The following is a 115,343-nucleotide window of genomic DNA, read 5'->3' as shown; positions in this document are numbered from 1 at the left end:
GCTTTTCCACCCGCGCACAGGGCTTTGCCGCACCCGGTAATCTTGCCAATATCTTCAACGACACATCGATCCTGATCATCTTGGCGCTCGGCCAGATGACTGTCATTCTGACCAAGTCGATCGATCTGTCGGTTGCCGCCAACCTCGCCTTCACCGGCATGGCGGTTGCCATGACGAACGCCGCCTATCCAGACCTGCCGCTGGCAGCCTTGATCGTCATGGCGATCGGTATCGGCGCCTTTCTCGGTGCCATCAACGGCTTCCTCGTCTGGGCCTTGCAGATACCGCCGATCGTCGTCACGCTTGGTACGCTTACCATCTATCGCGGCATGGCCTTTGTCCTTTCGGGCGGCGGCTGGGTGAACGCCCACCAGATGACGGCACAGTTTCTCAATATCCCCCGCACGCAGCTTCTTGGTCTGCCGGTGCTTTCCTGGATCGCCATCGCTATCGTGCTTGGCGCCTGGTTCGTGCTGACCCGCCTGCCCTTCGGCCGCGCGGCTTACGCTTCCGGCGGCAATCCGACCGCCGCCGTCTATGCGGGCATCGATATCGGCTGGACGCGCTTCATCGCCTTCGTGCTTTCCGGCGCGCTTGCCGGCCTTTGCGGCTATCTCTGGGTATCGCGTTATGCTGTGGCCTATGTCGATATCGCTGTCGGTTTCGAACTTGATACCGTCGCGGCATGTGTCATCGGCGGCATCTCGATTGCCGGCGGGATCGGCTCGGTCGCCGGTGCCGTGCTCGGCGCTCTCTTCCTCGGCGTCATCAAGAATGCGCTGCCCGTGATCGGCATTTCGCCTTTCGCCCAGCTGGCGATTTCCGGCATCGTCATTGTGCTCGCCGTCGTCTTCAACGCCCGGGCCGAACGCAAGGCTGGCCGCATCATCCTGCGGGATCGGGCTGCTCCGGAGGCCTCCGCATGAGTGAAACCGCCAACTCAAAACGGGTGATCCCCGATCGGCTTGGAACCCGGACGTCACGGCTGCTGTCGAGCTGGGAGGTCCTGCTTCTCGGGGTCGCGGTCGCGATCTTCGTCTTCAATTCGTTCGCGTCGCCATACTTCCTGAACGCCTGGAACCTTTCGGACGCCACGTTCAATTTCACCGAAAAGGCAATGATCGCCTTTGCCATGGCCCTGCTCGTCATTGCCGGAGAGATCGACCTGTCGGTCGCTGCAATCATCGCGCTGGCCTCGACCGCCATGGGAGCGGCCGCACAGGCCGGCATCGGCACGCCGGGACTGGTGGCTATCGGCCTCGGGGTCGGGCTCGCCTGCGGTGCGTTCAACGGTTTCCTGGTTTCGGTTCTGAGGCTACCCTCGATCGTCGTGACGATCGGTACGATGAGCCTCTTCCGGGGCATTTCCTATATCGTGCTCGGCGACAAGGCCTATGGGAACTATCCTGACAGCTTCGCCTATTTCGGCCAGGGCTACGTCTTCTGGGTCTTTTCCTTCGAATTCGTTCTCTTCATCCTACTGGCGATCGTCTTCGCCATCCTGCTGCATGCGACGAATTTCGGCCGCCAGATCTATGTCATCGGCAATAACGAGTTCGCCGCGCGTTTCTCCGGCATTTCGGTCGAGAGGGTGAAATTCATCCTTTTCCTGCTGACGGGACTGATGGCGGGTATCGCCTCCGTTTGCCTCACCTCCCGGCTGGGCTCGACACGGCCTTCGATCGCCCAGGGCTGGGAGCTCGAGATCGTTACCATGGTCGTGCTCGGCGGGGTCTCGATCCTTGGTGGGTCAGGCACTATCGCCGGCGTCGTCATCGCGGCTTTCGTCATGGGGCTCGTCACCTTCGGGCTCGGCCTTCTGAACGTGCCGGGCATCGTCATGTCCATCTTCGTCGGCCTGCTTCTCATCACCACCATAGCGATCCCGATCGTCGCCCGCCGCATCAAGGAAATGAGCCGATGACGCTCGAAAGACATGCCTTCAAGATGAAGCTCAATCCCGGCATGGAGGCCGAATACAGGAAACGGCATGATGAGATCTGGCCGGAGCTGGTCGCCCTGCTTCATGAGGCCGGCTTCAGCGACTACTCGATCCATCTGGATCGAGAGACCAATATCCTGTTCGGTGTGCTGACGCGCCCGCAAAATCACACCATGGCGAAGCTTCCCGACCATCCCGTCATGAAGAAATGGTGGGCGCATATGGCCGACATCATGGAAACAAATCCGGATAATTCGCCGGTCGCGACCGATCTCGTGACGGTCTTTCATCTGCCATGAGCGAGCCTGCAAAGATCGCCGTCCTCGATATCGGCAAGACCAATGCCAAAGTCGTCGTGCTCGATTGTGCGACAGGCGAGGAGATCGGCGAGAAACGAACGCCGAACCGGGTCCTGCCCGGCCCACCCTACCCGCATTACGATATAGAAGCCTTGTGGGCCTTCACCCTGGAAGCGCTGAATGCCTTCGCCAAGGAGCCTGGCTTCGACGCCATATCGATCACCACGCACGGTGCATCCATGGCTCTGCTCGATGCCGGCGGAAAGCTGGCTCTGCCCGTGCTCGATTATGAGCACCAGTACCCGCGGGAAATTCAGGAGGCCTACCGGGCGATCCGCCCGCCTTTTTCCGAAACCTTCTCCCCCGCCCTCTCCGGCGGGTTAAACGCGGGCGCGCAGCTCCATTATCAGAAGACTGCATTTCCAGATGCGTTCGCCCGAGTTCGAACCATCATGACCTATCCGCAATATTGGGCATGGCGGTTGACGGGCGTAGCGGCGAACGAAGGCACGTCACTCGGCTGCCACACGGACCTCTGGGACCCTCGGCATGGCCGCTATTCCTCTTTGGTCGACGGGCTAGGCATCGGGGATCTCATGGCGCCGGTGCGTTCGGCCTTCGATGCGCTCGGGCCGGTTCGGCAGGAAATCACCGAAAGCTTGGGGCTTCCAAAGCCGATCCCGGTTTTCTGCGGCATTCACGATTCCAACGCCTCGCTGCTGCCGCACCTCATGGTCCGGGAGGCGCCTTTCGCCGTTGTCTCGACCGGCACCTGGGTCATCAGCTTCGCCGTCGGCGGCGATCTCGACCACCTCGATCCCAAGCGCGACACGCTGGCCAATGTCGATGCCTATGGCCGTGCTGTCCCCTCGTCCCGTTTTATGGGCGGCCGCGAGTTCGAGCTGCTGACCGCCGAGCTTGGAAAGCTTTCTCCCCAGGCTGCGCTTTGCGCCATGCCGCACGTCGTTCAAAAAGGCCTCATACTGCTGCCGAACATCGCGCCGGGCGCAGGGCCCTTCCCTGGACGCCGCTTCGAATGGGTGAATGAAGAGAACGCAACCGCCGATGAGCGCTGGGCGGCGGCCTGTCTTTATCTCGCTCTGATGACGGAAACCTGCCTGGACCTTATCGGCGCAAGAGGGCCTATCCTGGTGGAAGGCCCCTTATCGGCAAATCCTGCCTATCTGCAGGCGCTCGGAGCCCTTCTCAAGCGTGAGGTTATCGCGATCTCCGGTTCCACAGGCACGAGCCAGGGCGCGGCGATGCTGGCGGGCGCTCCGCAATCTGTTCGACCTCAAACAAAAGCCGAGACCTTGCCGCTGGACCTGTCCGGCTATCGTGCGACCTGGCGGAAGCGGGCGGAGCGCCCACGCGAATAATCTTCTTTGCAGATCGCTTGCCAAGCTTGCTGCAGTGCGGCATCACTAGTCAATGCTGGCGCCTGACCTGACCATTCTCGTGATAGACGAAAACGCGATCCGCGCCTCGATCATCGAGGAGGGGCTGCGCGAGGCTGGCCATGGCAAGGTCACCGTCATCCATGAGGTGAACGGGGTTGCAAAGATCATCGAGACGCTGAAGCCGGACGTGATCGTCATCGATATCGAGAACCCGAACCGCGACATGATGGAACATCTGTTTCAGCTCACGCGCACCGTCAGCCGGCCGATCGCCATGTTCGTCGATCGCTCCGATACCGCCTCGATCGAGGCCGCCGTCGAGGCCGGGGTCTCCGCCTATGTCGTCGACGGGCTGAAGAAGGAGCGCGTCAAGCCGATCCTCGACATGGCTGTCAGTCGCTTCAACGCCTTCAGCCGGCTTCAGCGGGAACTCGCAGAAGCGAAATCGGCGCTCGAGGAGCGCAAGGTCATCGAACGGGCCAAGGGCATCCTCATGAAGATGAAAGGTCTTTCGGAGGAAGAGGCCTTCGCGCTGCTTCGCCAATCGGCCATGAACGAGAAGAAGAAGATCGCGGAAATCGCCCAGAGCGTCGTGACTGCGGCAGGGCTTTTGATGTGAAAAAGTCCCGGACTTAATGTCCCCGAGGAAGTCGGATGAGCATGATGACCAAGATTGACAGCAGCCGAGACGCTCTTTCCACTCCGCGCCGAATTGCCGGCGAAGGACCGAAGACCCTTCGGGCAGGCTTCATTCCGCTGGTCGATGCATCGGTGCTGATCGCGGCGGCGGAATTCAGCTTTGCGAAGAAAGAGGGGCTGACGCTCGATCTCGTGCGCGATGTTTCCTGGGCCAATGTGCGCGATCGCCTCGCCTTCCGGCAGTTCGATATCGCCCATATGCTTTCGCCGATGCCGGTTGCCTCGATGCTGGGCCTCGGCTCCAACCCCTCCCCGACGGTCACCCCCTTCGCTCTCGGGCGAGGCGGCAACGCCATTACCCTTTCCGTGCGGCTCTTCGAACGGATGCGCGATGCGGCCGGTCTTTCCGAGACGGCGAGCGCGCTCGACAATGCCAAGGCTCTCGCAGTTGTCGTGCGGCAGATGAAGGAGCGTGCCGAGCCTCTGCCGACGCTCGGCATGACCTATCCCTTCTCCTCCCACAACTACGAGTTCCGGTATTGGCTGGCAGCCGGCGGCATTGATCCGGATAAGGATGTCAAACTGGTCGTGGTCCCTCCGCCGCTGACATCCGACGCGCTTGCGGCGGGCGGGATCGACGGCTTCTGTGTCGGGGCGCCGTGGAACATGGTCGCCTCCGAGCGTGGCGTCGGCCGCATCGTTGCGGCCAAGCAGGATATCTGGCCATCCGCGCCCGAGAAGGTGATCGGCATGCGTCCGGAATGGGCCGAAAGCCATCCCGAAACCGTCTCCCGCCTGATCGTGGCGCTCGACGCCGCCGCCCGTTGGTGCGACCAGCCCGAAAACCACGATGCGCTGGCCGAAGCTTTGGCCGATCCCCGCTACATCGCAGCCCCGGTTGATATCATCCGCCAGGTGCTCGGCGGGCAATTCAGCCTCGATGACCGAGGCAACCGACGCGTCATAGATCGCTACTTCACCTTCCACGAAGGCTTTGCAAATTATCCCCGTCCCAGCCAGGCATTGTGGATCTACAGCCAGATGATCCGTTGGGGCCAGGCCCGTCTGACTGACGAAGGGCTCAAAGCTGCTGCGAGCGCCTATCGTCCCGATCTCTATCGCGCCGCGCTCGGCAAGGCAGATATGCCGGAGGGCGGAGACATTCGCGTGGAAGGGAATGGCGAGGGCGACCGCTTCATGGATGGCCACATTTTCGATCCTGCGGATATCGGCGGTTACGTGGACCGGTTCGCTGTCAGGAGCCGCTTCAGCGTGGGCTCGAACGGCGACGAAGTCTGAGACTTCCAGCCCTGGCTGCCTATCAGTCAGGCTCTCCAGAAAAGCATCAGCATAAATGATTTGCAGGCGAGTTCGCCTGCCCAAAAATTAATCTCCGAATTATTCCTAAGAATTCCATTCTTTTACAAAGGCTTACCTGCCTGATCCAAAACTGGCATGCAGTTTGCATGGTAACTTGCGCACCGGTCAACGGCGATCGGTGCGGATGAGCGCGCCATAAGCGCCCACAAAGACATCGACGTCGCAAGGTCTTCGTGTCCCGGGATCCTCCCATCCCTGGAGACACGGTTTCCGAGCGGCGTTTTTTTATGTCCGAAAATCCGTCGGCCACCAGACAAGGGAACATGTGCATGACCAAGATTTCGACAACAGGCATCAGCAGCGGCCACGAACCGGAAAAGGCATTGTGGATGTCCACGCTCGCCTTCACCATCTGTTTCGCCGTCTGGACGATCTTCGCCATCATCGGCGTCCGCATCAAACAGGATCTGGGCCTCACCGAAGCCCAGTTCGGACTTCTCGTCGGTACCCCGATCCTGACCGGGTCGCTTGTGCGCATCGTGCTCGGCATCTGGACAAGCCGCTATGGCGGCCGCCTGGTCTATACGCTGACCATGTTCGCCTCGGCGGTGGCGACCTTCTTGCTCTCCTATGCGACCACCTATCCGCAGATGCTGCTCGCCGGTCTCGGTGTCGGACTTGCCGGCGGCTCGTTCGCCGTCGGCGTCGCCTATATCTCGCCATTCTTCCCGCCGCAGAAGCAGGGCACCGCACTCGGCATCTTCGGTGCCGGCAATGTCGGCGCGGCGGTAACGAAATTCGCAGCCCCGTTCGTCCTTCTCGCCTGGGGATGGCAAGCCGTCGCGCAGATCTGGGCTGCGGCTCTCGTTGTCATGGCGGTCGTCTTCTGGTTTACCACCACTGACGACCCGGCCTACCGCGACCGCCGTGAGAAGGGTGCCGCACCCCGCAGCCTTGCCCAGGAATTCGCACCGCTCAAGAACGCGCAGGTCTGGCGCTTCTGCCTCTACTACTTCTTCGCATTCGGCGGCTTCGTGGCGCTGTCGCTCTGGCTGCCGCGCTATCTGGTCGGCGTCTACGGCTTCGATCTTGCCGTAGCCGGCATGATCGCCGCCGCTTACTCGATCCCCGGCAGCATCTTCCGCGCCTTCGGCGGCATGCTCTCCGACAAGAAGGGCGCTCGCAGCGTCATGTACTGGATGTTCGGCGTCTCCGCGGTTTCGACGCTCATCCTGTCGCTGCCGGTGGGCGTCACGCCCATGGTCTTCATCGTGGTCGTCTTCGTGCTCGGCTTCGTGATGAGCCTCGGCAAGGCGGCGGTCTACAAGCATATCCCCGTCTATTATCCCGAGAGCGTCGGTGCGGTGGGCGGCGTCGTCGGCATGGTCGGCGGGCTCGGCGGTTTCATCCTGCCGATCGCCTTCGGGCTGCTCAAGGACGCAACCGGCCTCTGGTCCAGCTGCTTCCTGCTTCTCTTCGCCGTCGTCGCCGTCTCGCTGATCTGGATGCATGTGTCGATCAAGCAGATGGACCGCCGCGGGCTCTCCGTCTCCGCCGTGGCGGCCACCTGAACCAAGGAAATGAAAACCATGACCGAGAAACTCGTCATCATCGGCAACGGCATGGCGCCGGGACGCATGCTGGAGCACCTCTTCGAGCAGGCGCCCGGCCGATACGAAGTCACGATCTTCAACGCCGAGCCGCGCGTCAACTATGACCGCATCATGCTCTCGCCGGTACTTTCCGGCGAGAAGGACTACGAGCAGATCATCATTCACGGCGACGGCTGGTACATCAAGCACGGCATCACGCTCTACAAGGGCCATAAGATCGTTGCGATCGACCGCGCCCAAAAGACCGTGACCTCCGACCACGGCGTCACTGAAAGCTACGACAAGCTGGTGATCGCCACCGGTTCGATGCCCTTCATCATCCCCGTGCCTGGCAAGGACTTGCCGGGCGTCATCACCTATCGCGATCTGGACGACGTGCAGGCCATGCTTCTCGCCGCACAATCGCGTCAGAAGGCCATCGTCATCGGTGGCGGGCTTCTCGGTCTCGAGGCTGCCGCAGGCCTCGCACAGCGCGGCATGGACGTGACGGTGTTGCACGTCATGCCGACGCTGATGGAACGCCAACTCGATCCGGCCGCCGGCTATCTCCTCCAGAAGGCGGTTGAAGAACGCGGCATCAAGGTCATCTGTAAGGCCAATACCAAGGCGATCATCGGCAACGGCAAGGTGGAAGGGGTCGAGCTCGACGACGGCCGCATCATCCCTGCGACCCTCGTCGTCATGGCCGTCGGCATCCGTCCGAATGCTGGTCTTGCCAAGGATGCCGGTCTGGCGGTCAATCGCGGCATCGTCGTCGATGCCGGCATGCAGACCTCGGACGGCGATATCTATTCGGTCGGCGAATGCGCCGAGGTGGACGGCATGGTCTATGGCCTCGTTGCTCCGCTCTACGAAATGGCGCGCATTGCCGCCTCGCATCTCGCCGGCGACAGCAAGCCCGCCTTCGTGCACTCCGATACGCCGACCAAGCTCAAGGTCACGGGTATCGAGCTCTATTCGCTCGGCGATTTCGCCGACGGCGATGACCGTCAGGAGATCGTGCTGCGTGATGCCACCGCGGGCATCTACAAGCGCCTCGTGATCAAGGACAACCGCATCATCGGCACGGTTCTTTATGGCGAGACCTCCGATGGCGCCTGGTTCAACGACCTGAAGAAGAAGGCGACCGATATCTCGGAGATGCGCGACACGCTGATCTTCGGCCAGGCCTATCAGGGAGGAGCGCCCCTGGACCCTATGGCGGCCGTTGCAGCCTTGCCGGATGATGCGGAAATCTGCGGCTGCAACGGCGTCTGCAAGGGCAAAATCACCTCGACCATTTCGGATAAGGGCCTGACCTCGCTCGACGACGTGCGTGCTCACACCAAGGCCTCGGCGTCCTGCGGGTCCTGCACCGGCCTTGTCGAGCAGTTGATGGCGCTGACGCTTGGCGATAGCTACAATCCTTCTGCCGTCACGCCGATGTGCACCTGCACCGAGCTCGGCCATGATGATGTGCGCCGCCTCATCAAGGCGAAGAAGCTGAAGACCATTCCTGCCGTTATGCAGGAGCTGGAATGGAAAACCTCCTGCGGCTGCGCCAAGTGCCGCCCGGCGCTCAACTACTATCTCGTCTGCGACTGGCCGGACGAATATGCCGACGATTACCAGTCGCGCTTCATCAACGAGCGTGTCCACGCCAACATCCAGAAGGACGGCACCTATTCGGTCGTGCCGCGCATGTGGGGCGGCGTCACCAATTCGCAGGAGCTGCGCGCCATCGCCGACGTGGTCGACAAGTTCGAAATCCCGATGGTCAAAGTAACCGGCGGCCAGCGCATCGATCTTCTCGGCATCGAGAAGGAGGACCTGCCGGCCGTCTGGGCCGATCTCGGCAAGGCGGGCTTCGTTTCCGGGCAGGCTTATGCCAAGGGCCTGCGCACCGTGAAAACATGTGTCGGTTCCGACTGGTGCCGCTTCGGCACGCAGGACTCGACCGGCCTCGGCATCCGCATCGAGAAGTTCATGTGGGGCTCGTGGACGCCGGCCAAGCTGAAGATGGCTGTCTCCGGCTGTCCGCGAAACTGCGCGGAAGCGACCTGCAAGGATATCGGCGTCATCTGCGTCGATTCCGGTTTCGAGATCCATTTCGCCGGTGCCGCCGGCCTCGACATCAAGGGCACGGAGGTTCTCGGCCTCGTCAAGTCTGAGGATGATGCGCTCGAGCACATCGTGGCACTGACCCAGATGTATCGCGAGCAGGCCCGCTATCTGGAGCGTATCTACAAATGGGCGAAGCGCATCGGTTTGGAGGAAATCCGCCGCCAGATCATGGGCGATGCCGAAAAGCGCAAGGCCTATTACGACCGCTTCGTGTTCAGCCAGAAATTCGCCCAGGTCGACCCCTGGTCAGAGCGCGTCTCCGGCAAGGACAAGCACGAATTCAAGCCCATGGCGACCATTGGCTTCAACCAGGCGGCCGAGTGAGGAGATGACGATGAACTGGATTGAAATCGGGCACATCGACGACATTCCACTGCGCGGCGCGCGCTGCGTGAAGACGCCTCAGGGCAAGATCGCCGTATTCCGCACGGCGGAGAACGAGGTTTTCGCGATCGAGGACCATTGCCCCCACAAGGGCGGGCCGCTCAGCCAGGGCATCGTCCATGGCCGGGCGGTGACCTGCCCCCTCCACAACTGGGTGATCTCGCTGGAGTCCGGAAAGGCATTGGGGGCCGACGAAGGAGAGGTGCGGACCATCCCCGTCCGTTGCGAGAACGGCGCGCTTTCGATCGCGCTGGAGAATCTGATGGTGGCGGCCGAATAGATGGAGACGGAGGTCAAGACAACCTGTCCCTATTGCGGCGTTGGCTGCGGTGTGATCGCCAAAATCGCCAATGACGGTATCGTGTCCGTCAAAGGCGATCCAGATCATCCAGCCAATTTCGGCCGGCTCTGCTCCAAGGGCTCGGCGCTTGCAGAGACGATCGATTTGGACGGCCGCATTCTCCATCCGGAGATAGCCGGAGAGCGGGTCGAATGGGCAGAGGCGCTTGACCTCGTTGCGCAACGTTTTTCAAACACTATCGCCGAGCACGGACCGGATTCGGTTGCCTTCTATGTCTCCGGCCAGTTGCTGACCGAGGATTATTATGTCGCGAACAAGCTGATGAAGGGCTTCATCGGCTCGGCCAATATCGACACCAATTCCAGGCTCTGCATGTCGTCCTCGGTCGCAGGCCATCGCCGCGCCTTCGGATCGGACACGGTGCCCGGCACATACGAGGATCTGGAGCTTGCCGATCTCGTCATCCTGACGGGCTCCAATCTCGCCTGGTGCCACCCGGTCATCTACCAGCGGCTGGCCGCGGCCAAGGCAGCGCGGCCGGGCATGAAAGTGGTGGTCATCGATCCTCGCCGCACCATGACCTGCGATATCGCCGACCTGCATCTGGCCATCCGTCCCGATGGGGACGCCGCGCTGTTCGCCGGCCTGCTCGCTCATCTCGCGAAGAGCCCGGCCATCGACGAGAACTATGTCGCCGCCCATACGGAGGGTTTTGGAGAAGCCTTTGCCGCCGCTTCCGCGCTTTCTCTGGCGGATTTGATCGAGAGCACCGGCCTGCCGGTCATGCATATCCGGGAATTCTTCCGCCTGTTCGAAACGACGGAGAAAGTCGTCACCTGCTACAGCCAGGGTGTCAATCAATCCTCCTCCGGAACCGACAAGGTCAACGCCATCCTCAATTGCCATCTGGCAACCGGCAGGATCGGCCGGCCCGGCATGGGGCCTTTCTCGCTCACCGGCCAGCCGAATGCCATGGGTGGTCGTGAAGTGGGCGGGTTGGCGAACATGCTCGCGGCTCATATGGCGATCGAAAGTGCCACAGATCGCGATCGGGTACAGCGTTTCTGGGCCTCGCCGGCGATTGCCGCGAAGCCGGGGCTGAAAGCGGTCGACATGTTCCGGGCGGTCGCCGACGGACGCATCAAGGCGCTCTGGATCATGGCGACCAATCCGGCCGTCTCCATGCCGGATGCCGATACCGTGGAGGCCGCTATTCGGGACTGTCCCTTCGTGGTGGTATCGGATGTGCTTCGTGAGACCGATACGGTCCGGCACGCCCATGTGCTGCTCCCATCGCTCGGATGGGGCGAAAAGGATGGGACGGTCACCAATTCCGAGCGTCGCATTTCACGCCAGCGTCCGTTCCTGGCAGCACCGGGCGAGGCAAAGGCCGATTGGTGGCAGTTGACCGAAGTGGCTCGCCGCATGGGTTTTGCAGATGCTTTCGCTTACCGTGAGCCGGCCGACATCTTTGCCGAGCATGCGGCCCTTTCCGCCTTCGAAAACGACGGAAGCCGCGATTTCGATATCGGCGCCTATGCCGCAATGGACCGCTTCTCCTATGACGCGCTGGCACCGTTCCAGTGGCCGCAGCCTATGGCTAGCGAGCGGGTCGTCACCCGTTTCTTCGCCGAGGGCGGGTTCTTTCATTCGGACGGCAAAGCCCGTTTCATCGCAGTCTACCCGCCCCAGGCGACCGATCGCACCAACGAGCAATATCCGCTAACGCTGAATACCGGCCGTGTCCGCGATCATTGGCATACGATGACGCGAACCGGGAAAAGCGCCCGCCTCTCCGCCCATCTCGCCGAGCCCTTCGCCGAAATCCATCCGGCCGATGCCATCGAGCTTGGGATTGACGGCGCAGCTCTGATGGAACTCGAGAGCCCATACGGAAAAGCGATCGTCCGCGCACTCGTCACCGAACGGCAGGCGCGCGGCAACATCTTCGTGCCGATGCATTGGAACGATCAGTTCGCCGCCAAGGCGCGTATCGATGCCTTGGTCGCGCCGCTGACCGATCCCTTTTCAGGTCAGCCGGCCTCCAAGAATGTGGCAATCGCCGCTCGCCCCTTCCCGGCCTCCCGTTACGGTTTTGCGGTTTCCGCCGGCAGGCCGATCACGCCGCATGCGGATTACTGGGCGCTTGCCAAGGCGGACGGCGGATGGCGGACGGAACTTGCGTTCATCGATGCGCCTGAGAACTGGACGTCGTGGTGCCGCGACACCTTCGGCATTTCCGGCGAGATCGAGCCGCTCGGCTATGCCGACAGGCAAACCGGTGATCTACGTCTCGCCTTTTTCGATGGTGACCGGTTGCTGGCCGCTCTTTTTCTCAGCCATCAGCCGGTGGCGGTCGCCCGCAATTGGGCTGTCAGCCAGCTCACAGTCAGCCATGCGGATTTGCGCAAGCGTTTCGCACTCATCGCGGGCCGACCCGGCGCCGATGTGCCGGATCCGGGCGCGACGGTCTGCTCCTGCCTCGGCGTCGGCGTCAACCGGATCATCGAGGCCGTGCGCGGCGGCTGCCACAGTGTGGAAGCCGTCGGCAAGCACACCAATGCCGGCACCAATTGCGGCTCCTGCCGCGCCGAAATCAGGGGGATCATCGATGGATGTCTTGCAGCCGCGGCGGAATGAAGTGCCTGCCCGTATGGCACCACTTGCCAAACTTCCTGTCTTCTGGGCGCTGGAAGGCAAGCGTGTAATCGTTGCGGGCGGTTCCGACGCGGCCGCCTGGAAAGCCGAACTGCTGGCCGCCTGCGGTGCGGAAGTGCATGTCTTTGCCGAAGAGCTTTCGGAGACGTTCGAGCGACTAATCGAACGCGGTGCTGAACATTCCGAAGGCGGTTTCGTTACGCATAGACAAGACTGGAACCCCGCAATCTTTTCAAATGCAGCCCTCGCGATCGCCGATTGCGAGGAAGAGGACGAGGCACGGTCTTTCTTCGATGCGGCACGGGCGGCCGGCGTACCTGTCAACATCATCGACAAGCCTGCCTTCTGCCAGTTCCAGTTCGGCTCAATCGTCAACCGTTCGCCGGTGGTCGTTTCGATCTCGACCGATGGCGCGGCTCCCATTCTCGCGCAGGCGATCCGCCGCCGCATCGAAACTCTGCTGCCGCAATCGCTGAAGGGTTGGGCCGAGCTCGCCCAGTCGCTGCGGGAAAAAATCAACGCGCGCCTGGTGCCCGGCCCGCAACGGCGTGCCTTCTGGGAGCGGTTCGTCGATCATGCTTTTGCCGGTAAGCCCGCAGCCGAAAACGAGACAGAGGTGCTGAATGATACGGTTCGACTGGCCTCCACCCCGGCATCCCAAGGGCGGGTCACCCTCGTCGGCGCCGGCCCCGGCGATGCGGAGCTTCTGACCCTGAAAGCCGTTCGCGCCCTTCAAGCGGCCGACGTAATTCTTTTCGACGATCTCGTCTCGGACGAGGTCCTGGAACTTGCCCGCCGCGAGGCGAAGCGCATGCTGGTAGGCAAGCGCGGCGGCCGCGAAAGCTGCAGGCAGGAAGATATAAATGACATGATGGTGAAGTTCGCGAGCGCCGGCAAACATGTCGTTCGTCTGAAATCCGGCGATCCGATGATCTTCGGCCGCGCCGGCGAGGAGATCGCCTGGCTCGAGGAAAAGGGCATTCCAGTACAGGTCGTGCCGGGTATCACGTCCGCAAGCGCGATGGCCTCGCGGCTCGGAGTTTCGCTTACCCACCGTGACCATGCGCAGGGCGTACGCTTCGTCACCGGCCACTCCCGCCAGGGGCAATTGCCCGACAATCTCGACTGGCAGAGCCTCGCCGACCCCGCCACGACGACCATCTACTATATGGCTGGCCGCACCGCCGGCGAGATCGCCGCAAGGCTGGTCGAAGCAGGCATGGACACGCATATGCCGGTGGCGATCGTGAGCGCCATCGCGCGTTCCAACGAGAGACGGTGGACGGGGCAGCTCAGCAGCATGCCCGCCGCGATCGCCGAGATCGGCGTCAACGAACCGGTGCTGATCGGCATCGGCCGGGTCTTCGGCAAATTGGAGGTGGCTGGCAAGACCTTGCCGCAGTCCGAGCTGCGGGAGGATCAAACGCCAGCGCCCTTGCGCGCCAGCTTATAGAAAGCTGGCTTCGAACAGTTCGCGCGAATAGTCCGCATGCGTCGTGCCGGCCCGCAGGTCCGCCTTGGTCAACTCGTCGACGAATATCCCGTTCTGCATGACCAGAACCCGGTCGCACATATGGGCGATCACCGAGAGGTCATGGCTCACCAGCACATAGGTGAGGTTCCGTTCCTCGCGCTGATCCGCAAGCAGGTTCAGGACCTCTGCCTGGATCGAGACGTCGAGTGCCGAGGTCGGCTCGTCCAGAAGAAGGATCGGCGGCGACAGGATGAGCGCCCTGGCAATCGCCACGCGCTGGCGCTGGCCGCCGGAAAGCTCATGCGGGAAACGGCTGGCGAAATGCGCCGGCAGCCCGACCTGCTGCAGTGCCTTCGACACTTGCGACCAGCCGTCGCCCGTACCCATGGCGCGGATGGGTTCGGCAAGCGCCGTGCCGATGCGGTGGCGCGGATGCAGCGAACCGTAAGGGTCCTGAAACACCATCTGCGCGAGCTTGAGCTCTTCGCGATTGCGGGCCTTGCCCACGGGCTTGCCGTTGAAATGGACGGAACCTGTCCAGCCCCCTTCGAGACCTGCGAGCGATCGCAGCAAGGTCGACTTGCCGCAGCCGGATTCGCCGACGATCCCCAGCGTTTCGCCATGTCCGACCTCGAAGCTGACGCTCCGGACCACGTGGTTGCGGGTTTCGTTGACGCCATAGACGACGTCGAGATTTTCCACCTTGATCATCGGGCAATCTCCGCTTCGATCGATGCGCGGTCCAGAACTTTGAGGCGGGAGACCGGATGGCGGGGATCGGGCATCGCGGCGATCAGCCCTCTTGTATAGGGGTGCCGGGCATCGTCCAGGCTCGTGAGCGTTTCCACGATGCGGCCGGAATACATGACCAGAATACGCTCGCAGAAGGCGGCGACCATGCGGATGTCGTGGCTGATGAGGATGAGGCCAGAATTGTTCTCGCGAACCAGTTCGTCGAGCAGCATCAGCACGTCCTTGCGGACACTGACATCGAGTGCCGAGGTCGGCTCGTCGGCGATCACCAGCTTCGGCTTTGCGATCAGCATCATGGCGATCATCACACGTTGTCCCATGCCGCCCGAAATCTGATGCGGGTAAAGCTTCAACACCCGCTCCGGGTCCTTGATCCTGACCCGTTCCAGCATGTGGCGCGCATGGGTGAGCGCATCCCTTCCCTTAAGGCCGAGATGGAGTTTTGCGGATTCGGCGATCTGCTTGCCGATGGTGAGCACCGGATTCAGCGAATAGCGCGGGTCCTGCATGATGAGCGCCAGGTCCTTGCCGCGCAGCCGCCCCATCTCCTTTTCCGATTTCGCAAGGAGCGGCTCACCATTGAAATCGAGCCGTTCGGCCGTGATGCTGGCCTTTGCCGGCAACAGACGCATGATCGCCCGGCCGGTGGTCGATTTTCCCGAACCGGATTCTCCGACGATGCCGATGCGCTCCCGGCCAACGTCGAAGCTCGCCTCGGAGACTGCGGCGATCGCATTGCGGCCGAAGCGGACGTTCAGGTTGCGGACGGAAAGTACGGGCTGCATATCACGATCGGGCATGGCGGGGATCCAGGAGGTCACGCAGCGTGTCGCCGGCGATGTTGAAGGCAAGGCTGGTCAGCAGGATCGCGATACCGGGCATGACGGCGACCCACCAGTAATCGAGCATGAATTTTCGGCCGCTGGAAATCATCGCACCCCATTCGGGCAGCGGAGGCTGGGCGCCAAGGCCGAGAAAACCCAGGGACGCCGCCGTCAGTATAATCCCCGCCATGTTGAGCGTCAGCCGCACGATGACCGAGGGGATGCACATTGGAGCGATGTAGAAGAACAGGATGCGCAGCGGCGATGCGCCGTAAAGGCGGGCGGCGGCCACATAATCGGCGTTGCGTACAACCAGGGCCTCGGCGCGGGCCAGACGGGCGATCGGTGGCCAGGCGGTGAGCGAGATCGCGATGATGGCCGTGCCGAGCCCGGCGCCGAGCGCGGCGGCAAAGGCAAGCGCCAGGATCAACGAGGGAAAGGACAGGACGATATCGGTGGCGCGCATGAGGAACGCATCCGTTCTGCCCCCGAAGAACCCGGCGACCACTCCGATGATGAGCCCGATCGGTCCGACGATGACCGAGACCGAAAGCACGGTCTGGATGGTGATGCGAGTTCCGTAGACGAGCCGGCTGAAGATATCCCGGCCGAATTCATCGGTTCCAGCCAGATGCGCGAGGCTCGGAGGTTGCAACGCATCGCTCAGTACTTGCCGTACGGGATCATAGGGCGCGATCACCGGCGCGAAGATCGCGACCAGGATGAGCAGGGCGAGGATGATGAAGCCCGCCATCCCGAGCGGCTCGTCGCCGAGTTTGCGGATCACACGTCCCGAACCGCTCAGCACCCGTTGGGCAAGGCCGGGCTGCTGAACGGCGCTGGTATCGTGAAGGGTGTCGGTCATCGTGCGACCTCCCGTGTGCGCGGGTCGAGCAGCGCATAGGCGATGTCGGCCGCGAAGTTCAGAAACATGAAGATGAAACCAATGATGATCGTACTTGCCAGGATGGCGTTCATATCGCCGATCATCAGCGCGTTGGTCATGTACTGGCCGATCCCCGGCCAGGAGAAGACGATCTCGGTGATGACCGCGCCCTCCAGCAGGTTGCCATAAGAGATGGCGAGCACGGTAATGAGCTGCACGGCGATGTTCGGCAGCACGTGGCTGATGACCGTTCGCGCCGGGCCGACACCTTTCGCGCGTGCGGCGATCACATAATCCTGGTTCAATTGTTCCAGCGTGAAGCTGCGCGTCATCCGGGTGATATAGGCCATGGCCATATAGGCAAGGATCGCCGCCGGCAGGATGATATGCGAAAGCGCATTCCAGAATATCTCCGGCTCTCCCTCGAGAAGACTGTCGACGAGCATCAGACCGGTCGTCGGCTCGATGATGCCTTCATAGAAGACGTCCACCCTGCCCGGACCGCCCACCAGCGAAAGCCAGGCATAGAAGACGACAAGGCCGACGATCCCGAACCAGAAGACCGGGATGGAATGGCCGATCAGCGCGAAGACGCGGGCGAACTTGTCGATGAAACTGTCCCGGAAGAGCGCCGCGACCAGACCGAGCGGGACACCCACGACGGTCGAGATGATGATCGCCAGCGTCGCCAGTTCCAAGGTTGCCGGAAAGGCCTGTGTCAGATCGCGGGCCACCGGATTTCCCGTGAGGATCGCGGTACCGAGATCGCCGTGCAACAGGCCTTTCAGATAAATGAAGAACTGCTGGTAAAGCGGCAGATCGAGACCCAGTCTCGCGCGCATCGCCTCGTAGGCGGCCGGTTCGGCGAGCTCCCCGACGATCGCGCCGACCGGGTCCGTTGGCATGACCCGGCCGATCACGAAGGTGACGCATAACAGTATGAACAGACTGACGGCGAAATGCACGAGACGTCGCGTCAACCCGCCTAGGGATAATTCCTTCATGATCGGCCGCCTGTCGCTGTTCAATCAGTCTTGGTTACGCCTTCGAGGCGGGTCGTCTGGCTCGGATGCCCGACATAATCCTGCACCCGCTTGCTGACGACGATCGGCTCGAAGCGCTCGAAAAGCGGCAGGACAGCCGGCTTCTGCGCCACGAACATTTCCTGCATCTGCACGTAAATTTCGCCACGCTTCTTGGAATCCGGCTCCAGGGAGGCCTTGGCAGTGAGCGCAGTCAGCTCCGGAATGTCCCAGGCCGAGCGCCAGACGAAATTGCCGGCATTGTTGGCTTCCCGCGAATTGTCGGGGTTGCTGGAGAACTGCTCCATCGAGCCGAGCACGTTCGGCATGTAGGCACCGGTCTGCGGGATGAGGAGATCGAAGTCGCGAGCCCGATGCGCCGCGATGATATCCGAGCCGTTACCCTGCTGGATGTTCACGGTGATGCCGATCTCGCCGAGCGAAGCCTGAATGGCGGTTGCGAGATCGATGCGCGGTGTCTGGGCGATCGTCTTCAAGGTCAGCGTGAAGCCATCCTTGTAACCGGCTTCAGCCAACAGCGCTTTTGCCTTTTCAACATCCAGCTGCCAATCGGGGCTGGGAATGGCGTATTCAAAGTTCTCGGGCACAGGAACCGTGCGCGCTCGGCCATACGGACCCATGATGGCCTTTTCCATGCCCTTGTAGTCGATGCCGTAGGCGATCGCCTCGCGAACCTTCGGGTTCGAAAGCGGCTCCTTGCCGGCATTCATCGACAGCACGTAGAAGCCGCCGGTCGGCACCCGCTGGATTTCGAAGCCTTCCTTCCCGTTGAAGGTGGCGAGATCGGAAGCGCTCAGCGCACTGGCTATATCGACATCGCCACGCTCGAGCATCAGCCGCTCCACCTGGCTTTCCGGCACGTGACGGACCACGACGCGCCGCATTTTCGGTTCGCCGCCGACGTAATTTTCATTCGCTTCGAGGATGACGATCTCGTTCGGCGTCCAGCGGTTCAGCGTGAACGGGCCGGAGCCTGCGGAATTGGTACGCAGCCAGCCATTTCCCCAATCGCCGTTCGATTCATGTGATTTGACTTCCTCGCTGTCGACGACGCTCGCAATTACCATTGCTAGCCGGTAAAGCAGGAGTTCGGAGGTGGTTTCCCCGGAAAGATCGATCCGAACCGTTTTTTCGTCCGGCGCCGTCACGAGTTTTTCCACGTTTCCGGCGTTGTAGCCGACCCGCTTGAGGTTGGCGGCGGAGGCTTGATCCATCTTCAGCAGACGAGTGATCGAATAGACGACATCGGCGGAGGTGACCGGGTTGCCGGAGGCGAATTCAGCCTCGCGAAGATGGAAAGTAATGCCCTTGTCGTCAGCCTCCCAGCTCTCGGCAAGCTGAGGCGAAACCTTGCCCGAGCTGTCGACCGAGATCAGCCGATCGTAGAGATTGGCCATGATTTCATTGGCCTTCGCTTCCGTTGCCTGGTGCGGGTCAAGCGATAGAACCTGCGCAAGCGAGGTGGCGATGACGAGCTGGTTGGCAGGCGTTTTGGCAAAAGCGGCGGGTGAAGTGAGCGTCAAGGCGCCGACCACAGCGCCAACGAGAAGCCGGGTACAAATATGCCTCATGATGTCCTCCCTGATCATCGGTCAGATAATATCTTTATCCTCATGTCATAATACGATTATCGAAGTTGATGCTAAATGACAAGGGCCGCCGATCAATGGGAAAAAGCCAATAAATTACGGCAATTAGTTGATCAACAATGCAATCGCAACAATAGGTTGGGAACTCGCATCGCGACCAACCGACAACGCCGTATTGCACCAGAATTCCGCAGGCTCTCTCGACATACCCGGAGAGTCATATTATGACATGTGATATCAAAACGATATTCGGGAGGCTTTCTTGTATCTGGGAACGCAGGTGACGGTTCGCGACGTCGATGACTACAAGGTCTTCGCGCAGCTTGGAGTGAAAAACATCTCGGCCGATCCGCCGGGGGATCCGGCGAGCTGGACGCTTGAGGATCTGGAGCGCCATCGTGACAAGGTGGAGAGCTTCGGCATCGTTCTCGACATGATCCAGCTCCCCCTTCCTTCGCAACCGATCGAGAAAGCCTCCTATCCCGATATCCTGTTGGCCGGTCCTGATCGTGACCGACAGATCGACGCGGTCTGCCGCCTGATCGAAAATTGCGCCAAGGCGGGCATCCCGGCGGCGAAATACAATCTCAACCTGATCGGCATCCCCCGCACAGAACTGGAGCTGGGCCGCGGCGGCTCCCTGAATGAAGCCTTCCGGTGGGAAAAGGCGGATCAGCAGGCGGCACCCGGCCTGGCCGGCACGCTCTCTGAAGACGAGAACTGGGAGCGCATCGACTATTTCCTCGAGCGGGTCGTTCCTGTTGCCGAGAGCAACCGCGTGCGCCTCGCCTGCCATCCGCACGATCCCTATACGCCGCCGGGCTACAAGGGCGTTACCCGCGTGCTTGGAACTGTGGAAGGCCTCAAGAAGTTCGTGATGATGCGCGAAAGCCCCTATCACGGGCTGAATTTCTGCCAGGGTTCGATCGGCGAGATGCTCGACAACCCGCATGAGGAAATCGACGACATCATCCGCTGGTTCGGCACGCGCGGCAAAATCTTCAACCTTCACTTCCGCAATATCAGCGGCGGCAAGCTATCCTTCATGGAAACATTCCCCGACGAGGGCGATATGGACATGATCCGCTCGCTGAAGATCTATCAGGAGGTCGGCTACAAATACATGGTGATGCCGGACCACGTGCCGCGCATCAGCGGAAGAGACCCCACGGGCGTCGCCTTCGCCTATTGCTACGGCTACATCGCGGCGATTCTTGAAGCGCTTGAGGCCAGGCATCTCTGACCACACCGCCGCGGTTACAGATGTCGATTTCGGACAGCCAGGGATTTTCAGATGGAACCAAACACTCTCAAAAAGGCAGTCGGCGCCGGCCTCCTTTCATTTCCGGTAACGCATTTCGACAGCGATCTTGCATTCGATGAGGCAGCTTATCGCGAGCATGTGGGATGGTTGGCGGAATATGACGCCAGCGTTCTCTTTGCGGCAGGTGGCACCGGCGAGTTCTTCTCGCTCAATCCTTCCGAAATTCCGGCTGTCATACGCGCCGCCAAGGCATCGGCCGGCAAGACGCCGATCGTTTCGGGAACCGGTTACGGCACCTCGCTTGCGATCGAGATCGCAAGATCGGCGGAGAAGGCCGGCGCCGACGGCCTGCTTCTCCTGCCGCCCTATCTCATGTTCGCCGAACAGGAGGGATTGGTCGCGCATGTGAAGGCGGTCTGCCAATCTGTCGGCATCGGCGTCATCGTCTATAATCGCGATAACGCGGTTCTTTCGGCCGATAGCCTCGCGAGGCTTTGCGATGCGTGCCCCAATCTCATCGGCTTCAAGGATGGTGTCGGAGACGTCGATCGCGTCATAGAGATCACCACGAAGCTGGAAGACCGCCTCGTCTATGTCGGCGGCATGCCGACCCACGAAGTCTTCGCCCAGGCTTATTTTGCCGCCGGGGTGACGACCTACTCATCCGCAGTCTTCAACTTCGTGCCCGCCCTCGCCCAGCGCTTCTATCAGGCTCTACGCTCAGGCGATCAGCCTGCGGTCGACCAGATACTGAAGGATTTCTTCTTCCCCTTCGTGGCCCTGCGCAATCGCAAGCGGGGCTACGCAGTCTCCATCATCAAGGCAGGCCTGAAGGTGCTGGGACGGGATCCGGGGCCGGTGCGGCCACCACTCACCGACCTTACAACGGAAGAACTGAAACTTCTGGAACAGATTCTGAACGCCAACGACGCTACCCGGACCGCCGCGGAATAGTCGCTGGAGGTTCGAACTATCGGGCTTCAGTAACAATGCCCGTAAAAGCGCAGGGCGCGTCGATATCGAGCCCTGCGCTTTTGTATTTTCACCAGTTCGTCACGGAACCATCCCTGCGCTTCAGGTGCGGCGCCTCCCAAAACTCGAAGCTCTGCCTGGCGATGAGTTCCTCGTTGACTTCTACCCCGAGACCGGGGGCGTCGGAAACGGGATAATATGCTCCCTCAAGCCGCGGCTGGACCGGGAAGAAGTCCGAATTGTCGAAGCCTAGATGGGTTTCGGCAGGGCTTGCACGCGTCTCGAGCCAGGAAAAATTCGGAACTGCGGCGGAAAAGTGGATCGTCGCGGCGGTGCAGACCGGTCCAAGGGGATTATGCGGCATCATGTCGACATAGTGGGTCTCGCTCCAGGCGGCGACTTTCATCGATTCCGTCAGCCCGCCGACATTGCAGACGTCCAGCCGATTGAACTGGTGGATGTCGCGTTCGATGAAGGGCTGAAACTGCCATTTCGAGGCGAATTCCTCGCCGATCGCAAAAGGTATGTCCGTCAGCCGGCGGAGGGCCTCGTAAGCGCCCGGAGACTCGTCGCGGATCGGTTCTTCAAGGAAGTCCAGCGTGCCGGAGGGCATCTTTTGGCAGAAGCTCGCGGCTTCTGCCACCGTCAGGCGGTGGTGATAGTCGATGCCGAGCGCGACCTCCTCGCCTAATGTCTCGCGGGCCTTCACGCACCATTTGGCGGTCGTGGCGATATGCTCGCGCGGTTCGTAGATCTCCTTGTTCTCATGGCCGGAGGGCGATAGGCGCATGGCGGTCCAGCCGTGCTCGACCAGCATCTTCGCCTGCTCTATCATGGCGGGGCCGGGTTCGGCGAAGGTCGTCGCGAAAGTCGGGATGCGGTCGCGGTGCTTGCCGCCGAGGAGTTCGTAGACCGGCACGCCAAGCGCTTTGCCCTTGATGTCGTGAAGTGCGATGTCGATTGCGGAGATCGCCGCCTGTAGCACCCGCCCGCCTTCGAAATACTGGCTGCGATACATTTCCTGCCACAGCGCACCGGTCTTGAAGGGATCGCATCCGCGCAGGAATTCGGCATAGTGCTCCAAGGCGCCGATTACCGCCTTTTCGCGGCCGGAAAGGCCGCTTTCGCCCCAGCCGAAAATGCCTTCATCCGTTTCGATCTTCACCAGAAGCTGGTTTCGAATGCCGACTTTGACCGCATAAGTCTTGATCGTCGTGATTTTCATAACGTCCTCGTTTCACCAGTGCCACAGCGTGCCGTCTTCAAGACGGTTCACCGGCAGGTAGGCGCGCTGGTATGGAAATTTTTCCGCAAGCTTCTCGTCGATATCGACGCCGTGACCGATCGCCTCGCCCGGATGCAGGTAGCCATCCGCAAGGCTCCAGGCACTCGGGAAGACTTCCAGGATCTGCGGCAGGTAACCGGAATATTCCTGGATACCGAAATTCGGCGCCCAGAGATCGAGATGCAGATTGGCGCCGAGGCAGATGGGCGACATGTCCATCGCGCCGTGGCAGGCGGTACGGACATTGTAGACGCCCGCGAAATCCATGATCCGGCGAAGCGCGGTCACGCCGCCTGCATGTACGGTGGTCATGCGGATATAATCGATCAGTTGCTCTTCGATCAGCAGCCGTGCGTCCCAGATCGTGTTGAATACCTCGCCGACCGCAAGCGGCGTCGTAGTATGCTGGCGGATCAGGCGAAAACCTTCCTGATGTTCGGCGGCGACCATGTCTTCCAGCCAGAAGAGGCGGGCGAATTCGAGATCCTTGCCGAGCCGCGCCGCTTCGATCGGGGTCAGGCGGTGATGGGTATCGTGCAACAGCTCGATATCCCAGCCATGTGCCTCGCGCACCGTCTTAAAAAGCTCCGGTATGTGACGGAGATATTTAGAGGTCGACCAGGTTTCTTCATGCGGAAAGGCGTCGTCATCAGCATTGTTTGTGACCGACTTCGCACCCGTGCCGTAGACGTCCGCAAGGCCTGGAATGCCCACCTGCACCCGGATGGCCTTGTAGCCCTCCTCCTTGCGCCGGCCGACCGCCTCCACGGCTTGCGCGATATCGCGCCCATGCGCATGGGTGTAGCACAGCACTTTCTCGCGGCTGGCGCCGCCGAGAAGCTGATAGAGCGGCATGCTGGCGGCCTTGGCCTTGATGTCCCAGAGTGCGGTGTCGATGCCGGCGATCGCCGCCATGGTCACCGGCCCTCTACGCCAATAGGCGCCCTTGTAGAAATACTGCCAGATGTCTTCGATGCGAGAGGGGTCCCGGCCGATCAATAGCGGCGCCAGGTGCTCCTGCAGATAGGCGACGACGGCCTTTTCGCGACCGTTCAACGTCGCGTCGCCGACCCCTGTCAGCCCTTCGTCGGTGAATATCTTGACGGTGACGAAATTGCGCCCCGGCGAGCAGACGATGATTTTGACATCGGTAATTTTCATGACTTATCCATTGGCTGAAACTGTGCCCGCTTGACTGCGGGTTCGTAGCGGAACCGGTTGTGGATGCGCCGGCTTCGCGGATCGGGGTGGGGAATGGCGGAAAGAAGCGCGCGCGTGTAATCGTGGGACGGATCGTTGACGACCCGATCGGTCTCGCCGGCCTCCACGATCCGGCCGCGATACATGACCGCGACGCGATCGCACATGTAGCGGATCACCGACATGTCATGCGAGATGAAGACATAGGAAAGGCCCATCTCGTCCTGGAGCTGCATCATCAGATCGAGCATCTGCGAGCGAAGCGATACGTCGAGCGCCGATGTCGCCTCGTCGGCGACGATGAGCCTCGGATTGACCGCAATGGCGCGTGCTATGCCGATGCGCTGGCGCTGGCCGCCGGAAAAGGCATGCGGATAGCGCTCGCGCCAAGCCGGCTCGAGCCCCACCTGACGCATGAGATGGGCAACGCGATCGTCGCGTTCGCTTCCCTTCATGCCGGCAAGCTTCAGGGGTTCGGCTATGATCTGCCCGACGGTCTTGCGCGGACTAAGCGAGCCGACAGGATCCTGAAAGATCATCCGGACCTCGCGGCGGATATCCTTCAAGGTCGCATTGTCTGCCGTGCGGATATCCAGCGTTCGGCCATCCGTGCGGCGGTAGTCGATCGTGCCGGACTGGGGATCATAGATGCGCAGAAGGCATCGCCCCATCGTCGTCTTGCCGGAACCGGATTCGCCGACGATGCCGAGCGTTTCCCCCGGCCGCACGGCGAGCGATACATCATCGACCGCCTTGAGCCCCGACGCGAAGGTCAGCGACAGGTTCTTCACTTCCAGAAGAGGCGGTGTCTCGGTCGGCATCTCAGCTCGCCGGACACGAACTTCAGCCTTTTTCTCCAGCTTGACGACGGAGCCGATCAGCCGACGCGTGTAGTCGTCCTGAGGGGCGTGGAATATCTGGTCGACCGGGCCCTTCTCCATCACCTTGCCGCGATACATGACCAGTACTTCGTCGGCGATCTCGGCGACGACGCCCATATCGTGGGTGATGAAGAGCACAGCCATGCCGTGGCTCTGCTGCAGTTTCTTGATGAGGTCGAGGATTTCGGCCTGGGTTGTCACGTCGAGCGCGGTTGTCGGCTCATCCGCGATCAGCACGGACGGATTGCATGCCAGCGCCATGGCGATCATCACGCGCTGGCGCATGCCGCCGGAGAATTCGAACGTATAGCGGTCGATCGCCGTTTCCGGCCGCGGGATTTCCACCTGCTTCAGCAGTTCTAAAACACGGGCGCGCTGTTCGTTTCCGCGGATGCCGAAATGGATGCGCAGCGTCTCGCCGATCTGGGTGCCTATGCGGTGGACCGGCGACAGCGAACTCATCGGCTCCTGGAAGATCATGGCGATCTCCTTGCCGCGAATGCCGCGGATGTCCCGCCCCCGCGGATCGAGCCTGGCGAGATCGGTCTTGGAGCCGTCGGCGCGCGTGAGCAGGATCGAGCCACCTTCGATCTGTCCGGGTTTGTCGACGATCTGCAGGATCGAACGGGCCGTGACCGACTTGCCGGAACCGGATTCGCCGACGACGCAGAGCGTCTTACCTCGTTGAAGCTCGAAGGAGACACCGTCGACGGCCTTGAACACACCGGTGCGGGTCGGGAAATAGGTCCTGAGGTCCTCAACCTTCAGGATCGTGTCGCCGGAGGGGTTCAAAGTCTTGGTCATGAAACGTCCTCATAGGGGTCTGCGGCATCGCGCAGGCCGTCACCCAGGAAATTCAGCGCAAGGACCGAAATCACGATCGCGGCGGCCGGCGTGAAGAGCAGCCACGGTGCCTGCGCGACGGCCCGGATATTCTGGGCCTCCTGCAGCAGCACGCCCCAGGAAATGATCGGCGGCTGCAGGCCGATGCCGAGGAAGGAAAGCGCCGTCTCGGCAAGGATCATCGAGGGGATCGCGAGCGTCAGCGTCGCGATAATGTGGCTCATGAAGGACGGCACGAGATGATTGAAGATGATGCCGATCTCACTCATGCCGTCGAGACGCGCGGCGATGACGAAATCTTCGCTACGCAGCGACAGGAACTTGCCGCGCACCTCGCGGGCGAGGCTCGTCCAGCCGATCAGGGAGACGATCAACGTGATAACGAAATACGTCCTGAGCGGCGGCCAGCCAACGGGGATCGCGGCCGCAAGGCCCATCCATAGCGGAATGGTGGGGATAGAGCGCAGGAGTTCGATGACACGCTGGATCGCGAGATCAACCCAGCCGCCGAAGAAGCCGGATACCCCGCCGATCGTCACGCCAAGGATCAGGCTCATGAAGACGCCGACAAGCCCGATGGACAGCGAGATTTTGGCGCCGTGCACGACGCGCGAGAAAATATCCCGGCCGAGCCGGTCGGCGCCGAAAATATACATGCTGTCGCCGGGTTTCGGGTCGATCATCCCGAAGAGCTTTGTCTCCATGGGAATGAAGCCCAGCAGATGATAGGGCTGCGGAGCCTTGACGAAGAAGCCGACAGGAACCGGTCTGGCCGGATCGGGCGTGAACTCGCGGCGCATGGACTCGGTGTTCAGCGTCATCCGGAGCTGGTCGACATGGGGTCGGAATGCCCCCTCATGCATGAGGGAAAGCCCCTGCGGCGGCGCATAGGTGAAGCGTGCATTGGTGGCGTTCGGGTCGAATGGCGCGATAAAATCCGCAAAGGCCGCGACCAGATACATGAAGATGATCACGACCAGGCTGACGAGCGCGATCTTGTGCTTCTTGAACTTGAGCCAGAAAAGGCGCCATTGGCCGGCGGCAGCGATATCCTTACCCGCAAGATCGAAAGAGGGGCCGGTATCGGGCGGAAGATGCGTGATGTCTGTCATTGAAAGCGTATCCGCGGGTCGGTGATGGCGAGCAGGATGTCCGAAACCAGCGTGCCTATGATCGTGAGCACCGATATCAGGAGAATGAGCGAGCCGGCGAGATACATGTCCTGGGCAAGCAGGGCGCGCAGGAGCAGCGGTCCGGTCGTCGGCAGGCTCATACCACCGAGACGATGATCTCCCCGGAGATCACGGCCGGGAGTATCCAGCCGAGTGTCGAAATCAGCGGATTAAGGGCAAGCCGCACGGGATAGCGGATCAGGAGTTCGAATTCCGACATGCCCTTCGCCCGTGCCGTCGTGACATAGGGCCTCGACAACTCGTCGAGCAGGTTGGCGCGCATGATGCGAACGAGCGCGGCCAGCGAGCCGAGGCCGATGACGATGACCGGCAACCAGACATGCCGGGCAAAATCCGTGAGCTTGCCGAAGCTCCACGGCGCATCGACATAGGCCGGCGAGAAAAGCCCGCCCACGCTTTGGCCGAACCAGGCGGACATGATGTACATGGCCGAAAGCGCCATCAGAAAATCGGGAATGGCCAGGAAGAAGAAGGCGAGGAAGGTCGCGGTATAGTCGGAGATCGAATACTGCCGCACCGCCGACAGGATGCCGATCGGGATCGCGATCGCCCAGACGAAGCAAAGCGTGAGCACGGAAAGCAGGAGGGAAAACCCGAGCCGGTTCCAGATGAGCTCCGTCACCGGCCTGCCGAGCTCGAAGGATATGCCGAAGTCACCACGCGTCAGGATGCCGGCGATCCATTTATAGTACTGGAAGTAGATGGGCTGATCGAGGCCGTAGCGTTCCCGCATGGCCGCGACCGTGCCGGCCTCCACCGCCCCGCCCTGGCTCGCCCAATCCGCCATCAGCGTCGTGAGATAGTCGCCCGGCGGGAGTTGGATGATGATGAAGGCGATGATGGAGACGGCAAACAGTGTCGGGATCGCGAACACCAGCCGCTTGATGATGAAACGAAGCATGGTTTGGGACCGTTCGAACGGATCGAAGGGGTAGCCGGCGATGGCAGGGGCGCCACCGGCGGCCTCGGGAGGAGGCGGTCAATTCGCCTTGTCGAAGTACCACTGGGTCAGGGTCGGTGCGGGATGCCAGAGATTGCCGGTGATGGGGATGCCGTCGACGACGTTTTTCAGGTTCTTCGATACCATCATGTATTTCGGCATGGGCCGCGAAATACCGATATTGAGGAAGTTGTCGGCCGAAAGGTTCAGGAATTCCTTCATCTTCTCGCGGCGATCGTCATCGGTGACGGCGGCGTTCACCTTGTCATAGGCCGCCATCAGTGCCTTGACTTCCGCCGGCGGCTCCTCCCCCGTCGAATGATCGGAGTACCACTCGCTCCATTTCACGGCAAAGAAGATGTCGGCCTTCTGGAAGGGCATATAGCAGCGCGGATCGGTGTAAACCTCCGACAATCCGCCGACACAGTTCCAGATATAGGCGTCCTGCTCGTTTGCCGCCCACATGGTGTTAAGCCGAGCGCGATCGGTGGTGCGGAGTTGGATATCGATGCCGACATCCTTGGCATATTGCTGCACCATCTGCATCACGTCCGGATAGGAGAGACCGAAGACATCCGCCACCATGAAGTTGATGGTGAGGCGCTTGCCGGTCTCATCCAGGCGGAAGCCCGCAGCATCCTTGTTCGGCATTATCTTATCGAGCATCTCGTTCGAGAGTTCGGGATTGTATTCGGTATATTGCGTCGCCTCGCGCTCATTGAAGAGTTCATGCTCGGGCTGGACCGCAACCTGGGCAGGAGCGCCCTGCCCCACATAGACGAGATCGATGATTTCCTGCCGATTGATCGCGTGGCTCAGCGCGATGCGGAAATCCTTGTTCTGGAAAAGCTTGCGTTTCAGCGGATCGGTGGAGTTCAGATTGAGCAGGACCACGGCGTCGTTTGCCGGCAGATCCTTCACATCCACGAACCGGTAGTTTCCGGTTTCCTGTCCGTCGAAAAGGACGGATTTGAAGGTCGAGTTGTTGATGTGGCGGAAGGCGAAATCGAATTCACCGGAGGTCATCTTCAGCGCCATGAGCTGCGGATCGTCGAGCTTTGCCCAGGTGATGCCATCGATATAGGGAAGCTGGTTACCCTCCGGATCGACCTTCCAGTAATAGGGGTTGCGGGTCGCCACCACGCGCTCGCTGTCGGCATAGGGAACCGTCAGGACCCACGGGTTCAGCGTCGGCAGTTCGAGATTCTGCCAGAAGGGCGGTTGGAAGGTCAGTGAAACCTTGGAATTGAAGAGCGCCACCCAGTCGCCAGCGGCCGGATTGGCTTTGAGCAGGTCCGCAATGCCGTCCTTGTTGTACTTCTCGTGGAATTGGCTGAGATAATGCTTGGGATAGATGACCGGCAAATGGCCCTGGCCATAGGCGAGCTGCTGCAGGAAGAGACCGTAGGGCGAGTCGAACTTGAACTCGACGGTGACATCATCGATCTTGCGGACCTTCACCGGCTTGCCGGCGACCGTGAACGTCGGGTTCTTGGCAGGAGATAGCGCATCGTTCATGAACACGTCTTCGTACCAGAACATGATGTCGTTGGCGGTGAAGGGCTGACCGTCGCTCCACTTCAAGCCCTTGCGGAGCTTGAACGTGTAGGTGGTCGCGTCCTCGGATGCGGTGAACTCCTCGGCCAGTGACGGGGCGACCTTCTTCCACTCGGGGTCCCAGCGCACCAGTAGTTCATTGGCGATCGTACGGGTCAGGTTATAGTGGTCGCCATTGGCGAGGATCGTCGTGCGCAGCGTGCCGCCATATTTGCCGACGCCACCGACCATCGTCTCCACATAGGGCTGCTCGGGAAGGCGCTCGGAAACAGCGGGCAGCTTGCCGGCCTTGACCTCTTCTTCCAGCATCGGCGACTGCTTGAACTCCATCGCCCAGGCCGGGGCCATCGAACTTAGAATGAGCGTCCCCACCAGGCCTGACGACATGACAAGGCCACGCAGCTTCCGCTGATAAAGCATCTTCTCTCCTCCTCTTGGGCCAACCCTCACCGCCGGCCTGCTCCCCATAGGCCGTTGCGGCCCAAGATGGACAAAAGCTTCCAGATCGTACATTATTTGTCAATCAGAATGTATAAAGTGAACTATTTCACTCTTTGCAACCGAGAAGAAAGTGCATTAAAAGCAAGCACATGAGCACGATCACCAACATTCGCGACGCGAGCTCCGAGGGCGATGATTCCATGGAGGACGGCGGTTCCTCCATCTACGAGCGGCTGCGCGACGACATCATCCACGGGCGGGTCAAGGCCAATGAACGGCTGAAAGTGGCTGATTTGGCAAGCCGCATGGGCACGTCCACCAACCCGGTCAGAGAGGCGCTGCAGCAGCTTCGCGGCGAAGGCTTCGTCATCATGACGCCGAACCGTGGCGCGCGGGTTCGGCCGATCGATGAGGAGTTCGTGCGCGATATCTGCGAGATCGAAGTTTTGATCGAGCCGGCGCTGACCCGCTGGTTCGTCGGGATCGTCACCAAGGAGGACATCGAGGAGCTGGAAAGCATTCAGGCGGAGATCGAAGGGCTCAATTTCGCGGATGAAATGAAGCACTCCAATCTGGATCTGCGGTTCCACAAACTGATGTACGACCGCCATTACAACCGGCATGCAGTGGATCTATGGATGCGGCATCGTCACATCCTGTGGGCGATCAGCCGCCGTTTTCCAACGTCGTTGAGCCGGCAGTCGAACGTGCTGGACGAACACCGCGAATTACTCGCCTGCATCAAGGCACAGGACGCGGATGGCGCTGCCCGCATGATCGGGCGTCATGTCGAGGGGTCAGGCCGCCACATCATAGAGCGAATGCGCCTGGCGCGGCTGACCGCTCCATAAGTCAAGTTTAAGAAATCCAACATCGAAGCTTGGCTCCCCGATGACGCAAGACCTTCTACTTGCCGGTTTGACGAGAGATCTCCCTGGAGGCGAGGTGCAGAACGAGCGCCGCCGGCAACGCGAAGCAAAAACGGAGGCGGCATAGGGCTGAAAATCGGGGTGTCACACTGGTGCGGCTCGCGGAGTATACCTATCTCCTGCAAAATCTCAGGAGACCGCTTTGTCAGAGTTCATCAGCTACCTTTTCGCCATCTTCGTTGTAACGCCGCTTCAGGCTGAGATTTCTGAACGTCTTCAGGGCGTCCCATCTGCGGAGATTGTTGCGGCTGGTAGGGCCTGCATAACGTCTGAAGGACCGAACTTGCTCCAGCGTGCGCAGGAGAACTGGGGATGGGCGGCGGCAAATGGCCTGGGTGTTGCGGCCGGTCTGGTCGATCCAGTTACACTGCTGCCGCAGAGCAACGAGAACTGCCGTCAGGTGGTGCAGGTTCTTACTGCCCGTGAGGCGGATGCCTAGGCAAAGCATTGAGCTTTCTCGAATCTCGGCCGATTGGAATTCAATGCCCCGCTAATCGGAATTTCAAGGTGGCAATCTGGAAGGAGGAATGCTTCCGAACGGCGGTTCGTTGTCGGCGCACCAGGCAGGACCGGACGCGGTGATCATGAACGGCGGGAAGCAATTGTCCGGAATCAGGCCATGTGCCAACTTATCCTCCGAACGTTTCAGAGGAGGTGGTGTAATGTTGCGTACGATTTTGCCTTTGGTTGCAATGGTTTCTCTTGGGTTGTTCAATCTTGGCGCTGCAAATGCCGGACAGGTCGCGCTCACATCGAGTGCGAGCGTCAAGAATGATCTCAAGTATCTTTTGTACACGCCGGATGGATACGAGGCGTCCACGGAATCTTATCCTCTCGTCATATGGCTCCACGGAGGGGATCAGGGTGGAAGTGATATTGAAAAAGTCAAATCGAGCGGCATTCCAAAGCTGATCGAAGACGGAAAGCAATTTCCATTTCTCGTCTTTTCTCCTCAAAACCCGAGCGAAGAGCTGCTTTATCCAATCGAGAAAGTGGACTCTGCTCTTGAGGAAGTAATTTCGAAATATCGCGTTGACCGTTCACGCATCTATGTCGTCGGTTTTAGCCGGGGGGGCTTCGGCGCCTGGGCCTTGGCTGAACAGTTTCCGGACAAATTCGCCGCTATCGTGCCGATCGCTGGCGGCGGCAATCGGCACTATCTGAATAGAACGAACGAGAAAGCTGCGTTCTGGGTGTTTCATGGCTCAGATGATGATGTAATCCCGTTATCGGATTCGGTTGTGCTTTATGAGCGACTTAAGACTCTGAAACGCAACGCTCGACTGACCGTGCTGGAAGGTGTCGATCATTCGGGCGTCGAGTGGGCGACCTTGAATGATGCTGAACTATGGGATTGGCTGCTGAAGCAGCGTCTTGAGGAGGCGCCTCAATAGCGTGAGGATTGCGCTTCCGCTGTAGCCATATAATTGTCCTCGACTTGTTTAAGACGCAATTGCATCCTATATTGCACTCATCGGCATTGCTGATGAGCGCTGAATGAAATCGCCGCTCGCAATTGCCGTCGTCGCTTCGACTTTTGACCACGGATGTACTGGCAGGAAAGATAGCGATGATGAGGAAGGTCGGTGCGGTTTCGCCCCGGCCTTTTTTGTTGCGAGGTTACGCAGGCTTTGCTGAGGCGCCTTGTTCCTTCACGACTGCTTTTACAAAATCGATCGCGTCAGCCACTGTAACCAGATTTTCCGCGACATCATTTTGAACGTCGATTCCGAACTCTTCCTCGATTAGAATAACGATCTGAGCGATCTCTAATGAATCAGCACCCAGGTCGTCGGTCAAACGCGCGCTATCGGTTATCTCATCGGAACTGACCCCGAGCTGTTCGGCGATGATGTTTCTGATCCGGCTAGCCGTCGTAGTGTCTGTATCCGCCATTGTGGCCCTCTCAGTTGAAGGAGCGCGCACCTATCTCTTGATCGGTGCTGATCAAGATTATTCCGAGTGATAGCGGCAATTATAAGTACCGGGCGTACCACCTCGAGAGAGCAGTCATCGTCAGCCCATCGTCGCGCGTGGTGACTTTTTCGCACCCGGCCGCTCTCGAGTAGGAGGCTTTCTTAGATAGCGCGCGCTTAGGGACAGAAGGATTGCGGCGAATACACAAAATGCCGAGCCGCGCAGGCTTTCGTAGCTGAGAACCCCGATAACCCCTCCCAAGGCGAAGAAGATTATCGTCGCGAGATGAAGCTTCAGGCGCCGAATCATATCTGCTTTTGCCGGATCGGCTTTGCTCCCCGATAACATAGCAAGTCCAACGCCGATGTCGGTAGCAATCCCGGAAACATGAGTGGTACGAACCCTGCTACCGGAAATCCTGGTTGAGGCGGCATTCTGAATGCCCATTGTCAGACTGAGTAGACCGACGACGAGAATGCCATTCGGTGGTTGCGCCTTAAGTACCAAGGCAAGTCCTACTGCCATCAACACGGCCGCCTCTGCCACCAACGTGAGCGCATAGATGTTGGTGAGCTTTCTACCTTTTCCGATCTCGATAAAAAGGGAAGCCAGGAAAGCTCCAAATATGAACATCGCTACAACAGTCAAAAACGCAAACGCGGCGTTAAGCTGCCATACGGACAACAGCTCGGAGGCAATGGAGACGTTCCCGGTCATATTCGCCGAGAAGTATCCGTAGACCATGTATCCTGCGCTATTCACTCCGCCGGCGACAAACGCCAGTATGGCAGCGAGCAGCAGGTCTACGGATGCCGTTCGCGTATCACCTTCGTGTACGAGCATTTTCGTTCAGTCACCACCAAGTCAAAGCCGCCTAAATGCATAGTGCATCGGGGCTGGAGACGCTGCAATGTATAAGTAGCGTAATTCTTAATCCCCAAGATTAAACCATGCCAATCCTGGGACGCCCGCCACAAGCATCTGCCTATCCGCGAGATGTAGTTCACGACCTAGTTCTCCCCACCGGGAGTAAAGCGAGCAATCAGCATGTGCCGGTCACCGGGATAGGTGAAGCGCACGAAGGTGACTGGACCGCTGCTGCTCCAGGTGCGTCGTTCGATGATAAGGCAGGCAGTATGGCGGGGGATCTCAAGCGCCGCAGCAGCATCTGCCCCGGCCGAAACGGATGAAATGCGATGTTCGGCGGCACTCCAGGGCACACGGCTGATCAGCCAGGCGCCGGGCGCCACCCTTGAGAAATCCTCGCCATCCGCTTCCGGCACGGCAGACAGATTGATGAGCCTCTGCTCAAGGCAGAACGGGCGGTCGCCGGCATTGTGGATGCAGGTCAGATCGAGCAAGGGCCTGCTTTCTGGCAGGTCCAGATGTATCCGGTCCGCCGGCCCTGCATTCCGCACCATCCGGCTTGCCAGCCTGAAGGAATAGGCAAGCCGAAGCGACCGCACCTCGGTCTCGATGTCATGAATCTCGAGCACGGCAGCTTGCGCCGCAGGCTGGGCGACAAAGCTGCCGGATTTCCTGCGGCGTTCGATAAGGCCGCTCCTGGCAAGCTGCGTCAGCACCTTGTTCGCCGTCATGCGAGAGCAGCCGTGTTGCGCGGCGAGATCCACCTCGAACGGCAGGCGATGGCCCGGGGGCCACTCCCCGGAGACGATCTTGCCTTCAAGATCGCTCAGGATTCGTTGATGAAGCGTCGCTTCCTTCGCCGTTGTCATAGCGAGAGAAGTTCCTTCATCGTGGCACGGAACCGCCGGCTGATCGCGTCGCGGCGGATATGCCGGCCGTTCTCCACCTGCTTGCGACCGAGCGCCCACACACAGTCGACCGCAACCCCACCCGCAAATATCCAGTGATCGAGGATCTGGGCCGGAGAGAGATAGGGAACTTCCCCGAGATCGAGCGATACGATGTCGGCAAAATTACCCTCCGCCAAACCGGCCGGCGCACCGAGAGCGAGACTGCCGCCAAGGAGCGCCTGTTCGAACAACAGCGCACCGGTCGAACCCTCCGGCCGAGCCATCACATTGCGCGCCCTTGAGGCCAGACGCTGCGAATATTCGAGCTGCCGCAGCTCGCCCGGCACCGAGATCAAGACATTTGAATCCGATCCGATGCCGAACCGCCCGCTTTCGCCGAGGAAAGCCGCGCCGTTGAATATCCCATCGCCCAGATTGGCCTCGGTGATCGGGCAAAGGCCGGCGATCGCGCCGCTTTTGGCCACCCCTCGTGTTTCCTGTTCGCTCATGTGCGTTGCATGGATCAGGCACCAGCGCTCGTTCACCGGCATGTTGGCCAGCAGCCATTCGACCGGCCTTGCGTCCGACCAGGCCAGGCAGTCTTCAACCTCCCTGACCTGTTCCGCCACATGGATATGAACCGGCCCATCAGTCATCCGCACGATGCTTGCGAGCTCCTCCGGCGTTACAGCTCGCAGGCTATGAGGAGCAACGCCAAGCCGCGCTCCGGGAAGAACTGCGGTGAGCTTTTCGCAAAGCTCCATGAGCGCCGCGAACGCCTCGGGCGAGTGAATGAAGCGCCGCTGCCCCTCGATCGGCTCTGCGCCGCCGAAACCCGAATGGGCGTAGAAGACCGGCAGCAAGGTGAGCGCAATGCCGGCTTCGGCACTTGCAGAAGCAATCCGCTCGGCCATTTCCGCAATATTGGCGTAGTGTCTGCCATCCTTGTCATGATGCAGGTAATGGAACTCGCCCACGCGGCTGAGACCGGCCTCCAGCATCTCCATGTATAGCTGGGTGGCCACCACCTCCATCTGATCCGGCGTCATGGAGAGCGCGAACTTGTACATCAGCGTCCGCCAGCTCCAGAAACTGTCCTCGCCGGGGCCGCGCTTCTCGGTGAGACCGGCCATTGCGCGCTGGAAGGCATGGCTATGGAGGTTCGGCATCGCGGGTAAGAGCAGCTCATGACGCTCGTCGGCCGCCTCCGCCTCGACATCGGCCTCCACACTGGAGAGGCGGGTCTCTTCGATCGTCAGCCGGACGTTTTTCCGCCAGCCTTCCGGCAAGAGCGCCCTATCTGCATGAAGCGTGACCATGCTTCTCTTTCCTTTGCCGTCGGAGCCGAAAATTCCGGCTTGTCACTTTGTCCATTATGTATATACATGTTGACACATAAAGAAAGGCGAAAAGCTGATGTATGGGGACGATTTTGTGAAAGCCGCATCCGGTACGGGAGGTTCCTCCCGCCTTTGGCGGAACGCGCGGATTGCGACACTTACGCCAAATTCCAAAGGCTTCGGCGTCATCGAAGCCGGAGCGATCGCGGTGAGCGATGGCAGGCTCGCCTATGTCGGAACCGAAGCCGATCTGCCTGGAGAATTCGCCGCTGATGCGGAGGCCATGGATTGTGGCGGCCGCTGGATCACCCCTGCCCTTGTCGACTGCCATACGCATCTCGTCTTCGGCGGTGACCGGGCAATGGAATTCGAAATGCGGCTCGCCGGCGCGACTTACGAGGAAATCGCCCGTGCCGGCGGCGGCATCATCTCCTCCGTCAAGGCAACCAACGCTCTTTCCGAAGACGAATTGGTGCAGCAGGCGCTTCCACGACTGGATACTCTGCTGGCTGAAGGCGTCTCCACCATTGAAATCAAATCAGGCTATGCGCTGAACATCGAGGGCGAGCTCAAGATGCTGCGCGCCGCCCGCAAGCTTGGCGAGATCAGGCCCGTCCGCGTGGTGGCGAGCTGGCTTGCCGCGCACGCCACGCCTCCGAAGTATAAAGGACGCAATGGCGACTACTTAACGGAAGTGGTATTGCCGGGACTTGAGGCGGCACATGCGGAAGGGCTTGTCGATGCCGTCGACGGCTTCTGCGAAGGGATCGCTTTTTCCCCTGCCGAAATCGCCCGCGTCTTCGATAAGGCCAAAGAGTTGAGCCTGCCCGTCAAACTGCATGCCGAGCAGCTCTCCGATCTCGGCGGAGCAAAGCTTGCGGCCTCCTATGGCGCGCTTTCGGCCGATCATCTCGAATATCTCACAGCCGAGAATGCGAGGGCCATGGCTGCCGCTGGCACGGTCGCCGTGCTGCTGCCGGGGGCGTTTTATACGTTGAGAGAGAAGCAGGCGCCCCCGGTGAAGGCGTTAAGGGAGGCAGGTGTCCATATCGCGCTTGCCACCGACAGCAACCCCGGCACCTCCCCTCTGACTTCCCTTCTGCTGACGATGAACATGGGGGCGACGCTGTTCGGTCTCACCGTGGAAGAATGCCTAGCGGGTGTGACGCGCGAAGCGGCGCGAGCGCTCGGCCTGCTTTCCGAAACAGGCACGCTGGAAATCGGAAAATCGGCCGATTTCGCCATCTGGGATATCGAGCGGCCGGCGGAACTTGTCTATCGGCTCGGCTTCAACCCGCTCGCCGCGCGCGTCTTCAAGGGCGAAAGGATTTCCGCATGAGCTTTGTTCTTTCTCCCGGCGCCGTGAAACTCGCCACGCTTGCGGATATCTATTGGAACAGTGGTTCAGCTCGACTCGATCCGACCTTCGATGCGGCGATCGAAAAGGGTGCCGCGAGGATCGCCGAGATCGCTGCCGGTAACGAGCCGATCTACGGCATCAATACCGGCTTCGGCAAACTCGCCTCCATCAAGATCGATGCCGCGGACGTGGCCACGCTCCAGCGCAATCTCATCCTCTCCCATTGCTGCGGCGTGGGAGCGCCGCTTCCGGAAAACGTCGTGCGCCTCATCATGGCGCTGAAACTCATCTCGCTCGGCCGTGGCGCCTCCGGCGTGCGGCTGGAACTGGTGAGACTGATCGAGGCGATGCTGGAGCAAGGCGTCATTCCCATCATTCCGGAAAAGGGATCGGTCGGTGCTTCGGGCGACCTTGCACCGCTCGCGCACTTTGCAGCCGTGATGATGGGCCAAGGGGAGGCCAGCTTCTCAGGCGAGACGCTCTCCGGCGGCGAGGCTCTTCGGCGCGCCGGCTTGAAACCTGTCGTGCTCGCCGCCAAGGAGGGCCTGGCCCTCATCAACGGCACCCAGGTCTCGACTGCGCTGGCGCTCGCAGGCCTCTTCCGCGCACATCGCGCCGCCCAGGCCGCCCTCATCACCGGCGCCATGTCGACCGATGCGGCCATGGGCTCGTCCGCTCCGTTCCACCCGGACATCCATACGCTTCGCGGACATCGAGGGCAGATCGATACGGCGGCAGCTCTGCGTGCGCTGCTCGCCGGCTCCGTCATCCGAGAAAGCCATCTGCAGGGCGATGAGCGGGTGCAGGACCCCTATTGCATCCGTTGCCAGCCGCAGGTGGACGGCGCCTGTCTCGACCTCCTGCGCTCCGTCGGCCGCACGCTGGAGATCGAAGCCAATGCGGTCACCGATAATCCGCTGGTGCTCTCGGACAATTCCGTCGTTTCGGGCGGCAATTTCCATGCAGAGCCGGTGGCCTTTGCCGCCGACCAGATCGCCCTTGCCGTCTGCGAAATCGGAGCAATCGCGCAGCGCCGCATCGCGCTTCTCGTCGATCCGGCTCTCTCCTACGGGCTTCCGCCATTTCTTGCAAAGAAGCCGGGGCTGAATTCCGGTATGATGATCGCCGAAGTCACATCCGCTGCCTTGATGAGCGAGAACAAGCAGATGTCGCATCCCGCTTCGGTGGATTCGACGCCCACTTCGGCCAACCAGGAAGACCACGTCTCCATGGCATGCCATGGCGCCCGGCGTCTGCTTGCGATGACGGAAAATCTTTTTGGCATTATCGGAATCGAGGCGCTGGCAGCGGCGCAGGGCGTCGATCTCCGCGCGCCGCTGACGACCAGCCCGCAACTCACCAGCGCCATTGCTGCCCTCAGGACGGAAATTCCCGCGTTGGAGGAGGACCGTTATATGGCAGGTGACCTCAAGACTGCCGCACGGCTGGTCGCCGATGGCATCCTGCATTCTGCCGTTTCGCCCGATATTCTTCCCGCGTTGGAGATCTGAAATGACCAATCCTCGCCACAACATCCGCGAAATCCGCGCTCCCCGCGGTCCCGAACTCAACGCTAAGAGCTGGACGACGGAAGCGCCACTCAGGATGCTGATGAACAATCTCGATCCGGACGTGGCGGAAAACCCGAACGAGCTTGTTGTCTATGGCGGGATCGGCCGCGCCGCGCGTACCTGGGAGGATTTCGACCGGATCGCCGCGACGCTGAAGACGCTTAGCGAGGACGAGACGCTGCTGGTGCAATCGGGCAAGCCGGTGGGTGTCTTCCGCACCCACAAGGATGCGCCGCGGGTGCTGATCGCCAATTCCAACCTGGTGCCGCATTGGGCGACGTGGGACCATTTCAACGAGCTGGATAGACGAGGTCTCGCCATGTACGGGCAGATGACCGCAGGTTCGTGGATTTATATAGGCACCCAGGGCATCGTGCAGGGCACCTATGAGACCTTCGTGGAGGCCGGCCGCCAGCACTACGGCGGCAATCTCAAGGGCAAGTGGATCCTGACCGGCGGGCTTGGGGGCATGGGCGGGGCCCAGCCGCTCGCGGCCGTCATGGCCGGCGCCTGCTGCCTTGCCGTCGAATGTGACGAAACCCGCATCGATTTCCGCCTGCGCACCCGTTATGTCGATGCCAAGGCGAAGACGCTGGACGAAGCACTCGCCATGATCGATCAATGGACCAAGGCGGGTGAAGCAAAATCCGTCGGCCTGCTCGGTAACGCCGCCGAAATTTTCCCGGAACTCGTCAAGCACATGAAGGCAGGCGGCCCGCGCCCCGACATCGTCACCGACCAGACCTCCGCTCATGATCCGCGCAACGGCTATCTGCCGATCGGCTGGACGATTGCAGAGGCCAAAGCCAAACGTGAGAGTGATCCGAAATCCGTCGAGGCGGCCGCGCGCGCGTCCATGAAAACCCATGTGGAGGCCATGGTCGCTTTCTGGGAAGCGGGCGTGCCGACGCTCGACTATGGCAACAACATCCGGCAGGTCGCCAAGGACGAAGGTCTTGAAAACGCCTTCGCCTTCCCCGGCTTCGTTCCGGCCTATATACGCCCGCTCTTCTGCCGCGGCATCGGCCCTTTCCGCTGGGCGGCGCTTTCCGGTGATCCGGAGGATATCTACCGGACCGACGCCAAGGTGAAGGAATTGCTGCCGGACAACACGCATCTGCATAACTGGCTGGACATGGCCAGAGAACGCATCTCCTTCCAAGGCCTGCCGGCACGCATCTGCTGGGTGGGGCTCGGCGATCGTCACCGCCTTGGCCTGGCCTTCAACGAAATGGTCCGCAACGGCGAGCTGAAAGCACCGATCGTCATCGGCCGTGACCATCTCGATTCCGGTTCCGTCGCCTCGCCGAACCGTGAAACGGAAGCAATGAAAGATGGTTCGGACGCCGTTTCCGACTGGCCGCTGCTGAACGCGCTTCTCAATACGGCATCAGGCGCGACCTGGGTTTCGCTGCATCATGGCGGCGGCGTCGGTATGGGGTATTCGCAGCATTCCGGCATGGTGATCTGCTGTGACGGCACCGAGGACGCCGATCGTCGCCTTGAGCGCGTATTGTGGAACGACCCGGCGACCGGCGTCATGCGCCATGCCGATGCCGGCTACGACATCGCTATAGAGTGCGCCAAGGAGCAGAGGCTGCGACTGCCCGGCATTCTCGGGAACTGAGATCGTGCGGGTTTTGCGCGCGACCGATTACACGCGCATGCCGTGGAAGAATGGCGGCGGCGAGACGGTGGAAATCGCCGTCTTCCCGTCGGGTGCCGGATTGGAGGAGTTCGACTGGCGCGTAAGCACCGCGACAGTCGCCGCCGATGGGCCTTTCTCCAGCTTTGCGGGCGTTGACCGGACGTTATCGATCCTTACCGGCGCAGGGCTCATCCTGTCGATCGACAACGGCGTTCCGGTCATACTCGATCGAAACTCCCCTCCCTGTTCCTTTCCGGCCGACAAACCGACATCCGCACGACTGCTTGATGGTACGATCACCGACCTCAACGTGATGACGAGGCGCGGGCACTACACCCATTATGTCCAGCGGATCGAAACCCCGTGCGTGCTTGTCCCGTCTCCTCACATCAGATTCGTACTGTGTAATCAGGGGAAACTGCAGGTCAGCATACCTGGCGGCGAACTGACGCTCGATGCCCTCGATTGCCTCATCCTTGCTCCCGATGAATGGGATCGAGTGGCACTATCCGGTCAAGTCGCGGCCTTTCTAGTCGAACTCCAGGCAATCCAGGTTGAATGATCATGAGCCGGCCGCAATGTCGCGGCCTATGGCAGCGATGACGGAGCCCTACTTCACGAAAGTCCGTGTCAGGCCCAGGGTCCGGTCGACGACAAGGACGATGGCAAGCGTCAGCAGGACGAGGAGCACCGAAACGCTGGCAACGAGAGGATCGGCCTGGCTCTCCACATGATGGAACAGGGCGACCGGCAGGGTCGTCAGTCGCGGACCGGCCAGAAACATGGTGATCACCACTTCGTCGAACGACACGAGAAAGGCAAGCACCGCGGTTGCGACAATGCCGGGCGCCATCATCGGCAGTGTCACGCGACGGACCACGGTCAGCGGCTTTGCGCCGAGCGACGAGGCCGCCTCCTCGCATGCCAATTCGAGATTTCCGAGTGAGACGGCCAGAACCCGCAACGCATAAGGCAGCGTCACGACCAGGTGGCCTATGACGAGGCCCGTGAAGGTTCCGAGCAATCCGGTGGACGCGAAGATGATCAGGATAGCCAGACCCAGGACGATCGTCGGCAGCAGCAGGGGCGCGGTGAAGAGGTTATACCAGATCTGCGATCCGGCGACCTTGAGGCGAACAATGGCATAGGCCGCGGGAATGCCGATCGCCAGCGACAATACCGTCACGACCAGCGCCAGCCCGAGACTGGTGGTGAAAGCGGACATCATTTGGCTGTTGTTCGCGAGCGCCGCATACCAGCGGAAAGACCAGCTTTCCGGCGGAAAGGACAGGATTTGCTCGCCGCTGAAGGAAATTGGAAAGACCAGAAGAACGGGCGCCAGCAGAAAGAGGAAAAGTACGGCGACCACGATCTTCATCGGCAGGGATGTCTGATGGTTTTCCATGGTCCTATCCTTGCTCCAGAAGCCGCATCGCGCGGGAATAGAGAACCAGCGCCGCGCCGAAAATTACAAGAACGAGCACGGAAAGCGTCGCGGCCAGCGGCCAGTTCAGCGTCACGATCGCCTGGTCATAGATTTCCGTTGCGAGCAGGAAGACACGTCCCCCTCCCATCAGCTTCGGCGTGATGAAGGAAGACACCGCCAGAACGAAACAAAGCAGGCAGCCGAGCGCGATGCCGGGCGCGGTCAAGGGCAGCACGACGCGGCGGAAAACCGCGAAGGGCCTCGCCCCAAGCGTGCTCGCTGCCTCCTCCACCCTCGGATCGAGCCGGCCGAAACCGGCCATCAATGCGAGGATCATATACGGCATGAGGATTTCCGTGAGGCCGATCACCACGCCGGTGGTGTTGAACATCAGGCGCGGCGCCGGAATTCCAAGCGCAGTCATGGCCTTCACCACCGGGCCAGTATCGGAAAGAAGGGCGATCCAGCCATAGGTGCGCACCACCGCAGACGTCAGAAGTGGTGAGATGACGAGCACCGTCAGAAAGCTCTTCCACGCGCCGGTGGCGCGATGCAGGTAAAGCGCGATCGGATAGCTCACCAGCAGCGTCAGCAGCGTGATGGTCAGGCTGACGACGAGCGAATTGACGATGAGATCTATATAGAAGCCGTCTCCCAGCAATCCCGACCAGTTGGCGGCGGTGAAGTTCTCGCCGATGCCCCCACCGGGAAGCGCTTCCCGAATCGAAAGACCGGCAAGATTGAGGATGGGCCAGATGAAGCCGACCGCGTTGACAAGCGCGATCGGAAGCAGGAGCGCAACGGCGACATTGCCGGTTCCGCGACGTTTCGCGGGTTCGAGAAAGGTTGCGGTGCCAGCCGTCATCGTTCCGCTCCGAAGGCGAACGTGTCTTCCACACGCCAGCTCAGCGTCGCCATGTCACCCACCCGGCGCTGCGAGGTGTCCCTGGCGGTCGCCTGCTCGACGATGATTTCTCCGCCGGCCGAATGGAAGTGGTACTGCACGAGATCGCCGATGAAGGTGATGCGGGCAAGCGATGCGGTCAGGCGGTTTTCGCCATCGGCTGCGTTTCCGACAGGCTGACCCTCATGCCACGCGATCGAGATGCGATGCGGCCGGATCATCAATTCGATCTCTCCATCCGCAACGTAGGAGGAGATCCTGACGAGCTCGGGACCGAGCCTGACCGCTCCCTTGCCTTCGCGTATCCCCTTGAGGCGGTTCGTGCGTCCGACGAAGGATGCCACGAAAGAGGTGGCGGGCTCCTCATAGATCTCATGGGGAGTGCCGACCTGCTCCACGGCGCCGCCGCGCATGACGACCACTCGGTCGCACATGCTGAGCGCCTCCACCTGGTCATGTGTGACGAAGACCGTGGTGATGCCGAGCTCCTGCTGGATATCGCGGATCTGGGTTCGCATCTCGTCGCGCAGCTTCGCGTCGAGATTGGAAAGCGGCTCGTCGAGCAGCAGGATCGACGGCTCGATCACCAGAGCCCGTGCGAGCGCCACGCGCTGCTGCTGACCGCCGGAAAGTTCGCGCGGCTTGCGCTCGGCCAGATGCCGAAGCTGGACCATGTCCAGCGCCTTCTCGACCCTCGCGGCGATCTCGGACCGTGCAAGCTTGCGCATTTCGAGCCCGAAGGCGACATTGCGAGCGACCGTCATATGCGGAAAGAGCGCATAACTTTGAAAGACCAACCCCATGTCGCGGGCATAGGGCGGCGCGAAGGTCACCTCCCTGCCCGCCACTGCGATACGGCCTCCGCTCGGCTGTATAAGGCCGGCGATCATACGGAGCGTCGTGGTCTTTCCGCAGCCGGAGGGGCCCAGGAGAGCGATGAGCTCTCCCTTGCGAACCCCGAGGTCCAGTTTCGAAACGGCCGTGAAATTCCCATAGCTCTTGCAGACGCCCTCCAGCGAAAGATGGGCATCGGTCGATGCCAGCTTGCCGTCCCGGGCTATGTTCTGATGCATCATAAGCGCCTCCAATCTTGGCTGACCGCGGATCAGCGGCTGAGCGGGATGACTTGTCGGCGCCATTTCTCCGTTATGGAGTCGCGGATTTTCGCGACCGCGAGCCAATCAATATCGATCATCTTGTCCATCTGGCCCGCCGCCGTCCGCTGCAGCGCTTCGCCAGAGACCTGCGCCTTGCTGTTGGTGGGGGCATAGAACATCTCGGCGGTGAAGGCGGCTTGCGCTTCCGGGCTCAGCGCATAATCGATGAACTTCTTCGCCGCATCGCCTGCCGGAGCATTCTTCACGAGGTTGATCGTGTTGATCTGGAAACCGCTGCCTTCCTCGGGCAGAACCACCGCCATCTTGCCGCCGGAGGTGCCGGAATAGATCTGCGCGCGTGCGTTCCAGCCGATGCCGATAGCCGCTTGGCCGTTCGCGATCGGCGTATACACGTCCGGCTTGGGCTCCCAGGTTTGCACACCGGGCGCGAGTTCACCGAGTTTCTCGATGCCCGCATCGACGTTCTCTTTGTAATCGCCGCCGCCGGCGAGCCTGTTGGCGATGATCGTCAGCGTCGTTCCCTGGATGTCGGGAACGGCCGGGATGACCAGCTTGCCCGCGTAATTCTGATCCCATAGCGCGTTCCAGGACGTCGGCGCCTTCTTGATCTGGTCGGTATTGTAGATCAGTACGAGATTGTCGAAGGTGACGGCTACGCCCGCGACACCTTCCGCGAATGCATTGGGGTAAAGATCCTTCACATTGGCGCTGACGCTCTCGTCGACCTTTTCGAAGAGCCCTTCGTCAGCTCCGGCCTTTGCCACCGAGATGTCGAGGATCGCGACGTCGATCTGTGGACTGTCCTTCTGGGCGCGAAGGGTTCCGAGCATCTGTGCGGAGTTCGGCAGGCCGTAGAACTCGACCTTGATGTCGGGATTTTTCTTCATGAAAGGCTCTACGACGGCCTTCGTGTAGTGATCCTGAAATATCCCGCTATAGGCTGTGATTGTGACCGTCTCGGCAGCCGCCCCAGTTGCGGCTCCGAGAGCAAGGATCGACACGGCGATTGAAAGTCTGGCTAACATCTTCTCGTTCCCTCTTTTTTGACGTTGAGAAAGACAGTTGTCAGGCGACGCGGCGGCTTTCGTCCTCCACGATTTTGGTTGCCCCGGAAATATCCGGCAGGAATTCTCCGTTGCGGAGCCGTTCCAGGAGCTTGATTTCGTTTTCCTGCATGCCGATCGCTTTTTCGGCAGCCGCCTTGGCGGAGGATGGCGCTAGAACAACGACGCCGCTTTCATCGGCAAGGATGGCATCTCCGGGCTTGATCACCTGGCCGCCCACCGTCACCGGCACATTGATGGCGCCTTCGAGCCCGAGGATCTTGGTCGTGATGGGCGAAGGACCGCGGCACCACATCGGCATCTCGACCTTCCGAATTTCGGAAAAATCGGTGGCCGGCCCATCGATTGCAGCGCCCGCAATGCCGGCAATCTTCATGGCATGGGTGACCACACCTCCCCAGCAGGCATGGCGATCGTCGCCACAGCGCTCGACGACGACGAAGTCGCCGGGCCTGACGATCTTCGTCAGGTAATGGAGAATGGTGGAATCCGCGTGCGGAAGGCGAACGGTGACCGCCGTCCCGGCGACACGCTTTTCCGGAAGCACGGCGCGCAGTTCGCGGTCCATGAAGCCGGAGTGCAGAAAATGGCCGATGGTGGCGACTTCCACTTTTTCGAGCAACCCGATCAGATGAGGATCGAGTTGGGCAGGCATGGGATTGACTTCGAACATCCGTATCGCCTCCATCACAGAACGTGGTGCTGCGCGACCGGTACGTCGCCGCGAACTTTTTCCACATAATCGAGATCGAGCCGGGCGCTCGTCGTCCCGACACCGTCCGAGCACTGGGCCACGATATGCCCCCAGGGGTCGATCACCATCGAATGCCCCCAGCACCACTTCTTCCCATCGGAATGGGAGAGCGCCTGACCGACCGCAAGGAAATAGGTCTGCGTCTCGATCGCGCGTGCCCGGGCCAGCACCTCCCAGTGATCCTTGCCCGTCATCAGCGTGAAGGCTGCGGGAAGCACGATCACCTCCGCTCCCTCGTCGCGAAGTGCGCGGAACAGCTCGGGAAAGCGTATGTCATAGCAGATCGCGCAGCCGACGGTCTTGCCGGCCACTTTGTACGTCACGACATCCTGTCCGCGGCTGATCGTGTCGGACTCGCGGTAGACTGTGCCGCCGGGCGTGTCGACATCGAACAGGTGGATCTTCCGGTACTTCGCCAGTTCCTGGCCTTCCGGCCCGAAGACGACGGTCGTGTTGAAATGATTGTTGCCATCCTTTTCCACGACGCTGCCGGCATGGATCGTGACCTTATGCCTGGCCGCCAGTTCGGACATGGCACGATAGGCTTCGCCGTCAGGAAAATTCTCCCCGGCTGCATAGATGTTTTCCTTACCTTCACCGAGGAAGGCGTAATATTCGGGCAGGACGACAAGATCCGGACTGTCCCGGGCAATACAGTTTTCGATCAAGTCGATGGCATCACGGATATTCTTCGCCTTATCGGCCTGCGAATTCATTTGTACCAGGCTTACTTTCACCTTCGCACCTCCAGTTGGACGAAGGAATGGTGGGCGAAATCACCCATCAGGACAAACGGGAAAAACTTACCCGTTCCCATAGAATTTTCTTATGCGGCTCCCGCCCGAACATCCCCGCGTTCATACATCCGCCATGGAAAGCGAAACCTCCGCCGCCATGGCAGCGATGATCGAAGGCAGGAGATTGTCGGGGTGATCCGGATAGACCGCGTGGAAGGTCAGCGGCTTGAATGCCGGAAAAACGTCGAGCTGCACCAGTTTCCCCGAAGCAAGATGCTCATCCAGAATGACGCGCGGCAAAGGGGCGATGCCGAGACCATCGCTGGCGAGCCGCATGATGGTTGCGAGCGAATTCGAGTTGGAGATCGTCGGCGGATCGAGCCCCTCGTCACGGAACTGCTTGAGCAATCCATGATGCGGCGCACTTCCCTTCGAAAAGGCGAAAATCGGATATCCGCAGAGATCCTCGAAGCTCAATCGGCGGCCGTGCAGCCCATATTTGGGATTGGCGACCCAGACGCAGCGATATGTGCCCAGTTCGAGGTTTATGAGCGCCGGGTCCTGAACCGGCCCCATGATAAGGGCGAGATCGATCTTTTGGTCGGTAATTTCCCGTGCGACATTGAGGCTCGTATCGACGTTGAGGTCGATGGCGATACCGGGATAGCGCTCCTGAACCCGTTCGAAGAGATGGGGCAGGAAGGAATGCACGATGGAATCGATCGTGCCTATACTGACCGTTCCTTTGAGGGTCGTCGGAGAGGCGATTGCCTCGCGGAACTCGTTGGCCGCGCGGATGATCTCCTCGGCCTTCGGTACCGCGGCCCGGCCGATGGAAGTAAGCGTCACATTGCGGCTCTCGCGGTCGAAAAGCTGCACTCCGAGTTCCCGCTCCAATGTGGCGATGCGATTCGATATCGAAGCCTGGGTGGCGTTCAGTTTCTCCGCGGCGGCGCTGAAGCTGCCGAGCCGTACGATCCAGAGAAACGTCTCTATGAATCGAAGATTCATGGTGAACCCCACTGCAGCTGGAAGAGAGAGTTGGTCGAGGTACCCCGTACTCTCCTACCAATAGCTGCGCATGCACAAGTGCTGGAGTTCGTGAATTGAGGTGTCGGTGTCTCTTTCGTTATCCGATGCGTTCTTCGGTTTCCGCATCGAAGACATGGACGGATTGCGGAGCAAACGACAGGCCGATGAGGTCGCCCCCGGAAACGTCGGTGCGGCCGGTCTCGACGATCGCAAGCTCCGGTTTTGTCGCGGTGGTGATGTAGCTCATCGAACCGGTGGATTCCACGACTGCGACGGGAACGCGCATAAGCCCGCTGTCGGCTGCCACGACGCTGATATGTTCGGGACGAATACCCGCGATGACCTTGCGACCGGGCTCGACATTAATCGAAATCGGTATCGACTGCGGCGCGCCGACATCGACGACAAGTGAGCGGCCATCGTCGCTGCCGATCGCCGGCAGGAAGTTCATCGCAGGCGAGCCGATGAAGCCGGCCACGAATTTATTGACCGGGCGGTCGTAGAGATCGAGCGGCTTTCCCTGCTGCTCGATCACGCCGGCGCGCATGACCACGACGTGATCGGCCATGGTCATCGCCTCGATCTGGTCGTGCGTCACATAGACGGACGTGGCGCCGAGCCGGTCATGCAGGGCCCGGATCTCCTTGCGCATATGGACCCTGAGCGCCGCGTCGAGATTGGATAGCGGCTCGTCGAACAGGAACGCCTTGGGGTGGCGGATGATGGCCCGGCTCATGGCGACGCGTTGCCGTTGGCCGCCGGAAAGCTCGCGCGGATAGCGGCCAAGCAGATGGGAAAGGCCGGTCGTCGCCGCAACCTCTTCCGCCGCCTTCTTCGCCTCGGCTTTCGGTGTGCCGCGGATGCGTAGGCTATAGGTCAGGTTCTGCTCAACCGTCATATGCGGATAAAGGGCATAGGACTGGAACACCATGGCGACGTCGCGCTTGCGTGGCGGCACCTTGTTCATCACGTCGCCGGCGATCTTCAAGGTTCCGGAAGAAATGCTCTCGAGACCCGCAAGCGAGCGCAGCAAGGTGGACTTACCGCAGCCCGAAGGGCCAACGAGTGCCGTGAAGCTGCCTTTCTTGATCGAAAGCTCGACATTCTTGAGCGCATGGTAGGCGCCGTAATATTTGTTGACGCCGGAAAACTCGATCTGGGGGGTCATTTGAGGGCTCCCGATGTGAGGCCGGAGACGATACGGCGCTGCAGAAGAACGAAGATGGCAAGAATGGGCGTCACATAGATGGTGGCGTAAGCCATGATATTGTTCCACTCATTGGTGTTCGGCCCCATGAAACTATTGAGCCCGACGCTTGCCGGCTGCAGTTCGATCGCCTGGATCATGGATTTCGAATAGACGAACTCGCCGAAGGCCTGCATGAAGATCAGGATGGCGCTGACGAGAATGCCGTTGCGGGCGAGCGGCAGCACGATGCTGAAGAAGGCGCCGATCCGGGAATTGCCGTCGACCAGTGCGGCTTCTTCCAGTTCCTGCGGCACGCTCATGAATGTCGCGCGCACCAGCACGACGAAGAAGGGCATGCTTTTTGCGGCGATCGCCAGGATAACGGCGAGCCGCGGATATTCGAGCAGCCCGACCTGAGAGAAGCCGACGAAGATCGGCGTGATCATCAGGGAAGCCGGCAGGACTTGCAGCATGAGGATCAGGAAGAGCCCGATATCGACCCAGACATTCCGGTAGCGGGCGAGCACATAGGCGCATCCGACGCCCAGCACGGTGATGACGGCGACGGAGCCCAGTGCGATCACCACGGAATTCCAGACGTAGCGGCCCATATTCCGGCTTTCCCATACCTGGCCGTAGATCTGCCATTGCGGATCGCTGGGCCAGAAGGCCGGCGGGGTTGCGAACATCGCCGAACCGGATTTGAGCGCCGTGATATACATCCAATAAAGCGGGAAGAGGTAGATCGCTGCCAGTACCAGCGCGATGACGAGCATCGATCTTTCGCGGAAGGTATCGCTCATCCGCGCACCTCATGCCGGGTGGAACGCACGTAGACGATGGATGCCAGCATGACGAAGACGATCATGATGACGGAAATCGTCGCGCCCTTGGCGAAATCGTACTGTCTGAACGACATATCCCAAGCCCAGTATTGCGTGACATTGGATGAATTGTTCGGGCCGCCGGAGGTGATGGCCGCGAAGAGATCGAATTGCTGCAGCGTGAAGATAAGGCCGAGCGCGATCAGAGCGCCGATCGAGGAGCGCATCATCGGCAGGGTGATGGTCCAGAAGCGTTGCCAGGCATTGGCGCCGTCGAGTTCAGCCGCCTCGTAGAGATCACCCGGGATGGCGGACAAACCCACCGACAACAGGATCATGTTGAACGAGGTGCCGAGCCAGACATTGGCCATGACAACGGCCCACAGCGAATAATTGGGGTCCGAGCGCCAGAAGATGTTACCGCTGATGAGCCCGCTTTCGCGCAGAAGGAAATTGAGAACACCGAAGTCGCCGGAGAGAATCCAGTTCCAGATCGCGCCGACGACGAGACCCGGCATGACCCAGGAAACAAGAAAGAGGCCGCGCAACCAGGAGGCTCCCGGAAAATTAGTCCAGAAGAAAAGCGCCAGCCCGAAGCCGATCAGGAACTGGCCGGCGATCGAGGCGGTCACGAAGATCGCGGTATTGCCAAGGATCGGCAGCGTTTCCGGCTGTTCGAAGAGTTCCCTGTAGTTCTCGAAGCCGACAAAGGGCCGCCAGAGCGTGCCGAGCGAGAACATGTCCACTTCCTGGAAACTCATCAGCACGTTGTAGAGGAGCGGCAGGCCCGAAAGCAGGAGCAGGAAGGCAAGCGGCAAGGCGACAAGCGCGATGTCGAACCCTCTGCCATCGGTGATGCTCGAAAGAATTCTTTTCATGATCCCCTCCTCCGGTCAGGGCCGGCAGGCTGCGCCATGCCAGCCCCGCCGGGAGGAACTGTTGGAGCCTGCGTTCAGTCGAGCACGGCCTTGATCTTCGCGGCCGCCTGATCGAGCGCCTCTTGTGAGGTCATCTGCCCGGTGAGCGACGCCTGGATGGCATCCTGGATCGCCTTGGAGATCTTCGGCCATTCCGGATGCGGGCCGCGGGGCTTCGCATATTTAAGCTGCTCGACGAAGACCTTCAGCGCGGCGTCCTTCTTGGGCTCGCCCGTTTCAGGGATCGATATGTCCGAGCGGGCCGGAAGCTGGCCGAAGTCCTTGAACATTCGGTTATCCTGCGAGACAAAATATTCGAGCACCTTGAAGGATTCCTCCGGGTGATCGGTATTGGCGAAGATCGCCCAGTTGAAGTCCCCCATGGCGGAGGAGCGTTCGGCACCCTGCTCCGGGACCGGCAGCAGCGTCACGCCCCAGTCGAACTTCGCTTCTTCCGTCATGCGATCGAGCTCCCAAGGGCCCGAAATCGCCATGGCGGCATTGCCGGAATTGAAGGTGCCGGTCGAATCCCATTGGCTGCGGGTCAGCGTATCGGGAGAGGCGAGCTTTTCCTCGAGGATCGTCTTCCACGTGTCGAGCGCCTTGACCGCGCCTTCCGCGTTGATGTTCTCGTAGCTCGCACCGGCCATCTGCGCCCAGGGCAAGAACTGGAAGGTCCCCTCCTCATTGGCCTTGGCGGAGAAGGTAAGCCCATAGACGTTCGCTGCCGGGTCGGTCAGCTTGCGCGCGGCATCCACCAGTTCGGTCCAGGTTTGCGGCGGCTTTTCCGGGTCGAGACCCTTCGCCTTGAACATGTCCTTGTTGTAGTAGAGCGCGATCGTGTTCGTGGCTTTCGGGATGCCGTAATTCTTGCCGTCCCACATGGTGGAGGCAAGCGGACCGGGGAAATAGTTCGCGGTCTTGACCACCTCGGACTTGGCGATCATGTCGGTCAGGTCGAGAAAGGCATTGCGTGAGGCGAAAAGCGCATGCTCGGGATTGTCGACGGCGATGATGTCCGGCGCCTGCCCTGTCGAAAATGCGCGCATGGCTTCGCTCACCACGTCGTCGAACTGGATCTGCCGGTATTCGACCTTGATGCCCGTATTGAGCTTGTTGTAGTCGGCGATGAGGTTCGGGGCCGGCTGGATGTCGCGATCGAGCGACCAGACGGTGATCGTCACGTCCTCAGCCTGTGCGGGAATGCAGAAGCTCGAGACGGTTGCGAGCGCCAGAGCGCCAAGCATTGCGTATTTGCGGATACCCATAGTCTCCTCCTGTCGGTTATCCTGTCGGACCTGCATCCTCCGTGCCGGGCCGCATGTCTCACTCACACCGGATCGGTGACGAAATCGCCTCCCCGGCATCCTTTCAAGTAGTTCAGGCCGTGGACCTGGCCGGTCATCTCCAGCGCGTCGCGATAGACCGGGTCATGCCAGCCCTCGATGTCGATGGAGCCGGACCAACCGGCGAGACGCAGTTCCGAGATGACGTCCGTCCAGTTCGTGTCGCCGAAGCCGGGCGTACGCATGAAGACGAATTTTTCCTTACCGAAAATGCCGTGCTCGCGGATGACATCCCAGCGGATCGTCGCGTCCTTGCCGTGTACGTGGAAGATTTTGGAAGCCCATTTGCGGATCTGCGGTAGCGGATCGATCAGGTAGACCATCTGATGGCATGGCTCCCATTCGAGCCCGATATGGTCGTCCGGCGTCTCGTTGAAAATCAGCTCCCAGGCATCCGGATTGTGGGCGATGTTCCAGTCGCCGGTCGTCCAGTTGCCGTCCATGGCGCAATTCTCGAAGGCGATCTTCACTCCCTTGTCGGCGGCGCGCTTGGCAAGCTCGCGCCAGACCTGGCCGTAGCGCGGCAGGCTTTCCGGCAGCGGCCTGTTACGGACACGGCCGGTGAACCCCGCCACGCAGGTGGCGCCGAAGTGATGGGCATTGTCGATGCAGTCTTTCCAGCCCTGCAGCGTCTGAAGGTCCAGTTCCTGCTCTTCCAGCGGATTGCCGAACATGCCGATCGTCGAGATGGTGATGTCGCGGTCGCCGATCGCATCGACGCAGCGCTTGCCGAGTTCGGCGAGGTCCTGTCCGTTGGTGGTCTGCCAGAAGAAAGGCTCGAAGCTCTCGAAACCCATATCGGCGATCTGTCCGATGCGCCGGGCGGCGTCGCCCTTGGTGGCGCTCACCATGGTGCCGATGCGGATGGACTTGGCGGGATCGGTCATTGTTTCCTCACGCTGCTATGGTGACGCGCTTGCGATCTCGGGCGCTCTCGATTGCGCCGAAGACCATTGCAAGGCTCTTGATATTGTCGCTGCCGTCGGTTTCGGGCCGTTGCCCCGTCTCGATCGCCGCAATGAAACTCTCGATCACGCTGGCATGGCCGTGCGTATCTTCGGCATGTTCGGGTTCGGGCACGGCAATCGGCTCGACGGGGCGAAAAAAGCCCTCTTCGCCTGCCACGACATTGGCCTCGAACCGATCGGCGCCGTCCCAGAGGAGCGAGCCCCTCGTGCCCGTGAGCCGCCAGGCGCTCTCCCAGCTCGTGGCGGCTCCTTCCGCACACCAAGAGCCGCGATAGGTGAAGACGACGTCGTCGGAGAGTTCGAAGATCGCACTTGCCGCCGCGCCATGGCGATACCAGGAACCGGGCGGATTGGTTTCATGGCAATAGACGGCAAGCGGCTCCTTAGCCGACATGAAACGGGCCGCATCGAATGTGTGGATTGCCATGTCGAGAAGCAGGACATTGTCCATTTCCTCGCGGAAGCCGCCGAAGTGCGGGCCTAAGAAGAAATCACAATGAAGCCCGGTGAGCTGGCCCAGGGCGCCGCTTTCGATCAGTCGGCGGATGCGACGTACACCGGCGATATAGCGACGGTTTTGCACGATCGCGTGCAGCCGCCCTGCCTTATCGGCAAGCTCCCTCAACTGGCGGGCTTCATCCAACGACGTCGCCATTGGTTTTTCGCTGAGCACGTGGCAGCCGCGGGAAAGGCCGGCGGCAACGACCGTGCGGCGTGCGGGCGGTACGACGATGTCGAACAGGATATCGGCGCCCGTTGCGTCGAGCACCTCGCCCAGATCCGTTCCGATAACCGCATCCGTCAGGGAGAATTCCGCTGCTCGCGCCTCGGCCGTCTCGCGGTTGATATCCACGAGGCCGACGACCTTCACTTTGTCCTTGAGACCGGGGCTGGATGCGAGCGCCTTCAGCCACCCCTTGGCCATTGCACCGCACCCGCACAAGACTGCCTTGTACGTCACTGAAATCCTCCTGAAACGGTCGCCGTCAACTCCTCGATTGGCTTCCGTAAACGTTTACGATACTATGCGTGAAGCGGATTTCATGTCAATAGCCGATATGGGATCGAAACTCGGTCTCCGGGAGGAAGCAGCAGAAATGACGGGAATTCGCGAGCTTGCACGGCATCTCGATATTTCGATCGGAACGGTTTCGCGAGCGCTCAACGGCAAGCCCGATGTGAATGAGGAGACCCGCCGGCGCGTGCTTGAGGCGGCCGAGAAGCTGGGCTATGTCGCCAATCAGTCAGGTCGGGCGCTCCGCAAGGGCTCCACCGGCGTCATCGGTTTCATGATGCAGACGGGCCGGGAGATCACTGGCCAGGGCGATACCTTCTTCATGAGCGTCTTCGACGGCGTCCAGACGGTGCTCGCCCGCCACAGGCTCGATCTCGTCGCTCTGCTATGCTCTTCCGAAGAAGACCCGCAGGCCTATCTGAAGCGCGTCGTCGCGCGCGGCTTTGCCGACGGCATCATCCTCTCCGCCACACGCCGGCATGACGAACGGTTCGAGTTCCTGGCAAAAAGCAATATTCCCTTCATCGCACTCGGGCGCAGCCTGACCGATGTCGGCCAGCCGTGGTTCGACTTGGATTTCGAAGGCATGGCCGATACCGCGATCGATCGGCTCGTTTCCCACGGTCACAGGCGCATCGCCGTCACCCGCCCGCATGACGACATGAATCTCGGCTATGTGTTCGTCGATCGTTGCCGGCAAGCGCTCGCGCGTCGTGGGTTGGCTCTGGATGAAACCCAGGTCTTTCGCTCCACGCCCAACGAGGCGGGCGGCTACCAGATCGCGCGGGATCTCATCGCCTGCCGGGAACGTCCGACCGCCATCGTGCTCGTCAACGAGGCGATTGCGATCGGCCTCTATCGCGGGCTCAACGAAGCTGGCGTGAAACCGGGGCGCGACATCGCCGTCATCGGACGCCAGAGCCCGCATTCGCAGTTTCTCTCGCCACGCTTGACCTGCTTCAGCCTGGCCCTGCGGGAGCTCGGAATTTCGCTGGCCGAATCCCTGCTCGCCACTATGCCAACCTATTCGAACCACTATCCGGATGCGGCGGTCCGCCGGCTATGGCCAATGGAACTCGTGCCTGGCGAAAGCGACACCTTCGATCTCTAACCCTTCACCGCTCCGGCCATCATCGAGCCGGAAATCTGCCGGTACATGAGAAGGCCGAGCAGCGCCGGCGGCAGGGCGCCGAGGATCATGACCGCGGATGCAGTGCCCCATTGCACGCCCCCGCCGCTCGCCGCAAAGAAGAAGGAAGAGCCAACCGTCATCGGCACGGCGCGGCTCGTCGTCAGCATCAGGCCGAAGAGGAACTCGTTCCAGGCGGTGATGAAACCGAAGATGAAGGTGGTGACGAGCGCCGGCCGGATCACCGGGCGGATGATCATCAGCATCACCTGCAGGGAACTCGCGCCATCCACCTTGGCCGCCTCGTCCAGCTCGGCCGGCACGTCGGAAATGGCGTTCACCAGGATTACCAATGCGAGCGGCACGTTGACGATGGTGAGGATCAAGCCGAGACCGAGCTGCGTGTCCAGAAGCCCGAGCCACTGATACATCATGTAAAGCGGGATGGCGAAGATGATGAGCGGCACGGCGCGCAGATTGACGACGACCGGCAGCAGGATGCGTCTTCCGGCCTCGCTGCGGGCAATTGCATAGGCTGCCGGAAAGGCCAGCAGGATCGCAAGCCCCGTACCGATGAGCGCGGCAGCGGCGCTGTTCGCCAGATAGATATAGATATTGAAGCGGCTTGTGTCGCTCAGCACGCGAAAATAGTTCTCCAGCGTTGGCTGGTTGATCCAGAGACCGGCATTGGTCGAGAGTTCGCGGGCACTCTTGAAGGAGGTCACCAGCGTGACGATCACCGGAAAATTCATCGCCAGCACGGCGATCGCATAGACGATCCAACGCAGGCCGTTCAGCATTTTACCTCCTCCGCAATCCGGCGAGCCAATTAAGAACGCAGAGAACCACAAGTGACGCCAGGAACAGGAGGACCGATGCGGCGACCGCCTTGCCGATCGCCCCTTGTTTGAAGAAGGCGTGATAGATGTAGATCGACAGCGAGGTGGTGGAGCCCCCTGCCCCGCTTCCGGTCAGCGCATAGACATTGTCGAAGACGCGGAAGCCGTCGATGAAGCGGATGAAGAAGGCGATGGTGAGCGTCGGCAGCATGAGCGGCAGCTCGATCCACCACAGTGCCTTGAAAGATGTCGCCCCATCGAGGGCGGCGGCTTCGCGCACATCGAGCGGGATCGCCACATAGGCCATGTAGAACAGCAGAAAGGCGAAGGGCGTCCACTGCAGTACCTCGACCACCACGAGCGTTCGGAAAGCATTGTTGACGTCGAGGAAGGCGGGGCTGTCGCCGAACCACTCGAACAGGTAATAGGGCACGGGGCCGGCGAACTCGTGGAGCACCAGACGGTACATGAGCCCCACCATGGCAGGCGCCACCATCAGAGGCAGCATCAGCGGCGCCATCAGCACCGAACGTCTCGCGAGGAGCGGCGCCAGGAAGATCGCCAGAAAAAGGCCGATAAGACACTCGGCAAGCGCCGTGACGATGCCGAAGCGCATCGAGAAGGAAACCGAACGCCAGAACTCCCGGTCGCCAAGGACCGAAAGATAGTTGCCGAAGCCGGTGATCGTCGGGCTGCGCAGGGTCTCGAAATTCACCGTCGAAACGGAATAGACGAGATTGACGATCGCCGGAAAGCCAAGGAACAGCAGCAGGAAGCCGACGAGCGGCGTGAAATAGAGCCTGCCCTCGGCGCGGTTTACAATAGCCATCTCGATCCGCCGGGAAATGCCGGACGCGCGCCCATTCGGCCGCGTCCGGGAATGAATTACTTCTTCAGAAGATCCTGCATGCCCGCCTTGGTATGGGCAAGTGCGTCGTCGAGGCTCTGCTGGCCGGACCAATAGCCGGTAAACTCCTTGGCCTGGAGTTCATAGATGGAAAGGGCATTGGCCGATGTCGCGCCGGTCATGACGTAGCCATACCGGCTGGCAAACTCGCCGAGCTTGACCAGGTCCGGGCGCTCGGAAGCGACCTTCGCCACCACCTCGGGGGCAAGCGCCGGTGAACCGCCGCCTCGTGCATAGGTGAGCGCCGCCTCCTCGCTCGCCAGCCATTTCAGGAACTTGATCGCCCCTTCCTTGTTCTTGGCATTCTTGTTGAGGCCGAGGCCGAGCCCGTGGATATGATCGGCGCGGCCGTTCGGCCCTGCGGGTGGTGCGACGACACCGGTCACATCGGCTACGGCAGGTGACTTTTCCGCGTTCGTCAGATCGGCGGCCGCGGCGTTCCATTGCAGTGCCGTCGCAGCCTGGCCCGCGCTATAGGCGGCGTTGGTTTCGGCAAATTCATAGCTTAAGGAATCGCGCGGCGAGGCGCCGGCGTCGTAAAGCTTCTTGTAGAGCTCAAGACTTGTCCGATAAGCTTCGGAATCAATGGTGACATTGCCGGCCGCATCCATCCAATCTCCGCCGTAGGATCGTGGCAGAGACTGGAAGACCATCATGTTGAAGAGCAGGTTCTTCATCTGCAATACGGTGCCATAGCGCACGGGACTTTCGTCGTTGACCTGCTTGCTGAAATAGAGCGCGGTCGCCGCCCAGTCCTCCCAGGTCCACTGATCGGGATCCTTCGGCTGCAGCTCCTTTTCAAGATGCTCTTTGGCGATCTCAGCATATTTTGCCTTGGCAGCATCATCCGCCATCAGCGCCTCGATCAGGTCCTTGCGATAATACATGAAATGCAGGGAAAGATCGGTCGGCACGCCATATTGCTTGCCGTCGAACTGCATGGTCTTCAGCACGGATTCGCCGAAGACCTTGGCGGCATCCGGCCCAAGCTCGATCGGCTCCATATAGGGGGCATAGCGGCCGATCGAATAGGTAGCGACGAGATTGATGTCGAAGGCGCTGGAGCCGGCGGCCATATCCGCCTGCAGTTTGTCGAAAAAACCGTCACGGTTGAAGAAGAGAAGCTCGACCCTGTCGGTTTCCGCAGCTTTGCCGTTATAGGCTTCCACGGCGGCGCGAAGGGCGGTTTCCTCAGAACCACCCGGCCAGCCGAGCACGGTGACGGCGGCATTGCTAAGACCCGGCATAGCTATGCTCGAAAGCAGAGCGGCAACTGCCGCAAGAGATGTTCTCATCATTTTCATCGTTGGTTCCCTTCTTTATCGTTGCATTTGAATGCCTGCCATTGCGGTGCGCCTATCCCGCCTCGCGAGCGAGATCGGCAACCCCGATGATGCCGGCGTGTGCGCCGAGCTTTGCTGCAATGAGATTGGGGGCAGCCGGTGAGGCAAGCCCTGCCAGATGGTCTCGAACCGCGTCCAGATAGCCATGGGCGAGACCGATACCTCCACCGATGACGATCACCTCGGGATTGAGCATCATCTGGATGTCCCTGCAAAGCAGGGCGACGTTTTCGGCCGAGCGGGAAACGATGTCCCGTGCCCACGCCTCACCTTCGCGTGCCCGGCCGAAAACTGTGGCCGCATCCGCCTGGTGCCCGTTCCGAGTGGCTTCGGCAGCGATCCAGCGCCCGGATGTATGGTCTTCCAGAGGCGATTCCCCTCGTGAAGGACTGCGGATCAGACCAAAATGGCCAGCAAGTCCGAGCAGCGGCCGTCCGTTGACGACGATGCCGCCGCCAATACCCGTCGAGATGGTGAGAAAGACCAGATTGGAGCCCCTGCCCGCTCCGAACCGATGCTCGCCCCAGGCGGCCGCCTGCGCATCGTTCACGGCATAGGCGCGCCTGCCGAACAGCTTTTCGGCCTTTTCGATCAGAGGATAGCCATTCGGGATTCCGAGGGTGGCGGGATTGAGGGCGGACCATCTGCCTGCCTGGATGAATCCTGTGACGGCGATACCGATGCACTCATACCGCCCGGCCCAAGCTGCCGTGCTTTTCGCCACTGCGGAAAGCCAAGCGTCCGGGCCGGCCTCGCGAATGGTCGGAACGGTGATTTCCTCCAGCACGTTGGAGCCTGCAACCAGCGCCGCCATGGTCTTGGTTCCGCCGATATCGATCGCCAGCACTGGCTCACCGCGTTGCGCTCTGAACGCTTTCGAGACGGCCTCTTGGAACCATGACGTCACGTGTTCGGTGCGGGTGATTGCCGAGCCCACCACGACCGCGCAGGCGCCGGCCCGCACGGCGGAAACCGCCTGTTCTGGCGAGCGGATGCGGCCTTCGGCGATCACGTAAGGCGTAAGCTCCCGCATAGCGGCAATCAGGTCGATATCGGCCTCGACCGGCTCAGGGCCTCCGACATAACCGGAAAGCGTCGTCCCGACGAAATCGACGCCAGCTGCAAGCGCCCGGCGGGCATCTTCGAGGCAGGAGCAATCCGCCATCGTCAGCTTGCCCTTCGCCTTCACCGCCTTCACCAGCTCCTCGACGGAAGCGGGTCTCGGCCGATCGGTCGCGTCGAAGGCAACGATGTCAGCACCGGCATCCGCCAGTTCCTCCGCATCCGCAACAAAGGGAGTGATCCGGACCGGGCTATCGTCGAGATCACGCTTGACGATGCCGATGATCGGCACGGAAACCGCGGACCGCACCGCCCTGACATAAGCGACGGATTCGATGCGAAGGGCGCTGGCACCGGCATCGAGCGCGGCCTTGGCAAAGCCTGTTACGAAATCGGCATCGTCCATCGGCCCGCCGGGAACCGGCTGGCAGGATACGATGAGGCTGTTGGCGATCTCTTCCTTCAGCTTGAGCACTCGCGACACTCCATTCGGAGCATCACGATAGATAGAAAATACCAGCTTGCAACCAGCTTGTGACTGGTATCATCGACGCAATTCGAAAACGAAGTCGTAGACCTCACCCTTGTAGCGGGTCTCGCAATATTCAACGATCTGTCCATCGGCAAGGAAGCAGCGCCGCTCCGTCGCCAGGATAGGCGCGCCGGGCTCGCATTGCAGATGTGTCGCGTCCTCCTCAGAGGCCGCGCGCGCGCGCATGCGCTGGACGGCCCTTTGCGGCAGGAAGCCACGTTTTTCCAACGCCTCGTAGAGTGAATCTCCGACCATTTCAGGCTCTGGCAGGAAACGGGCAGGAACAGCGGAATGCTCGACCGCGATTGGTATCCCATCGGCGGTGCGCACCCGCTTCAGCCGAACCACATGGGTAATGCCGGCAACCCCAAGCGCCATCATCTCAGCCGGGGATGGCCTGACGATTTGCTTTGAAAGCCAAGCACATCCGGGCTCAAGGCCGCGAGCGCGGATGTCCTCGGAAAAGCTTGTAAGGGTCGAAAGGGATTTTTCGACCCGCGACCCGATCTCCGTTCTCGCCCCATGCCGGCGGTTTAAAAGCCCCTCCTCCTCCAGCAGCGCCAGGGCCTTTCTCACCGTGACACGCGATAGCGACAGCGTTTCGGCAATCACCCGCTCGCCTGGCAGCGTGGCTCCGGCCTTCAGGGCATTGGAGCGGATCGCAGTCTCGATCGCGGTTTTCAGTTGCTTGTACAGGGGGACGTCGGAAGCCGGACGATCGAGCTCCCTGCTCACCAGTTCCATCAGATCTACTGTCGCCATCGCCTTGCCTCGCAAAAATCTTGCCGATTTTCTCGCTGGAGCTATACTGGTATTATCCAGTTTTCGCAAATCATGGCCGGGACCGCGCAATAGCTGCAACCGCGGCCTGGAACGTCCGTCTCCAATCGACCTCATGATTGGAAAACGGTGCCACGGCCGGGGCTCACTTCACAAAAATACGCGTTCTAAATTCGCCACATCCGCGCAAAATGGTTGCAACCCAAATTCTCGCATGCATTCCAAAAATGGAGGCGCCCGCGAGGTGGACTTTCAAGGGACTTCGACCCATCCTTTGCCGATACGAACCAGCTAGAGAGGAGCACGCCATGAGCCTGCGCATCAACGATACCGCGCCCGATTTCACTGCCGAGACGACCCAAGGCACCATCCAATTTCATGATTGGATCGGCGATGGCTGGGCGGTTCTGTTCTCGCACCCGAAGAATTTCACGCCGGTCTGCACGACCGAGCTCGGCGCGATGGCCGGCCTGGAGGGCGAATTCAGGAAACGCGGCGTGAAGATCATCGGCATTTCGGTGGACCCGGTCGACAGCCACACGAAGTGGAAGGACGACATCAGGACGGCGACGGGCTTCGATGTCGAATATCCGCTGATCGGCGACCGCGATCTGAAGGTCGCGAAACTCTACGACATGCTGCCGGCCGAGGCCGGCTCTTCCTCGGAAGGCCGCACGCCCGCCGACAATGCCACCGTTCGTTCGGTCTACGTCATCGGCCCCGACAAGAAGATCAAGCTGATCCTCACCTACCCGATGACGACCGGCCGTAATTTCGCGGAGATCCTTCGCGCGATTGATTCGATCCAGTTGACCGCCAAGCACCAGGTCGCGACACCGGCCAACTGGCAGCAGGGCGACGACGTCATCATCACGGCTGCAGTCTCGAACGAAGACGCCGTCACCCGTTTCGGCTCGTTCGACACGGTCCTGCCCTATCTCAGGAAGACCAAACAGCCTACTGCCTGAGCCTGGCTTCCATAGCCAAGACCGGCGGAGTCACGCTCCCGCCGGTCTTTTTCGCCTTGCACATGCTTCCCGCCGCTGCCGACGTTTTCCGGAAATTATGGCCGGGCTGCCGGATGCCGCATACTAGGTTACCTGTCGACCACAGGCAGCTGGGCGGCAATCGGATCGCCAACTATTACTTCTGACCCTTGAGCGCATCCAGCATGATCGCGATGAGCCGGCGCGCGGGCGAGCTGCGAGGCCACAACATGCCGACTTCCCGCGGCGGAGATGTAGCCGGCAGCTCGAGAACGCAGATATCCAGGTCTCCGGGCCATGGTCGCGCCCAGTCCGGAACCAGGGAAACGCCGAGACCGTTGCTGACCATCACGGCGATCGCCTCCAGCGAATCCAGCTCCAGCCGCTCCACCGGTTTGAGGCCCTGGCTCCTCAGATAGCCGTCTGCCAGGCGCCCACCCCAATTGCTGCGGTCATAACGAATGAAGGGCCGCGTCGCGATGATGTCATGGGGTGATTGTCGACGGCATTCGCCCGGCGCCAAAAGTACGAGGCGCTCTGCCCGCAGCAGCTCCCATTCAAATGTTTTCGGGATAGGAAACGGCGGTTTGACGAGGATTGCTGCGTGGATATCGGCATTCCGGAGCCTCTGGTAGAGTTCAGCGGAGGTACCCGGCAAAAGGAAAACCTCCACCTGCGACCTGCTCGCGAAGACGGAGCGCAAGGCCGGCGGCAGAAGCCCGGTGAGTGCCGTCGAGATCGCACCGAGCCGCAACTCCCCGGAAGGCAGATCGGCATTGGCGAGCGCGCGCAGGTCGCGGACCTCCGCAATGATAGTGCGGCTTTTCTCGATGAGTGCATGACCCGTCTCGGTCGGGCTCACGCGCCTGCCGGCTCGGGTGAGCAGCGGCACCCCGATATCCTCCTCAAGCGCCTGCATGCGTTGCGCGACAGCGGCAGGCGTAATGCCGAGCCGCCGGGATGCCTCGGCCAGCGAACCAAGCTCGGCGACCAATAGGAAGGTTTCGAGAAAACGCGTTTCCATCAAAACAAAAGCTATCGTCTAAAAGCAGGAAGAGCTACATTTTTCTTCTTCTTAGGCTGACCATAATGCCGCCAAAGGCCGTCCTTTGCCCTTCGTCAGGGCTTTCCTTTCAGTCAACGAGGTTCCAGACATGCCGCTTGATCCGCAGACCGTCGAAACGCTCAAAGGCGTTTCCACTGCAACGCTGACTACCGTTCTCCTGAAGAAGGGGCTCCGGAACGTCTGGATGCGCGGCACGAAACCGCTCAGACCAGGTCAGCCCCGCGTCGTGGGGCCGGCGTTCACTTTGCGCTTCGTGCCCGCCCGCGAGGATCTCGCAACGCCGGAAAGCTGGTCCTCGCCGATCTCAACGCGCGCGGCGATCGAGGCCATGCCTGAGGGCTGCGTGGCCGTGGCCGATGCCATGGGTGTGCTCGATGCCGGCATTTTCGGCGATATCCTCTGCTCGCGCATGGTCAAACGCGGGGTCGCGGGGTTGGTGACCGATGGCGTCATGCGTGATGCGGCGGGCGTGCTCGGCACCGGGCTTCCGGTCTGGTGCGACGGCGTCTCCGCGCCGCCCTCCGTTGCCGGTCTTACCTTCGTCGGCTGGCAGGAACCTATCGCCTGCGGTGGCGTCGCCGTCTTCCCCGGCGATATCGTGGTGGTGGACGAAGACGGCGCGGTCCTGATCCCTGCAAAGCTGCTTGACACGGTTTTAGCCGAGGCGCCCGAACAGGAGCGCATGGAAGCCTGGATCATGACCGAGGTCGATCGCGGCGTGCCGCTGCCCGGTCTCTATCCGATGAACGCGGAAACCAAGGCGCGCTACCAGGCCTGGAAGGACGCACAATGACATTCAGCACACAATCGAAGGGCGTCTATGCCATCGCCACCACGCCGTTCCTGCCGGATGGCGCGCTCGACCACCCATCCATCGAACGCCTGACCGATTTCTATGTCGAGAGCGGCGTTACCGGCATCACCATCCTCGGCATTATGGGCGAGGCGCCGAAGCTGGAGCCTTCGGAATCGCGCGCCATCATCAAACAGGTGGTATCGCGCGCAAATGTGCCCGTCATCGTCGGCGTCTCCGCACCCGGCTTCGCCGCCATGCGGTCGCTTGCCCGTGACGCGATGGAGATGGGAGCCGCCGGCGTGATGATCGCGCCGACACCGGCGCTTCGCACGGACGAACAGATCGTAGGCTATTTCGAGCAGGCCGTTGAAGCGATCGGGGAAGACATCCCCTGGGTGCTGCAGGATTATCCGCTGACGCTCAGCGTCGTCATGTCAGCCAGTGTCGTTGCCAAGGTCATCGCAAACCACTCCTCCTGCCGGATGCTGAAACACGAAGACTGGCCGGGCCTCGAAAAGATCTCGAAGCTCAGAGCCATGCAGAAGGCCGGCGAACTGCGGGAGTTCTCGATCCTTTGCGGCAATGGCGGCATGTTCCTCGATTTCGAACCGGAACGCGGCGCCGACGGCGCGATGACCGGCTACGGCTTTCCGGACATGCTGGTGGAACTCGTCGAGCTGTTCGCAGCCGGCAAGCGTGATGAGGCCCACGACCTCTTCGACGCTCACCTGCCGCTGATCCGCTATGAGCAGCAGCTCGGCATTGGGCTTGCGGTGCGAAAGCACGTGTTGAAGCGCCGCGGCGTCATTACCTCAGATGCGCAGCGCAAACCGGGCCAGATGCTGACCGCGACCGCCAAGGCCGAGGTGGATTACCTGCTTGAGCGGCTTGCCAGACGGGACAGACGCGCCGCGCTTTAGCAAACACTCCTCTTTCCCTTCTCGCCTCTCCTGAATCCTATCCAAAACGTTTCGGCTTGACTCCCAAAACGTTTTGGATGAACCTTGAGACGAGGGAGGAAACCTTGTCCAATCTAAAACAGCTTGCGCAATCGCTCGGCTTGTCCATCACCACGGTTTCCCGTGCCTTGGACGGCTATGCGGATGTTTCCCCCACTACGCGCGAGCGGGTTCGAGAAGCCGCCGACAAGGTCGGGTATAGGCCAAACGCCTCGGCGCGCCGGCTTCGCAAGCAACGGGCCGAACTCGTCGCCGTCACGCTTCCCAGCGATCCGGGCCATATCGGCCCTCCCCACTTCATCGACATGCTCTCCGGCTGTGCCGAGCATCTCGCCGGCGCCGGTCTCAACCTCGTGATTGCGCCCGTTCCGCGTGGCGAAAGCGAACTCGAGATGTGCCGCCGCTTTGTCGACGGGCGAAGGGTGGATGCCATGCTGCTGGTGCGCACCAAACGCAATGACGAGCGCGTCGAATTCCTGCAATCTCGCGGTATTCCCTTCGTCACCAACGGGCGCACCGAATCCCCCACGCCGCACGCCTTCATCGATGGCGATGGTTTTTCCGGCTTCCGCCAAGCGACATTGCGCTTCCATGCCGCCGGCCATCGCCGGATCGGCCATATCGCTGGCCCGCAGGAATACTATTTCGCTCACACCCGTCGTCGCGGCTGGCAGGCTGCCCTGGATGAATGCGGTCTGGAGGCCAGCCTCTGCGCCGAAGGCGCGCCGACCGAACAAGGCGGCTATCTTGCGGCGCTTGAGCTTCTGCGCCGGCCGTTGCGTCCGACGGCGCTTGTCTGCGCCACCGATGAAATGGCGATCGGCGCGCTGCGGGCACTGCGTGAAATCGAGGGTGGCGAGACCATCAGCATCGTCGGCCACGACGATCTGCCGATCGGCGCATTCGCAAGCCCACCGCTATCGACCATGCGGATGACCGGCGAAATCCTCGGCGCGAGCTTCGCCTCCCTGCTGCTTCGCGCCATCGCGGGAGAACCCGCCGAGAACCTTCAGGAACTGCGTCCCATCGAATTCGTGGATCGGGAAAGCCATCGCCGTTCTTTCCCGGATGTTTAGTCAACAGCCGAAGCAAACAGAAAGACAATAAGGAGGAGAAACAAATGAAACGCTTGCTGTCATTCGGAATTCTGGCCTCGACGGTGCTGACCTTCGCCTCACCCTCGCTGGCACAGACTGTATTCCTGTCCACCCAGCTTCGCCCGATCGAGGAAGCGACCGTCGTGCGCGAAGAACTGCTGCAAGGCGTCGGCGACATCGACTATGTCGTCGAGGAGCCGCCGCAGTTCGCCGTGCGCATGGAGGCGGAGCGCCAGGCCGGCAAGCATACGATCAGCCTTGTCGGGGCGCTGCATGGCGAGCTTTCGCCGATCGCCGACAGGGATGGTTTCGAGCCGCTCGACGAACTGGCGAAGAAACTGGCCGATGGAGGCATGCCGCAGTCATTGCTCGATCTCGGCAAGCTCGGCAAGACCAGCCAGCAATACATCCCATGGATGCAGGCCACCTATGTCATGGCTGCCCACAAGGATGCGCTGCAGCACCTGCCCGAGGGCGCGGACGTGAACACGCTCAGCTATGACCAGCTCATAGAATGGGGCAGGAAGCTGCAGGAGGCGACCGGACAGCCGCAGATCGGCTTTCCGGCGGGTCCGAAAGGGCTGATGGCCCGCTATTTCGAGGGCTATTTCTATCCGTCCTTTACGGGTGGCGTGGTGCGCACCTTCCAGAATGCGGACGCCGCTGCCGGCTGGGAGAAATTCAAGGAACTGTGGGCTCAGGTCAATCCAAATTCCACCAATTATGACTTCATGCAGGAGCCGCTTGCCGCCGGCGAAGTGATGGTTGCCTGGGACCATGTCGCGCGTCTCAGGAACGCGATCTCCGCCTCGCCTGACGATTATGTCGTCTTCCCCGCGCCGGCTGGTCCGAAGGGGCGCGGCTATATGCCGGTCGTCGCCGGACTGGCGATCCCGAAGGGGGCACCGGATGCCGCAGGCGCCACCAAGGTCATCGAGCACTTGACAATGCAGGAGACGCAGCTTTTGACCGCACAGCGCGTCGGCTTCTTCCCGACCTTGAACGTTCAGCTCCCGCCGGATCTCGATCCGGGCGTCGCCCTGCTTGCAGGCGCCGTCACAGCCACACAAGCTGCCGACGATGCGCTGATTTCGCTTCTTCCGGTCGGTCTCGGAGACAAGGGCGGCGAATTCAACAAGGTCTACATGGACAGCTTCCAGCGTATCGTTCTCCAGAACGAACCGGTGGCCGACGTACTCAAGGCGCAGGGTGCAACGCTTTCCAAGCTGATGACCGACACCAAGGCTGCCTGCTGGGCGCCAGATGCAAAGAGCGACGGCCCCTGCCCCGTCGAATGAGCGCCTCCCAAGGCTGTTCGGGTTCGGGCGCAAGCCCGGACCCAGTTCTTCAATCCGCCTGCGGGGCACGCCGATGACGCAAACCAGACCCTGGGTCCCCTATCTCCTGATCCTGCCTTCCGTCGCCTTCCTGGCGCTGCTGTTCATCGTGCCGCTGGTGCAGACGATCTGGCTGGCGATCTCCGATAACGGCGCGCCTTCGCTTGCCAATGCGCAGCGCATGGTGAACGACATCAATTTCGGGCGCTCGGTCCAGAATACCTTCCTGCTCACCGCTGTTGTCGTACCGGTTCAGCTCGCCATCGCGCTTGCCATGGGCACCATGGTCGCCAAAATCGCGGGCGGCCGCGAAACCATCCTCTGGATCTGGACCATTCCCCTTGCCATTTCGGATCTCGCCGCCGGCCTCGTCTGGCTCTCGATCCTGCAGAATACCGGGTATTTCAACTCGTTGCTCTTCGGCCTCGGCCTTATCGAGCGGCAAACGAGCTGGCTTTCCTATCAGACGCCGGTGGCGCTCTTTATCGCGATCGCGATCGCCGAAATCTGGCGCGGCACGGCGATCGTCATGGTTATTATCGTCGCCGGCCTCAACCAGGTGCCGAAGGAGTTCAAGGAAGCCGCCGAAATCTTCGGCGCAGGACCCTGGACGCGGTTCTGGCGCATCACCCTGCCGCTCATCCGCCCGGCGCTGCAATCCGCCCTCATCCTGCGGACCGTACTCGCCTTCGAAGTCTTTGCGGTCGTCTACGCGCTCGGAGGCCGCAATTTCCCGGTTCTCGTGGGTGAAGCCTACAACTGGCAGAACCAGAACCAGAATTACGGGGTGGCGGCTGCCTATGCGGTCCTGATCATGGTCATCTCGCTTGCCGCGACCCTCGTCTACCTCAAGGCCATCAAGGTCGATCCGGAGCGCCTGCCATGAGCACCGCCAACCCCGCGGGTTTCGTCTCTTCTCGCCGCTGGCTGCTGTGGAGCGGCATCATCGCGCTCTGCGCCTGGGTGCTGGTGCCGATTTACCTCGTGGCGCTCGGTGCGCTCGGCGGACGCCAAGGCGTCTACCAGTGGCCGAAAACCGGTTTGCCGATGGGCATTTCGCTGGACCCGTTCCTGCTCTTCCTCAGAACCGAGGGTGTGACGCAGAGTTTTTTCAATTCGCTCGGTGCTGCCGGGATCACCGTAGCGCTGTCGATCCTGCTCGGGGCGCCGGCCGGATACGCGCTTGCCCGGTACAATTTCCGTGGCAAGGATAGCTATCGGCTGCTGGTGCTGCTCACCCGCGCCTTTCCGCTAGCCATCCTGGCGCTGCCGCTCACCGTCTCCTACATCCGGCTCGGTCTCTACGATACCATTATCGGCGTCGGCCTGATCCATACGGTTTTGGCGCTGCCCTTCGCGGCGCTGGTGACGCAGGGCATTTTCCTCGGCGTCCCCCGAGAACTCGAGGAGGCCGCCTGGGTCTTCGGCTGCACCCGTATCCAGGCCTTCTTCAAGGTCGTCGCGCCGCTTGCGCTACCCGGCATCGTGGCGACGGCGGTCTTCGCCTTCGTCATTTCCTGGAACGAGGTCTTCGCGGCTTCCGTGCTGACGGTCAGAAATCGCACATTGACGGCTTACCTGCTGACGGTGCTGTCCGAAAGCCCGATGCATTACCGGTTTGCCGGCGGCCTGCTGCTCATCCTTCCCTCGGTCATCTTCATCTTCGCGGTCAGGCGTTACCTGTTCGCGATCTGGGGCATTTCCTCCAAGTAACGGGACCATTTCCATGGCCAATATTGTCATAGATCGCATCCGCAAGAACTTCGGCTCCTTCCAGGCGCTGAAGGAAATCTCGCTGACGATCAACGACGGAGAATTCGTCTCACTGCTCGGGCCGTCGGGCTGCGGCAAGACCACGCTTCTGCGCATCATCGCGGGGCTGGAGAGCGCAACCTCCGGCGACGTGCGCATCGGCGAGAAGTCGGTGATCGGCTTGCCACCAAAGGACCGCGGTCTGGCGATGGTCTTTCAGAATTATGCCGTCTTCCCGCACATGACAGTTTACGAGAACGTCGCCTTCGGCCTACGCATGCAGAAAGTGGACGACGCGCGGGTGAAAAAGCAGGTCGAGAAAGCCGCCGGTCTGCTGCATATCGAACCCTATCTCGACCGCTACCCGAACAAGCTCTCCGGTGGACAGCGCCAGCGCGTGGCGGTCGCCCGCGCACTCGCCGTCGAGCCCAAGGTGCTGCTCATGGACGAGCCGCTTTCGAATCTGGATGCGCTGCTGCGGCTTGAAATGCGCACCGAACTCAAAACCGTGCTGCAATCGGCGGGCACCACGACGATCTATGTCACCCATGACCAGACAGAGGCGATGGGCCTCTCCGACCGTATCGCCGTCATGCATAACGGCGTGGTCGAGCAGGTGGGCTCGCCGGTCGACGTCTACAACCATCCCGCGACACGTTTCGTCGGCGGCTTCATCGGCAATCCGCCGATGAATTTCATCAAGGTGCCGGTGGAAAACGGCCGTGTAGCCGCAGGGGTTCAACAATTGGTCGTGCCGGATGGGTCCGCAAGCGAGATCGTGCTTGGCCTTCGCGGCGAAGCCGTGGAGCTCGCAAACCTGCCGGAGGGGATGGAAATGAAGGTCCGCGTGGCCGAGCCGATGGGATCGCACCTGCTCCTGACAGGATCGATCCACGACCAGCCGGTGCGCGTCATCCTGCCGGCATCCGAAACCGTCAGAAGCGGCGATGTGATCGGGCTGAAGCTCGACCGCAACCGAATCACCTGGCTTTCGCCCGAAAGCGGCAAATCCTATCCGGCAGCGGCCGCCTGAAACCCCTGGAGTATCAAGAATGAGCAAGCATCTCGACGAGGCGAGGCGGATTCTCGCGGTCAATGACCGCGGCGGCTATACGGTGCCTACCGATCGGCTCTATCCCTTCCAGTGGAACTGGGATTCCGCCTTCGTCGCCATGGGGTTTTCACTTTATGACGTCGACCGCGCCTATCGTGAACTGGAACGGCTTGCCGAGGGTCAGTGGGCGGACGGCATGATCCCGCACATCGTCTTCCATCAGCCGAGCGATACCTATTTCCCCGGCGCTAACGTCTGGCGCACGCGCCATTCGGTCCCGACCTCGGGCATCACGCAACCTCCGGTTTTTGCGATCGCGCTGCGCAAGGTACACGAGGCTGCAGGCCCTGCCGAGGCAAGAACGCCTCCCCTCTACGAGGCTGCCCTGAAATGGCATCGCTGGTGGTATTCCGCCCGCGACCCCAAGGGAACCGGGCTCGTTGCGCTCCTGCACCCATGGGAAAGCGGCAGCGACAACTCGCCCGCCTGGGACCTCGCGCTTGCCCGAGTGCCGACCACGACCGAAACGGCGGTCGCGCGCAAGGATACCGGTCACGTCAATGCCGAGATGCGTCCGCGCGATGAGGATTACAGGCGCTTCATTCATCTGGTCGATACTTATGCAGCCTGCGACTGGGAACCGGCCAGGCAATGGGAAAAGGCACCGTTCAAGGTGGCGGAAGTTCAGACGACCGCGATCCTACTCAAGGCCGGCGAAGATCTGGAGCATCTCGCCCGACTGCTCGGAAGGCAAGATGACGCAGCTGAAATCGCAGCACTCAATGCTCTGAGCCGCAAGGCACTGCTTGCCCAGTGGCGGCCGGAATTTTCGCGCTTCGTCTCCCGTGATCTGATCTCGGGCGAGGACGTGGCGGCTCCCACCCAGGCAGGCTTCATCCCGCTTCTCTCATTGGACCTGGAGGAGGAAATCGCGGGAGCATTGGTGAATGAGATGAAAGCATGGTCGAAAGGCGTGAAGGTCGCCTTTCCCACCACCAAGCCCGGTATCGAGAGCTTTGAGCCGAAGCGTTATTGGCGCGGTCCCGCCTGGGCGATCATTAATTGGCTGTTGATCGACGGGCTGAAGCGCAACGGCCAGACGGATCTTGCCGAAGAGCTGCGCAAGTCCACCATCGACGCAATCGAAACCGAAGGCTTTGCCGAATATTTCGACCCGACGACAGGTGAAGGTTGCGGCGGGCTCGGCTTCTCCTGGACGGCTGCCGCCTATCTGTGGCTGATACGGCAATAGAGCCTTTTTGACCAAAGCAGTCCCGTACAAAAAAAGGGCTTTCCCACATCGTTGGGAACGGCCACTTCCGCTCATGGACTGCTCGCATACCTCCTGACGAATGCTCCGACCGGAAGCTCGGGGCTCTTTATACTCTCGGAAGGGTTGCCATTTTCCGACTGTATATTATCATTCGTGTATATTCAGGAGGTTGCATGTCGGACGTTCTTTCTGATCCGCCTTCCCCAACAAACCTGCGGCGCAGGCGGCGTAATGAACTGCTTGCATTCTTCGCCCTTGCTTTCGGAGTCTGGCCGATAGTGGCCATCGGTGTCGTCGGAGGCTACGGATTTCTCGTCTGGTTTTATCAGATGATTTTCGGGCCTCCCGGCCCTCCGGTGCACTGAGAGAGCGTCCATGAGGCCGGCACCGCTTTCCCGACGAGAGTTATTGACCGGCCGTTCCTCGGTCCATCCGCCTCGCCTCTGCCCACCCGGAGCCTCCCTTGAGAGCCTACGCAACTGCACCGGATGCGGCCTCTGCGCGGAGCGATGTCCCACCGGCATAATCCGCCTCGTGGGCGGACTTCCGAGCGTCGACTTTTCGGCTGGCGAATGTACCTTCTGTGCCGCCTGCCAGGAAAGCTGTCCTGAAGCCGTATTCGACGAGAAGCCCGCTTCGCGCTTTCCCCATACCGCCCTCATCGGTGACGGATGCCTTCCGATGAGCAACATCGCCTGCCAGTCCTGCGGTGAGAGCTGTCCCGTTCAAGCCATCCGTTTTCGACCGCGGATGGGCGGTCCTTTCCTGCCCGACCTGGACGACATGCTCTGCACCGGTTGCGGCGCGTGTCTGCAGGTTTGCCCGGTCAACGCGATAAGCATGCGGCCCCTTGCCCAGGAGGCAGCCCATGGCTGATCAAACGGCCTGGCACATCTCCAGCGCAGTGGTCGCGACGAAGCCCGGATCGACCGAAAGCGTTTTGACTCACATCAAAGACATGGCCGGCGTTGAGGTCCATGCAAATAACGGCGCGAAAATCGTCATCGTACTCGAAGGAGCAAGCACCGGCGCCCTTGGCGAGATGCTGAGCCGGATATCGGTGCTCGACGGGGTCGTCGCGGCCAACATGGTGTTTGAACATGTGGAAACACGAGGAGAGCCGAACCATGACGGGAGAACTGACACGGCGTGACATGCTGAAGGCGCATGCGGCCGGGGTCGCGGCAGCTGCCGCCGGGGTGGCTCTGCCGGCGGAAGCGCAGCCTATACCGGGCGGGGTGGAGGCTCTGCAGATCAAGTGGTCCAAGGCGCCGTGCCGTTTTTGCGGTACAGGATGCGGGGTGATGGTCGGCGTCAAGGATGGCCAGGTCGTCGCCACCCACGGCGACATGCAGGCGGAGGTCAATCGCGGTCTCAACTGCATCAAGGGTTATTTCCTCTCCAAGATCATGTACGGCGAAGACCGGCTGCAGACCCCGCTCCTGCGCAAGCGTGGCGGCGTCTATGACAAGGATGGCGAGTTCGAGCCGGTGAGCTGGAACGAAGCCTTCGACGTCATGGCCACGCAGTGCAAAAAGGTCCTGAAGGAAAAAGGCCCCACCGCCGTCGGCATGTTCGGTTCCGGCCAGTGGACGATCTTCGAGGGCTATGCCGCAACCAAGCTGATGCGCGCCGGCTTCCGTTCGAACAACCTCGATCCGAATGCCCGTCATTGCATGGCCTCGGCGGCCTACGCCTTCATGCGGACCTTCGGCATGGACGAGCCGATGGGCTGCTACGACGATTTCGAGAATGCCGACGCCTTCGTGCTCTGGGGCTCGAACATGGCGGAGATGCATCCCATTCTCTGGACGCGCATCGCCGATCGCCGGCTCGGATATCCGCATGTGCGCGTGGCGGTGCTTTCGACCTTCACCCACCGCAGCATGGACCTCGCCGATATTCCGATGGTCTTCAAGCCAGGAACGGACCTGGCGATCCTGAACTATATCGCCAACCACATCATTCAAACCGGACGGGTGAACCAGGATTTTGTCCAGAGTCACACCAAGTTCGCCCGCGGCGTGACCGACATTGGCTACGGCCTGCGGCCCGACAATCCGGTGGAAGTCAACGCAGCCAATTCTGCCGATCCGGCCAAGACCGAGCCCATGGACTTCGAGGCGTTCAAGGAATTCGTCTCCGAATACACGCTGAAGAAGACGGCGGAGCTGACGGGCGTCGATGCGGGCTTCCTCGAGCAGCTTGCCGAACTCTACGCCGATCCGAAGACTAAGGTCATGTCGCTCTGGACCATGGGCTTCAACCAGCATGTGCGCGGCGTGTGGGCCAATCAGATGGTCTACAACCTACACCTCCTGACCGGAAAGATTTCGGAGCCCGGCAACAGCCCGTTTTCGCTGACCGGCCAGCCATCGGCCTGCGGCACCGCCCGCGAGGTCGGCACCTTCGCCCATCGCCTGCCGGCGGACATGACGGTGACCAATCCCGAGCACCGCAAACATGCCGAAGAGATCTGGCGCATTCCCCACGGCGTCATCCCGGAAAAGCCCGGATATCATGCGGTGGAACAGGACCGCATGCTGAAGGATGGAAAGCTCAATTTCTATTGGGTGCAGGTCAACAACAACGTCCAGGCCGGCCCCAACACGAGCAATGAAACCTGGCAGGGCTACCGCAACCCCGACAATTTCATCGTCGTGTCGGACGCCTATCCGACCATTACGGCCATGAGCGCCGACCTGATCCTGCCCGCCGCTATGTGGGTGGAAAAGGAGGGAGCATACGGCAATGCTGAGCGCCGCACCCATGTCTGGCATCAGCTCGTCCAGGCAAAAGGCGATGCCCGTTCGGATCTCTGGCAGATGGTCGAGTTTTCCAAACGCTTCACCACCGACGAAGTCTGGCCTGCCGATATCCTCGATGCCGATCCCGACTACCGCGGCAAGACGCTCTATGACGTGCTCTTCCGCAACGGCGAGGTCGACCGCTTCCCGCTCAGCGAGGTCAATGAAGAATACGCCAACAACGAGGCCAAGGATTTTGGCTTCTACATCCAGAAGGGTTTGTTCGAAGAATATGCCGCTTTCGGCCGCGGACATGGTCACGACCTTGCGCCCTACGACAGCTATCATGAAGTGCGCGGACTTCGCTGGCCTGTGGTCAACGGGCAGGAGACCCGCTGGCGTTACCGCGAAGGCTACGACCCGTATGTGAAACCGGGCGAAGGCGTGAAGTTCTACGGCCAGCCGGACGGCAAGGCGGTCATCCTCGCTGTTCCCTACGAGCCGCCAGCCGAATCGCCGGATGAGGAATTCGATTTCTGGCTGGTGACCGGCCGTGTGCTGGAGCACTGGCACTCCGGCTCGATGACGATGCGGGTTCCCGAACTCTACAAGGCCTTTCCTGGTGCCCGCGTCTTCATGAACGGCGACGATGCCCGCAAGCGCGGTATCAACCAGGGCGCCGAGGTCCGCATCGTCTCCCGACGGGGCGAAATCCGCTCTCGCGTCGAAACCCGCGGCCGCAATCGTATGCCGCCTGGGGTGATCTTTGTTCCCTGGTTCGATGCCAGCCAGTTGATCAACAAGGTCACCCTCGACGCAACCGATCCCATCTCCAAACAGACGGATTTCAAAAAATGCGCGGTCAAGATACTTCCCGTCGCCTGATCCGGCGATCCGAATGGATGATGGTCGCCGCAGGGTTCGTGCTGTTCCTCGCGACCGCGTCCCTCGCCCAGGTGGTGCAGCAGATGGTGCCGCAACTCGAAGGCCCGACACCCTCGATGGCCACGGGCGCTGCCGCGCCATTGCCGAAATGGGTGGTTGACGACAAGCAGGTCATGCGTGCCTATCCCGATCAACCGCCGATCATCCCGCACTCGATCGAAGGCTATCAGCTTTCGGTGAACGCAAACCGGTGTCTGTCCTGCCACAAGCGCGAGTTCATGCAGGCTTCGGGCGCGCCGATGATTAGCGTCACGCACTACATGACCCGCGATGGGCAGATGCTCGCCGATGTTTCGCCAAGGCGATACTTCTGCACCGCCTGCCATGTACCCCAGGCCGACACGCGGCCGCTGGTGCCCAACGCTTTCAAGGACATGAGCGAGATGGGTTTCAAGCAAGCGGGAAGCGAGTGAACTTATGATCGCCTGGATCAAGAAAATCATCCTCTGGGCCTGGAATATCCTCGCCACGCCCGCCGGAACACTCGGCTTCGGCTTCCTCACTCTTGGTGGTTTCATCGGGGGAGTGATGTTTTGGGGGGCGTTCAACACCGCCCTCGAAATAACCAATACCGAGAAATTCTGCACCTCGTGTCACGAGATGCGCGACAACGTCTACGAGGAGCTGACCCGCACCATCCATTTCTCCAACCGCTCTGGTGTCCGCGCCTCCTGCCCCGATTGCCACGTTCCGCACAACTGGACCGACAAGATCGCCCGCAAGATGCAGGCGTCCAAGGAAGTCTGGGGCAAGATCTTCGGCACGATCAATACCCGGCCGAAATTCCTGGAAAAACGGCTGGAACTGGCGCAGCACGAATGGGCGCGATTGAAGGCCAACGATAGCCTGGAATGCCGCAACTGCCATTCGTCGATGGCGATGGACCTTCAAAAGCAGACGCAGCGCGCCGCCGAGATACACACCCGCTATCTGCTGTCGGGCCAGGCAACCTGTATCGATTGCCACAAGGGTATTGCGCATGAACTTCCTAACATGGAAGGCATCGATCCCGGCTGGAAGGTGCCGCGGGAACTGGAAGGCAAGAAGATGGCCGGCTCGACCCCGATCGACGACCTGAGGGCGGTCATCGAGGACGCTCATGCCGGGCTTTAGCTCGCGATGGGATGGCGCGTCGTTTCATCCTTCTCTCCAGCCAGGCTGAAGCTTGGAGCGAAGCGAGAATGACCACGACGCCGAGGATCACGCGAGCCTCCGGCACTTCGCCGAAAAAGACATAGCCGACCGCCGCAGTGAAGACGATGGAAAGATAGCCCACCGGCGCCAGAACACTGGCGTCGGCGATACGATAAGCCCGCAGAAAGCAATATTGGCCGATCTGGGCGAGAAAACCGATGCCGAGCAGAGGCAGCCAATCGGAGGGCCGGACCGGCTGCCAGGTCATGATGGCGGGAATGGCGGTGATCACCGCCAGGCCAAGGGTGTAGAACACCATCATCACAGTCGTGTTCTCGTCCCTCAAGGCTCGCGTCTGGATGATTGCCAGGGAACCGAAAACCACCGAAACCAGCACGACCAGCACCTTCGCATCGAAACCGGCGGTCCCCGGCGCGATCACGATCAGGACGCCTCCGAATGCACCGAGGGCGCCGAGCCATCGGAGCCAGCTCACGGTCTCGCCGAGCATGGCCACCGCCATGGCCATGGTGACCAGCGGCCGTGAGAAGCCCACGGCATTCACGGTCGCCAATGGGAGAATGGTGATCGCCAGAAAGTTGCTCGACAGTGCGGCGGCATTGCAGGAGATGCGAACGATGTTGCGCCACGGGTGCTTGATGCGGGTCATTTCCAGCCGATGACGCCAGATCAGCGGCAGGATGAAGAAAAGCCCCACCATCGCGCGGATGAACACCAGCTGGAAGGCGGGATAGGTGGCCCCCTGAGCCTTGACCAGCGCCGTCATGCCGCCCGCAACGAGCGTCATGTCCAACAATAGCCAGCCCACCCCGATGCGAGCATTGGATGCCCGCTCTCCTTCCATTTCTTGTGCCGCCTGCCCGCTCACGCCGGTTGCACGAGATTGGCCATCAGCCGGAAAGCGCCGGGCACCAGCTTGTCGAGCTGATGATGCAGAACCAGGCTGGTATGGGTATGGCGGCCTTTGCCGATGGAGCCGGAGATCAGCGCCCCTTCGAGCGGCTGCTCGTTGACGTCGTGCATGGCGAGCAGAGGTTCATAGGCCTCGTCCCAGCGGGACGCGAAATAGAGGCCGCGTTCCTTGTCCCAGTCCCGCCAGTCTTCGGCCCCGATGACGTTGGGGGCCTGCATCAGAACATGATCCGGCGACAGCACGATAACCTCCGCCTGAGGGTCCGTGACCCGCCAGCGCAACGACGGCGAGCCGATCTCGATCCGACGCACCGGTGTCCTTTCAGGGCTCCAGCCATCGCTTGGGCGGTGGTACAGCGTCACCAAATGGCCGCCCTCCTCGACGAAGCGATGCAATCGTTCCGTCGCCAAAGCGAGATCCCTGCGGATGCCGAAAGCGAATATCCCGACCACGATCGTGGTGAATCGAGAGAGATCGCCAGAAAGAGCATCCGCATCGAGTTCCGTCACGTCGAGGCCCATGCGCCCAAGCCAGCTACCGACGTGGTCGGCGCCTCCGCCGACATAGCCGATCCGCGCACCTTCCGGCAGCTTCAGATCGAGCGGCAAAATCCTGAGCACGGCCGGTGCCTGGAAGCTCGCTCGGCCGATATGCGGATAGGCAATCGGCGTCGTCTGGTAGGCGGGGCGGCTACCGATCTCAGCCGGGATCTCGACGAGGCCGGGTTTCACGGCCTCTGCTGAAGATAGCAGCCAATCCTCCTCGTTCTTCTTCATCGTCCAGCCGACGGGAACGTTGAAGGATACCGCCGCTTCGGCGCCTGAAATCTTGGCTTGAACCGGCCATTCCCTTGGCGATGTGTCGAGCGGGATGATCAACGCATCCGGAACAAGTGTGAGCGACTGGGCTGGCACGACTGCGAAAAGTTCCTCCAGATCGAACGCCCCCTTCACGGTGCGGCCGCCGATTTCGGCCGAGAGGGCGACGCAGGCATGGCCGTTGCCCTCAAGAGAGGTCCAGCTCGGCAGATAGAGGCCCGACAATGGAACATCGGCATCCGCCGTCAGCGAAAAGACCTGGTCCTTGTCCGTTGAGAGCCGCGAGAACGAGACGCCTTCCGGCAGGTGCGGCACCACTTTGACCATGCGCTCCGCTCCCTCGCCCACTTCCACCGTTAGCCTCGCCACGCCGCCTGGAGAAATGGCGGGGGGTTCGACATAGGCCCGTTCGAAGACGGCAGCGGCTTCAAGGATCGCTGCGTCCACCTCCGCCCGTTTGCGGGCGACACGGTGGCCGTGCCAAGCGAGGAATTCTTCAGATGCCGACAGGACGGCACGCTCCAGATGGCCCGCTGCCTCGACAAGTGCGGTTATGATCCTCTCACGATCCGGAAAAGCCGAAATCGCGGCCGCAATCGCATGATCTGCCGCACGCAGCGCCTCGCCGCCGGCGCCCGGAATACGGGCAAGCTCGGCAAGCGATGACGGCAGGTTTTCGAGGATGGAGCGCTCTTCCCTTACCTCGGTCGCGGACAGTTTCAGATGCAGTGGCCAGGCCCGATCCGGTTCTTTCGGCCAGTGACCCATTCCCTGGGAGGCATGATAGTAGCGCGACCACTCGCCGATCCGGTCGTATTCCGCACCGCTTACCGGCTCCCGGCCATCGACCGTTACGGTCAGCGTCGCATCGGGCGGTGGTACCTCGTCATCATAGGTGCCGCCGCCCCCGGACCAGGCCGGAAGATAGTATTTTGAAACCGTCCAGGGCTTCAGCCCCTCGGCCAGTTGCTCGGGATAGGCTTGTCGGTCGGCTGCCAGCGCGATCGCGGCCTCGGCAGCACGTGTCATTGCCCGATGATGCCCATGCTGGCCCGGCACATCCAAGAAGGTTGGAATGACGATGTCCGGACGCTCCTGACGGTAGGCGCGCACCAGCCGTTCGACGATGCGCGCCTCGCCCCATCGGCCGAACGTCGCATCCCCATCCTTGGAAAAACCGAAATCGTGAACCGGATCCTGCGGACCGTGGCCCAGCCAGCAGACATCGGCATCCAAAACGCGTGCAGCTTCTTCAAGCTCGCGCGAGCGGATCACCCCAAGCGCGCCGAGGCGCTCCGGACCGAGCGCATTCTGGCCGCCCTCGCCGCGTGTCGAGCAGGCGATGATGACCCGAACGCCGAGCCCAAGCCGGAACCAGGCGAGCATGCCGTTCTGCTCGTCGTCGGGATGCGCTCCGGTGTTCATCACCGTGACTGTGGATTTCAACCGCGACAGCTTGCGGTGAAGCCGCACGAGGGCGGGATCGGCCATCTGCCGTTCGATGCGTTCGCGGGCGGTCAGCATGAAAACTCCTCCAGTATATCACGCAGGAATATCGGCGATCGCCGTAAGCGAGGTCTCCAGCTTCGGCGTCACGACATGGAACAGCGGCAGCGATGCGGCTCCGAGCGCCGCGGTCAATTGCCCCGTCTGGCCGCGCAGCACGCGCGGCAAGGCGCGCTGACGCCGGCTTGCCACGGACGTGGGCAGGTTGCCCATGCGGCGAATGATGTCATCGATGACGGCGTCCGGCAGAGCACCGCCGAGGATCACCGTCTGCGGGTCGAGGATGTTTTCAAGCATCGCGACCATGGGGCCGAGATAGGCGGCGGCCTCCTCGACCCATCCCTCCACCACCGGATGGGCGGCAGCATGCAGCCTTTCGAGATCGGCAACCTCGCAATTCTCTATTCCCACGCCGGCGAGCTTCTCCTTCAGCACATAGGCCGAGGCATAGCCCTCGAGACAGCCTCGCTGCCCACAGGAGGGGCACGGTCGTCCCTTCGGCGCGACGGTGACATGGCCGATTTCCCCGGCATTGCCGAAAGCCCCCCGATAGGGCGAACCATCCTGGATGATGCCGAGGCCGATACCCACGCCGAAATAGATCATGCAGAAATTGGAGATCGCCAGACCGGCACCGAACAGCCGCTCGCCGACGGCCGCGGCCGTCGCGTCGTTTTCGACGACGACCGCATGTCCGCAAGCCTTGCTGAGCGCCGCAGCCGCATCGACCCCTGCCCAACCGGCAAGTGTTGTCGGTCCGACCGAAGTCATTCCTTCGATCTCGAAAGGACCCGGCATCACGACGCCAACGCCGAGAAGCTTCGAAGCGACGGATCGGTTGAGGGCGGAAAGCTCTTCTGCGAACGTTGAAAGGATGTGGTCCGGCGTCGTGTCCTTGAGCGGCGTAATGCGCTTGTCTCGAAGCCGACCCGAAAGATCGAGCGCGACCGCCACCATGTGGTCTGCGGCGATCTCCACGCCGATCGTCGCGCCGCCTTCCGGATTGACCGCGAACTGGATTGGCGGCTGGCCGCGTCCAGAGCGCAGGCGCCCCATTTCCATCAGCAGCCGCTCTCCCACAAGTTCGTCGACGATGTTGGCGACCGCCTGGGGGGTGAGTTGGGTCAGTTTCGCGATATGCGCGCGTCCGAGCGAGCCGTGCCGGCGCACCACATCCAGCACCACACGCCGGTTGTGCTCGCGGCTTCGTTCAGGATTTTTCCCCAGAGCCACCGGATGCGCGCCGATCGTTTGTATTGTCATGTCGCCGACTTTCAGTTGCCGGTATGTGCCATCGCAGGAACCTGCCTCGGGGAATAAAATAATTCAAGTAAATTATCTTATTGACAAACGGACCGATGCGGGGAACCGTAAGGGGGCAGCTGCGGGGGTTGAGCGCAGCGGCGGAGGAGCGAACGTGAACCCTCCGCATATCCATAAGCAGGTCGGTCGATAGGCAGCCGGCCGCAGGGAACAAACGTGACCTCAGACCGGCAAACCCGGCGGGGCAAAATGGAGGCTCACATGCGCAAGGCAACTTTGTTCGCCGGTCTCGTTGCCGGCTTCAGCACGTTCGCATTCAATGCCGCACAGGCGGTGGAAATCGAATATTGGCAATATGTCTTCGACACGCGCGTGAAGGCGATGGATCAGCTTATCGCCGAGTTCCAGAAGGCCAATCCGGATATCACCGTCAAACATGTGACCTTTCCCTATGCGGATTACCAGACGCGCGTCATCGCGGCCAATATGGCTGGCCAGGGGCCTGATGTCATGCAGCTCTTCTATGGCTGGCTCGACAAGTTCGTCGCCGGCGAATTGCTGCAGCCGCTGCCGGCCGACACCTTCCCGCACGACAAGATCGAAAGCGAGTTCTTCCCCATCGTCAGCGCCATGAAGCGCGGCGAAGATTATTACGGGCTGCCGACCGCTGTCCGCTCGCTCGCCCTCTTCTACAACAAGAAGCTCTTCACCGAGGCTGGTCTCGACCCCAACAACCCGCCGAAGACGCTCGACGAATTCGTGGCCGCAGCCGAAAAGATCGCCAAGCACGATGCCTCGGGGAACCTGACGGTCGCCGGTTCCACGCTCGACATGGGCGGCCAGGATCACCAGTGGTGGCGTGAAGTGCTGATCCGCCAATACGGCGGCACGCCCTATACCGACAACGACGAGAAGGTAAATTACGACAACGAAGCCGGCATTCAGGCCTTGAAATTCTATACCAGCCTGCAGCTCGAAAAGAAGATCGGCCAGGCGGGCTTCATGGACGAGGGCCAGGCCGCCTTCCGCGCCGGCATGGCCGGCATGACGATCGACGGCACCTTCCGGCTGGGATCGTTCAAGACGATCAAGGATTTCGAATGGGGCGTGACCGAACTGCCGGCCAATGCCGAAGGCGTGCGGTCGAACTATGCGAGCTATTTCGCAAACGCCATCAGCGCCAAGACGGAAGGCGAAGAGCTGGAAGCCTCCAAGAAGTTCCTGGCCTATCTCACCTCGCCTGAAGCGATGGATCTCTGGCTAAAAGAAGTGGGAGAGCTCCCGGCCCGCCGTTCGGCGGCCCTGACGGAAAAGAACGTTCAAGACCCGATCTACGGTCCTTTCCTGAGAGGTCTGGAATACGCGCATACGACGCTGTTCAAGGATGAAGCCGCCCAGCGCCAGAACGCCATAGACATGGCAAACCGTGTGTTGCTCGAGGGCCAGTCGGTCGAGGATTCGATCAAGCAGGCGGCCGAGGCCGAACAGGAAATCATCGACGCGGCCAAGCCGTAACGGAGGTTTCGATGACTGTGTCGGTTGAACGAAAGGGGGCGGCGCTTGCCCGCCCCGGCGGCATGCGCGCAAGCGGCTTTTCGATGCGCACGAAAAGGTTGCTCTGGGTCTGGGGGTTCCTTGCCCTGCCAATCCTCTTCTATTCCGTGATCCGCTTCTACCCGACGCTGCAGGCATTCTGGCTTTCGCTGACCAACTGGGACCTGTTGCGGCCGGCGAAGTTCATCGGATTCACCAATTACACCAAGCTCTTCAGCGATCCGCAATTCTGGAAGGTGTTTAAAAACACTTTCACATACCTGATCCTCGGCACACCGATCAGCCTGGTGCTTGCCTTCGCGATCGCCTTCTTCCTCGATCGCGTGCGGTTCCTGCATGGCTTCATCCGTGCGCTCTATTTCCTGCCTTATCTGACGACCGCCGCCGCCATGGCCTGGGTCTGGCGCTGGTTCTACCAGCCGCCGCCGATCGGCATCATCAATGACGTCTTCGGCATGCTCGGGCTCCCTCAACAGCCTTTCATCCGCTCGACGGATCAGGCACTTTATTCCATCATGGTCACGGCCATCTGGGCCGGACTCGGCTTCCAGATCATCATCTTCATGGCCGGATTGCGCGCCATACCGACGACATTCTACGAAGCGGCCCGCATCGATGGACTCGGCGAATGGGCGATCCTTCGCAAGATCACTTTGCCGCTTCTCAAACCCACGACGGTCTTCCTAGTGGTCTTCTCGTCCATCGGCTTCCTGCGCATCTTCGACCAGGTCTACAACATGACCACCAACGACCCGGGCGGGCCGCTCGGGTCGACCAAGCCACTGGTTCTGATGATCTACCAGACTGCCTTCAATTCATATGCGATGGGGTATGCGGCGGCGCAGACGGTGGTGCTCTTCACCATCCTGCTGATCGTCTCGCTCCTGCAACTCTGGATCCTGAGGGAAAAGAAATGAGCGAAGCACCAGCCCTCCATCGCCCGAACATCCGCCCCGGCACGATCGTCACCTGGACTCTTCTGTTCATCGGCGGGCTCATCATGATCTCGCCCTTGCTCTTCATGTTCTCCACGTCGCTGAAGACTGCCGACCAGGTTTACGACCTGCGCCTCATTCCAGCCGCGCCGACGCTTGCAAATTATGTCGCGGTTCTTGCGGATGGACGCTTCCTGCGCTGGTTCTTCAACTCGACGCTGATCGCCATCATCGTGACGCTGTCGAACTGCTTCTTCGATAGCCTGGTCGGCTACACGCTTGCGAAGTTCGAGTTCCGCGGCCGCTACTTCATCTTTCTCGCCATCCTCTCGACGCTTATGATCCCGACGGAAATGCTGGTCATCCCGTGGTATCTGATGTCCAGCCAGCTCGGCTGGCTCGACAGCTATTGGGGCATCATGTTCCCGGGCATGATGACCGCTTTCGGCACCTTTCTGATGAAGCAGTTCTTCGAAACCGTCCCGAACGATTTCATCGAAGCGGCTCGCGTCGACGGCCTCAACGAATTCCAGATCTGGTGGAAGGTGGCCCTGCCGCTGGTCACACCCGCACTATCGGCGCTCGCGATCTTCACCTTCCTCGGCAACTGGACGGCCTTCTTCTGGCCGCTGATCGTCACGACCAGCAAGGAACTCTACACGCTGCCGGTCGGGCTTTCGAGCTTCGCCGTCGAGCAGTCCATCCAGTGGGAAATGATCATGACCGGCGCGGCGATCGCCACCATTCCCACGCTTCTCGTCTTCATCGTCCTGCAGCGTTACATCGTCCGCGGTGTCATGCTGGCGGGCCTGAAAGGATAGTGCCATGGCGGACCCGCGCCTTTCCGATACCAGTAAATTTCCCGATCCGATCTACAAGGAAACCGTGCTCAAGCCGCTCTTCGACGGCGCCAAGAGCCATCATGTGGATGGATTCCGCAGGATCGACCGCGCACATCTGGTAATGCTGGTCGAGACCGGCATCCTCGACAAGGAGCTTGCGGCCAAGATCGCCAATGCGCTGGAAGCCATCGACCGGGAAATCGATCCTTCAACGCTCGTTTATACCGGCGAGGTCGAAGACTTCTTCTTCCTGATCGAGAAGGAGCTGAGGGCGCGGATCGGAGTCGATATCGCCGGCCGTCTGCACACCGCCCGCTCGCGCAACGATATCGATCACACGCTCTTCAAGCTCGGCCTGAAGGAGAAGATCGATGCGCTGATGGAAAAGGCAAGGCTGCTGCTCGCCACCATGATCGACGCTGCCGAACGGGAGAAGTCCACCCTCATCGTCGCCTATACGCATGGACAGCCGGCCCAGCCGACGACCTTCGGCCACTATCTCTCTGCTGCGATCGAGGTGCTGATCCGGGACATCGAGCGCTTCGCGGATGCGCGACGGATCGTCGATCTTTCGCCCATGGGCGCTGCTGCGATCACCACGTCCGGCTTTCCGATCGATCGCGCACGCGTCGCGGAACTGCTCGGCTTTTCCGCACCGCTTCGCAACTCCTATTCCTGCATCGCGGCCGTCGATTACACGACCGCGACCTATTCAGCGATCGAACTGATGTTCCTGCATCTGGGGCGCCTCATCCAGGATTTCCAGTTCTGGACAAGCTTCGAGGTGGGCCAGATCTACGTGCCGAACGCGCTGGTGCAGATCTCATCGATCATGCCGCAGAAGCGCAACCCGGTACCGATCGAGCACTTGCGCCATCTCGCAAGCCAGACATTCGGCCGGGCGCGCACCATGCTGGACGTGATGCACAACACGCCCTTCACGGACATGAACGACAGCGAGGGCGAGACGCAAGGCATGGGCTATGAAGCCTTCGCTTCCGCCTCGCGGGTGCTCGACCTGCTTACGGCCCTCATCGCCCAGATCCGGATCGATCCGGAGCGCGTCGAGAGTAACATCCGCCGCTCCTGCATCACGATTACGGAATTAGCCGACTCGCTGGTGCGGATCGAGGGCCTGTCCTTCCGCGAAGCGCACGAGATCGCCGCGGCGACGGCAAAGAGCGTCGTCGCTGCCAAGGGCAGCCTGACCGATGACGGTTACGAGCCCTTCCTCAAGGCTTTCGAGCATCTGGCCGGTCGCAAGCCTTCTGTCGATTTCCAGAAGTTCAAGGAGATCGTTTCACCCGAGCATTTCGTCGCCGTGCGCGGGCGCTTCGGCGGGCCGGCGCCGGAGCCGATGACCGAGGCCATCACCGCCTATCGCGAAAAGCTTGGAGCTTTCGAGGCCGACGCAAGGCAGGCTGCCGATCACGAAGCCGCCGCCGCCGCGGAGCTGAAAGAAAAGTTCACCGCCCTGGGAGCCCGCTGATGGCGACGATAGAACTCGACAAGATCGTGAAGCGCTACGGCAAGATCGAAGCGGTCAAGGGTATAGACCTCTCGATCGCAGACGGGGAATTCGTCGTCTTCGTCGGCCCTTCCGGCTGCGGCAAATCCACGACGCTGCGCATGATCGCAGGGCTGGAGGAAATCTCCGACGGCACGCTCAAAATCGGCGAGGACGTCGTCAACGAGCGCGAACCGAAACAGCGCAACATCGCCATGGTCTTTCAGAACTATGCGATCTACCCGCATATGAGCGTGCGCCAGAACATCGGCTTCGGGCTCTATACCTCAAAGCTCAGCAAGGCGGAAAAGGACAAGAGGATCGAAGACGCCGGCAAGATTCTCGGCCTCGAAGCGCTGCTCGACCGCCGCCCGGCGGCACTTTCCGGCGGCCAGCGCCAGCGCGTCGCGATCGGCCGCGCCATGGTTCGTGATCCGGCAGCCTTCCTCTTCGACGAACCGCTTTCCAACCTCGATGCCCAGCTCCGCTCGCAGATGCGCATCGAGATCAAGCGCTTGCACCAGCGGCTCAAAACCACGACTGTCTATGTCACCCACGACCAGATCGAGGCGATGACCATGGCCGACCGGATCGTCGTTATGAAGGACGGCAATATCCTGCAGGTCGGCACGCCGTCGGAACTCTACGAAAACCCTGTCGATGTCTTCACCGCCCGCTTCATCGGAAGCCCGTCGATGAACCTCGTGGCCGGGCAGCGGACCGGTGCTGGCGTCAGTCTGGTCGCGTCCGGCGATCTTCTGATCGGCGTCCGTCCGCATGATCTGCTCGCCCGGCCCACGCCGGCAGGCGGAAACGGTTTCAGCCTGACCGGCAGGGTGACGGCCGTCGAACCTCTCGGCCCGGAAACACTGGTGCACCTGGATACCGCGGGCACTTCCGTGATCGCGACGGCGCGGGACAAGTTCGTCCCGGAAGTGGGACGTCAACTTAGCTGCGAAGCGGCGACGGGTAGCCTTTATCTCTTCGATGCCGGAACCGAGAAATTCCTGGGCCGTTCATGATGACCCCGACAAACGATGCTTCCGCAGTGCTCTGCATAGGGCGGATTTACTGCGACCTGATCTTCACTGGCCTTGGCGGGTTTCCTCAGCTTGGCAGGGAAGTGTTCGCCGAGGGCATGGAAATCGCGGCCGGCGGCGGGGCCTTCATCGCAGCCGCGCATTTCGTTCATGCCGGTCGCCGGACCGCGTTGGTAGCTAGGCTCGGTACTGATCCACTCTCGGCCGAGGTGGAGACCCAGATACGGGCGAGCGGCGCCGATCTACGTTTCATCGAGCATTCCGCGGAAGCCGGCCCTCAGGTGACGGTCGCATCCGTTGTGGGTGAGGAGCGTGCTTTTCTGACGCGCCGGGCTGGCGGCGCCAAGCCCTCCACGCTGGACGAAAGCCTGTCCTGGGATGAGGCCTGCCATCTCCATATCGCCGAATACGCCACGCTGCACGAGATCCCGGAACTCGTTTCGCTTGCCAAAGCGAAGGGATTGACAGTTTCCCTTGACCCGAGCTGGGATGAGAAACTGATCCGTGATCCCGGCCTGTTTGACGCCTGCAAAGGCGTCGATATCTTCCTGCCCAATCTGGAGGAAGCGGAAGCCATGACCGGCCGGCGTGATCCCGAGGCGGCTCTGGAAAATCTCAGCCGGGCCTTTCCGCTGGTCGCGCTGAAGGGCGGCGCCGACGGTGCATGGCTGAAATTCGGCGAGCGCGTCCTACACGTCCCCGCCCAAAAAGTGCCGGTGGTGGACACGACCGGCGCGGGCGATGCATTCAACGCGGGCTTTATCGATGCCTGGCTGCGGCGCGCGCCGGAAGAACAGTGGCTGGAGGCAGGAATCCGTGCCGCCAGCCTTGCCATCCAGGCGCCGGGCGGCGCAACGGTGTTCTCGCGTGCCGTGTCCCAGGTTAGGGGTGCTTGACGCCCTGTGGCCTGCCAGCCATCGCATCAATAACGAGTTCAAGCGATTGCCTCGTGTCCAGCATGAAGGCTTCCGCGAACGCCATCATCAACGGGCCGACACCCTTGGAATCGTCGGCGACGACCGGCTCGGTCAGATAGTAGGCGGGCGTTCCGTCGCGATAGGGCCCCGATACGGTCCCCAAACCTGCGACCTGGCAGATGCCAGTAAAGCGAACACCGCCACCCTGCCGGACAAGGCGCGTGCCGATCAGGGCATTGAGGCCTCGTTCACCCGCAAGTCGAAGGGCATCGGTCTCGTTTCCTTCCGCCAGTCCGGTACGCACGGCGCGCAGGAAGGCGTAGACGAGCATGGCCGAGGCGGAGCTTTCCTCGTAGTTTCCAACAAGATCCGGAGGAGCATCCATCACCTGCGGCCAAAGACCGGAAGAAGCCTGACGCTCCGCAAGCGCCAGCAGGATGGCACGGGCGCGGATCCGAAGAGGCCTTGTCGCGCCGTCTTCCGGCAACAGGGCCAGCGCATCGACCAGAGCCATGGCGAGCCAGCCCATGGCTCGTCCCCATACGGCCGGGGATTTGCCAGTGGCGGGATCCGACCAGCGCTGTCTGCGGCTTTCGTCATAGCCATGCACATGCAATCCGCCTGCCGTCGAAGTCAGTGCAAGGGCAGTGGAAAACTGCGACAGCGCATCGGCGATGCGTGACATCTCGCCGGTAGCCCGCGCATACTCAATCTGAAAGGGCAAAGCCATATAGAGGCCATCCAGCCACACCTGATGCGGATAGCGCTTCTTGTGCCAATAATTGCCCGAGAGGATGCGGGGGTGCCTGTCGAGCTGCCCGACAAGGTGACGCGCCGCCGCCATATAGCGCGGATCGCCCGTTTCCTTCGTAAGGGGAAAGAGGATGCGCCCGGAAAGGATATTGTCGATATTGAACTCCTCCGGATCATAGCCGGCAAGCTTTCCATCCCGGCCGATCTGTGCCGAACTCAGCCGCAGGAGATGTTCGCGCCAGCGCGCATCGCCGGTCGCTTCGTGCAGGAGATCGAGGCCGCGATAGATGCAGCCATCCTCGTAACACCAGACGCCGCCCTTGTAGGGCTCGTAGTTGCGGCAAAACTGGTCGAAATAATCGATAGGGTTCATGGGGCGCGCACTCATGCGAGAGGAAGGCTGACGGAGCCTGGGGCGAGAAGAGCCGGATCATCGCAGTCGACGTCCGCCTGCTCCGCGACAATGGTCTCGTGGCGCATCGGGCGGACGCGATCTGCCATGATCGGCGGCGTCGGTTCGGCATCCGGGTTCAGGGAAAGGATGCGCAGGCCACGAATGCGGATATTCCGGATAGGGGATTCCGGCAGTCCGAGGAAAGCGCCCGCCGCGTGCGAAAGGCCGTGTATATCCACATCCTCCACGGTGACGCCGTCGATCAACGGCGTGCCGGGCCCGATCGAAGCGGGTAGCCGCGACTGGACCCATTCGTCGTGCCCGTCTGCATCGCAATGGTAGTGGGCGTTCGCGGAAAGCGCGGTATGAACGCCATCCATCCGCACCCGGCGCATGGAGATGCCGGTAATCGCCCCGCCTCTTCCCCTGCGGGTTTTGAGCCTCAAACCGCGATCGGTGCCGATCATTTCGCAATCCTCGATGGTGACATCGTGAACGCCGCCTGACATTTCCGAACCGATGACCAGCCCACCATGACCGCGCTCCATCAGGCAATGGCGCACATGCACCCCTCGCGTTTCGGCAAGATGATCCACCTCGCCGTTCGCATCGCGCTTGCCCGCCTTGATCGCGATGCAATCGTCTCCGACCGAAAAACGTACGCCTTCGATGCGGACATCCCGGCAGCTTTCCGGGTTGAAGCCGTCCGTGTTTGGGCTGTCATGCGGGGCCGCAATGGTAAGGCCAGCGGCGACAACGTTCCGGCAGCCTTGCGGATGGATCGTCCAGGACGGCGCGTTGCGGATCGTGAAACCGAGGAGCGTCACATCCGAGCAGCCGATGAGATGGAGGCCACGCGGCCGGCGCGCGCCCTCGCGCGTTTCCTTCGGCCAACTCCACCAATCGCCGCGGTCACCCGATCCGTCGATCGCCCCCCTCCCCTCGATGACGAGCCGCTCGGCGCGGACGGCATGTACGGGTGCTGCAAAGCAGGCCGCAGGCAATCCCTCCCAACTGCCGAGCATCGAGCCGGACGCGTCGCGCGCCGGCAGGATCGGCCAGCCAGTGCGCAGTGAGGGCGCGCGCAGCACCGCTCCTGCGGCAAGGTGAAGCGTGATGTCGCTGCCAAGTGCTATCGGAAAGGCGGTCCAGAGGCCCGGGCCAAGACGGAGGGTCCCGCCCTGGGGTACGGCCGCAAGAACCGAGGCAAACGCCACAGCGTTATTCCTCGCCGCCTCCATATCGTCCAGCGAGATATCCGCAACCAGGCCATGATCCGCTGCCTCGACCAGGCCTGCGCAGGGCCGCGTGGCAAGTTCGAGCGGGGCGAAACCTTCCGTCTCGAAGCGGTAGCGCCTTGCCGGCGCCAGCCCTTCGAGCAGGATCACCGCCAGATCGGTGCGCCCCTCGCGCGCAGCCTCGTCATGCCCGATCGGCGAAAGCCGCCAAGCCACGGCAGCGGGCAAGCGGTAGCATGCGCCGGGCATGCCGAGGCGCAGGGCCGCGATCCGCGCCGAGATCGCAACGAGGGTCGGTCGGTTCATTGGTCTGTCTCATGTCAAGGCCTGCCACCCCGTCGTGGAGCGGCAGGCGGATGGGCTCGTCAGTCGAACTTGGCGAGTACGTCGTTCACGGTATCGATGATCTGCTCGGCGGCACCGTCCGCATCGATCTGTCCATAGGCATATTCCTCAAGCGTATCGATGAAGGCGCCACGGATTTCCGGATGCTCGTTGAACGGCGAGACGACCGGCCCGCTCGAAGCCATGACGATCTTGTTTGCCCGCACTTCCGGCTTGTCGCTGTCACCCAGACGCTCGAGCGCGGCCTTGGATGTGGGAATTCCGCGCGACGTGCCGAGCGCGTCGATCCCTTCGGGCTCGTTGAGCAGGCAGTTCAGGATCTCGGCAGCAGCCTCGGGGTCCTTCGAATGCTTGGAGATGGAGAAGACCATCGAGGGCTTGCGATAGACGCCGTCCGTCACAGCACCGGCCAGCTTCAGCATCGGCACGGGTTCCAGCACCTGCCCCTCCTTCAGAGGGTCGGCATATTTCGAATAGGTCGAATCCCATTCATAGGAACCTGCGATCCTGCCTTCCGCCCAAGCGGGCTTTTCGAACAGGTTCACATTGCCGTCGGCAGCTTCTTCCTTCTGCGACCGGATCGCGCCGGATTCCACGAGCTTGCCGAGAAAATTGATGCCCTGGGCGAGTTCTTCCGGTGTCCAGGCCACGCGGTTGGTCGCCGGGTCCACCATGTCCTTGCCGGTTGCCTGGGTGACCGCGAGGATGGTGACCAGATGCGCGGTCTCCTTCACCGCGTTGAAGGTGTAATGGTCGGAGCCGAGCTTTTCCTTGATCGCTTTGGTGGCGGTGAAAAACTCATCCCAATTGGTGGGGATCGCAACGCCGGCCTTATCGAAGGTCGTCTTGTTGAAGAAGAAGACGCGGCCGGTGGTGGAGACAGGTAGGCCCTGCAGCACGCCGTTCATCGAGCCCGCGGCAAGATCGGCATCCGTCCAGTTGGCGAGATCGAGCCCTTTCAGCGTCCGCAGGTCGGCAAAACCGTTTCCATTTTTGGAAAAGAGCGGCAGCCAGGGCCAGTTGACCTGCATGATATCGGCTTCGGTCATGCCGGCCATCTGGGTCGTCAGCTTCTCCAGATAGCCGTCGAAACCGGTAAACTCCCCTTTCACCGTATGGCCATGCTTGACGCCGCAGGCCTCGGCCGCCTTTTGGGTGGCAACATGGCGGCTTTCCCCACCCCACCAGGCCATGCGAAGTTCGGCTGCCTGGACTGCCGTCGAGAGCGCGAGGGTCGTCACGGCGGCGCTTGCGAGAGCCGCCAGCATATATCGGGTTTTCATTGTCTTCCTCCTCTTCAGCCTATGCCGCAAGCCTGCCTCCCAGCAGAGAAACATTGCGGCCGTTGGATTTGTCGAAAATGTGCAGCATCGCCGGATCAGGACGCAGGCGGATCAGTTCGGAGCCGCCGAGCGCCTCGAACTCCCCGGCGCTGACCACACTCACCAGTTTGCGCCCCTCGAGATCGGCGTGGAGATAGACCTCGTGGCCCATGAATTCGGCATTGGAGAGCCGCGCGGTGAGCGCCGGCGCCTCGCGGACAAGCGAAAGATGCTGCGGGCGGACGCCAAGCACGGCCTGACCGGGCAGCGTGGAAAGACGGCTCGTCACATGGGCGCCAAGCGCCAGGCGCTGACTGCCGATCACAAATTCCTCTCCTTCCAGCGCTCCATCCAGCAGGTTCATCTCGGGCGTGCCGATGAAACCGGCCACGAAAAGATTGGCCGGATGGTTGTAGAGCTCCTTCGGGGTGGCCACCTGCATGATCTCGCCCGCCTGCATGACGCAGATACGGTCGCCCATGGTCATCGCCTCGATCTGGTCGTGGGTGACGTAGATCACGGTGGAGGAAAGACCCTCGGCTTTCAGCCTCCGGTGGAGTTCGGTGATCCTGACACGCATGGAAGCGCGCAGCTTCGCATCGAGGTTCGAGAGCGGCTCGTCGAAGAGAAACACTTCCGGCTTCTTGATGAGGGCACGACCGAGCGCCACGCGTTGCGCCTGTCCGCCCGAAAGCTGCTTCGGCAGCCGGTCGAGCAGCGTTTCGATCTCCAAGATCTTCGCGACCTGCTCAATCGCCGCATCGATCTCGGCGCGTGGGCGGCCCGCTATCTTCAGCCCGAAAGCGAGGTTTCCACGCACCTTCATATGCGGATAGAGCGCATAATTCTGGAAGACCATGGCGATTGAGCGCTTGCCGGGCGGCAGGTCGTTGACCCGCCTCTCGCCGATCTGGATTTCGCCGCCGGTGATCTCTTCCAGGCCCGCGACCATGCGCAAGGTGGTGGATTTCGCGCAGCCGGAGGGTCCGACCAGGACCATGAACTCGCCGTCCTCGATATCGAGGTCGATGCCATGGACAGCCTTGAAGCTGCCGTAGACCTTTTCCAGTTTTTTCAGTTGAACGCGTGCCATGTCAGCCTTTGACTCCCCCCGCAGAGATGCCTTCGATAAAATACCGTTGCGCCGCGAAGAACACGATCAGCGCAGGGGTGATCGTCAGGACCGACATCGCCAGGATGCGGTTCCACTCGAAGGCTTCGGTGGTGTCGATTGACAAATTCAGGCCAGCCTCACGGATATTTGTCGACCGATGAGAGATAGATCAGCGGTCCGAGGAAGTCGTTCATCGTCCACATGAATTGGAAGAGACAGACCGAGATCAGCGCGGGCGCCAGCATTGGCACGACGATATAGACGAGCGTCTGCAGACTGTTGGCGCCGTCGACGCGCGCCGCCTCCTCCATGTCCCTCGGCAGCGAGCGCAGAAATTGCACCAGCATGAAGACGAAGAAGGCATCGCCTGCCATTGCCGAGGGCACCCAGAGCGGCAGGAAGCTGTCGAGCCAACCGAGGTCGCGGAAGAGGATGTATTGCGGAATGCGCGTCACCACGTTCGGCAGCAGCAGGATGGCGATGACCGAGACGAAGAAGATCTTCTTCAACGGGAATTCGAACCGGGCAAAGGCATAGGCCGCCATGGTGCAGGAAATCGCCGTGCCGATCACCTTGGGCAGGATGATGAGAAACGAATTCCAGAAGAAGCGCCCGAAAGTATAGGGTGTCGAGGTCTGCCAGCCCTTGATGTAACCATCCAGTGTCGGGCTTTCAGGGAGAAACCCCGCGCCGGCGAATATCTCCGAATTCGTCTTGAAGCTCGCACCGATCAGCCAGATCAGCGGATAGAGCATCACCAGCCCGACGGAGAACAGCAACACGTAACGGACGGTCGCGGATATAAGGCCGATCTTTACGCGACGGGCGGCCTGCACATCCTCGAGAACCTGCGTGTCTGTGAGTGTTTGAGAGTTTGCCATGGCTCAGCTCCGCTTGTCGCCGGCGTAGTAGACCCACTTCTTCGATGACCAGAAGGCGACCAGGGTCAGGCCCATGATGATGACGAAGAGCACCCAGGCGATCGCCGAGGCATAGCCCATGTTGAACTTCTTGAACGCCTCGTCGTAGATGTAGAGGGGTAGGAGATAGGTGGATTTCAGCGGGCCGCCCTGGGTGATGATGTAGGGACCGTTGAACTCCTGGAATGCCTGGACCATCTGCATGATGAGGTTGAAGAAGATCACCGGCGTCAGCAGCGGCAGGGTGATGAAGATGAAGGTGCGAACCTTGCCCGCCCCATCGATCGCGGCGGCCTCGTAAAGCGACTTGTCGATGGATTGCAGCGCGGCGAGGAAGATCACCATTGCCGAGCCGAACTGCCAGCAGCGCAATAGAGTGATGGTGAAGAGCGCATTGGTCGGATCGCCGAACCAATCGACCGGCGCAAGGCCGACCGTGCCGAGCGCCATGTTCGCTAGCCCCTCGCTGGCGAAGATATAGCGCCACAGAACGGCGATCGCGATGGAACCGCCGAGGATCGACGGCACATAGAAGGCGGTGCGGAAGAAGTTGATAAACTTCAGCTTGTAGTTGAGGATCGCAGCGATGAAGAGGGCAAAAGCAAGCTTCAGCGGAACGGTGATGAAGACGTAGAGCAGCGTGACGTTCAGAGATTTCAGGAACGTCCGGTCGCGCGTAAACAGCCTTTCGTAATTGGCAAGACCCGACCATTTCGGACTGCTCATCAGATCATAGCTCGTGAAGCTGAGATAAAGCGACGTGAGGAACGGCATGGCCGTGAAGACCACGAGGCCGACGATATAGGGGGCCAAATAAGCAAGCCCAAGGATGCGCTGGCCCCTCATCCGGCATCTCCCGAAAGGACCCGGAGCATAAAAATTAGAGGTTCGGTTTCGTACAAATCAGGCTCCCGTATCGGAGAAGCACAATGCGCCGGTACGCTTAGTGCCTTCACACTCCGATCTCCTCCCTTGAATTCGGCCCGCTTTTGCGGTGTCGGTGATGACATAACCGCATTTTTGGCGCAGACTGAATTAACAAAGAGGAGGAAAAAGATGGATGAAATCGAAGGCGGCATTCTATCGAGCATTCCACCCTCGGCGCTGAATTTGACCCTCACGCGCGCGACAATTCGCATGGAGCATTCGCAAACCTGGCGGATCGACAAGACGAACCCGGTGGAGGATCTGGTGATTTGTCTCGAAGGGCGCGGGCATTACCTGATCGATGGAGAGCCGAGGGTGATGGAGCCCGGCGATGCCATGCTGATCACGCGGGGACAGCGCTTCCAGGGTTGGAACGAAGGAGCCGAGACTTATATCGGGATCGCGCAGCACTTCACGCTCGACATATACGGCCGCTACGACCTGCTCGCGCAGATGGAATTACAACCGAAGATCAGGCTTAGCCGATGGAGCCTGCTCGAACCGCTTGCCCGCCACTACCGCCAGGGTGCCCCACCCTCCTCCATCACGCTCGGGCAGCACCACCTTTTCATGTATTTCCTGATCGCCTTCATCGAGGACGCCTTCATCGGCTGGCGCGGGAGCGCTGCCTATCAACCGGAGGGCGGAGATGCGCTCGACCTTGCGGTCATGAAGGCCGCCACGATGATCGCGGCCAATCCGCTCGATGTGGACATCGCCATACGCGCTGTGGAGGCCTCTCCCTACAACCATGATTACTTCTTGCGCGCGTTCCAGAAGCGCGTGGGAAGGACACCGCGGAAATACCAGGAATTCAAGCGCATGGAGCGGGCAATGCACTTTCTGGAGGGCGGGATGCCGGTTGCAGCCGCTGCCGCGGAGGTGGGTTATACCGACCCCTATTATTTCTCACGCATGTTCAAACGGAATCTGGGCCTCAGCCCGCGCGCCCACGTGAACAAGGTACGGCAAAGCCGCCATGGCGGCCTTCTGGGATTCGACGAACCGGATCAGGAACTGCGTCTGACGGGCATGGAAGATGAGCAAGGAAGAGATGCGGCCTGAGCGGCGCTCCTCCAATGAGCCGGCACATCGCCGGCCGATCCAGACGATCATGCCGGTGAGAATTAGTTGAAGTAGAAGGCGTAGCTCATGAAATTGCCTCCGAAGATCGACGTCAGCTGGTTCCAATCTCCCGAGGCCATCGTCGCGCCATTCTCCAGATAGGGCACGGCAGCAGGACCCGTGATCCATAGAACAAGATCAAAGGGCTTTGGATCGTCGAAGACCTTTGCCATGTTCACACCTTTATCGAAGCGCCAGTGCGGAACCAGAAGCCTGCCGTCGAGAACGGCTTCGAACTGCGACAGAACCTGCAGCCAAGCCTGGATCCTTTCCTCGGTGACGTCCAATGCGGGCAGAACGCCATTTTTCTGCTTCGGACCGGGCAACCATTCGTGGTCGTCGTCATCTTCGTTCGCGATCAGTGCCCATGTTTCGCGATTGAGCTCGATGACTTCCTTCAAGTGGCCGCGCACTTCGTTCCACATGACCTCGTCCACGACCGGCCACCGAATGGTATGGATAAGCGAAATGAAATCCGCGATGTCGCTGGCCTGTCCCTTCTGCAAGCCGAATATCGTCTCGTCAGAGCCGGTTGCGGCCTCGGCGTTCATTGTCGAAACCGCGCGCGGGAAGGCCAGCGCGAAGCCGCTATTCCAGCTTTCGGAAAAATCATGCGAAAGCCATGCTTTTGCAGCGGCCCTTAACAGATTGCTATAGCCCCGAAGCCATTTGGCGTCGGCCGTATCGAACCCGACGACAAACGGCAGCGGATTGCCGTTCTCGTCACGGTCGGAAACGGCACGACCGAACTGATCCTCGGGACCGAGAACGCCATCGCCGTTCCAATCAAAACGGATGACCGACAGATCAAGTTTCAACTTTGCGGGCTCGTCTCCAACGGCGGCCAAAACCTCGTCGGCCTTGTCCAGATTCCCGATGAAGGTCGACAATATCCCTCGAAACTGGTCGTAGGTAATCGGCTCCGGATCGGGATTCCAGGCAATGGCGTCGATCCTGGAACCGAAAATCAGTTCATAACCCTCGGATCGGGGCGAGAAGCCGTAGCGATAGAGCGACCGCACCAGCGTTTCGAAGGCCCGCGCGGTACGAATGAAACCAAGGCCCAAGCGGGCATCGGCACTGTCGGACGTCCTGGCGACCATCGAACTCAGCCGCTGGTCAGCTTCGCCAAGCCGTCCGCTGGCGAGATCCTCCTGCACCATTGCGGCAACATCGTTTTCATCCTGCGCAAGGACTGGCCCGCAAAAGAACGGCCAGCATGCAAGCAGGGCGGCGGCAAGAAGTTTCTTCATCTGGATACTTCCCCCCATAGGAGAAACAGACCGTCGGCAGGAAAAACCGCCACCGGCCAAATCAAGCTCCTGAAGCTCTAGCATCTGCGCAACACTGGCGCGACAAAATCTCCAGACGAGAACCTATCCTGCGGATGGCGGCCGGTAGTCCCGGCCGCTTGGTATCGTCAGGCTGCTTTCTTGCCGAGGCTCGGGCGGGTTGCGGCCGCCTTTTCCACCATGGCGGTGACTTCGGCGCGACGGGCGCCGGAGAGCGGCAGGCGCGGCATGCGGACGCGCTCGGAACCGCGGCCCATGATCTGCTCGGCAAGCTTGATCGACTGCACGAGATCATGCTCAGCATCGAGATGCAGAAGCGGCATGAACCAGCGATAGATACGGCGCGCCTCTTCCCAATCGCCTTTCTCGGCGGCGGCGACGAGCTGCACGGATTCCTGCGGGAAGGCACTGGTGAGGCCGGAGACCCAGCCCTTGGCGCCGAGCATCAGCCCTTCGAGCGCCACGTCGTCGAGGCCAGCGAATATATCGAAGCGATCGCCGAAAGCGTTGATGAGATCGGTGAAGCGGCGCGGATCGGGCGCGCTTTCCTTTACCGCCTTGATGTTCGGGACGTCTTCGAGGGCCTTCAGCACATCGACGCCGATATTGACGCGATAGGCGGGCGGGTTGTTGTAGAGCATGATCGGCAGCGAGGTCGCTTCCGCCACTGCCTTGAAATGCGCGACGAGCTCTTCCGGCTTCGGCACGTAGACCATGGCAGGCAGCACCATGAGGCCGTCGGCACCGAGTTTTTCGGCATCCCGGGCATAGGCGACGGCGCGGCGCGTATCGAGTTCCGATACACCGGTGACAACCGGCACGCGGCCGTTGACCACCTCGACGGCCGCCTTGAGGATCGTGCGCTTCTCCTCCGGATCGAGCGAATTGTTCTCGCCGCAGGTGCCCATGACGATCAGGCCGGTCACCCCGTCGTTGACGAGCGCATCCTGGACACGCTGAGTGGATTTGAGATCAACGGACATGTCTTCGTTGAACTGCGTCGTGACGGCGGGAAATACGCCGCGCCAGCCGGTGGTCATTTCGAAACTCCTTTTCGTTCAGATGATGGCGCCGCCCGGTCGGCCGGACAGCGCCCGGTTTATCAAAGCGTTGCCCCGACCTTGCGCAGTTCGGCAAGCACCGGTGCCTTGGGCAGCCAGATCTTGTCGTATTCGGCGATGATCTTGCCGGCATCGGTCACCTGGACCTCCTTGATGTCGATCGCCTTGCCGAATTCCTCGAGGAGCTTGCCTTCGTTTGCGACTGTCGCATCAATTTGCTCGTCGAGCGCGGCCTTCGTGAGGCGGGTGATCAATTCGCGATCGGCGGCGGGCATCCCCTGCCAGACCCGGCCGGAAGCAAGCGCCACGCAGGGCATGAAGATGGCGTTCATCTTCAGCATGGTCTTTGAGACCTTGTCGAAGCGCTGGTTCCAGGAGAAGTCGAGATCGGCTTCGAGGCCGTCCACCTGGCCGTTCGACATGGCATCGAATACGGCAGGGGTCGGGATCGGCGTCGGGGCGGCTCCAAGGAGCTGATAAAAGTCGCGGTAAGCGGGCGTGGTATTGATGCGGAGCTTCATACCGTTGAGGTCTTCCAGGCCACCGATCTCTTTTGCCGTGAAGACGACACGCATCGTGGTGATGCCCCAGGCAAGGCCGATCGTACCGGTTTCCGCGGGGAGCACGTCAAGCAGGCCCATGGCGACCGGCTCGCGCACGAGCTTCGCCACCTTGGCCGTGGAATCCACCACCCAAGGCGCGTTGATCGCGGCGACGGCGGGAATGCGCGAGCCGAGCTCGGCGGTCATGATCCAGCCGAGATCGAGCGAGCCTGCCTGCATCTGCTGCAGCATCGCCGCTTCCGTGCCGAGCTGGTTGGCGGGGAAGACCGCGATGTCGAGGCGACCCTTGGTCTCGGCCTTCAGCATCTCGCCGACCTTCAGCGCGGCATTGTTCCAGGGATGCCCCGGCGGCGTGGTGATGCCGAGCCGAAGTGTCTTTGCTTCCTGGGCACGAAGGACGGTGGGGACGGAAAGCGCGGCTGCGCCGAGGGCTGCTGTATGGATGAACTGTCTGCGGGTAATCGTCATGGCGTTGTTCCTCTGGAGTTTTATTTTTACGACTGATTCAAGAAGAAGGTAGACAGGATCGGGAAGATCGAGAGCAGGACGAGAAGCACGCAGGCCGCGAAGAAGAACGGCAGCGTGACGATGAACATCTTGCCCGGCTTTGCTCCTGTCACCGCAGACGCCACGAAGAAGCAGAGACCGACCGGTGGCGAGAGAAAGCCGAGCACGAGATTGACCACGGCCACGACGCCGAAATGAACCGGGTCGATGCCGTAGACTTCGGTGGCGATGGGCAGAAGGATTGGCACTGTCATGATGAGCCCCGGTGCGCCGTCGATAACCGTGCCGATGACCAGCAGGATGACGTTGACGAGAAGCATGAAGGTAATCGGATCAGACGCGATTGTCTGGACCCAGGCGGCGACCTTCTGGGGCACCATGCCGTAGACCAGCACCCATGAGAACACGGCAGCGGCGGCAACCAGGAATAGGACGACGGCCGAGTAGATACCGGCACGCAGCAGCATTTTGGGAAGCTGCGCGAAGCTGAGTTCGCCGATCCAGTAGCGCCCGACCAGTACCGCCGCGATCACCCCCACGGCGGCTGCCTCGGTCGGATTGGCGATGCCGGCCATGATTGAGCCGACGATGATGAGCGGGATAAGGAGCGTCGGCAGCGCATCCGCAATGACGCGGAGGCGTTGCCCGAGCGTCATGCGTTCGCCGCGCGGGTAATTGTAGACGAAGCCCATCAGCGCGATGACGATGCAGAAGATGATCGTCAGAAGGATGCCGGGCAGCATGCCGGCCGCCAGCATGTCGCCCACCGGCACCTGCGCCAGCACGCTGTAGACGACGAACATGATGGAGGGCGGAATGATCGGGCCAAGCATGCCGGCATAGGCCGTCAATCCGGCCGAGAATGTCTTGTCGTAACCCTTCTTCTCCATTTCCGGCACCATCATCTGCGCCATAATGGCGACCTGCGCGGTGGCCGACCCAAGAATGGAGGCGACGAACATATTGGCGAACAGGTTCACATAGGCAAGCCCGCCACGCATGGCCCCGATGAAGGCCATGGTCATGTCGATGATCCGTTTCGTGATGCCGCCGCCGTTCATCACCTCGCCGATCAGGACAAAGAGCGGGATGGCGATCAGCCCGTAATTATCGACGCCGCCGAAGAGCTGAACCGGCAGGCTCTGGAAGAGTAGCGTGTTTCCGCTGGCAAAGATGTAGACCATGCTGGCAATGCAAAGGCAGAGCCCGATCGGCACGCCGACCAGCATCAGGACGAGAAAGGCGGCAGAGGTCACCATCAGTTCACGCTCTCCGCGTTCGAGAAGTCCGGACGACGGCGACGCGGGGAAAGCCCTGCGTCCTCGGCGAGATTGGCAAGCGTGTGGATCGTCATGCTGACAGCAAAGAGCGGAAGCACCAGGCTGACCATCCAGGTCGGCCAGCCGAGGGTCTGTGTATGCTCGGTATAGAGGAAGTTGAAGCTCTGCCCCGCATAGGCCTTGGCATCGAAACCGGCTGCGGCGATGCCGAGCGGGTCCATCCAGTTCCAGCACATTACCGCAAGCGCAATGGCGAAGGCTGTGCCGAACAGGCTGGCAACCGCCTGTAGACGCCGCGCATTCACCACCGAGAGTTTGTCGCTGAGAAGTGTTACGGAAAAGTCGAGCCTGAGCCGCGTCAAGGCGGAGGCGCCGATGAAGGAAAGCCACACCATTGCGTAAACGGCTGCTTCATCCACCCAGTAGAGCGGCGTACCGGAGTAACGGGTCACCACATTGAGCAGGATAAGAGCGAGAAGCAGCGCCATCAGGCCGCCGACAAGCACCTTCTCACAGGTAAGAACCGCTTCCGAAACGGCGATGATCGCACGGATGGGCCAAGCCGCCGTCCCCGGCGGTGATAGCTGATCTGACATTCCTGTTCCCTTTATTTTGGTATAATGTAGATTTTATACATTTGATGAGTCAACTGGCTTTTTAATCAATTTCGTGTAGCGGGAAACGTCATGACCTCACCTCTCAAGCACCGCACCCTTTCGGGCGCACTCATCAACGAGATCCGCCAGGCAATCCTTTCTGGACGCTATGCGGCAGGAAGCCAGTTGCGGCAGGATGCTCTTGCCGAGGCCTATGGGGTTAGCCGCATTCCGATCAGGGAAGTACTGTTCCAGCTCGAGGCCGAAGGGCTGGTGAAGATCCTGCCGCAGAAGGGCGCGATCGTTTCTCAACTGTCGCGAGAAGAGATCGACGACGTCTTCGATCTACGCATATTGCTGGAACCGCGCCTGTTCCTGGCCTCGGCTCCGAAGCTCATCCAGGAAGATTTCGATCGCCTCGACGAGAAGCAGGCGACCTATGTGAGGGCAATCGCCGGCGGCCAGATAGACGAATATGGCAGGCTCAACGCGGAGCTTCACATGGCGATGTATCATCGAGCGAACATGCCGCGTACGCAGCAGATCGTCGCGTCGCTGTTGCAGACCAGCGATCGCTATACCCGCGTGCAGCTATCGAGCGAGGCGGCCATGGCACGCGCGATGACGGAGCATGGCGAGCTGATAGGGCTATGCCGGTCCCGTGATTTCGAGCAAGCCGCCGGGCTTCTGGCCGACCACATCGCGGCGGTGCGCAAGGATCTGATTGCCGTGCTGGAGGGCTCCGGGACGTAATCCTAGGATTGGCGGGCAGAAGTCGGTCATGTCTGTCGTTGTCGGCCAACATTCTCTATTGTCAGCCAACGAACCACTTCAATCCGATCTCGCCGCGCATTAGAACAGTTACGCGCTGCCATCCATGCAGCCGGCAATCGTCGATGTGTCCTGAGGGGGTGCGTGTGAAGGCAAAGATCGGATTAAGGGAGGTTGCCCAAAATGCCGGCGTCTCTCTCAGCACCGCTTCCCATGTCCTGAACGGGACCGCACCAATTTCCCTCGAGGTCCGTGATCGCGTCCTGAATTCCGCGCAAAGGCTGGGCTATCTGGAGCGCAGGAAAAGCCGCGCGACCATTGCAACCCTTCGCACCATACTGCTTGCGATCACTAGTGAGGCGGCCCCGCATAGCGATCTCAACCTGGTCAGTTGGACGATGCTGAACGGCCTCAGGCAGGAATGCGAGCGCCGCAGCATCAGGATCATTCCCTTTGTCAGTGCCGGCAACCGGATCGATCCCGCGGAGGTCCGGCGGATCGCTCAGGCTGAAAATGTCGATGGCATCGTTGTCCTCAACGATGACCGGCCCGAGCTTATTCGCGCGCTTGCGCAGGCAAGGACGCCGTTGGTGATCCTCAACGGCGAGGATCCCTCGATGCTTGTCGACACGGTCACCGGTGAAAACCGCTTCGGTGCCCGCCAGGGCATAGAACATCTTATGGCGCTCGGGCACCGCCGCATCCTGCATCTTACCTGGAAAGGCCGAACCACCATCCGCCGGCGATATGACGGTTATGCGGATGCCTATCTGGCTGCAGGCCTTTCCCTGCCGGTGGACATGGTCGTGGAAGCAGACGGTTTCGAGCCTGTGCAGGGGGAGCGAGCGATCCGGGAGCTGTTGGCTACGGATCCAATATTGAAGGGTGCAACGGCAATCTTTTGCGCTGCGGACAATCTGGCGCTCGGCTGCCTCAAGGCACTTGCCGTCGCTGGACTGCGGGTGCCCGAGGACATCTCGGTGCTCGGCTTCGACGATATCGTACGGGGTGAATTCAGTTCACCGCCGCTGTCGACGATACACCTGCCGGTCGAGCATCTCGGAGCGGCCGCTCTCGGTCTGCTCGAACAGCGGCTGATCGCCAATGATCCGCTGCGGCCGGCGCATCGGCTGGAGCTCGGCTGCAGGCTTGTCCTGCGGGGCAGCGTGGCACCGCCCCGCGACTGAACTTACTTCATGCCCGTCCCGGCAATGCCGGTGGTTATGTACTTCTGGAGGAAGAAGAAAACGATGGTGACCGGCAGAAGGCTCAGGAAGGTCATCGCCAGGATATAATGCCACTGGACCGAAAACTCGCCTTGGAAGGCATTGAGCCCGACCTGCAGCGTGAAGTTTTCGCGGCTGCTCAGCACGATCAGCGGCCAGAGGAAGTCGTTCCAGCGCCACAGGATCGAGAAGATCGCGAGAACCGCGAGCGCCGGCGCGGTCAATGGCAGAATGATGCGCCAGAAGATGCGGAATTCACTCGCCGCATCGACGCGCGCTGCTTCTATCAACTCGTCCGGGATGGTCAGCATGTATTGGCGCAGCAGGAAAACGCCGGTGGGAGAGGCGATCGTCGGAATGATGATACCCCACAGATTGTCCACCAGCCCCACGCCGACGACCACGAGATAGGCCGGCACCATGACCACCGTCAGCGGGATCATCAGCGTCGAAATGATAAGCACGAAAATCGCCTTGTCGCCGCGGAAGCGATATTTCGACAGAGCAAAGGCAGCCAGTGCATTGACGATGAGCGTCAGGATGGTTGCGACGAAAGTGACGAAAACCGAGTTCTTGAGAAAGGTCAGGAAGTCGAACTTCGTCAAAGGATCGGTGTAGTTCTCCGTCGCGGCGGTAAGCTGCTGGACCGGCGAAATATCCTTCACGTCGATGCTGACCGGTTTGCCGGGCTCATTCGGATCGACCATCTGGGCCTTGAGGCCGATGCGACGGACCATCGCCATCTCGCGGGTCTCTCCGTCGACTGTGACCTTCCAGAGGCTGAGCGGGTTTTCAAAGCCGGTGACGGTTTTCTGGACGGCTGCTCTCGGCAGCAGCGTCGGTGGAAAACGCGTGATCTCCGCTTCCGGCTTCAGCGAGGAAAGCCCCGCCCAGGCAACCGGGATAAGGACCGCAAGCGTCCCACCAATCAGCCACAACCAAGAGAGGATGTCGGTCACGCCGACACGTCCGGGCCGGCGCGTGCGGGTCAGGAAAGCGACGGGATCGAGGCTGGTCGACATGGAATCACGACTCCATCCTGCGGCCAAGCCGCAACTGTATGAGCGTCAGTATGAGCAGGACGACACCCATCAGCACCGAGGCGGCCGAAGCCAGTCCGAACAGACGCAGATCGCTGCCGAAGGCCATCTGATAGATATACTGGACGATGAAACTATTGGCCGTGCCGGGACCGCCGCCATTCGTCAACACCCAGGCCTCGTCGAAAATCTGCACCGATCGGATCATCAGCAGGATGAGCACGACCAGAAGGTTCGGGCCGAGAAGCGGCAGCGTAATGCGCAGCAGCGTCCGTCTCGGAGAGGCCGCGTCGATCGCGGCAGCCTCGTAGAGATCCTTCGGGATGGCCTGAAGGCCGGCGAGAAGGATCAATGTATAGAACCCCATATGGAACCAGACCGAAACCACGACCACGAAGAACCGCGACCAGCCTACATCCAGCAAGAAGATTTCCGGTGGAACGCCAAGCATTTGCAGGAAAGCGTTGAGAAGGCCGTTGCGATCCAGGAACCATTTCCAGATGAGGCCGATGACTACGGGCGACAAGAGAACGGGATAGAAGAAGACGGCGCGGAAGAAGCCGCACGCCGCAATCGCCCGATTGAGGATCAGCGCGGTGACGAGTGCCACGAGAAGCGTCGCCGCCACGTTGAAGCCGACGAACCACAGGGTGTTCCATATCGCTGTCCAGAACAGGGATTCGCGGCAGCTACCGGGGCTCGAGTAGTCCTCGCAGGCTAAGAGTTGGCGGAAATTGTCGAAACCGACGAACGGCCGGTCGGCAACGAAGAGTTCCGTTCCCCCCGTGAAGGCATAACCGACCGCAATCGCAATCGGCAGGAATGTGAATATGCCGAAAAGCACGAGATTGGGCGCCAGGAACAGATAAGGCATCCGCTTCCTGCCAAAGAGCCACTCAAACCCGTTGATCGGCGCCTCGACCAACCGCATGACGAAATCGAGCGTCCGGTCGGCCAGGGTCGCTATCCTAGGCGTGCTCATGAACCCTCCTTGGCTCCTCGACGGCCCGCGGCAGGGCAAGACCCGTGTCGGGGTCGAAAACGTGCAAGCGCTCCGGCATGGGCATGAGGAACAAGCGCCCCCCTGCCTTCGGAGCAAAATGACCGGCCTGATGGATGATGATCTGCTCGCTCTGGCCGTCGAGGGTTCCATAGACATAGGTCTCGGTGCCGAGGCTCTCGTGATATTGAACGATGAACGGCAGCCCTTCCTCCTGAGACAACGTGAAGTGAGCCGGACGTATGCCGGCCAGCACGGGCTGACCTATCCTGGCGCCGGCGGGATCGAGTTTTGCAGGCAAGGCGATCCTGTAGCCCACGTCGATCGCCACAGAACCGTCTTCGATGGCGGTCACCGTTCCCTTCAGCATGTTCATTCGGGGCGAGCCCAAAAAGCCGGCCACGAACAGGTTGCGGGGATTGTCGAAGAGTTCGAGCGGTGTTCCCACCTGCTCGATCCGGCCACTGTTCAGCACCACGATCTGGTCGGCCATCGTCATGGCCTCGACCTGGTCGTGGGTCACATAGATCATCGTGGTCTTGAGCTCGCGGTGCAGTCTGGTGATTTCCGCACGTGTCTGGACGCGCAGGGCCGCATCGAGATTGGAGAGCGGCTCGTCGAAGAGGAAAATATCTGGATTGCGCACGATCGCGCGGCCGATGGCAACGCGCTGCCGCTGGCCGCCCGAAAGCTGCCTCGGCTTCCGGTCCAGATAAGGCTCGATGGCCAGCATGCGCGCCGCTTCCTGAATCCGCGCTTCGATCTCGCTGCGCTTGAATTTGAGGTTTTCCAGGCCGAAGGCCAGGTTCTTGCGCACGCTCATATGCGGATAGAGCGCATAGGACTGGAAGACCATGGCAATCCTGCGCTCGGCGGGCGAAAACCGGCCGACATCGCGGCCGCCGATCTCAATGCCGCCGGCGGAAATGTCCTCCAGCCCGGCGATGATCCTCAAAAGCGTAGACTTGCCGCAACCCGACGGCCCGACGAAGACGACGAACTTTCCGTCCTCTATGGTCAGGTTGATGTCGTGCAGCACGGTCAGCGCGCCGAACGCCTTGTTCACACCGGTAAGTTTCAGTTCTCCCATACCCTGCTCCCGCCAGGTTCAATTCGCTTGATGAAGGACGTTTGCATTCCACCTCTCAGGCAGCGGCTCAGGCCTTTCAATATGCACCTCGTCCATCCAAAGGTCCTTCATGCCCTTGGTGAAAATGGCGGGTAGGCCATCCGGATAATCGACAATCCCGATCACCTTTCCATCGGCTCCCCTCGTCCAGGCGTTCGCGCGGCCGACCGCATCCAGGCTCGGCGCGATGTCCGCATGGGTCGGTCTCAGATCATAGCACGAGGCTGTACCCAATTGGCCGGCCGCTTGCCGGAGCCTCAGGCGCGACAGCCGGACATTTTGGAGACCGGCGGCAGAGGTCGCGACGAGCACGATCGCCCCTTCCATGCGCCCGCTCAAATCCTCGACGATCAGGTTCTCCACCGCACCGGCCCGACGTTCCGGCACGCGGTCGACCACGGTCACGGTCAATGCTTCGCCCGATCCCCAGAAGCCGTCGAGCGTTTCGTGGCAGTCCACGTCGATCCGCGAAAAGCGGATGTTCGAAATGCGCCCACCGTCGCGTGAGAACAATCCAAGTCCGCGGTTGGAATTGCGGATGCGGCAATCCTCGAAAACGACATTGGTGAAATCGCCGTGTGATTCCGTGCCGATCTTCAGTCCGCAGCTTTGGCTTTCTATCGTGCATCGGCGAACGACAATGTTCTCGCAACTGCCTATGGCGCCGCCGTTCGGCGCCATGCTCGTTTTGAGGCATATGCCGTCGTCCGCGGTCGAGACTACGCAATCCTCGATGACTGCGCCCCGGCAGGCATCGAGCACGATGCCATCGGTATTGGGGAGGCGGCGATTGTTGGAGACCGTCACGCGGGAGACATGCACATCCTCGCAATTGACGAAATGCAAGGTCCACATTGGGGAGTCGATGACTTCGATATCCTCCAGGCGAACGTCCTTACAACCCTCCAACACGAGGACCCGCGGACGAAATTCGGCAGGGATGTAGGTGCCCATTGCCTGGTCGTCGCCGGCGATGAACCCCTCCCCGCCCGCCTCGATCCGTCCATGCCCGGTCAGGGCAATATCCACCTCATTCCTTGCAGTGATGATCCCGCGGTCCGATTTTTCGGCAATTACCGAAACCGTCGTTGCGGAATAGGCCTCGTAATCAGGAACGGGCCGCAGGACCGCCCCCTCGGGCAAGTGAAGTTCAACGCCAGATTTCAACCGAAGCCCCCGGATGACGTGAATGCCGGGGCATAACTCGACCCGTCCGCCCCCGAGCGCTGAGACCTCGTCTATGGCTGCCTGTATATGCAAGGTCGCCTCTTCCTGCCGGGCCGGAATGGAATGGGAAATCCTCCGCGTCATACCTTTCCCTCCTTTTCCAGCAATACCTCGGTGAGCAGCAGCATGGTCAGCGCTTGCCCGTAGGGTGTCGGCAGGTTCGGGATGCGGCGATAGAATTCAAGATCATGCCCCATGGGGGTACCGTCCGAGACGCCCTCCACGACCCCTTCTTCATCGATATGGGCAAGCACTGCGGAGAGCGCCCGCTCGGCATTCTCACGATCTGCGGCATCGAGAATGCCCGCCTGGACGCCACGCAGGATACCGTATGCGATACCGGCTGTGGCCGAGGTCTCCACGGGCGAGGTCAAATCATCGACAAGCGTGTGGAACATGCCGTCAAGCCGCTGGAAGTCCTTCAGCGAGCGGACCTGACTTGCCAGGACATTGGAGAGGAAACGCTTGTCCTTCTCGTCGAGATCCGGAACGAGCTCAAAGAGTTCGGGAATGGCAACGGTGATCCAGGCGTTGCCACGTGCCCAGAAGGCCTTGGCGAAATTGTGCCGGCCGATGAAGGTCCAGCCATGATACCACAGGCCGGTCACCGGATCGGAAAGATAGCGCGTATGCACCATGAACTGGTAGACCGCCTCGTCGATCCAGTCGCGCCTTCCGCATACGACGCCGGCGCGGGCCAGGAAAAGGGTGGCCATGAACAGCGTGTCATCCCAAAGCTCGCCCTCGTTCAGCCGTTCCTTGACGACGTGCTGGAAGCCGCCATCCTCGGTCTTGGGAAGTTTGCGGACAAGCCAATCCGCCCAATCCTCCACGAGCGCGCGGAAATCCGGCCGGTCGACATGCTCGATCAGGATGGCGAGCGGCAGCATGGGAGCCGTGCTGTTGATCTGTCGCGGCGGCAGGCCTCTTTTTATCTGCCAACTATACCAATCGACGAGATCGTCGAGCGCGCGACGATCACCGGCGGCAAGCGCCCGCCGCAGGAAGCCGTAAAGCCCAACCCCGACCTCCCAGTCCCATTCATCGAACTGGATACCCCTGCCTGCATCCGTGCCGGCAAGACCTTCCTTGATGCCCTTGAGGCGACTGAATGCCGCCGCTACCCGGTCGATCGTGTCCTGCAAGGCCGGCTTGGTGAGGGTCATCGCATCCATCGGTTTGATTGTCCTTTACGCATAGAAGGGATGGTCGGTTGAGCCATCTGCCTCCAGGCTGTCATAGGTCAGGCTCGGCACCGGCCGGTCATGAAGGAAAGGCTTGGGTTCATCGCCCACGGTGAAGACCCCGGAATAGGCAAGTTTCAGCGTTGCCCGTCCGGGCGGAGTGAGGGAAAGCATTCGGCTTTCGGGTTCGAAAGTGACGCGCGTTGCCCGGATCCGCTCGATGAAGCGCTGGAAGGCAGCGTCGTCTCCGGCGCCGACGATAGCCGCCCAGCCGGTCAGCGTTCCGTGCGAGCGTATCTCCCGCCCGGCCGTTGCGCCTTGAGCGACGAGCTCGAGCCCGTTCGTCGCGTGGAGGGCTGCAAAGCCACGCCCGGACCAGGTCACGAGCCAGCCGCCTTCAAGGATGACTTCATCGAGACCGTCACGGCCGATATAGGCATGGGTCCAGGCGTTGCGGGCATCTTTCGTATCGGCAATGAGCAAGGCCACGTCGCGATATTGCATGACGCGCGGCAGAATGCCGTTACCGGCCCAATAGGAGGGGCGCTGCGTGCCCCAAGGGTCATCCTCGCCGGGATGGTTGATCCAGAGTCTTGCCATCGGATGGCCAGCCAGGCGAATGTCGAGCACGTGTTGCTGGTGCCCCTTCCCGCCCGTCTTGTGATCGACCACCGTGGCAAGTTGCGAGGCCTCGGTCTTGAACAGCACGAGCCGGGCCTCTTCGAGGCCTTGCGTATAGCGCGCCTCGATTGCCCGTCCCGGCGTCAATTGGGCCAATTCAATAAGGTCGGAGGGCGGCTCATAGGTGCCGGCGCAGAACATCGGCAGCGAAGCCACCCCACCGTTCAGCCACCCGTCGCCGAAGGCCACCCTTGCGAAAGGAGCAAGCTCCGTCAGAGGGCCTGCTCGCAATTCCTTGTCATAGGCGCGCCCTTGCGACCCCGCCGGCACTCCCGCCAGCGTATGCAGCGCGACCATCCGGAAAATGCAGTCGAGTTGGTGCCTGGCTCTTGCCGCGATCGCCGGTTCAGCCCACCGCTCCAGAGCAAAGAGACCTATGAAATCAATCGGATAGTAGGCAGCGGAATTCCATTCTGCCAGACCATGCGCTTCGACGCTGTCGAACCAGCGATGCAGCCGCTGCGTCGCGAGTTCAGCCTGTTCGCGCCCTTTCCTGCCGGAAGCCGAAAACGATTCCTCGGGCAGGAGCCTGCCTGCGATCAGTTGGCTTGTGTGGAAGCACAGGGCATGGTTTTCGCTCCAGAACCACATGACATCGTTGCCGGGTTCGTCCACCCAATAGCGGTAGCCGAGAATGGAGGCACGGATCCGCTCCACGATGACGGGCGGCAGCAAATGCCCATAGTCTCCAAGGAGCCAAAGAAGCGGCACCATGACGAAATCGGAACAATCCTCGCGCTTGTCGATGGACCGCAAGGTCGCGTCGACGATGCGCTCCATGACCTCATGATCGATTTCACCGCGCGCAGCCATGGCCAGGACGCGCCCGATGCGCTCGGCGCCGAAGCGGGCGCTGAAAGCCAGAGCTTCCCGTTTCCGCTCGAAAAGCAATGCCGGGGCGGAAGGCGTGAGTTCGCTCAGAAAAGCCGCGTCTATGTTGCGCGTAACGGTTCCGGCACCGGAACCGAGCTTGAGCCTGATGCCGTGATATCCGTCAGGAATCCCCGCGATATCGTCTGCCCTCAGTCGTGTTTCGGTCGCATGGAGTTTCAGATCGGCACTGGCGAGGATAGCCCGGTCATGGCCGTGACTATAGACCTCGACGTGGACGGGCAGGTCGGAGCCAGGCGGACTGTCGAAGACGATTTCCAGCGGCTGGTTCACGAAAACATCGAGGGCCGGACGGATGCCCCGCACCAACAGTTCCAGCTGCCTCACCTCTTCCCGGTCCAGGGCAACCGGCAGGACAACCGTCAGAGGCTCCGGGTCCGCCAGTTCCAACTCGAAGAACCAGATCGTATCGCGTTCCGCGAGATCCTCAGTCAATACGAGGATCTCGTTGTCGCCAGCCTTCAGCCTCAAACGAATATCCGTTTCGCTTTCGACATTCCGCAGGAAAGGTTCGAATCGCGCTTGTTCCAAGCCATTTACCCAGATGCGCATCCCGCCGCAGGTTTTCAGCCGCAGAAGAAGCTCGCGTTCCCGCTCGCTGCGGAACGTTCCCCGTAGCCAGCGGCTGACATGCGTGGGCACATGCCAGAAGCTCGTGAACTCGACGCGCCGATTTGAGCCGGGAAGATTAAGGAAGGAAGACTGCCAATCCGTTCGGGGGGAGATGTCACGCCCCACCATCTTTGCCCAGAATGCCTTGCGGCACGGCAGATCGCCGACATCCACGAAACCGTTGATGAAGCGATAATTCACGCGATCCTCCGCCAACGCGGGCACGCCCGGGAAATATTCCTCGGTGAGATCGGAAACCACCCAGGCCGTGATCGTCTCGCCAGGGCGGACGGTAGAGGTCGGATCTGCCGGATCGCTGTCGGCGCAAGCCGCTTGCTGCATTGGATCGCCTCCCGTCGATCTATGAAAATATTTTCACTACAATTCAGGAACAATTTTCACATGAAGACTGCTCCTCGTTTTTAGAGACGAAACAGCTTGACGTTTACGTTGTCAAGTATCAAAAAGAGATAAATCGAGAATGGCGCCGATGGAGGCGATCTCGATTTATGAAAATATTTTCATTGGGAGGATGAAAATGCAGAAACTTCTTACGGGGATCAGTGCGTTCGTTTTCGCAGCGATTTCCCTTTCAAACGCCGCATTGGCGCAAACCAAGACCATCACCTTTCTCTTCACGGATGACGACCAGAGCTATGTCGAGCACATGGCCGCCCTGAGTAAGGAATTCGAGGCCTCGCATCCGGACATCAAGGTCAACTTCGTGTCCTCGGGCTATGACGCCGTGGCAAAGCAGTTGCCGGTTCAGTTGGCCGCAGGCAAGGGCCCCGATCTCGCCAAGATCACCGATTGGCAGCTCGCGCCATACTACCTCGATATGCGCCGCTACATGAAGGATCCGGAGGCCTATACCGAGCTGCACGGCGCCAGCCTCGATCAGCTTCGCCTGCCGGGCGTGAACGATCCACAGTCGATCAACGGCTACGTCGCCTCACAGACGCTCAACCTGCCTTTCATCAACAAGACGTTGTTCGAGCAGGCGGGCGAACCGTTGCCGAGACCGAACGCTACGCTGAAGGAGATCGTCGAAGCTTCCGCGCGCGTCGCCAAGGCAACCGGCGTGCAGATACCCTTCACGATGGACCGCTCAGGTCATCGCTTTTCGGGCGGCGCCTATTCCTACGGCTCCACTTACGTCAAGGACGGAAAGTTCAATTTTCCCGATGAAGCGGCCCGCAAGTACATCGCAGACCTCTACGCCTGGACGCAGGACGGCAGTTTCCCCAAGGAGATGTGGGGAGCGGCCGGCGGCTCGCAATACAAGAATATGGGCGACGAATTCGTCAACGGCAATGTCGTGACCTATCTTGCCGGCAACTGGATGGTGAACCCGTTCCAGAAGAAAATCGGAGATGCCTTCGAATGGACGGCCATCAATGCTCCCTGCGCCGACGCGGGCTGCTATGCGATGCCCGGCGCCACTGCGATCGTCGGCTTCAAGCGCACGGAACACCCCGAAGCGGTCGCCCAGTTTATCGAGTTCCTCGGCTCGGAAAAAGTCCAGCGTGAGATCGCCGAGACCTATGTCATCCTCACGGGCGCGGATATCAGCGACCCGCAATACAAAATCTCCAACGAGGACGCCAAGGCTTCCATGGCCGTATTTCTCGACAACAGAAAGAACGTGCCTCAGGCCGCGCGCGAATTCGAACGCATGAAGGGCGGCACTGCCGTTTACCAGCAGATCGTGCAGCGCATGAGCCAGCTGATCGTCGGCGAGCTCAGCCTCGAGGAGACCTACAAGAACCTCGAAGCGGATGTCGCCAAGATCAACGAAGCGCTTGCCACCAAGTAACCTCCCGAGAAGGATACCGCGGGGAGTACCCAGTTCCCCCGCGGTATCTGGATTGAGTGAGGCTTGGGGCGGAATGGGCGCCCTAAGCGCTTGCTTATGTTGGACATGAGGAGGCGGAGCTTGCCGAGAAGCTCCAGTCTCTCTGAGCGATAGGATATGTTGCTATAACTCACGATTGCCCGTATATTGAGTTATAGAAACGCGACCTATAGCTCATGACATGGAATTGGACACAGGAAGCCTGGCCGCGATTCAGCTATGACGCGGCCGCTTTGGAACACTTTGAGAACCGGTTCCTCCTAGTCTCAGGGGAAGTGATCGGTGCTGTTCGGCATGTCAGCGATGATGAACGCGATCTGCTACGCATCGAACTTTTGAGCGAAGAGGCGGTAAAAACGTCGCAAATCGAAGGCGAGATGCTCGATCGATTGAGCGTCCAATCTTCCTTGCGAAGGCAGTTTGGCCTTGACGCCGATAGTCGACCGGTGCGACCGCAGGAACGCGGGATCGCTGAAATGATGGTTGGCGTCTATGACACCTGGGCCATTCCGCTCAATCACCAAACCCTGTTTCACTGGCACAACATGCTGATGGCAGGAAACCGCCATATCGGAACTATCGGCGGATACCGGGCTCATGATGATGCCATGCAGATTGTCTCCGGCCGCCACGACAAGCCTATCATCCATTTTGAAGCTCCACCATCAAGACAAGTGCCTGAAGAAATGACGGCCTATGTCGAGTGGTTCAATAAATCATCACCGGGTGGGGCGCTCCCCCTGCCGCCACTGACACGCGCCGGCATAGGCCATCTATATTTCGAAAGCATCCACCCATTTGAGGACGGGAATGGCAGAATTGGCCGCGCCCTTGCCGAAAAATCCCTTGCGCAGAATATCGGACAACCCAGCTTGATCGCGCTTGCCTATACGATAGAGCGGGATCGAAAAGCCTACTACGATCAACTCGAACGGCACCAGCGGACGCTCGATATCACCGATTGGCTGGTCTACTTTGCCGAGACCATCCTGAAGGCGCAGCAAACGACCATCAAGCGAATTGCCTTTTATATCGAGAAGGCAAAGTTCCATGACCGATTCCGCGGCCAATTCAACGAGCGACAGGAAAAGGTTGTCGCCCGCATCTTCCGTGAAGGCCCCACAGGGTTCAAGGGCGGCTTGAGCGCTGAGAATTACATTTCCATCACGCGTACCTCCCGGGCGACAGCGACCCGCGATCTTCATGACTTGGTTCAAAAGGGTGCGTTAACGCGGACCGGCGAACGCAGGCACACGCGCTATGCCCTGAACCTGCCGGCTATCAAGAAGACTGAGTAGCCCATGGCGGACAAGTATCCGCTGTATGATCCATATGTGAATGTCCCTTCGCAGGCGAAGTTGCTAACCGCCTCGCACCGATCCGCGCCAGATCAGTTCCGCTTCGAGCTTGTGCGAATTCGCCTCCGTCTGGGAGGGCTGCGCGAGCCAGGCCACCGCCTCGGCGGCGATGCGCTCCACCGGCTGCGCGAACGTCGTGAGATTGTAGGATGACCACGAGGCCTGCTCTATGTCGTCGAAACCGATCACGCAAAGTTCCGAAGGAACAGCGAGATTGAATTGATGCCTGGCGGCATCCATCAGCCCGCAGGCCAGAAGATCGCTGGCGCAAAAGATCGCATCCGGCCGCTTCTCGCGCGTCAGCAGGCGCTGCGCCACGATTGCGCCGCTCCGGTAAGAGGTCGGGCCGTAGCGTTCCACCACCACCTCGATGCCATGCGCCCGCCCGGCCTCGCGAAAACCTTCCTCCCGCGCCATCAGACTGGGCGTCATCGCGGCGGAGTTGGCGAATGCGAAAGTCTGGCAACCCGCCCGCTGCAAGGCAATGAAGGCGCGGCGGGCCGCTTCCCGGTCGTTCAGGTTGATGAGCAGCGGCCCCTCGCGGTCTTCGTCGCGATTGATCAGCACCAGCCGCTGTCCGTTCTTCAGGCACAGATCGGTGATCGACTTGTCCGGCATGCCCGAAAGAATGATGGAAGCATCCGCGCGGTATCGGATCGCCTGCCTGAGTGCCAGATCGACGCTGTCATCGGACCGGTCGGTATTGATTACCATGGCAATCTTAGCGACACTCTGCAATTGCTGCGTCAGGGCTTTGAGAAGGCGCGCCCGATAGGGGGTGTCGAGTTCGGAGACGATGAGGCAGACAATGCCGCTCTCGTTTCGCATGAGCCCGCGGGCGAGATGATTGACATGGTAGCCGAGCGCCTCGGCCGCTTCGACCACGCGTCGCCGAGTCTCCTCCGAGACACTGGCGCCAGGCGTGAAAGTACGCGAAACTGCTGACCGGGAAACACCCGCCCGATCGGCGACCTCCTTGGCGCTGACGAAGACCTTGCGGCTCATGGTGGGCTCCCTCCCGATCCGGTTCATGCATCTTTTTGCAAGCGAGTGCAATAAATTGATGACAGTCCGCCGCTTCATTTCCGAAATTCTTCAGAAATTTATTATTGACAACCTCCTCACTCGCATGGAACCATTGCACACGCTTGCAAAAAGCGGGTGATGTGGAGGCGTCGCCAAATCTGGGAGGATCATCATGCGCCTGGCTATGTTGGCAGGAGCCGCGTTGGCGGCTGGCCTGACGTCGAATGCAGCGGCAACTCGAGCCGCCGAAGAGCTTAACCTTATCTGCTCCGCCGACGTGGTAATCTGCGAGCTGATGCAGGGCATGTTCCAGAAGGAAACCGGAATCCAGGTCAACATGGTGCGCCTGTCCTCTGGTGAGACCTATGCGAAAGTCCGCGCCGAGGCACGTAATCCCAAAACCGATATCTGGTGGGCCGGAACGGGTGATCCGCATCTGCAGGCCGCTTCCGAGGGCCTGACGCAGGAATACAGGTCACCCCTCCTCGACGAGCTTCAGGACTGGGCGAAGAAGCAGGCCGAAAGCTCGGGCTATCGGACGGTCGGCGTTTATGCCGGCGCGCTCGGCTGGGGCTACAATACCGAGCTCTTCAAGTCCAAGAACCTCAATGAACCGAAATGCTGGGCCGATCTGCTCGACCCCTCCTACAAGGGCGAGATCCAGATGGCCAATCCGAATTCCTCGGGAACGGCCTACACCGCGCTCGCCACCCTCGTGCAGATCATGGGCGAGGACCAGGCTTTCGACTACCTGAAGAAGCTGAACGCCAATATTTCCCAGTATACGAAATCGGGTTCCGCGCCGGTGAAGGCCGCAGCGCGTGGCGAAACGGCTATCGGCATCGTCTTCATGCATGACGCCGTCGCCCAGACGGTCGAAGGCTTCCCGGTCAAATCCGTGGCACCTTGCGAAGGCACCGGTTACGAGATCGGTTCGATGTCGATCGTCAAGGGCGCCCGCAATCTTGAAAATGCAAAGAAGTGGTACGACTGGGCGCTGCGAGCCGACGTGCAGTCGCACATGAAGGAGGCGAAATCCTTCCAGCTCCCCTCCAACAAGAGCGCCGATGTACCCAAGGAAGCCCCCAAATTCGAAGAGATCAAGCTGATCGACTATGATTTTACGACCTACGGCAATCCCGATACCCGCAAGAGGCTGCTGGAGCGTTGGGATAGCGAAATCGGGGCCAATGCCAATTAATGAGGGGAGCGTAAGTGCCGGGGGCCGCCCC

General features: G+C 60.9%; 100 protein-coding genes and 3 pseudogenes (1 of these 103 cut by a window edge). 48 read left to right on the top strand and 55 right to left on the bottom strand.

From position 1 onward, the window contains the following. From ACE04I_RS18335 to cysG, 11 genes are all read left to right on the top strand, one after another. Nucleotides 1-926, top strand: partial view of an ABC transporter permease gene (locus ACE04I_RS18335; protein ID WP_137326513.1) — the 3' portion only. 64 nt of this gene lie to the left of the window's left edge; the window shows 926 of its 990 coding nt (coding positions 65-990); the start codon falls outside the window, past its left edge; the stop codon is at nt 924-926. After that, nucleotides 923-1,924 carry an ABC transporter permease gene (locus ACE04I_RS18330; protein WP_046793434.1) on the top strand — a complete coding sequence of 334 codons (1,002 nt, stop codon included), beginning with the start codon at nt 923-925 and terminating at the stop codon, nt 1,922-1,924. The genes ACE04I_RS18335 and ACE04I_RS18330 overlap by 4 nt, the downstream gene beginning before the upstream one ends. Further along, entirely contained in the window at nt 1,921-2,241 is a 321-nt protein-coding gene (gene rhaM, locus ACE04I_RS18325; protein ID WP_046793433.1) for an L-rhamnose mutarotase, read from the top strand. Before ACE04I_RS18330 ends, rhaM begins: the two co-directional genes overlap by 4 nt. Further along, a complete protein-coding gene (locus ACE04I_RS18320; protein WP_046793432.1) occupies nt 2,238-3,620 on the top strand; it encodes an FGGY-family carbohydrate kinase in 1,383 nt (460 codons plus the stop codon). Before rhaM ends, ACE04I_RS18320 begins: the two co-directional genes overlap by 4 nt. Nucleotides 3,621-3,672: 52 nt before the next feature. Further along, on the top strand, nt 3,673-4,260 hold the full coding sequence (locus ACE04I_RS18315; RefSeq protein WP_046793431.1) for an ANTAR domain-containing response regulator: 588 nt from the start codon (nt 3,673-3,675) through the stop codon (nt 4,258-4,260). A 35-nt stretch (nt 4,261-4,295) separates the two neighbouring features. Then, complete coding sequence (locus tag ACE04I_RS18310; RefSeq protein ID WP_046793430.1) at nt 4,296-5,579, top strand: CmpA/NrtA family ABC transporter substrate-binding protein; 1,284 nt, start codon at nt 4,296-4,298, stop codon at nt 5,577-5,579. Nucleotides 5,580-5,929: 350 nt separating this feature from the next. Then, nucleotides 5,930-7,171 carry an MFS transporter gene (locus tag ACE04I_RS18305; protein ID WP_046793429.1) on the top strand — a complete coding sequence of 414 codons (1,242 nt, stop codon included), beginning with the start codon at nt 5,930-5,932 and terminating at the stop codon, nt 7,169-7,171. Nucleotides 7,172-7,189: 18 nt separating this feature from the next. Then, nucleotides 7,190-9,640: a nitrite reductase large subunit NirB gene (gene nirB, locus ACE04I_RS18300; protein ID WP_487207431.1), complete on the top strand. Its 2,451-nt coding sequence runs from the start codon at nt 7,190-7,192 to the stop codon at nt 9,638-9,640. 4 nt (nt 9,641-9,644) lie between these two features. Then, nucleotides 9,645-9,980, top strand: coding sequence for a nitrite reductase small subunit NirD (gene nirD, locus ACE04I_RS18295; RefSeq protein ID WP_046793427.1), 336 nt, complete (start codon nt 9,645-9,647; stop codon nt 9,978-9,980). Then, nucleotides 9,981-12,641: a nitrate reductase gene (locus ACE04I_RS18290; RefSeq protein ID WP_487207430.1), complete on the top strand. Its 2,661-nt coding sequence runs from the start codon at nt 9,981-9,983 to the stop codon at nt 12,639-12,641. Further along, nucleotides 12,613-14,112 carry a siroheme synthase CysG gene (gene cysG, locus ACE04I_RS18285; RefSeq protein WP_487207429.1) on the top strand — a complete coding sequence of 500 codons (1,500 nt, stop codon included), beginning with the start codon at nt 12,613-12,615 and terminating at the stop codon, nt 14,110-14,112. Before ACE04I_RS18290 ends, cysG begins: the two co-directional genes overlap by 29 nt. Here the strand turns inward: cysG and ACE04I_RS18280 are convergent. From ACE04I_RS18280 to ACE04I_RS18260, 5 genes are read right to left on the bottom strand one after another with little or no spacing between them, the layout of a single operon-like run. Next, the gene (locus tag ACE04I_RS18280; protein WP_046793424.1) at nt 14,107-14,844 is read right to left on the bottom strand and encodes an ABC transporter ATP-binding protein; all 738 of its coding nucleotides are present in this window, start codon (nt 14,842-14,844) and stop codon (nt 14,107-14,109) included. The genes cysG and ACE04I_RS18280 overlap by 6 nt on opposite strands. Beyond that, a complete protein-coding gene (locus tag ACE04I_RS18275) occupies nt 14,841-15,686 on the bottom strand; it encodes an ABC transporter ATP-binding protein (protein WP_046793423.1) in 846 nt (281 codons plus the stop codon). The genes ACE04I_RS18280 and ACE04I_RS18275 overlap by 4 nt, the downstream gene beginning before the upstream one ends. Beyond that, nucleotides 15,673-16,575: an ABC transporter permease gene (locus ACE04I_RS18270; protein WP_046793422.1), complete on the bottom strand. Its 903-nt coding sequence runs from the start codon at nt 16,573-16,575 to the stop codon at nt 15,673-15,675. The genes ACE04I_RS18275 and ACE04I_RS18270 overlap by 14 nt, the downstream gene beginning before the upstream one ends. Next, a complete protein-coding gene (locus ACE04I_RS18265) occupies nt 16,572-17,600 on the bottom strand; it encodes an ABC transporter permease (protein WP_046793710.1) in 1,029 nt (342 codons plus the stop codon). Before ACE04I_RS18265 ends, ACE04I_RS18270 begins: the two co-directional genes overlap by 4 nt. 20 nt (nt 17,601-17,620) lie before the next feature. Then, a complete protein-coding gene (locus tag ACE04I_RS18260; RefSeq protein WP_046793709.1) occupies nt 17,621-19,210 on the bottom strand; it encodes an ABC transporter substrate-binding protein in 1,590 nt (529 codons plus the stop codon). A 280-nt stretch (nt 19,211-19,490) separates the two neighbouring features. Here ACE04I_RS18260 and ACE04I_RS18255 point away from each other — a divergent pair, with 280 nt between their 5' ends. After that, a complete protein-coding gene (locus ACE04I_RS18255; RefSeq protein ID WP_487207428.1) occupies nt 19,491-20,471 on the top strand; it encodes a mannonate dehydratase in 981 nt (326 codons plus the stop codon). 51 nt (nt 20,472-20,522) lie between these two features. Continuing rightward, nucleotides 20,523-21,446 carry a 5-dehydro-4-deoxyglucarate dehydratase gene (kdgD, locus tag ACE04I_RS18250; RefSeq protein WP_487207427.1) on the top strand — a complete coding sequence of 308 codons (924 nt, stop codon included), beginning with the start codon at nt 20,523-20,525 and terminating at the stop codon, nt 21,444-21,446. A gap of 88 nt (nt 21,447-21,534) precedes the next feature. On the opposite strand, the gene ACE04I_RS18245 is transcribed toward kdgD, so the two are convergent. The 6 genes and pseudogenes from ACE04I_RS18245 to ACE04I_RS18220 form a co-directional block, all read right to left on the bottom strand. Further along, nucleotides 21,535-22,689: a mandelate racemase/muconate lactonizing enzyme family protein gene (locus ACE04I_RS18245; RefSeq protein WP_046793419.1), complete on the bottom strand. Its 1,155-nt coding sequence runs from the start codon at nt 22,687-22,689 to the stop codon at nt 21,535-21,537. A 12-nt stretch (nt 22,690-22,701) separates the two neighbouring features. Continuing rightward, complete coding sequence (gene manD, locus ACE04I_RS18240; protein ID WP_487207426.1) at nt 22,702-23,910, bottom strand: D-mannonate dehydratase ManD; 1,209 nt, start codon at nt 23,908-23,910, stop codon at nt 22,702-22,704. Then, nucleotides 23,907-25,634: an ABC transporter ATP-binding protein gene (locus ACE04I_RS18235; RefSeq protein ID WP_046793417.1), complete on the bottom strand. Its 1,728-nt coding sequence runs from the start codon at nt 25,632-25,634 to the stop codon at nt 23,907-23,909. Before ACE04I_RS18235 ends, manD begins: the two co-directional genes overlap by 4 nt. Further along, nucleotides 25,631-26,785 carry an ABC transporter permease gene (locus ACE04I_RS18230; protein WP_046793416.1) on the bottom strand — a complete coding sequence of 385 codons (1,155 nt, stop codon included), beginning with the start codon at nt 26,783-26,785 and terminating at the stop codon, nt 25,631-25,633. The genes ACE04I_RS18235 and ACE04I_RS18230 overlap by 4 nt, the downstream gene beginning before the upstream one ends. Then, nucleotides 26,782-27,767 (bottom strand): annotated as a pseudogene (locus ACE04I_RS18225) (ABC transporter permease). The gene ACE04I_RS18230 and the pseudogene ACE04I_RS18225 overlap by 4 nt, the downstream one beginning before the upstream one ends. A gap of 78 nt (nt 27,768-27,845) precedes the next feature. Beyond that, entirely contained in the window at nt 27,846-29,783 is a 1,938-nt protein-coding gene (locus tag ACE04I_RS18220) for an ABC transporter substrate-binding protein (protein WP_052760355.1), read from the bottom strand. Between the two features lie 170 nt (nt 29,784-29,953). Between ACE04I_RS18220 and ACE04I_RS18215 the strand changes: the two genes are divergently transcribed. The 3 genes from ACE04I_RS18215 to ACE04I_RS18205 all read left to right on the top strand — a co-directional run bounded on the left by ACE04I_RS18215 (nt 29,954) and on the right by ACE04I_RS18205 (nt 32,127). Then, on the top strand, nt 29,954-30,655 hold the full coding sequence (locus ACE04I_RS18215) for a GntR family transcriptional regulator (protein WP_046793414.1): 702 nt from the start codon (nt 29,954-29,956) through the stop codon (nt 30,653-30,655). A gap of 220 nt (nt 30,656-30,875) precedes the next feature. Then, nucleotides 30,876-31,172, top strand: coding sequence for a hypothetical protein (locus tag ACE04I_RS18210; RefSeq protein ID WP_046793413.1), 297 nt, complete (start codon nt 30,876-30,878; stop codon nt 31,170-31,172). Nucleotides 31,173-31,395: 223 nt separating this feature from the next. Beyond that, nucleotides 31,396-32,127 (top strand): carboxylesterase family protein, encoded by a 732-nt coding sequence (locus ACE04I_RS18205; protein ID WP_046793412.1) that lies wholly within the window; start codon nt 31,396-31,398, stop codon nt 32,125-32,127. 226 nt (nt 32,128-32,353) lie between these two features. Here ACE04I_RS18205 and acpP read toward each other — a convergent pair whose 3' ends face one another. From acpP to ACE04I_RS18185, 4 genes are all read right to left on the bottom strand, one after another. Beyond that, complete coding sequence (gene acpP, locus ACE04I_RS18200; protein WP_046793411.1) at nt 32,354-32,629, bottom strand: acyl carrier protein; 276 nt, start codon at nt 32,627-32,629, stop codon at nt 32,354-32,356. A 120-nt stretch (nt 32,630-32,749) separates the two neighbouring features. Next, nucleotides 32,750-33,493 (bottom strand): YoaK family protein, encoded by a 744-nt coding sequence (locus ACE04I_RS18195; protein ID WP_487207425.1) that lies wholly within the window; start codon nt 33,491-33,493, stop codon nt 32,750-32,752. Between the two features lie 167 nt (nt 33,494-33,660). Beyond that, entirely contained in the window at nt 33,661-34,386 is a 726-nt protein-coding gene (gene hutC, locus ACE04I_RS18190; RefSeq protein WP_046793409.1) for a histidine utilization transcriptional repressor HutC, read from the bottom strand. Further along, nucleotides 34,383-35,726: a formimidoylglutamate deiminase gene (locus ACE04I_RS18185; protein ID WP_487207424.1), complete on the bottom strand. Its 1,344-nt coding sequence runs from the start codon at nt 35,724-35,726 to the stop codon at nt 34,383-34,385. Before ACE04I_RS18185 ends, hutC begins: the two co-directional genes overlap by 4 nt. A gap of 97 nt (nt 35,727-35,823) precedes the next feature. On the opposite strand from ACE04I_RS18185, the gene hutI reads away from it, so the two are divergent. From hutI to ACE04I_RS18165, 4 genes are read left to right on the top strand one after another with little or no spacing between them, the layout of a single operon-like run. Next, nucleotides 35,824-37,086, top strand: coding sequence for an imidazolonepropionase (hutI, locus tag ACE04I_RS18180; protein ID WP_487207423.1), 1,263 nt, complete (start codon nt 35,824-35,826; stop codon nt 37,084-37,086). Next, nucleotides 37,083-38,618, top strand: coding sequence for a histidine ammonia-lyase (gene hutH, locus ACE04I_RS18175; RefSeq protein ID WP_046793406.1), 1,536 nt, complete (start codon nt 37,083-37,085; stop codon nt 38,616-38,618). The genes hutI and hutH overlap by 4 nt, the downstream gene beginning before the upstream one ends. A 1-nt stretch (nt 38,619) precedes the next feature. Beyond that, nucleotides 38,620-40,305, top strand: coding sequence for a urocanate hydratase (gene hutU / locus ACE04I_RS18170; protein WP_046793405.1), 1,686 nt, complete (start codon nt 38,620-38,622; stop codon nt 40,303-40,305). A gap of 4 nt (nt 40,306-40,309) precedes the next feature. Then, the gene (locus ACE04I_RS18165) at nt 40,310-40,888 is read left to right on the top strand and encodes a HutD/Ves family protein (RefSeq protein WP_487207422.1); all 579 of its coding nucleotides are present in this window, start codon (nt 40,310-40,312) and stop codon (nt 40,886-40,888) included. A 48-nt stretch (nt 40,889-40,936) separates the two neighbouring features. On the opposite strand, the gene ACE04I_RS18160 is transcribed toward ACE04I_RS18165, so the two are convergent. From ACE04I_RS18160 to ACE04I_RS18100, 13 genes are all read right to left on the bottom strand, one after another. Beyond that, entirely contained in the window at nt 40,937-41,731 is a 795-nt protein-coding gene (locus ACE04I_RS18160) for an ABC transporter permease (RefSeq protein ID WP_046793403.1), read from the bottom strand. Nucleotides 41,732-41,735: 4 nt separating this feature from the next. Next, nucleotides 41,736-42,617 (bottom strand): ABC transporter permease, encoded by an 882-nt coding sequence (locus ACE04I_RS18155; protein WP_046793402.1) that lies wholly within the window; start codon nt 42,615-42,617, stop codon nt 41,736-41,738. Continuing rightward, entirely contained in the window at nt 42,614-43,732 is a 1,119-nt protein-coding gene (locus ACE04I_RS18150) for an ABC transporter ATP-binding protein (protein ID WP_046793401.1), read from the bottom strand. The genes ACE04I_RS18155 and ACE04I_RS18150 overlap by 4 nt, the downstream gene beginning before the upstream one ends. Before the next feature lie 29 nt (nt 43,733-43,761). Then, nucleotides 43,762-44,799: an ABC transporter substrate-binding protein gene (locus ACE04I_RS18145; protein WP_046793400.1), complete on the bottom strand. Its 1,038-nt coding sequence runs from the start codon at nt 44,797-44,799 to the stop codon at nt 43,762-43,764. Between the two features lie 40 nt (nt 44,800-44,839). Next, entirely contained in the window at nt 44,840-45,511 is a 672-nt protein-coding gene (locus ACE04I_RS18140) for an RraA family protein (RefSeq protein WP_046793399.1), read from the bottom strand. Nucleotides 45,512-45,525: 14 nt separating this feature from the next. Next, on the bottom strand, nt 45,526-46,329 hold the full coding sequence (locus tag ACE04I_RS18135; protein WP_082118267.1) for a carbon-nitrogen hydrolase family protein: 804 nt from the start codon (nt 46,327-46,329) through the stop codon (nt 45,526-45,528). Nucleotides 46,330-46,449: 120 nt separating this feature from the next. Then, nucleotides 46,450-47,340 (bottom strand): LysR family transcriptional regulator, encoded by an 891-nt coding sequence (locus ACE04I_RS18130; RefSeq protein ID WP_046793397.1) that lies wholly within the window; start codon nt 47,338-47,340, stop codon nt 46,450-46,452. 118 nt (nt 47,341-47,458) lie between these two features. Next, entirely contained in the window at nt 47,459-48,529 is a 1,071-nt protein-coding gene (locus ACE04I_RS18125; RefSeq protein WP_046793396.1) for an ABC transporter ATP-binding protein, read from the bottom strand. After that, nucleotides 48,526-49,353 carry a carbohydrate ABC transporter permease gene (locus ACE04I_RS18120; RefSeq protein WP_046793395.1) on the bottom strand — a complete coding sequence of 276 codons (828 nt, stop codon included), beginning with the start codon at nt 49,351-49,353 and terminating at the stop codon, nt 48,526-48,528. Before ACE04I_RS18120 ends, ACE04I_RS18125 begins: the two co-directional genes overlap by 4 nt. Then, on the bottom strand, nt 49,350-50,252 hold the full coding sequence (locus ACE04I_RS18115) for a carbohydrate ABC transporter permease (RefSeq protein WP_046793394.1): 903 nt from the start codon (nt 50,250-50,252) through the stop codon (nt 49,350-49,352). The genes ACE04I_RS18120 and ACE04I_RS18115 overlap by 4 nt, the downstream gene beginning before the upstream one ends. Before the next feature lie 74 nt (nt 50,253-50,326). Next, nucleotides 50,327-51,559, bottom strand: a complete 1,233-nt coding sequence (locus ACE04I_RS18110; RefSeq protein WP_046793393.1) for an ABC transporter substrate-binding protein — start codon at nt 51,557-51,559, stop codon at nt 50,327-50,329. Nucleotides 51,560-51,621: 62 nt separating this feature from the next. Continuing rightward, nucleotides 51,622-52,524, bottom strand: coding sequence for a sugar phosphate isomerase/epimerase family protein (locus ACE04I_RS18105; protein WP_046793392.1), 903 nt, complete (start codon nt 52,522-52,524; stop codon nt 51,622-51,624). A gap of 7 nt (nt 52,525-52,531) precedes the next feature. Beyond that, nucleotides 52,532-53,566: a Gfo/Idh/MocA family protein gene (locus tag ACE04I_RS18100; protein ID WP_487207421.1), complete on the bottom strand. Its 1,035-nt coding sequence runs from the start codon at nt 53,564-53,566 to the stop codon at nt 52,532-52,534. Nucleotides 53,567-53,702: 136 nt separating this feature from the next. Between ACE04I_RS18100 and ACE04I_RS18095 the strand changes: the two genes are divergently transcribed. Continuing rightward, complete coding sequence (locus ACE04I_RS18095) at nt 53,703-54,731, top strand: LacI family DNA-binding transcriptional regulator (RefSeq protein ID WP_046793390.1); 1,029 nt, start codon at nt 53,703-53,705, stop codon at nt 54,729-54,731. Here ACE04I_RS18095 and ACE04I_RS18090 read toward each other — a convergent pair. From ACE04I_RS18090 to ACE04I_RS18070, 5 genes are all read right to left on the bottom strand, one after another. After that, nucleotides 54,728-55,549, bottom strand: a complete 822-nt coding sequence (locus ACE04I_RS18090; protein ID WP_046793389.1) for a carbohydrate ABC transporter permease — start codon at nt 55,547-55,549, stop codon at nt 54,728-54,730. The two genes, ACE04I_RS18095 and ACE04I_RS18090, sit on opposite strands and share 4 nt — an antisense overlap. Nucleotide 55,550: 1 nt before the next feature. Further along, complete coding sequence (locus tag ACE04I_RS18085) at nt 55,551-56,417, bottom strand: carbohydrate ABC transporter permease (protein ID WP_046793388.1); 867 nt, start codon at nt 56,415-56,417, stop codon at nt 55,551-55,553. 56 nt (nt 56,418-56,473) lie between these two features. Continuing rightward, on the bottom strand, nt 56,474-57,799 hold the full coding sequence (locus ACE04I_RS18080) for an ABC transporter substrate-binding protein (protein ID WP_046793387.1): 1,326 nt from the start codon (nt 57,797-57,799) through the stop codon (nt 56,474-56,476). Between the two features lie 52 nt (nt 57,800-57,851). Next, entirely contained in the window at nt 57,852-59,366 is a 1,515-nt protein-coding gene (locus ACE04I_RS18075; RefSeq protein ID WP_046793707.1) for a putative N-acetylmannosamine-6-phosphate 2-epimerase, read from the bottom strand. Nucleotides 59,367-59,444: 78 nt separating this feature from the next. Next, nucleotides 59,445-60,194 (bottom strand): GntR family transcriptional regulator, encoded by a 750-nt coding sequence (locus ACE04I_RS18070; RefSeq protein ID WP_046793386.1) that lies wholly within the window; start codon nt 60,192-60,194, stop codon nt 59,445-59,447. A gap of 326 nt (nt 60,195-60,520) precedes the next feature. Between ACE04I_RS18070 and ACE04I_RS18065 the strand changes: the two genes are divergently transcribed. Further along, a complete protein-coding gene (locus tag ACE04I_RS18065) occupies nt 60,521-61,180 on the top strand; it encodes a peroxiredoxin (RefSeq protein WP_046793385.1) in 660 nt (219 codons plus the stop codon). A 175-nt stretch (nt 61,181-61,355) separates the two neighbouring features. Here the strand turns inward: ACE04I_RS18065 and ACE04I_RS18060 are convergent, their stop codons facing one another. Further along, nucleotides 61,356-62,222, bottom strand: a complete 867-nt coding sequence (locus ACE04I_RS18060; RefSeq protein ID WP_046793384.1) for a LysR family transcriptional regulator — start codon at nt 62,220-62,222, stop codon at nt 61,356-61,358. A 130-nt stretch (nt 62,223-62,352) separates the two neighbouring features. On the opposite strand from ACE04I_RS18060, the gene ACE04I_RS18055 reads away from it, so the two are divergent. From ACE04I_RS18055 to ACE04I_RS17990, 14 genes are all read left to right on the top strand, one after another. Then, nucleotides 62,353-63,057, top strand: coding sequence for a ribonuclease activity regulator RraA (locus ACE04I_RS18055; protein ID WP_046793383.1), 705 nt, complete (start codon nt 62,353-62,355; stop codon nt 63,055-63,057). After that, entirely contained in the window at nt 63,054-63,980 is a 927-nt protein-coding gene (locus ACE04I_RS18050) for a dihydrodipicolinate synthase family protein (RefSeq protein WP_487207420.1), read from the top strand. The genes ACE04I_RS18055 and ACE04I_RS18050 overlap by 4 nt, the downstream gene beginning before the upstream one ends. 104 nt (nt 63,981-64,084) lie before the next feature. After that, a complete protein-coding gene (locus ACE04I_RS18045; protein WP_487207419.1) occupies nt 64,085-65,095 on the top strand; it encodes a LacI family DNA-binding transcriptional regulator in 1,011 nt (336 codons plus the stop codon). Between the two features lie 44 nt (nt 65,096-65,139). Next, the gene (locus ACE04I_RS18040) at nt 65,140-66,414 is read left to right on the top strand and encodes an ABC transporter substrate-binding protein (protein WP_046793380.1); all 1,275 of its coding nucleotides are present in this window, start codon (nt 65,140-65,142) and stop codon (nt 66,412-66,414) included. 73 nt (nt 66,415-66,487) lie between these two features. Further along, on the top strand, nt 66,488-67,339 hold the full coding sequence (locus ACE04I_RS18035; RefSeq protein ID WP_046793379.1) for a carbohydrate ABC transporter permease: 852 nt from the start codon (nt 66,488-66,490) through the stop codon (nt 67,337-67,339). Further along, on the top strand, nt 67,336-68,166 hold the full coding sequence (locus tag ACE04I_RS18030; RefSeq protein ID WP_046793378.1) for a carbohydrate ABC transporter permease: 831 nt from the start codon (nt 67,336-67,338) through the stop codon (nt 68,164-68,166). Before ACE04I_RS18035 ends, ACE04I_RS18030 begins: the two co-directional genes overlap by 4 nt. Before the next feature lie 13 nt (nt 68,167-68,179). Beyond that, complete coding sequence (locus ACE04I_RS18025) at nt 68,180-69,238, top strand: ABC transporter ATP-binding protein (protein ID WP_046793377.1); 1,059 nt, start codon at nt 68,180-68,182, stop codon at nt 69,236-69,238. Nucleotides 69,239-69,257: 19 nt separating this feature from the next. Then, a complete protein-coding gene (locus tag ACE04I_RS18020; protein ID WP_046793376.1) occupies nt 69,258-70,511 on the top strand; it encodes an MGH1-like glycoside hydrolase domain-containing protein in 1,254 nt (417 codons plus the stop codon). A gap of 194 nt (nt 70,512-70,705) precedes the next feature. Continuing rightward, entirely contained in the window at nt 70,706-70,897 is a 192-nt protein-coding gene (gene napE / locus ACE04I_RS18015) for a periplasmic nitrate reductase, NapE protein (RefSeq protein WP_046793375.1), read from the top strand. Nucleotides 70,898-70,907: 10 nt separating this feature from the next. After that, complete coding sequence (locus ACE04I_RS18010; RefSeq protein ID WP_082118265.1) at nt 70,908-71,408, top strand: ferredoxin-type protein NapF; 501 nt, start codon at nt 70,908-70,910, stop codon at nt 71,406-71,408. After that, nucleotides 71,401-71,685, top strand: coding sequence for a chaperone NapD (locus tag ACE04I_RS18005; RefSeq protein ID WP_046793373.1), 285 nt, complete (start codon nt 71,401-71,403; stop codon nt 71,683-71,685). The genes ACE04I_RS18010 and ACE04I_RS18005 overlap by 8 nt, the downstream gene beginning before the upstream one ends. Then, complete coding sequence (gene napA / locus ACE04I_RS18000) at nt 71,660-74,164, top strand: periplasmic nitrate reductase subunit alpha (protein ID WP_046793372.1); 2,505 nt, start codon at nt 71,660-71,662, stop codon at nt 74,162-74,164. Before ACE04I_RS18005 ends, napA begins: the two co-directional genes overlap by 26 nt. Next, nucleotides 74,134-74,637, top strand: a complete 504-nt coding sequence (locus tag ACE04I_RS17995) for a nitrate reductase cytochrome c-type subunit (protein WP_046793371.1) — start codon at nt 74,134-74,136, stop codon at nt 74,635-74,637. The genes napA and ACE04I_RS17995 overlap by 31 nt, the downstream gene beginning before the upstream one ends. A 7-nt stretch (nt 74,638-74,644) precedes the next feature. After that, nucleotides 74,645-75,337: a NapC/NirT family cytochrome c gene (locus ACE04I_RS17990; RefSeq protein ID WP_487207499.1), complete on the top strand. Its 693-nt coding sequence runs from the start codon at nt 74,645-74,647 to the stop codon at nt 75,335-75,337. On the opposite strand, the gene ACE04I_RS17985 is transcribed toward ACE04I_RS17990, so the two are convergent. The 3 genes from ACE04I_RS17985 to ACE04I_RS17975 are packed head-to-tail and all read right to left on the bottom strand — an operon-like array spanning nt 75,309 to nt 79,879. Beyond that, nucleotides 75,309-76,223 (bottom strand): DMT family transporter, encoded by a 915-nt coding sequence (locus ACE04I_RS17985; RefSeq protein WP_137326516.1) that lies wholly within the window; start codon nt 76,221-76,223, stop codon nt 75,309-75,311. The two genes, ACE04I_RS17990 and ACE04I_RS17985, sit on opposite strands and share 29 nt — an antisense overlap. A 20-nt stretch (nt 76,224-76,243) precedes the next feature. Beyond that, the gene (locus ACE04I_RS17980) at nt 76,244-78,634 is read right to left on the bottom strand and encodes a PIG-L family deacetylase (protein WP_046793369.1); all 2,391 of its coding nucleotides are present in this window, start codon (nt 78,632-78,634) and stop codon (nt 76,244-76,246) included. Nucleotides 78,635-78,652: 18 nt separating this feature from the next. Then, on the bottom strand, nt 78,653-79,879 hold the full coding sequence (locus ACE04I_RS17975; protein WP_046793368.1) for an ROK family protein: 1,227 nt from the start codon (nt 79,877-79,879) through the stop codon (nt 78,653-78,655). Nucleotides 79,880-80,128: 249 nt separating this feature from the next. On the opposite strand from ACE04I_RS17975, the gene ACE04I_RS17970 reads away from it, so the two are divergent. The 6 genes from ACE04I_RS17970 to ACE04I_RS17945 are packed head-to-tail and all read left to right on the top strand — an operon-like array spanning nt 80,129 to nt 86,653. After that, on the top strand, nt 80,129-81,394 hold the full coding sequence (locus ACE04I_RS17970; protein WP_082118264.1) for a sugar ABC transporter substrate-binding protein: 1,266 nt from the start codon (nt 80,129-80,131) through the stop codon (nt 81,392-81,394). An 11-nt stretch (nt 81,395-81,405) separates the two neighbouring features. Next, a complete protein-coding gene (locus ACE04I_RS17965) occupies nt 81,406-82,350 on the top strand; it encodes a carbohydrate ABC transporter permease (protein WP_487207418.1) in 945 nt (314 codons plus the stop codon). Next, nucleotides 82,347-83,189 (top strand): carbohydrate ABC transporter permease, encoded by an 843-nt coding sequence (locus tag ACE04I_RS17960; RefSeq protein WP_046793366.1) that lies wholly within the window; start codon nt 82,347-82,349, stop codon nt 83,187-83,189. Before ACE04I_RS17965 ends, ACE04I_RS17960 begins: the two co-directional genes overlap by 4 nt. Before the next feature lie 4 nt (nt 83,190-83,193). After that, the gene (argH, locus tag ACE04I_RS17955; RefSeq protein ID WP_046793365.1) at nt 83,194-84,699 is read left to right on the top strand and encodes an argininosuccinate lyase; all 1,506 of its coding nucleotides are present in this window, start codon (nt 83,194-83,196) and stop codon (nt 84,697-84,699) included. Beyond that, nucleotides 84,699-85,739: an ABC transporter ATP-binding protein gene (locus ACE04I_RS17950; protein ID WP_046793364.1), complete on the top strand. Its 1,041-nt coding sequence runs from the start codon at nt 84,699-84,701 to the stop codon at nt 85,737-85,739. Before argH ends, ACE04I_RS17950 begins: the two co-directional genes overlap by 1 nt. Further along, nucleotides 85,736-86,653 carry a carbohydrate kinase family protein gene (locus ACE04I_RS17945; RefSeq protein ID WP_046793363.1) on the top strand — a complete coding sequence of 306 codons (918 nt, stop codon included), beginning with the start codon at nt 85,736-85,738 and terminating at the stop codon, nt 86,651-86,653. Before ACE04I_RS17950 ends, ACE04I_RS17945 begins: the two co-directional genes overlap by 4 nt. On the opposite strand, the gene ACE04I_RS17940 is transcribed toward ACE04I_RS17945, so the two are convergent. The 6 genes and pseudogenes from ACE04I_RS17940 to ACE04I_RS17915 all read right to left on the bottom strand — a co-directional run bounded on the left by ACE04I_RS17940 (nt 86,640) and on the right by ACE04I_RS17915 (nt 93,606). Next, nucleotides 86,640-87,800, bottom strand: coding sequence for a glycoside hydrolase family 88/105 protein (locus ACE04I_RS17940; RefSeq protein ID WP_046793362.1), 1,161 nt, complete (start codon nt 87,798-87,800; stop codon nt 86,640-86,642). The two genes, ACE04I_RS17945 and ACE04I_RS17940, sit on opposite strands and share 14 nt — an antisense overlap. 11 nt (nt 87,801-87,811) lie before the next feature. Continuing rightward, nucleotides 87,812-89,365 carry a polygalacturonase PglA gene (gene pglA, locus ACE04I_RS17935; protein WP_046793361.1) on the bottom strand — a complete coding sequence of 518 codons (1,554 nt, stop codon included), beginning with the start codon at nt 89,363-89,365 and terminating at the stop codon, nt 87,812-87,814. Nucleotides 89,366-89,424: 59 nt separating this feature from the next. Next, nucleotides 89,425-90,687 carry an ABC transporter substrate-binding protein gene (locus tag ACE04I_RS17930; protein WP_046793360.1) on the bottom strand — a complete coding sequence of 421 codons (1,263 nt, stop codon included), beginning with the start codon at nt 90,685-90,687 and terminating at the stop codon, nt 89,425-89,427. Nucleotides 90,688-90,706: 19 nt separating this feature from the next. After that, nucleotides 90,707-91,819, bottom strand: coding sequence for an ABC transporter ATP-binding protein (locus ACE04I_RS17925; protein ID WP_046793359.1), 1,113 nt, complete (start codon nt 91,817-91,819; stop codon nt 90,707-90,709). Nucleotide 91,820: 1 nt separating this feature from the next. After that, nucleotides 91,821-92,721: pseudogene (locus ACE04I_RS17920) on the bottom strand (carbohydrate ABC transporter permease). Nucleotides 92,722-92,724: 3 nt separating this feature from the next. Then, nucleotides 92,725-93,606, bottom strand: a complete 882-nt coding sequence (locus ACE04I_RS17915) for a carbohydrate ABC transporter permease (protein WP_046793357.1) — start codon at nt 93,604-93,606, stop codon at nt 92,725-92,727. 210 nt (nt 93,607-93,816) lie between these two features. Here ACE04I_RS17915 and ACE04I_RS17910 point away from each other — a divergent pair, with 210 nt between their 5' ends. Further along, entirely contained in the window at nt 93,817-94,752 is a 936-nt protein-coding gene (locus tag ACE04I_RS17910; RefSeq protein WP_046793356.1) for a helix-turn-helix domain-containing protein, read from the top strand. Nucleotides 94,753-94,814: 62 nt separating this feature from the next. On the opposite strand, the gene ACE04I_RS17905 is transcribed toward ACE04I_RS17910, so the two are convergent. The 5 genes from ACE04I_RS17905 to ACE04I_RS17885 form a co-directional block, all read right to left on the bottom strand. Further along, complete coding sequence (locus tag ACE04I_RS17905) at nt 94,815-96,065, bottom strand: hypothetical protein (protein ID WP_137326517.1); 1,251 nt, start codon at nt 96,063-96,065, stop codon at nt 94,815-94,817. Between the two features lie 167 nt (nt 96,066-96,232). Then, nucleotides 96,233-97,144, bottom strand: coding sequence for a dihydrodipicolinate synthase family protein (locus tag ACE04I_RS17900; protein ID WP_046793354.1), 912 nt, complete (start codon nt 97,142-97,144; stop codon nt 96,233-96,235). Between the two features lie 62 nt (nt 97,145-97,206). After that, nucleotides 97,207-98,196: a TRAP transporter substrate-binding protein gene (locus ACE04I_RS17895; protein WP_046793353.1), complete on the bottom strand. Its 990-nt coding sequence runs from the start codon at nt 98,194-98,196 to the stop codon at nt 97,207-97,209. A gap of 26 nt (nt 98,197-98,222) precedes the next feature. Continuing rightward, nucleotides 98,223-99,494, bottom strand: a complete 1,272-nt coding sequence (locus tag ACE04I_RS17890; RefSeq protein ID WP_046793352.1) for a TRAP transporter large permease — start codon at nt 99,492-99,494, stop codon at nt 98,223-98,225. Then, a complete protein-coding gene (locus ACE04I_RS17885) occupies nt 99,494-100,111 on the bottom strand; it encodes a TRAP transporter small permease (RefSeq protein ID WP_487207417.1) in 618 nt (205 codons plus the stop codon). Before ACE04I_RS17885 ends, ACE04I_RS17890 begins: the two co-directional genes overlap by 1 nt. A gap of 90 nt (nt 100,112-100,201) precedes the next feature. Between ACE04I_RS17885 and ACE04I_RS17880 the strand changes: the two genes are divergently transcribed. Both ACE04I_RS17880 and ACE04I_RS17875 read left to right on the top strand, forming a co-directional pair. Further along, entirely contained in the window at nt 100,202-100,864 is a 663-nt protein-coding gene (locus tag ACE04I_RS17880; RefSeq protein WP_046793350.1) for a GntR family transcriptional regulator, read from the top strand. A gap of 164 nt (nt 100,865-101,028) precedes the next feature. After that, nucleotides 101,029-102,069, top strand: a complete 1,041-nt coding sequence (locus ACE04I_RS17875) for a LacI family DNA-binding transcriptional regulator (RefSeq protein WP_487207416.1) — start codon at nt 101,029-101,031, stop codon at nt 102,067-102,069. A gap of 2 nt (nt 102,070-102,071) precedes the next feature. Here ACE04I_RS17875 and ACE04I_RS17870 read toward each other — a convergent pair whose 3' ends face one another. The 6 genes and pseudogenes from ACE04I_RS17870 to ACE04I_RS17845 all read right to left on the bottom strand — a co-directional run bounded on the left by ACE04I_RS17870 (nt 102,072) and on the right by ACE04I_RS17845 (nt 110,214). Beyond that, nucleotides 102,072-103,130: a carbohydrate ABC transporter permease gene (locus tag ACE04I_RS17870; protein ID WP_046793348.1), complete on the bottom strand. Its 1,059-nt coding sequence runs from the start codon at nt 103,128-103,130 to the stop codon at nt 102,072-102,074. A 4-nt stretch (nt 103,131-103,134) separates the two neighbouring features. Beyond that, entirely contained in the window at nt 103,135-104,130 is a 996-nt protein-coding gene (locus ACE04I_RS17865) for a carbohydrate ABC transporter permease (protein ID WP_046793347.1), read from the bottom strand. Next, on the bottom strand, nt 104,117-105,238 hold the full coding sequence (locus ACE04I_RS17860) for an ABC transporter ATP-binding protein (protein WP_046793346.1): 1,122 nt from the start codon (nt 105,236-105,238) through the stop codon (nt 104,117-104,119). Before ACE04I_RS17860 ends, ACE04I_RS17865 begins: the two co-directional genes overlap by 14 nt. Continuing rightward, a pseudogene (gene pglB, locus ACE04I_RS17855) lies at nt 105,226-106,588 on the bottom strand (polygalacturonase PglB). Before pglB ends, ACE04I_RS17860 begins: the two are co-directional and overlap by 13 nt. Continuing rightward, nucleotides 106,585-107,679, bottom strand: a complete 1,095-nt coding sequence (bglB, locus tag ACE04I_RS17850) for a beta-galactosidase BglB (RefSeq protein WP_046793344.1) — start codon at nt 107,677-107,679, stop codon at nt 106,585-106,587. The pseudogene pglB and the gene bglB overlap by 4 nt, the downstream one beginning before the upstream one ends. A gap of 15 nt (nt 107,680-107,694) precedes the next feature. Then, nucleotides 107,695-110,214: a hypothetical protein gene (locus tag ACE04I_RS17845; protein WP_046793343.1), complete on the bottom strand. Its 2,520-nt coding sequence runs from the start codon at nt 110,212-110,214 to the stop codon at nt 107,695-107,697. 196 nt (nt 110,215-110,410) lie between these two features. Here ACE04I_RS17845 and ACE04I_RS17840 point away from each other — a divergent pair, with 196 nt between their 5' ends. Continuing rightward, on the top strand, nt 110,411-111,688 hold the full coding sequence (locus ACE04I_RS17840; protein WP_046793704.1) for an ABC transporter substrate-binding protein: 1,278 nt from the start codon (nt 110,411-110,413) through the stop codon (nt 111,686-111,688). 215 nt (nt 111,689-111,903) lie between these two features. Further along, nucleotides 111,904-113,025: a Fic family protein gene (locus tag ACE04I_RS17835; protein WP_046793342.1), complete on the top strand. Its 1,122-nt coding sequence runs from the start codon at nt 111,904-111,906 to the stop codon at nt 113,023-113,025. Nucleotides 113,026-113,088: 63 nt separating this feature from the next. Here ACE04I_RS17835 and ACE04I_RS17830 read toward each other — a convergent pair whose 3' ends face one another. Further along, nucleotides 113,089-114,090: a LacI family DNA-binding transcriptional regulator gene (locus tag ACE04I_RS17830; protein ID WP_046793341.1), complete on the bottom strand. Its 1,002-nt coding sequence runs from the start codon at nt 114,088-114,090 to the stop codon at nt 113,089-113,091. 193 nt (nt 114,091-114,283) lie between these two features. Here ACE04I_RS17830 and ACE04I_RS17825 point away from each other — a divergent pair, with 193 nt between their 5' ends. Continuing rightward, nucleotides 114,284-115,312 carry an ABC transporter substrate-binding protein gene (locus ACE04I_RS17825; RefSeq protein WP_046793340.1) on the top strand — a complete coding sequence of 343 codons (1,029 nt, stop codon included), beginning with the start codon at nt 114,284-114,286 and terminating at the stop codon, nt 115,310-115,312. Nucleotides 115,313-115,343 lie beyond the last annotated feature (31 nt).

Source organism: Rhizobium moroccans (assembly GCF_057559155.1).
The sequence above is the reverse complement of the archived record's forward strand: the minus strand, read 5'-3'. Positions and strand labels throughout refer to the sequence as shown.

Excerpts from the sequence above, each read along its gene's own strand:
- ACE04I_RS18010 (WP_082118265.1), top strand. The coding sequence starts at position 70,908 with ATGAGGCCGGCACCGCTTTCCCGACGAGAGTTATTGACCGGCCGTTCC.
- ACE04I_RS18020 (WP_046793376.1), top strand. The coding sequence starts at position 69,258 with ATGAGCAAGCATCTCGACGAGGCGAGGCGGATTCTCGCGGTCAATGAC.
- ACE04I_RS18280 (WP_046793424.1), bottom strand. The coding sequence starts at position 14,844 with ATGATCAAGGTGGAAAATCTCGACGTCGTCTATGGCGTCAACGAAACC.
- ACE04I_RS18305 (WP_046793429.1), top strand. The coding sequence starts at position 5,930 with ATGACCAAGATTTCGACAACAGGCATCAGCAGCGGCCACGAACCGGAA.
- hutU (WP_046793405.1), top strand. The coding sequence starts at position 38,620 with ATGACCAATCCTCGCCACAACATCCGCGAAATCCGCGCTCCCCGCGGT.
- ACE04I_RS17945 (WP_046793363.1), top strand. The coding sequence starts at position 85,736 with ATGATGACCCCGACAAACGATGCTTCCGCAGTGCTCTGCATAGGGCGG.
- ACE04I_RS18265 (WP_046793710.1), bottom strand. The coding sequence starts at position 17,600 with ATGAAGGAATTATCCCTAGGCGGGTTGACGCGACGTCTCGTGCATTTC.
- ACE04I_RS18050 (WP_487207420.1), top strand. The coding sequence starts at position 63,054 with ATGACATTCAGCACACAATCGAAGGGCGTCTATGCCATCGCCACCACG.
- ACE04I_RS17845 (WP_046793343.1), bottom strand. The coding sequence starts at position 110,214 with ATGCAGCAAGCGGCTTGCGCCGACAGCGATCCGGCAGATCCGACCTCT.
- ACE04I_RS18220 (WP_052760355.1), bottom strand. The coding sequence starts at position 29,783 with ATGCTTTATCAGCGGAAGCTGCGTGGCCTTGTCATGTCGTCAGGCCTG.
- ACE04I_RS17830 (WP_046793341.1), bottom strand. The coding sequence starts at position 114,090 with ATGAGCCGCAAGGTCTTCGTCAGCGCCAAGGAGGTCGCCGATCGGGCG.
- ACE04I_RS17940 (WP_046793362.1), bottom strand. The coding sequence starts at position 87,800 with ATGAACCCTATCGATTATTTCGACCAGTTTTGCCGCAACTACGAGCCC.
- ACE04I_RS18025 (WP_046793377.1), top strand. The coding sequence starts at position 68,180 with ATGGCCAATATTGTCATAGATCGCATCCGCAAGAACTTCGGCTCCTTC.
- nirB (WP_487207431.1), top strand. The coding sequence starts at position 7,190 with ATGACCGAGAAACTCGTCATCATCGGCAACGGCATGGCGCCGGGACGC.
- hutI (WP_487207423.1), top strand. The coding sequence starts at position 35,824 with ATGTATGGGGACGATTTTGTGAAAGCCGCATCCGGTACGGGAGGTTCC.
- ACE04I_RS18070 (WP_046793386.1), bottom strand. The coding sequence starts at position 60,194 with ATGGCGACAGTAGATCTGATGGAACTGGTGAGCAGGGAGCTCGATCGT.
- ACE04I_RS18065 (WP_046793385.1), top strand. The coding sequence starts at position 60,521 with ATGAGCCTGCGCATCAACGATACCGCGCCCGATTTCACTGCCGAGACG.
- ACE04I_RS18035 (WP_046793379.1), top strand. The coding sequence starts at position 66,488 with ATGACGCAAACCAGACCCTGGGTCCCCTATCTCCTGATCCTGCCTTCC.
- kdgD (WP_487207427.1), top strand. The coding sequence starts at position 20,523 with ATGGAACCAAACACTCTCAAAAAGGCAGTCGGCGCCGGCCTCCTTTCA.
- ACE04I_RS17835 (WP_046793342.1), top strand. The coding sequence starts at position 111,904 with ATGACATGGAATTGGACACAGGAAGCCTGGCCGCGATTCAGCTATGAC.
- ACE04I_RS18290 (WP_487207430.1), top strand. The coding sequence starts at position 9,981 with ATGGAGACGGAGGTCAAGACAACCTGTCCCTATTGCGGCGTTGGCTGC.
- hutH (WP_046793406.1), top strand. The coding sequence starts at position 37,083 with ATGAGCTTTGTTCTTTCTCCCGGCGCCGTGAAACTCGCCACGCTTGCG.
- ACE04I_RS17970 (WP_082118264.1), top strand. The coding sequence starts at position 80,129 with ATGGAGGCTCACATGCGCAAGGCAACTTTGTTCGCCGGTCTCGTTGCC.
- ACE04I_RS18275 (WP_046793423.1), bottom strand. The coding sequence starts at position 15,686 with ATGCCCGATCGTGATATGCAGCCCGTACTTTCCGTCCGCAACCTGAAC.
- ACE04I_RS17885 (WP_487207417.1), bottom strand. The coding sequence starts at position 100,111 with ATGTCAGATCAGCTATCACCGCCGGGGACGGCGGCTTGGCCCATCCGT.
- ACE04I_RS18140 (WP_046793399.1), bottom strand. The coding sequence starts at position 45,511 with ATGTTCGAAGTCAATCCCATGCCTGCCCAACTCGATCCTCATCTGATC.
- ACE04I_RS18270 (WP_046793422.1), bottom strand. The coding sequence starts at position 16,575 with ATGACCGACACCCTTCACGATACCAGCGCCGTTCAGCAGCCCGGCCTT.
- napA (WP_046793372.1), top strand. The coding sequence starts at position 71,660 with ATGACGGGAGAACTGACACGGCGTGACATGCTGAAGGCGCATGCGGCC.
- ACE04I_RS18155 (WP_046793402.1), bottom strand. The coding sequence starts at position 42,617 with ATGACGGCTGGCACCGCAACCTTTCTCGAACCCGCGAAACGTCGCGGA.
- ACE04I_RS17870 (WP_046793348.1), bottom strand. The coding sequence starts at position 103,130 with ATGTCGACCAGCCTCGATCCCGTCGCTTTCCTGACCCGCACGCGCCGG.
- ACE04I_RS17840 (WP_046793704.1), top strand. The coding sequence starts at position 110,411 with ATGCAGAAACTTCTTACGGGGATCAGTGCGTTCGTTTTCGCAGCGATT.
- ACE04I_RS17900 (WP_046793354.1), bottom strand. The coding sequence starts at position 97,144 with ATGACCACCGGCTGGCGCGGCGTATTTCCCGCCGTCACGACGCAGTTC.
- ACE04I_RS18030 (WP_046793378.1), top strand. The coding sequence starts at position 67,336 with ATGAGCACCGCCAACCCCGCGGGTTTCGTCTCTTCTCGCCGCTGGCTG.
- hutC (WP_046793409.1), bottom strand. The coding sequence starts at position 34,386 with ATGACAACGGCGAAGGAAGCGACGCTTCATCAACGAATCCTGAGCGAT.
- ACE04I_RS17925 (WP_046793359.1), bottom strand. The coding sequence starts at position 91,819 with ATGGCACGCGTTCAACTGAAAAAACTGGAAAAGGTCTACGGCAGCTTC.
- argH (WP_046793365.1), top strand. The coding sequence starts at position 83,194 with ATGGCGGACCCGCGCCTTTCCGATACCAGTAAATTTCCCGATCCGATC.
- ACE04I_RS17965 (WP_487207418.1), top strand. The coding sequence starts at position 81,406 with ATGACTGTGTCGGTTGAACGAAAGGGGGCGGCGCTTGCCCGCCCCGGC.
- rhaM (WP_046793433.1), top strand. The coding sequence starts at position 1,921 with ATGACGCTCGAAAGACATGCCTTCAAGATGAAGCTCAATCCCGGCATG.
- ACE04I_RS18235 (WP_046793417.1), bottom strand. The coding sequence starts at position 25,634 with ATGACCAAGACTTTGAACCCCTCCGGCGACACGATCCTGAAGGTTGAG.
- ACE04I_RS17960 (WP_046793366.1), top strand. The coding sequence starts at position 82,347 with ATGAGCGAAGCACCAGCCCTCCATCGCCCGAACATCCGCCCCGGCACG.
- ACE04I_RS17865 (WP_046793347.1), bottom strand. The coding sequence starts at position 104,130 with ATGAGCACGCCTAGGATAGCGACCCTGGCCGACCGGACGCTCGATTTC.
- cysG (WP_487207429.1), top strand. The coding sequence starts at position 12,613 with ATGGATGTCTTGCAGCCGCGGCGGAATGAAGTGCCTGCCCGTATGGCA.
- ACE04I_RS17905 (WP_137326517.1), bottom strand. The coding sequence starts at position 96,065 with ATGAAGAAACTTCTTGCCGCCGCCCTGCTTGCATGCTGGCCGTTCTTT.
- ACE04I_RS17860 (WP_046793346.1), bottom strand. The coding sequence starts at position 105,238 with ATGGGAGAACTGAAACTTACCGGTGTGAACAAGGCGTTCGGCGCGCTG.
- pglA (WP_046793361.1), bottom strand. The coding sequence starts at position 89,365 with ATGAACCGACCGACCCTCGTTGCGATCTCGGCGCGGATCGCGGCCCTG.
- ACE04I_RS17910 (WP_046793356.1), top strand. The coding sequence starts at position 93,817 with ATGGATGAAATCGAAGGCGGCATTCTATCGAGCATTCCACCCTCGGCG.
- ACE04I_RS17880 (WP_046793350.1), top strand. The coding sequence starts at position 100,202 with ATGACCTCACCTCTCAAGCACCGCACCCTTTCGGGCGCACTCATCAAC.
- ACE04I_RS18040 (WP_046793380.1), top strand. The coding sequence starts at position 65,140 with ATGAAACGCTTGCTGTCATTCGGAATTCTGGCCTCGACGGTGCTGACC.
- ACE04I_RS18130 (WP_046793397.1), bottom strand. The coding sequence starts at position 47,340 with ATGAATCTTCGATTCATAGAGACGTTTCTCTGGATCGTACGGCTCGGC.
- ACE04I_RS18095 (WP_046793390.1), top strand. The coding sequence starts at position 53,703 with ATGACGGGAATTCGCGAGCTTGCACGGCATCTCGATATTTCGATCGGA.
- ACE04I_RS18105 (WP_046793392.1), bottom strand. The coding sequence starts at position 52,524 with ATGACCGATCCCGCCAAGTCCATCCGCATCGGCACCATGGTGAGCGCC.
- ACE04I_RS17890 (WP_046793352.1), bottom strand. The coding sequence starts at position 99,494 with ATGGTGACCTCTGCCGCCTTTCTCGTCCTGATGCTGGTCGGCGTGCCG.
- ACE04I_RS18110 (WP_046793393.1), bottom strand. The coding sequence starts at position 51,559 with ATGGGTATCCGCAAATACGCAATGCTTGGCGCTCTGGCGCTCGCAACC.
- ACE04I_RS18245 (WP_046793419.1), bottom strand. The coding sequence starts at position 22,689 with ATGAAAATCACGACGATCAAGACTTATGCGGTCAAAGTCGGCATTCGA.
- ACE04I_RS18195 (WP_487207425.1), bottom strand. The coding sequence starts at position 33,493 with ATGCTCGTACACGAAGGTGATACGCGAACGGCATCCGTAGACCTGCTG.
- ACE04I_RS17950 (WP_046793364.1), top strand. The coding sequence starts at position 84,699 with ATGGCGACGATAGAACTCGACAAGATCGTGAAGCGCTACGGCAAGATC.
- ACE04I_RS17825 (WP_046793340.1), top strand. The coding sequence starts at position 114,284 with ATGCGCCTGGCTATGTTGGCAGGAGCCGCGTTGGCGGCTGGCCTGACG.
- ACE04I_RS17980 (WP_046793369.1), bottom strand. The coding sequence starts at position 78,634 with ATGCTGACCGCCCGCGAACGCATCGAACGGCAGATGGCCGATCCCGCC.
- ACE04I_RS17915 (WP_046793357.1), bottom strand. The coding sequence starts at position 93,606 with ATGAGGGGCCAGCGCATCCTTGGGCTTGCTTATTTGGCCCCCTATATC.
- ACE04I_RS18125 (WP_046793396.1), bottom strand. The coding sequence starts at position 48,529 with ATGACCCCCCAGATCGAGTTTTCCGGCGTCAACAAATATTACGGCGCC.
- ACE04I_RS18120 (WP_046793395.1), bottom strand. The coding sequence starts at position 49,353 with ATGAGCGATACCTTCCGCGAAAGATCGATGCTCGTCATCGCGCTGGTA.
- ACE04I_RS17895 (WP_046793353.1), bottom strand. The coding sequence starts at position 98,196 with ATGACGATTACCCGCAGACAGTTCATCCATACAGCAGCCCTCGGCGCA.
- ACE04I_RS18310 (WP_046793430.1), top strand. The coding sequence starts at position 4,296 with ATGAGCATGATGACCAAGATTGACAGCAGCCGAGACGCTCTTTCCACT.
- ACE04I_RS18085 (WP_046793388.1), bottom strand. The coding sequence starts at position 56,417 with ATGGCTATTGTAAACCGCGCCGAGGGCAGGCTCTATTTCACGCCGCTC.
- ACE04I_RS17930 (WP_046793360.1), bottom strand. The coding sequence starts at position 90,687 with ATGAAAACCCGATATATGCTGGCGGCTCTCGCAAGCGCCGCCGTGACG.
- ACE04I_RS18320 (WP_046793432.1), top strand. The coding sequence starts at position 2,238 with ATGAGCGAGCCTGCAAAGATCGCCGTCCTCGATATCGGCAAGACCAAT.
- ACE04I_RS17995 (WP_046793371.1), top strand. The coding sequence starts at position 74,134 with ATGCGCGGTCAAGATACTTCCCGTCGCCTGATCCGGCGATCCGAATGG.
- ACE04I_RS18145 (WP_046793400.1), bottom strand. The coding sequence starts at position 44,799 with ATGTTAGCCAGACTTTCAATCGCCGTGTCGATCCTTGCTCTCGGAGCC.
- ACE04I_RS17985 (WP_137326516.1), bottom strand. The coding sequence starts at position 76,223 with ATGGAAGGAGAGCGGGCATCCAATGCTCGCATCGGGGTGGGCTGGCTA.
- ACE04I_RS18005 (WP_046793373.1), top strand. The coding sequence starts at position 71,401 with ATGGCTGATCAAACGGCCTGGCACATCTCCAGCGCAGTGGTCGCGACG.
- ACE04I_RS18230 (WP_046793416.1), bottom strand. The coding sequence starts at position 26,785 with ATGACAGACATCACGCATCTTCCGCCCGATACCGGCCCCTCTTTCGAT.
- ACE04I_RS17975 (WP_046793368.1), bottom strand. The coding sequence starts at position 79,879 with ATGACAATACAAACGATCGGCGCGCATCCGGTGGCTCTGGGGAAAAAT.
- napE (WP_046793375.1), top strand. The coding sequence starts at position 70,706 with ATGTCGGACGTTCTTTCTGATCCGCCTTCCCCAACAAACCTGCGGCGC.
- ACE04I_RS18160 (WP_046793403.1), bottom strand. The coding sequence starts at position 41,731 with ATGGAAAACCATCAGACATCCCTGCCGATGAAGATCGTGGTCGCCGTA.
- manD (WP_487207426.1), bottom strand. The coding sequence starts at position 23,910 with ATGAAAATTACCGATGTCAAAATCATCGTCTGCTCGCCGGGGCGCAAT.
- ACE04I_RS18115 (WP_046793394.1), bottom strand. The coding sequence starts at position 50,252 with ATGAAAAGAATTCTTTCGAGCATCACCGATGGCAGAGGGTTCGACATC.
- ACE04I_RS18185 (WP_487207424.1), bottom strand. The coding sequence starts at position 35,726 with ATGGTCACGCTTCATGCAGATAGGGCGCTCTTGCCGGAAGGCTGGCGG.
- ACE04I_RS18315 (WP_046793431.1), top strand. The coding sequence starts at position 3,673 with ATGCTGGCGCCTGACCTGACCATTCTCGTGATAGACGAAAACGCGATC.
- ACE04I_RS18260 (WP_046793709.1), bottom strand. The coding sequence starts at position 19,210 with ATGAGGCATATTTGTACCCGGCTTCTCGTTGGCGCTGTGGTCGGCGCC.
- nirD (WP_046793427.1), top strand. The coding sequence starts at position 9,645 with ATGACGATGAACTGGATTGAAATCGGGCACATCGACGACATTCCACTG.
- acpP (WP_046793411.1), bottom strand. The coding sequence starts at position 32,629 with ATGGCGGATACAGACACTACGACGGCTAGCCGGATCAGAAACATCATC.
- bglB (WP_046793344.1), bottom strand. The coding sequence starts at position 107,679 with ATGGATGCGATGACCCTCACCAAGCCGGCCTTGCAGGACACGATCGAC.
- ACE04I_RS18080 (WP_046793387.1), bottom strand. The coding sequence starts at position 57,799 with ATGAAAATGATGAGAACATCTCTTGCGGCAGTTGCCGCTCTGCTTTCG.
- ACE04I_RS18060 (WP_046793384.1), bottom strand. The coding sequence starts at position 62,222 with ATGGAAACGCGTTTTCTCGAAACCTTCCTATTGGTCGCCGAGCTTGGT.
- ACE04I_RS18330 (WP_046793434.1), top strand. The coding sequence starts at position 923 with ATGAGTGAAACCGCCAACTCAAAACGGGTGATCCCCGATCGGCTTGGA.
- ACE04I_RS18090 (WP_046793389.1), bottom strand. The coding sequence starts at position 55,549 with ATGCTGAACGGCCTGCGTTGGATCGTCTATGCGATCGCCGTGCTGGCG.
- ACE04I_RS18205 (WP_046793412.1), top strand. The coding sequence starts at position 31,396 with ATGTTGCGTACGATTTTGCCTTTGGTTGCAATGGTTTCTCTTGGGTTG.
- ACE04I_RS18150 (WP_046793401.1), bottom strand. The coding sequence starts at position 43,732 with ATGATGCATCAGAACATAGCCCGGGACGGCAAGCTGGCATCGACCGAT.
- ACE04I_RS18215 (WP_046793414.1), top strand. The coding sequence starts at position 29,954 with ATGAGCACGATCACCAACATTCGCGACGCGAGCTCCGAGGGCGATGAT.
- ACE04I_RS18055 (WP_046793383.1), top strand. The coding sequence starts at position 62,353 with ATGCCGCTTGATCCGCAGACCGTCGAAACGCTCAAAGGCGTTTCCACT.